This window comes from Levilactobacillus bambusae (assembly GCF_003124125.1).
GTDB lineage: Bacteria > Bacillota > Bacilli > Lactobacillales > Lactobacillaceae > Levilactobacillus > Levilactobacillus bambusae.
This window is the reverse complement of record NZ_QCXQ01000006.1, coordinates 114902-230244: the sequence shown is the minus strand read 5'-3', so window position 1 is coordinate 230244 and position 115343 is coordinate 114902. Positions and strand designations below refer to the sequence as shown.

The 115343-nt window shown below is 46.0% G+C and carries 120 protein-coding genes, 2 tRNA genes and 2 other RNA genes (2 of these 124 running past the window's edge); 40 read left to right on the top strand and 84 right to left on the bottom strand.

Translation table 11 applies throughout. From position 1 onward, the window contains the following. The 5 genes from DCM90_RS08945 to DCM90_RS08925 form a co-directional block, all read right to left on the bottom strand. Nucleotides 1-1374 carry the 5' portion of a valine--tRNA ligase gene (locus tag DCM90_RS08945; RefSeq protein WP_306419297.1) on the bottom strand. The gene continues 1275 nt to the left of window position 1, outside the view, so 1374 of the gene's 2649 nt are visible here — the first part of the coding sequence; the start codon lies at nt 1372-1374; its stop codon lies off the left edge, out of view. A gap of 289 nt (nt 1375-1663) precedes the next feature. Beyond that, nucleotides 1664-2176 (bottom strand): thiol peroxidase, encoded by a 513-nt coding sequence (tpx, locus tag DCM90_RS08940; protein WP_109251017.1) that lies wholly within the window; start codon nt 2174-2176, stop codon nt 1664-1666. 118 nt (nt 2177-2294) lie between these two features. Further along, the gene (gene thiI / locus DCM90_RS08935) at nt 2295-3512 is read right to left on the bottom strand and encodes a tRNA uracil 4-sulfurtransferase ThiI (protein WP_109251016.1); all 1218 of its coding nucleotides are present in this window, start codon (nt 3510-3512) and stop codon (nt 2295-2297) included. Between the two features lie 16 nt (nt 3513-3528). Further along, nucleotides 3529-4674, bottom strand: a complete 1146-nt coding sequence (locus DCM90_RS08930) for a cysteine desulfurase family protein (protein ID WP_109251015.1) — start codon at nt 4672-4674, stop codon at nt 3529-3531. Between the two features lie 139 nt (nt 4675-4813). After that, entirely contained in the window at nt 4814-5197 is a 384-nt protein-coding gene (locus DCM90_RS08925) for a nuclear transport factor 2 family protein (RefSeq protein ID WP_109251014.1), read from the bottom strand. 123 nt (nt 5198-5320) lie between these two features. On the opposite strand from DCM90_RS08925, the gene DCM90_RS08920 reads away from it, so the two are divergent. After that, nucleotides 5321-6013 carry a metal-dependent hydrolase gene (locus DCM90_RS08920; protein ID WP_109251013.1) on the top strand — a complete coding sequence of 231 codons (693 nt, stop codon included), beginning with the start codon at nt 5321-5323 and terminating at the stop codon, nt 6011-6013. Between the two features lie 48 nt (nt 6014-6061). Here the strand turns inward: DCM90_RS08920 and ezrA are convergent, their stop codons facing one another. Then, on the bottom strand, nt 6062-7810 hold the full coding sequence (gene ezrA, locus DCM90_RS08915) for a septation ring formation regulator EzrA (RefSeq protein ID WP_109251012.1): 1749 nt from the start codon (nt 7808-7810) through the stop codon (nt 6062-6064). A 175-nt stretch (nt 7811-7985) separates the two neighbouring features. On the opposite strand from ezrA, the gene msrC reads away from it, so the two are divergent. From msrC to DCM90_RS08880, 7 genes are all read left to right on the top strand, one after another. After that, a complete protein-coding gene (msrC, locus tag DCM90_RS08910; protein WP_109251011.1) occupies nt 7986-8450 on the top strand; it encodes a free L-methionine (R)-S-oxide reductase MsrC in 465 nt (154 codons plus the stop codon). A 194-nt stretch (nt 8451-8644) separates the two neighbouring features. Then, on the top strand, nt 8645-9250 hold the full coding sequence (gene rpsD / locus DCM90_RS08905; protein ID WP_109251010.1) for a 30S ribosomal protein S4: 606 nt from the start codon (nt 8645-8647) through the stop codon (nt 9248-9250). A 138-nt stretch (nt 9251-9388) separates the two neighbouring features. Then, on the top strand, nt 9389-9862 hold the full coding sequence (locus DCM90_RS08900; protein WP_109251009.1) for a YueI family protein: 474 nt from the start codon (nt 9389-9391) through the stop codon (nt 9860-9862). A 93-nt stretch (nt 9863-9955) separates the two neighbouring features. Further along, nucleotides 9956-11230, top strand: a complete 1275-nt coding sequence (locus tag DCM90_RS08895) for a replication-associated recombination protein A (RefSeq protein WP_109251008.1) — start codon at nt 9956-9958, stop codon at nt 11228-11230. A gap of 73 nt (nt 11231-11303) precedes the next feature. Further along, nucleotides 11304-11493, top strand: a non-coding RNA gene (ssrS, locus tag DCM90_RS08890) — 6S RNA. A gap of 69 nt (nt 11494-11562) precedes the next feature. Then, nucleotides 11563-11847 (top strand): hypothetical protein, encoded by a 285-nt coding sequence (locus tag DCM90_RS08885; protein ID WP_109251007.1) that lies wholly within the window; start codon nt 11563-11565, stop codon nt 11845-11847. 99 nt (nt 11848-11946) lie between these two features. Beyond that, on the top strand, nt 11947-12426 hold the full coding sequence (locus DCM90_RS08880; protein ID WP_109251006.1) for a universal stress protein: 480 nt from the start codon (nt 11947-11949) through the stop codon (nt 12424-12426). An 88-nt stretch (nt 12427-12514) separates the two neighbouring features. On the opposite strand, the gene DCM90_RS08875 is transcribed toward DCM90_RS08880, so the two are convergent. From DCM90_RS08875 to DCM90_RS08720, 32 genes are all read right to left on the bottom strand, one after another. Further along, a complete protein-coding gene (locus DCM90_RS08875) occupies nt 12515-13393 on the bottom strand; it encodes a helix-turn-helix transcriptional regulator (RefSeq protein ID WP_109251005.1) in 879 nt (292 codons plus the stop codon). Nucleotides 13394-13606: 213 nt separating this feature from the next. Continuing rightward, nucleotides 13607-14137, bottom strand: coding sequence for a DNA-3-methyladenine glycosylase I (locus tag DCM90_RS08870; RefSeq protein ID WP_109251004.1), 531 nt, complete (start codon nt 14135-14137; stop codon nt 13607-13609). Between the two features lie 48 nt (nt 14138-14185). Further along, nucleotides 14186-15844, bottom strand: coding sequence for a glycerophosphodiester phosphodiesterase (locus tag DCM90_RS08865; RefSeq protein WP_109251003.1), 1659 nt, complete (start codon nt 15842-15844; stop codon nt 14186-14188). 84 nt (nt 15845-15928) lie between these two features. Further along, entirely contained in the window at nt 15929-17068 is a 1140-nt protein-coding gene (locus DCM90_RS08860) for a D-alanine--D-alanine ligase family protein (protein ID WP_109251002.1), read from the bottom strand. Between the two features lie 81 nt (nt 17069-17149). Beyond that, entirely contained in the window at nt 17150-18124 is a 975-nt protein-coding gene (locus tag DCM90_RS08855) for a DUF2785 domain-containing protein (protein WP_165815262.1), read from the bottom strand. A 154-nt stretch (nt 18125-18278) separates the two neighbouring features. After that, nucleotides 18279-19022 carry a DUF975 family protein gene (locus tag DCM90_RS08850; RefSeq protein ID WP_109251000.1) on the bottom strand — a complete coding sequence of 248 codons (744 nt, stop codon included), beginning with the start codon at nt 19020-19022 and terminating at the stop codon, nt 18279-18281. A gap of 18 nt (nt 19023-19040) precedes the next feature. Then, nucleotides 19041-19799 (bottom strand): hypothetical protein, encoded by a 759-nt coding sequence (locus DCM90_RS08845; protein ID WP_109250999.1) that lies wholly within the window; start codon nt 19797-19799, stop codon nt 19041-19043. Continuing rightward, complete coding sequence (locus tag DCM90_RS08840) at nt 19786-20664, bottom strand: ATP-binding cassette domain-containing protein (RefSeq protein WP_109250998.1); 879 nt, start codon at nt 20662-20664, stop codon at nt 19786-19788. The genes DCM90_RS08845 and DCM90_RS08840 overlap by 14 nt, the downstream gene beginning before the upstream one ends. Next, nucleotides 20657-21031 (bottom strand): GntR family transcriptional regulator, encoded by a 375-nt coding sequence (locus tag DCM90_RS08835; protein ID WP_109250997.1) that lies wholly within the window; start codon nt 21029-21031, stop codon nt 20657-20659. Before DCM90_RS08835 ends, DCM90_RS08840 begins: the two co-directional genes overlap by 8 nt. Before the next feature lie 34 nt (nt 21032-21065). Then, nucleotides 21066-22844 (bottom strand): FtsX-like permease family protein, encoded by a 1779-nt coding sequence (locus tag DCM90_RS08830; protein ID WP_109250996.1) that lies wholly within the window; start codon nt 22842-22844, stop codon nt 21066-21068. A 15-nt stretch (nt 22845-22859) separates the two neighbouring features. Continuing rightward, entirely contained in the window at nt 22860-23615 is a 756-nt protein-coding gene (locus DCM90_RS08825) for an ABC transporter ATP-binding protein (RefSeq protein ID WP_109250995.1), read from the bottom strand. A gap of 150 nt (nt 23616-23765) precedes the next feature. Beyond that, entirely contained in the window at nt 23766-24632 is an 867-nt protein-coding gene (locus DCM90_RS08820) for an SPFH domain-containing protein (protein WP_109250994.1), read from the bottom strand. Between the two features lie 175 nt (nt 24633-24807). Further along, on the bottom strand, nt 24808-26022 hold the full coding sequence (locus DCM90_RS08815) for an FtsW/RodA/SpoVE family cell cycle protein (RefSeq protein ID WP_109250993.1): 1215 nt from the start codon (nt 26020-26022) through the stop codon (nt 24808-24810). Between the two features lie 105 nt (nt 26023-26127). Beyond that, nucleotides 26128-26352 carry a DUF2969 domain-containing protein gene (locus DCM90_RS08810; RefSeq protein ID WP_109250992.1) on the bottom strand — a complete coding sequence of 75 codons (225 nt, stop codon included), beginning with the start codon at nt 26350-26352 and terminating at the stop codon, nt 26128-26130. After that, nucleotides 26336-26656 carry a membrane protein insertion efficiency factor YidD gene (gene yidD, locus DCM90_RS08805; protein ID WP_109250991.1) on the bottom strand — a complete coding sequence of 107 codons (321 nt, stop codon included), beginning with the start codon at nt 26654-26656 and terminating at the stop codon, nt 26336-26338. Before yidD ends, DCM90_RS08810 begins: the two co-directional genes overlap by 17 nt. A gap of 24 nt (nt 26657-26680) precedes the next feature. Beyond that, on the bottom strand, nt 26681-27682 hold the full coding sequence (locus DCM90_RS08800; protein ID WP_109250990.1) for a rod shape-determining protein: 1002 nt from the start codon (nt 27680-27682) through the stop codon (nt 26681-26683). A gap of 132 nt (nt 27683-27814) precedes the next feature. Further along, nucleotides 27815-29119: a UDP-N-acetylglucosamine 1-carboxyvinyltransferase gene (murA, locus tag DCM90_RS08795; RefSeq protein ID WP_109250989.1), complete on the bottom strand. Its 1305-nt coding sequence runs from the start codon at nt 29117-29119 to the stop codon at nt 27815-27817. Between the two features lie 37 nt (nt 29120-29156). Continuing rightward, on the bottom strand, nt 29157-29387 hold the full coding sequence (locus DCM90_RS08790; RefSeq protein ID WP_109250988.1) for a DUF1146 family protein: 231 nt from the start codon (nt 29385-29387) through the stop codon (nt 29157-29159). 376 nt (nt 29388-29763) lie between these two features. Then, nucleotides 29764-30183: a F0F1 ATP synthase subunit epsilon gene (locus tag DCM90_RS08785; protein WP_109250987.1), complete on the bottom strand. Its 420-nt coding sequence runs from the start codon at nt 30181-30183 to the stop codon at nt 29764-29766. Between the two features lie 13 nt (nt 30184-30196). Continuing rightward, nucleotides 30197-31609: a F0F1 ATP synthase subunit beta gene (gene atpD / locus DCM90_RS08780; RefSeq protein WP_191981036.1), complete on the bottom strand. Its 1413-nt coding sequence runs from the start codon at nt 31607-31609 to the stop codon at nt 30197-30199. Nucleotides 31610-31646: 37 nt separating this feature from the next. Beyond that, nucleotides 31647-32549: a F0F1 ATP synthase subunit gamma gene (locus DCM90_RS08775; RefSeq protein ID WP_109250985.1), complete on the bottom strand. Its 903-nt coding sequence runs from the start codon at nt 32547-32549 to the stop codon at nt 31647-31649. 29 nt (nt 32550-32578) lie between these two features. After that, on the bottom strand, nt 32579-34141 hold the full coding sequence (atpA, locus tag DCM90_RS08770) for a F0F1 ATP synthase subunit alpha (protein ID WP_109250984.1): 1563 nt from the start codon (nt 34139-34141) through the stop codon (nt 32579-32581). A gap of 30 nt (nt 34142-34171) precedes the next feature. Next, nucleotides 34172-34720, bottom strand: a complete 549-nt coding sequence (gene atpH / locus DCM90_RS08765; protein ID WP_109250983.1) for an ATP synthase F1 subunit delta — start codon at nt 34718-34720, stop codon at nt 34172-34174. 1 nt (nt 34721) lies between these two features. Next, nucleotides 34722-35222 (bottom strand): F0F1 ATP synthase subunit B, encoded by a 501-nt coding sequence (gene atpF / locus DCM90_RS08760; protein ID WP_109250982.1) that lies wholly within the window; start codon nt 35220-35222, stop codon nt 34722-34724. A gap of 44 nt (nt 35223-35266) precedes the next feature. Further along, nucleotides 35267-35479, bottom strand: a complete 213-nt coding sequence (gene atpE / locus DCM90_RS08755; RefSeq protein WP_109250981.1) for a F0F1 ATP synthase subunit C — start codon at nt 35477-35479, stop codon at nt 35267-35269. A 59-nt stretch (nt 35480-35538) separates the two neighbouring features. After that, on the bottom strand, nt 35539-36249 hold the full coding sequence (gene atpB / locus DCM90_RS08750; protein ID WP_191981034.1) for a F0F1 ATP synthase subunit A: 711 nt from the start codon (nt 36247-36249) through the stop codon (nt 35539-35541). Nucleotides 36250-36513: 264 nt separating this feature from the next. Further along, the gene (upp, locus tag DCM90_RS08745) at nt 36514-37143 is read right to left on the bottom strand and encodes a uracil phosphoribosyltransferase (protein WP_109250980.1); all 630 of its coding nucleotides are present in this window, start codon (nt 37141-37143) and stop codon (nt 36514-36516) included. 88 nt (nt 37144-37231) lie between these two features. Further along, nucleotides 37232-38476: a serine hydroxymethyltransferase gene (gene glyA, locus DCM90_RS08740; protein ID WP_109250979.1), complete on the bottom strand. Its 1245-nt coding sequence runs from the start codon at nt 38474-38476 to the stop codon at nt 37232-37234. 20 nt (nt 38477-38496) lie between these two features. After that, nucleotides 38497-39543: an L-threonylcarbamoyladenylate synthase gene (locus DCM90_RS08735; RefSeq protein ID WP_109250978.1), complete on the bottom strand. Its 1047-nt coding sequence runs from the start codon at nt 39541-39543 to the stop codon at nt 38497-38499. Nucleotides 39544-39565: 22 nt separating this feature from the next. Then, complete coding sequence (prmC, locus tag DCM90_RS08730) at nt 39566-40405, bottom strand: peptide chain release factor N(5)-glutamine methyltransferase (protein ID WP_109250977.1); 840 nt, start codon at nt 40403-40405, stop codon at nt 39566-39568. A gap of 1 nt (nt 40406) precedes the next feature. After that, nucleotides 40407-41498, bottom strand: a complete 1092-nt coding sequence (gene prfA, locus DCM90_RS08725; protein ID WP_109250976.1) for a peptide chain release factor 1 — start codon at nt 41496-41498, stop codon at nt 40407-40409. Further along, nucleotides 41499-42095 (bottom strand): thymidine kinase, encoded by a 597-nt coding sequence (locus DCM90_RS08720; RefSeq protein WP_109250975.1) that lies wholly within the window; start codon nt 42093-42095, stop codon nt 41499-41501. Between the two features lie 223 nt (nt 42096-42318). Between DCM90_RS08720 and DCM90_RS08715 the strand changes: the two genes are divergently transcribed. Both DCM90_RS08715 and DCM90_RS08710 read left to right on the top strand, forming a co-directional pair. After that, nucleotides 42319-43674, top strand: a complete 1356-nt coding sequence (locus DCM90_RS08715) for a Mur ligase family protein (protein WP_109250974.1) — start codon at nt 42319-42321, stop codon at nt 43672-43674. After that, the gene (locus DCM90_RS08710; RefSeq protein ID WP_109250973.1) at nt 43674-44378 is read left to right on the top strand and encodes a type 1 glutamine amidotransferase; all 705 of its coding nucleotides are present in this window, start codon (nt 43674-43676) and stop codon (nt 44376-44378) included. Before DCM90_RS08715 ends, DCM90_RS08710 begins: the two co-directional genes overlap by 1 nt. A gap of 37 nt (nt 44379-44415) precedes the next feature. Here DCM90_RS08710 and DCM90_RS08705 read toward each other — a convergent pair whose 3' ends face one another. From DCM90_RS08705 to DCM90_RS08695, 3 genes are all read right to left on the bottom strand, one after another. Further along, on the bottom strand, nt 44416-45414 hold the full coding sequence (locus DCM90_RS08705; RefSeq protein ID WP_225366015.1) for a serine hydrolase domain-containing protein: 999 nt from the start codon (nt 45412-45414) through the stop codon (nt 44416-44418). 80 nt (nt 45415-45494) lie between these two features. Beyond that, a complete protein-coding gene (locus DCM90_RS08700; RefSeq protein WP_225366014.1) occupies nt 45495-47321 on the bottom strand; it encodes an ABC transporter ATP-binding protein in 1827 nt (608 codons plus the stop codon). Beyond that, nucleotides 47314-49056: an ABC transporter ATP-binding protein gene (locus DCM90_RS08695; RefSeq protein ID WP_109250970.1), complete on the bottom strand. Its 1743-nt coding sequence runs from the start codon at nt 49054-49056 to the stop codon at nt 47314-47316. Before DCM90_RS08695 ends, DCM90_RS08700 begins: the two co-directional genes overlap by 8 nt. A 205-nt stretch (nt 49057-49261) precedes the next feature. Between DCM90_RS08695 and DCM90_RS08690 the strand changes: the two genes are divergently transcribed. Beyond that, nucleotides 49262-49591, top strand: a complete 330-nt coding sequence (locus DCM90_RS08690; protein WP_109250969.1) for a hypothetical protein — start codon at nt 49262-49264, stop codon at nt 49589-49591. A gap of 124 nt (nt 49592-49715) precedes the next feature. After that, nucleotides 49716-50897, top strand: coding sequence for an MFS transporter (locus tag DCM90_RS08685; RefSeq protein WP_109250968.1), 1182 nt, complete (start codon nt 49716-49718; stop codon nt 50895-50897). Between the two features lie 118 nt (nt 50898-51015). On the opposite strand, the gene DCM90_RS08680 is transcribed toward DCM90_RS08685, so the two are convergent. Further along, complete coding sequence (locus DCM90_RS08680) at nt 51016-51351, bottom strand: magnetosome magnetite crystal formation protein family (RefSeq protein ID WP_109250967.1); 336 nt, start codon at nt 51349-51351, stop codon at nt 51016-51018. A 176-nt stretch (nt 51352-51527) separates the two neighbouring features. Between DCM90_RS08680 and DCM90_RS10020 the strand changes: the two genes are divergently transcribed. Then, entirely contained in the window at nt 51528-51668 is a 141-nt protein-coding gene (locus DCM90_RS10020; RefSeq protein ID WP_165815261.1) for a hypothetical protein, read from the top strand. 80 nt (nt 51669-51748) lie between these two features. Here DCM90_RS10020 and DCM90_RS08675 read toward each other — a convergent pair. Continuing rightward, nucleotides 51749-51820 (bottom strand) — tRNA-Gln (locus DCM90_RS08675). A gap of 271 nt (nt 51821-52091) precedes the next feature. Here DCM90_RS08675 and DCM90_RS08670 point away from each other — a divergent pair. After that, nucleotides 52092-52745 (top strand): hypothetical protein, encoded by a 654-nt coding sequence (locus tag DCM90_RS08670; RefSeq protein ID WP_165815260.1) that lies wholly within the window; start codon nt 52092-52094, stop codon nt 52743-52745. A gap of 52 nt (nt 52746-52797) precedes the next feature. Continuing rightward, nucleotides 52798-52870 (top strand) — tRNA-Glu (locus DCM90_RS08665). Nucleotides 52871-53054: 184 nt separating this feature from the next. Here the strand turns inward: DCM90_RS08665 and DCM90_RS08660 are convergent. The 5 genes from DCM90_RS08660 to DCM90_RS08640 form a co-directional block, all read right to left on the bottom strand. Next, on the bottom strand, nt 53055-54401 hold the full coding sequence (locus DCM90_RS08660) for a glucose-6-phosphate isomerase (protein ID WP_109250965.1): 1347 nt from the start codon (nt 54399-54401) through the stop codon (nt 53055-53057). Between the two features lie 240 nt (nt 54402-54641). Then, complete coding sequence (locus DCM90_RS08655) at nt 54642-55505, bottom strand: GRP family sugar transporter (RefSeq protein ID WP_109251092.1); 864 nt, start codon at nt 55503-55505, stop codon at nt 54642-54644. Between the two features lie 194 nt (nt 55506-55699). Continuing rightward, the gene (locus DCM90_RS08650) at nt 55700-56839 is read right to left on the bottom strand and encodes a class I SAM-dependent methyltransferase (RefSeq protein WP_109250964.1); all 1140 of its coding nucleotides are present in this window, start codon (nt 56837-56839) and stop codon (nt 55700-55702) included. Nucleotides 56840-56889: 50 nt separating this feature from the next. Then, on the bottom strand, nt 56890-58365 hold the full coding sequence (locus DCM90_RS08645) for an ATP-binding protein (RefSeq protein ID WP_109250963.1): 1476 nt from the start codon (nt 58363-58365) through the stop codon (nt 56890-56892). Beyond that, nucleotides 58365-59090: a winged helix-turn-helix domain-containing protein gene (locus DCM90_RS08640; RefSeq protein ID WP_109250962.1), complete on the bottom strand. Its 726-nt coding sequence runs from the start codon at nt 59088-59090 to the stop codon at nt 58365-58367. The genes DCM90_RS08645 and DCM90_RS08640 overlap by 1 nt, the downstream gene beginning before the upstream one ends. Before the next feature lie 222 nt (nt 59091-59312). Between DCM90_RS08640 and DCM90_RS08635 the strand changes: the two genes are divergently transcribed. Both DCM90_RS08635 and DCM90_RS08630 read left to right on the top strand, forming a co-directional pair. After that, complete coding sequence (locus DCM90_RS08635; RefSeq protein ID WP_109250961.1) at nt 59313-60098, top strand: Cof-type HAD-IIB family hydrolase; 786 nt, start codon at nt 59313-59315, stop codon at nt 60096-60098. Nucleotides 60099-60140: 42 nt separating this feature from the next. After that, a complete protein-coding gene (locus tag DCM90_RS08630) occupies nt 60141-60920 on the top strand; it encodes an ion transporter (protein WP_225366013.1) in 780 nt (259 codons plus the stop codon). 27 nt (nt 60921-60947) lie between these two features. On the opposite strand, the gene DCM90_RS08625 is transcribed toward DCM90_RS08630, so the two are convergent. The 4 genes from DCM90_RS08625 to DCM90_RS08610 form a co-directional block, all read right to left on the bottom strand. Next, a complete protein-coding gene (locus tag DCM90_RS08625; RefSeq protein ID WP_225366012.1) occupies nt 60948-61283 on the bottom strand; it encodes a type II toxin-antitoxin system PemK/MazF family toxin in 336 nt (111 codons plus the stop codon). Nucleotides 61284-61295: 12 nt separating this feature from the next. Beyond that, nucleotides 61296-61565, bottom strand: coding sequence for an AbrB/MazE/SpoVT family DNA-binding domain-containing protein (locus DCM90_RS08620; RefSeq protein ID WP_109250959.1), 270 nt, complete (start codon nt 61563-61565; stop codon nt 61296-61298). A gap of 341 nt (nt 61566-61906) precedes the next feature. After that, entirely contained in the window at nt 61907-63121 is a 1215-nt protein-coding gene (locus DCM90_RS08615; RefSeq protein WP_109250958.1) for an NADH:flavin oxidoreductase/NADH oxidase family protein, read from the bottom strand. 61 nt (nt 63122-63182) lie between these two features. Next, on the bottom strand, nt 63183-63482 hold the full coding sequence (locus DCM90_RS08610; RefSeq protein WP_109250957.1) for an ArsR/SmtB family transcription factor: 300 nt from the start codon (nt 63480-63482) through the stop codon (nt 63183-63185). Between the two features lie 178 nt (nt 63483-63660). Between DCM90_RS08610 and DCM90_RS08605 the strand changes: the two genes are divergently transcribed. The 3 genes from DCM90_RS08605 (at nt 63661) to DCM90_RS08595 (ending at nt 65945) form a co-directional block, all read left to right on the top strand. Beyond that, nucleotides 63661-64761, top strand: coding sequence for a DNA/RNA non-specific endonuclease (locus DCM90_RS08605; RefSeq protein WP_109250956.1), 1101 nt, complete (start codon nt 63661-63663; stop codon nt 64759-64761). A 250-nt stretch (nt 64762-65011) separates the two neighbouring features. Continuing rightward, complete coding sequence (locus tag DCM90_RS08600) at nt 65012-65299, top strand: hypothetical protein (protein ID WP_109250955.1); 288 nt, start codon at nt 65012-65014, stop codon at nt 65297-65299. 40 nt (nt 65300-65339) lie between these two features. Further along, nucleotides 65340-65945: a TMEM175 family protein gene (locus tag DCM90_RS08595; protein ID WP_109250954.1), complete on the top strand. Its 606-nt coding sequence runs from the start codon at nt 65340-65342 to the stop codon at nt 65943-65945. 136 nt (nt 65946-66081) lie between these two features. Here DCM90_RS08595 and DCM90_RS08590 read toward each other — a convergent pair whose 3' ends face one another. The 3 genes from DCM90_RS08590 to ssrA form a co-directional block, all read right to left on the bottom strand. Next, on the bottom strand, nt 66082-68607 hold the full coding sequence (locus DCM90_RS08590) for an AAA family ATPase (RefSeq protein WP_109250953.1): 2526 nt from the start codon (nt 68605-68607) through the stop codon (nt 66082-66084). A 680-nt stretch (nt 68608-69287) separates the two neighbouring features. Further along, complete coding sequence (locus DCM90_RS08585) at nt 69288-70046, bottom strand: hypothetical protein (RefSeq protein ID WP_109250952.1); 759 nt, start codon at nt 70044-70046, stop codon at nt 69288-69290. 234 nt (nt 70047-70280) lie between these two features. Then, nucleotides 70281-70651, bottom strand: a transfer-messenger RNA (tmRNA) gene (ssrA, locus tag DCM90_RS08580). Nucleotides 70652-70859: 208 nt separating this feature from the next. Between ssrA and DCM90_RS08575 the strand changes: the two genes are divergently transcribed. Genes DCM90_RS08575 through DCM90_RS08555 form a run of 5 tightly spaced genes read left to right on the top strand, consistent with a single transcriptional unit; the run spans nt 70860 to nt 72709 of the window. Beyond that, nucleotides 70860-71117, top strand: coding sequence for a GlsB/YeaQ/YmgE family stress response membrane protein (locus DCM90_RS08575; RefSeq protein WP_109250951.1), 258 nt, complete (start codon nt 70860-70862; stop codon nt 71115-71117). Between the two features lie 11 nt (nt 71118-71128). After that, entirely contained in the window at nt 71129-71659 is a 531-nt protein-coding gene (amaP, locus tag DCM90_RS08570) for an alkaline shock response membrane anchor protein AmaP (protein WP_109250950.1), read from the top strand. A gap of 12 nt (nt 71660-71671) precedes the next feature. Next, the gene (locus tag DCM90_RS08565) at nt 71672-71854 is read left to right on the top strand and encodes a hypothetical protein (RefSeq protein WP_109250949.1); all 183 of its coding nucleotides are present in this window, start codon (nt 71672-71674) and stop codon (nt 71852-71854) included. Nucleotides 71855-71884: 30 nt separating this feature from the next. Then, nucleotides 71885-72280, top strand: a complete 396-nt coding sequence (locus DCM90_RS08560) for an Asp23/Gls24 family envelope stress response protein (RefSeq protein WP_225366011.1) — start codon at nt 71885-71887, stop codon at nt 72278-72280. Between the two features lie 24 nt (nt 72281-72304). Further along, complete coding sequence (locus DCM90_RS08555; RefSeq protein ID WP_109250947.1) at nt 72305-72709, top strand: Asp23/Gls24 family envelope stress response protein; 405 nt, start codon at nt 72305-72307, stop codon at nt 72707-72709. Nucleotides 72710-72973: 264 nt separating this feature from the next. Here DCM90_RS08555 and DCM90_RS08550 read toward each other — a convergent pair whose 3' ends face one another. The 4 genes from DCM90_RS08550 to DCM90_RS08535 form a co-directional block, all read right to left on the bottom strand. Continuing rightward, entirely contained in the window at nt 72974-73612 is a 639-nt protein-coding gene (locus DCM90_RS08550; protein ID WP_225366010.1) for an isochorismatase family protein, read from the bottom strand. Nucleotides 73613-73907: 295 nt separating this feature from the next. After that, complete coding sequence (gene xylB / locus DCM90_RS08545) at nt 73908-75419, bottom strand: xylulokinase (protein ID WP_109250946.1); 1512 nt, start codon at nt 75417-75419, stop codon at nt 73908-73910. Between the two features lie 102 nt (nt 75420-75521). Then, nucleotides 75522-76871 (bottom strand): xylose isomerase, encoded by a 1350-nt coding sequence (gene xylA, locus DCM90_RS08540; RefSeq protein WP_109250945.1) that lies wholly within the window; start codon nt 76869-76871, stop codon nt 75522-75524. A 157-nt stretch (nt 76872-77028) separates the two neighbouring features. Next, nucleotides 77029-78198 (bottom strand): ROK family protein, encoded by a 1170-nt coding sequence (locus DCM90_RS08535; RefSeq protein WP_109250944.1) that lies wholly within the window; start codon nt 78196-78198, stop codon nt 77029-77031. Between the two features lie 206 nt (nt 78199-78404). On the opposite strand from DCM90_RS08535, the gene DCM90_RS08530 reads away from it, so the two are divergent. Next, nucleotides 78405-78887 (top strand): glutathione peroxidase, encoded by a 483-nt coding sequence (locus DCM90_RS08530; protein WP_109250943.1) that lies wholly within the window; start codon nt 78405-78407, stop codon nt 78885-78887. Between the two features lie 177 nt (nt 78888-79064). After that, complete coding sequence (locus DCM90_RS08525) at nt 79065-79601, top strand: VanZ family protein (protein ID WP_165815259.1); 537 nt, start codon at nt 79065-79067, stop codon at nt 79599-79601. Nucleotides 79602-79703: 102 nt separating this feature from the next. Here DCM90_RS08525 and dhaM read toward each other — a convergent pair whose 3' ends face one another. The 3 genes from dhaM to dhaK are packed head-to-tail and all read right to left on the bottom strand — an operon-like array spanning nt 79704 to nt 81662. Beyond that, on the bottom strand, nt 79704-80072 hold the full coding sequence (dhaM, locus tag DCM90_RS08520) for a dihydroxyacetone kinase phosphoryl donor subunit DhaM (RefSeq protein ID WP_109250941.1): 369 nt from the start codon (nt 80070-80072) through the stop codon (nt 79704-79706). Next, nucleotides 80069-80650, bottom strand: a complete 582-nt coding sequence (gene dhaL, locus DCM90_RS08515; RefSeq protein ID WP_109250940.1) for a dihydroxyacetone kinase subunit DhaL — start codon at nt 80648-80650, stop codon at nt 80069-80071. Before dhaL ends, dhaM begins: the two co-directional genes overlap by 4 nt. A gap of 7 nt (nt 80651-80657) precedes the next feature. Then, nucleotides 80658-81662, bottom strand: a complete 1005-nt coding sequence (gene dhaK / locus DCM90_RS08510; protein WP_109250939.1) for a dihydroxyacetone kinase subunit DhaK — start codon at nt 81660-81662, stop codon at nt 80658-80660. A 149-nt stretch (nt 81663-81811) separates the two neighbouring features. On the opposite strand from dhaK, the gene DCM90_RS08505 reads away from it, so the two are divergent. The 3 genes from DCM90_RS08505 (at nt 81812) to DCM90_RS08495 (ending at nt 84409) form a co-directional block, all read left to right on the top strand. Then, nucleotides 81812-82276, top strand: a complete 465-nt coding sequence (locus tag DCM90_RS08505) for a flavodoxin (protein WP_109250938.1) — start codon at nt 81812-81814, stop codon at nt 82274-82276. 146 nt (nt 82277-82422) lie between these two features. After that, on the top strand, nt 82423-82974 hold the full coding sequence (locus DCM90_RS08500; protein ID WP_109250937.1) for a hypothetical protein: 552 nt from the start codon (nt 82423-82425) through the stop codon (nt 82972-82974). 247 nt (nt 82975-83221) lie between these two features. Beyond that, complete coding sequence (locus DCM90_RS08495; RefSeq protein WP_109250936.1) at nt 83222-84409, top strand: iron-containing alcohol dehydrogenase; 1188 nt, start codon at nt 83222-83224, stop codon at nt 84407-84409. A gap of 176 nt (nt 84410-84585) precedes the next feature. Here the strand turns inward: DCM90_RS08495 and DCM90_RS08490 are convergent, their stop codons facing one another. The 9 genes from DCM90_RS08490 to DCM90_RS08455 all read right to left on the bottom strand — a co-directional run bounded on the left by DCM90_RS08490 (nt 84586) and on the right by DCM90_RS08455 (nt 92566). After that, nucleotides 84586-85278, bottom strand: coding sequence for a YoaK family protein (locus DCM90_RS08490; RefSeq protein WP_225366009.1), 693 nt, complete (start codon nt 85276-85278; stop codon nt 84586-84588). Beyond that, a complete protein-coding gene (locus DCM90_RS08485; RefSeq protein WP_165815258.1) occupies nt 85271-86725 on the bottom strand; it encodes an MFS transporter in 1455 nt (484 codons plus the stop codon). Before DCM90_RS08485 ends, DCM90_RS08490 begins: the two co-directional genes overlap by 8 nt. A gap of 202 nt (nt 86726-86927) precedes the next feature. Beyond that, a complete protein-coding gene (locus DCM90_RS08480) occupies nt 86928-88424 on the bottom strand; it encodes a glycosyltransferase (protein ID WP_109250934.1) in 1497 nt (498 codons plus the stop codon). A gap of 2 nt (nt 88425-88426) precedes the next feature. After that, nucleotides 88427-90034, bottom strand: coding sequence for a glycosyltransferase (locus DCM90_RS08475; RefSeq protein ID WP_109250933.1), 1608 nt, complete (start codon nt 90032-90034; stop codon nt 88427-88429). Between the two features lie 73 nt (nt 90035-90107). Further along, a complete protein-coding gene (locus DCM90_RS08470) occupies nt 90108-90467 on the bottom strand; it encodes a fluoride efflux transporter FluC (RefSeq protein WP_109250932.1) in 360 nt (119 codons plus the stop codon). Nucleotide 90468: 1 nt separating this feature from the next. Then, entirely contained in the window at nt 90469-90858 is a 390-nt protein-coding gene (locus DCM90_RS08465) for a fluoride efflux transporter FluC (protein ID WP_109250931.1), read from the bottom strand. Nucleotides 90859-91517: 659 nt separating this feature from the next. Beyond that, nucleotides 91518-91712, bottom strand: a complete 195-nt coding sequence (locus tag DCM90_RS08460) for a hypothetical protein (protein WP_109250930.1) — start codon at nt 91710-91712, stop codon at nt 91518-91520. 253 nt (nt 91713-91965) lie between these two features. After that, complete coding sequence (locus DCM90_RS10015) at nt 91966-92121, bottom strand: hypothetical protein (protein ID WP_165815257.1); 156 nt, start codon at nt 92119-92121, stop codon at nt 91966-91968. Nucleotides 92122-92137: 16 nt separating this feature from the next. Continuing rightward, nucleotides 92138-92566, bottom strand: coding sequence for a MarR family winged helix-turn-helix transcriptional regulator (locus tag DCM90_RS08455; protein WP_109251088.1), 429 nt, complete (start codon nt 92564-92566; stop codon nt 92138-92140). Nucleotides 92567-92755: 189 nt separating this feature from the next. On the opposite strand from DCM90_RS08455, the gene DCM90_RS08450 reads away from it, so the two are divergent. The 6 genes from DCM90_RS08450 to DCM90_RS08425 all read left to right on the top strand — a co-directional run bounded on the left by DCM90_RS08450 (nt 92756) and on the right by DCM90_RS08425 (nt 99140). Next, entirely contained in the window at nt 92756-93283 is a 528-nt protein-coding gene (locus DCM90_RS08450; RefSeq protein ID WP_109250929.1) for a DUF5067 domain-containing protein, read from the top strand. 10 nt (nt 93284-93293) lie between these two features. Then, nucleotides 93294-94115 carry a LicD family protein gene (locus DCM90_RS08445; protein ID WP_109250928.1) on the top strand — a complete coding sequence of 274 codons (822 nt, stop codon included), beginning with the start codon at nt 93294-93296 and terminating at the stop codon, nt 94113-94115. 27 nt (nt 94116-94142) lie between these two features. Next, on the top strand, nt 94143-95663 hold the full coding sequence (locus tag DCM90_RS08440; protein ID WP_109250927.1) for a Ppx/GppA phosphatase family protein: 1521 nt from the start codon (nt 94143-94145) through the stop codon (nt 95661-95663). Between the two features lie 2 nt (nt 95664-95665). Next, nucleotides 95666-97831, top strand: a complete 2166-nt coding sequence (locus DCM90_RS08435; protein ID WP_263852060.1) for an RNA degradosome polyphosphate kinase — start codon at nt 95666-95668, stop codon at nt 97829-97831. Nucleotides 97832-97833: 2 nt separating this feature from the next. Then, entirely contained in the window at nt 97834-98763 is a 930-nt protein-coding gene (ppx, locus tag DCM90_RS08430; RefSeq protein WP_109250925.1) for an exopolyphosphatase, read from the top strand. A 62-nt stretch (nt 98764-98825) separates the two neighbouring features. Then, the gene (locus tag DCM90_RS08425; protein WP_225366008.1) at nt 98826-99140 is read left to right on the top strand and encodes a hypothetical protein; all 315 of its coding nucleotides are present in this window, start codon (nt 98826-98828) and stop codon (nt 99138-99140) included. Between the two features lie 298 nt (nt 99141-99438). On the opposite strand, the gene tagH is transcribed toward DCM90_RS08425, so the two are convergent. The 8 genes from tagH to cdaA form a co-directional block, all read right to left on the bottom strand. Then, the gene (tagH, locus tag DCM90_RS08420; protein WP_109250923.1) at nt 99439-100539 is read right to left on the bottom strand and encodes a teichoic acids export ABC transporter ATP-binding subunit TagH; all 1101 of its coding nucleotides are present in this window, start codon (nt 100537-100539) and stop codon (nt 99439-99441) included. 135 nt (nt 100540-100674) lie between these two features. Continuing rightward, nucleotides 100675-101574: a glucosaminidase domain-containing protein gene (locus DCM90_RS08415; RefSeq protein ID WP_225366007.1), complete on the bottom strand. Its 900-nt coding sequence runs from the start codon at nt 101572-101574 to the stop codon at nt 100675-100677. Nucleotides 101575-101891: 317 nt separating this feature from the next. Then, nucleotides 101892-102596 (bottom strand): glucosamine-6-phosphate deaminase, encoded by a 705-nt coding sequence (locus DCM90_RS08410; protein ID WP_109251087.1) that lies wholly within the window; start codon nt 102594-102596, stop codon nt 101892-101894. Between the two features lie 262 nt (nt 102597-102858). Continuing rightward, nucleotides 102859-102981, bottom strand: a complete 123-nt coding sequence (locus DCM90_RS10175; RefSeq protein WP_263852059.1) for a hypothetical protein — start codon at nt 102979-102981, stop codon at nt 102859-102861. 88 nt (nt 102982-103069) lie between these two features. Continuing rightward, nucleotides 103070-104884 carry a glutamine--fructose-6-phosphate transaminase (isomerizing) gene (gene glmS / locus DCM90_RS08405; RefSeq protein WP_109250921.1) on the bottom strand — a complete coding sequence of 605 codons (1815 nt, stop codon included), beginning with the start codon at nt 104882-104884 and terminating at the stop codon, nt 103070-103072. Nucleotides 104885-105126: 242 nt separating this feature from the next. After that, entirely contained in the window at nt 105127-106482 is a 1356-nt protein-coding gene (gene glmM, locus DCM90_RS08400) for a phosphoglucosamine mutase (RefSeq protein ID WP_109250920.1), read from the bottom strand. Nucleotides 106483-106522: 40 nt separating this feature from the next. Continuing rightward, nucleotides 106523-107491 carry a CdaR family protein gene (locus DCM90_RS08395; RefSeq protein ID WP_109250919.1) on the bottom strand — a complete coding sequence of 323 codons (969 nt, stop codon included), beginning with the start codon at nt 107489-107491 and terminating at the stop codon, nt 106523-106525. Continuing rightward, nucleotides 107491-108354: a diadenylate cyclase CdaA gene (gene cdaA, locus DCM90_RS08390; protein ID WP_109250918.1), complete on the bottom strand. Its 864-nt coding sequence runs from the start codon at nt 108352-108354 to the stop codon at nt 107491-107493. The genes DCM90_RS08395 and cdaA overlap by 1 nt, the downstream gene beginning before the upstream one ends. A gap of 187 nt (nt 108355-108541) precedes the next feature. Here cdaA and DCM90_RS08385 point away from each other — a divergent pair, with 187 nt between their 5' ends. Continuing rightward, on the top strand, nt 108542-109210 hold the full coding sequence (locus tag DCM90_RS08385) for a DUF1361 domain-containing protein (RefSeq protein WP_109251086.1): 669 nt from the start codon (nt 108542-108544) through the stop codon (nt 109208-109210). A gap of 85 nt (nt 109211-109295) precedes the next feature. On the opposite strand, the gene murB is transcribed toward DCM90_RS08385, so the two are convergent. Beyond that, entirely contained in the window at nt 109296-110195 is a 900-nt protein-coding gene (gene murB / locus DCM90_RS08380) for a UDP-N-acetylmuramate dehydrogenase (protein WP_109250917.1), read from the bottom strand. A 170-nt stretch (nt 110196-110365) separates the two neighbouring features. On the opposite strand from murB, the gene DCM90_RS08375 reads away from it, so the two are divergent. Then, on the top strand, nt 110366-111148 hold the full coding sequence (locus DCM90_RS08375; RefSeq protein WP_109250916.1) for an exodeoxyribonuclease III: 783 nt from the start codon (nt 110366-110368) through the stop codon (nt 111146-111148). A gap of 51 nt (nt 111149-111199) precedes the next feature. Further along, nucleotides 111200-111736, top strand: coding sequence for a 3'-5' exonuclease (locus tag DCM90_RS08370; protein WP_109250915.1), 537 nt, complete (start codon nt 111200-111202; stop codon nt 111734-111736). 113 nt (nt 111737-111849) lie between these two features. Here DCM90_RS08370 and DCM90_RS08365 read toward each other — a convergent pair whose 3' ends face one another. The 4 genes from DCM90_RS08365 to DCM90_RS08350 form a co-directional block, all read right to left on the bottom strand. After that, nucleotides 111850-112365 (bottom strand): GNAT family N-acetyltransferase, encoded by a 516-nt coding sequence (locus tag DCM90_RS08365; RefSeq protein WP_109250914.1) that lies wholly within the window; start codon nt 112363-112365, stop codon nt 111850-111852. Continuing rightward, entirely contained in the window at nt 112358-112834 is a 477-nt protein-coding gene (tsaE, locus tag DCM90_RS08360) for a tRNA (adenosine(37)-N6)-threonylcarbamoyltransferase complex ATPase subunit type 1 TsaE (RefSeq protein ID WP_109250913.1), read from the bottom strand. The genes DCM90_RS08365 and tsaE overlap by 8 nt, the downstream gene beginning before the upstream one ends. 190 nt (nt 112835-113024) lie before the next feature. After that, the gene (gene pta, locus DCM90_RS08355; protein ID WP_109250912.1) at nt 113025-114008 is read right to left on the bottom strand and encodes a phosphate acetyltransferase; all 984 of its coding nucleotides are present in this window, start codon (nt 114006-114008) and stop codon (nt 113025-113027) included. A gap of 68 nt (nt 114009-114076) precedes the next feature. Next, the gene (locus DCM90_RS08350) at nt 114077-114772 is read right to left on the bottom strand and encodes a uracil-DNA glycosylase (RefSeq protein WP_109250911.1); all 696 of its coding nucleotides are present in this window, start codon (nt 114770-114772) and stop codon (nt 114077-114079) included. 125 nt (nt 114773-114897) lie between these two features. Here DCM90_RS08350 and DCM90_RS08345 point away from each other — a divergent pair, with 125 nt between their 5' ends. After that, nucleotides 114898-115343, top strand: partial view of an LURP-one-related/scramblase family protein gene (locus DCM90_RS08345; RefSeq protein WP_109250910.1) — the 5' portion only. The gene runs 142 nt beyond the window's last position; the window shows 446 of its 588 coding nt (coding positions 1-446); it begins with the start codon at nt 114898-114900; its stop codon lies off the right edge, out of view.

Here is a 115343-nt window from a genome sequence, read left to right as displayed (position 1 = left end):
CGGCCACAAACCACTGGAGAACCAGGTATCCAGAACATCCGGATCCTGTTCCCAGTTTTCGGGATCCTCAGGGGCTTCCATCCCGACGTAGGTTTCACCGGTGGCCTTATTATACCAAGCTGGAATTCGGTGTCCCCACCAAAGCTGACGGGAAATAACCCAATCGTGGGCGTTCTCCATCCACTGCGTAAAGGTCTTTTCAAACCGTTCGGGAACAAAGTTGACTTTATCATCCGTTTCTTGGTTCTTCAGCGCCATTTCGGCTAACGGTTTCATCTTGATGAACCACTGGGTAGATAATCGGGCTTCAACTTGAACCCCGGTCCGTTCCGAATGTCCCACCGAGTGGGTAATGGGGTTAACCGCCAATAAAACACCGGCCCCCTCTAAATCGGCTTCAATGGCCTTTCGGGCTTCAAACCGATCCATCCCGTTGTACTTGCCCGCATTTTCGTTCATCGTGGCATCCGGATTCATGGTGTTAATCCGTTCCAAATCGTGCCGGTTACCAACCTGGAAGTCATTCGGATCATGGGCCGGCGTAATTTTAACCATTCCGGTTCCAAACTCCATGTCCACGTAAGGATCCGCAATAATTGGAATTTTTCGGTTCACTAGGGGAACTATAACTTCCTTCCCCACTAAGTCCTTGTAGCGGTCGTCCTTCGGGTTAACAGCCACAGCAGTATCCCCAAACATCGTTTCAGGTCGGGTAGTCGCAATTTCAATGTATGGGTTACCGTTAAACGTAACGTCTGAATCAACGAACGGATAGGCAACGTGGTAGAAGGCACCTTGATCATCCTGATGGATGACTTCAATGTCTGAGAGCGCCGTTTGGGCTTGCGGATCCCAGTTAATAATGTATTCGCCCCGGTAAATGAGTCCCTTATTGTAGAGTTCAACAAAGACCTTCCGAACGGCCTTCGAAAATCCTTCGTCCAGGGTAAACCGTTCCCGACTATAATCAAGTGACAGCCCAAGCTTGGCCCACTGGGCGTGAATGGTTGCCCCATATTCATCTGTCCAATCCCAAACTTCCTTAACGAACTTTTCTCGACCGAGATCATAACGTGAAATCCCTTGTTCCCGCAGTTTTCCTTCGACTTTAGCCTGGGTTGCAATCCCGGCATGATCCATTCCGGGCATCCATAGAGTATCGTACCCCTGCATCCGTTTTTGCCGGATAATCATATCCTGAAGAGTAGTATCCCAGGCATGTCCAAGATGTAGCTTTCCGGTTACGTTAGGCGGAGGAAGTACAATTGAATAGGGTTTTGCTTTTTTATCACCGGAGGGCTTAAAGACTCCCTCATCTAACCATTGTTGATAACGACCCGCTTCCACAGCGGTTGGGTCGTACTTAGTTGGCATATTAATTTCGTTATCTGCCAAGTCCATCATCCCTTCTGTTTGGCAAACAAAAAAGCTCCGGCCTAAAAAATTAGGACGAAGCTTTTTCGCGGTACCACCTAAATTGGGTTTTTAACCCCACTTAATATCATTTTTAACGGAGATTGCTCCGGTCGGGCTGAAACCCAACGTGCTCCCAAGCAACAATCAAATACCAAATGATCTACCTTTCACCGTTGTAGATTCGCTTAAACATTCCGTTTGTATTTGAACCTCTTGATCAATGCACCATTTAGTGTAACTTAACTCATTAGTTGTCGTCAACACGACTCGTTAATTTTTCTAATTCATTTAAAGCGTCCAAGTAATTAGGTTCGTCCACTTCTTCCGGAACAATCTGCCGGTACACAATTTGCCCATTGGCATCGACAATCCATACGCTGCGCGCGAGGGTTCCCGTATCAGGAATCAAAAGTTCCATTGCATAGCCAAACGATTCATCGGCGTCGGATAAGACATCCAGGTTTTGCACACCTTGTGCGGCGCACCACCCCGCTTGTTCCGCAATCGTATTGGTTGATACAGTAATAAAATGGGCTCCCGGGAAATGATCAGCCTGTTGGTTGAATTTCCGGGTCTGCATGGTGCAAACGCTCGTGTTAATATCTGGTACCACGCTAATTAACGTTAGGGTTCCTAATAAATTAGCGGTCTTCACCTTCTGATCATCCTTATCCCACAGCTTAAACTTAGGCAGTTGGGTTCCAATCTCAGGCGGGTTGCCAACGAGTGATACTGATTTTCCCTCTACAGTAACTTGCACAAGCTTCATCCTCCTTAAAATCAATCAACTTCTTGTTGAAGCTGACCTAAAGATAGCGCTCTCCCTAATGAAATTCAAGGACTATTGTATGAAAAATTAGCAAAGTTTTTGTTGTCGGCTATAACAGCTCGGCAAAGATGTCTTCGTCCTGATTTAAGAAGTTTTCGTCCGGCTTAATGTGGGTCACCGTGACGTTAGCCATCGCTTCCGCCATCAATCCATCTACGTCAATTAGGGCCTCGTACTTTCGTGATTTGTCAATTCGAGGCCGGGTCTTAGGTGCTGGTGGAGTAAAGATCGTACAGCAATCTTCATACGGTAAAATCGATAAATCGTACGTCCCAATGTTTTCGGCGACCTTAATGATTTCAGTTTTATCGAGGGAAACCAGAGGCCGCAAAATCGGTAAGGTAGTGACATCGTTAATGGCTGCCATACTTTCAAGGGTTTGGGAAGCGACTTGGCCTAATGCTTCACCGTTAAAAATTCCGAGGGCGTCACGCTGCTCAGCAATTGCTGCCGTAAGCCGGAGCATCATGCGGCGTTGAATGGTCATCAAATAGCCCTCTGGGACCCGTTCCTTGATTTCCTCTTGAATGTGAGTGAAGGGAACCTGGATGAAATTAATTCCACCAGAATACTTGGCTAGCACCGAGGTTAACTGTTTGGCCTTGGCGAGCGCCTGTTGACTCGTGTACGGCGGACTAAAGAAATGGACCATGTCCAGTTTAACCCCCCGGCGTAACCCATAGTAACTTGCAACCGGGGAATCAATCCCACCGGAAAGCATCATGACCCCGTGACCCCCAGTTCCAACCGGAAGCCCGCCCGCACCAGGAATGTTATCGACGGACAGGTAGGCGCCGTCCATTCGAATGTCAATTCGAACGGTAATGGTTGGCTGTTTCATCTTCACGGAGCTGCCCGCAACGTTAGCTAAGATGGCACCCCCAACTTCATCATTCACCTTATAAGTATCCAACGGAAAGTCTTTGTCCTGCCGCCGAGTATCAGCCTTAAACGTATCACCCGGCTGAAACCGATCCTGAACTAGTGAAACGGCTTCAGCTTTAATGGCTTCAATGTTCTTTTCCACCTTCATCACCGGTGAAAAGTTTTCAATCCCAAACACCTGCTTTAACCGATCAATGACCGGAGCCGAATCCGTTCCGTTTAAAGAGACGTGAAGCCGGTCAAACCGAGCTTTAACCTCAACATCCGGAAACTGGTGAAGAGCCCGAGCAACGTTATCCCCTAGTTGGCGAATAAACGTTTTCTTGTTCTTTCCCTTGGTTGATAGTTCACCGTAGCGAACCATGATTTCAGAATAATCCATACGTCAATCCTTTCAATTAATCTAATTTATCAAATTCTTGGTAAAGTTCATCAAATACCTGGTTGAATTTTTCAGCTTCCGCTAAAGTATTGTGTTCATCTAGGGAGACCCGAACCGCACTATTCGCAATTCCCGTATCAACGTTCATTGCTTTTAGGGTACTGGATTCAACGCCCTTCTTTGATGAGCAAGCGCTTGTCGTAGACATGTAGATTCCGTGATCCTCAAAGGCATGGACGATTGTCTCGCCCCGAACGCCTGAAATTGCGAAACATAAAATATGCGGCGCAAAGACGGGGTCATCCCGGGAAAAAATGGTGACCTTAGGGAACTCCTTAATGTGGTTATAGATAGCCATACGGATTGCCTGCTGCTTTTCAACCTTCGCTTTTTCATCGGTTAATATCAGCCGAAGGGCCTTTGCCATTGCGGCAATTGCGGGAACGTTTTCCGTTCCTGACCGCAAGTTTCGTTCCTGACCGCCACCCGTTAATAACGGTGCAAGCGTACGGCCCTGACGTTTATAAATAAATCCAATTCCCCGGGGGGCGTGGAATTTATGCCCTGAAAAGGTCATAAAATCTACCCGATCATTAAAGAGGTGGTCGTGGAGTCCCTTCCCAATTCCTTGAACGGCATCAATATGCCAGTGGACTTTGGGGAAATCACGCATCACTGCAGCGATATCATCTAGGGGTTGAATCGCACCAATTTCATTATTAACGGCCATCGTCGACACTAATATCGTCGTTGGTCGAATGGCGTTGCGGAGGTCATTCGCCGAGATTCGACCTTCATCATCAACGGGAAGGTAGGTGACCTCAAACCCCAGCTGTTTTAACTGTTCCATTGAATTATGAACGGCCGGATGTTCCACAGCGGTAGTAATGAGATGGTTACCAAATTGTCGTTTAGCAATTGCCGTTCCCTTGACAACCCAGTTATCCCCTTCGGTTCCCCCACTAGTGAATAAAATTTCACTCAGGTTTACGCCTAGTAAATCCGCAATTTGTTTCCGAGACTGTTCGAGCAGGTTAAACGCCTGTTCACCAAAGTTGTGCAGACTGGATGGATTGCCCCAAACGGCCGCACTGACTTTGTCATACGTGTCAACAACGGCAGGATCCGCCATTGTTGTGGCACTATTATCAAAATAAATCACATTTCGTCCCTCTTTACATCATATTCTATAGGTTCGACTCCAATAGAAATTCCAGCTAATTATACCAGATTTTCCGGCGCGTACAAGATCACCCATTAATCTTTAGAGACAAAAAGTAAGTTAGTCAGCAGTTGATGCTTTAATTAACCTGTCGCTTGGTAAACAGCCACTTCCCGTTGCGATTGATTACAGTATGATTAATAGGCCGACAGTCAACGATTGACCGGTCCGACGGGTTAACAATTAGGAGGGTTGACTGGGCAAATACGTCCTGATCCCTAACTGACATAATAAGGGGAGCCACCGTTAAATGCTGAGAACGTTGTGGCTCCTTATCCCAAGTCATTTTAGTAAATCGCATCAGTGCTTCATGCCCCGTTGCTGTACCCTTAGCCCCACTAATTTGCCCATTAGCCGTAAATAATGTCGCATAGTCTTCAACCTTCCGCTCCGTAGATAATTGATCTGCTCTTGTAATTAATGCAATAATTGCTAATTTTGATTCTGCTGTTAGTGATATCATTTCATAGGCCCCCTTTTCCTTATTATAGTGATCCTAGCGAATTATGAATAATATTGAAACTAATCTATCGCGATTAAAATGCGATCCTGGTACAATGAAGCCGAAATAAGGGGGTTGAGCAGTATGAAAATTATTTTTCATGGTCATTCATGCATCGAATTGCGTTTAGATGATGGAACAATTTTACTAGTGGATCCTTGGATTCTTGGCAACCCACAGAGTGACATTGATTTAAACTTTAAGTGTGATGCTATTCTTGTGACACACGGACACGCCCACCACAGCGGTGATATGATTACACTTAGCCAGCGAAATCAGGCGCCAATCATTGGGATGGCCGAGCTTGTTCATTATGCAGAGACTAATGGAGCCGTACCAGGTCATCCTATGGACCTAGGTGGGCAATGGACTTTTCCCTTTGGAACCATTAAGACTACTCACGCTCAACATAGTTCCAGCCTAGACATTGACGGGTTACCCATTTATATGGGTGAAGCCTGCGGATTTTTAGTCATGGCCGACCACCAAACTATTTATGTTGCGGGTGATACATCCAATTTTGGCGACATGGCACTTTTTGGGAGTGCCTATCACATTAATACTGCCATCTTACCCATTGGTGATAACTACACCATGGGACCCAATGCGGCTGCTAGTGCAGCTAAACGGGTAAAGGCTGACTTTGTCATTCCCGTTCACTTCAACACCTACCCTGATATTCGGCAGGACCCAGCGGCCTTCACAAAACTCTTGCCTGATGGTGTAGTTCAGGTCCTTGCGCCCGGAGAAGAATTCCAAATTCCTAATCAGCACTAAAAACACTAGGCTTAGGAACNNGTTCCTAAGCCTAGTGTTTTTTGGAGATTATTTTTCCTCAGGGGAATCCTTGAGTTCCTTTTGAATGGGATTCTCTCGGTCCTTTTGCTTGTAGTACTCAGTTTCTAATCGGTTATAAGATCCGGGTTCAACCTGATCTAAAACCATGGCAATCGTTTCTAAACTCTTTGCGTAGTCATAGTCATGGTCAAACTCTGCTAATGCTTGTTGGCTCGCCTTCGCCACATCTTCATGGCTCGCTCGGTACCGGTTAGCGTATTGAATTAATTGTTCAGAAAGCAGTGCGCTATCCATTAAATCATTGCTTTTTTCTTCCAAAGTATCCAGATCCGATTGAATCATAATCAGCTGCTTCGTAATATCTTCCATATTAATTTGCACCTGGTTCATGTCATCCGCTAGACGATCAACTTCATCACTCACCATAAAGAAGTAGTCCAAGTAGGCCTTAGGTAAGCCAGGAAGGTTTAGGTTCTCAATGCCCCGCTTAATGGCGTGCATTTTAAAGTCAAAGTTTCGGAGTGTTTTTCTTGCTTGACGTTCCTCATCTGCGAGTCCCGCAACCCCCTCATTAATTTGCGTTTGCTTTTCTTCAATTTTTCCCAATTGATCACTTAGCTGAGTTTGATGGGTTAAAATCATGGAATAAGTGGCCGTTTTATCCGTAATATCTTGAATATCGTCCTGGTAGGTTGTATGAATTTGCTTTAACTGATTATTCAGTTCACGGGCTGTTTCAACCTCTTGATGGTCTAAGGTATAATTCTGGCCTAACCGATCCAGCTCATTTCGCAGGGTTTGATTCTGATTCTGAGCGTGAGCAATAAACTGCGCCGTCCGATCCAAATTTTCTTCAACCTTTGGGCGGGCCGTCAGTTCCGTTTCCATAACGTCATATAAGTGGTCGATTCCCGCTTCAATTTGGTCGTTGACAACCCGGGCGTCATCCGTTCTGAGGTCCCTCAGAGTATTTAGGTTTTCGTCAATCTGTTTCTGGATTTCAGCGACTTCTCCCATTATATCCACGGTCCCAAAGTGATAATTTTGCTCAGAAAGTTGTTGGTAACCCGTTTGAATTTCCTCTAATTGATCCGGATATTCCGTTGCTAAGTCCTTGTAAAGAGCCGGGATTTCTTCGATTAGCTGTTCTAACCGGTTGGTATCCTGCTGAAGTTGATTGAGAACGTCCTCAGCCTTTTCATGGTCGCCGGCGTTTGTTAACTTAGCAAAGTGGTCAAAATCATTTTCTAAGCTGGCCAACATTTCTTCTAGGCCATCAATACTGGGACCGAACGAAAAGTTCTTAGCAAGTAAGGTCTTCCTCAAGTCCTGATATTCCTTTTCTAAATCAGTAACCGCCTGGTGATGCTTTTGATCAACCTGTTTTAATCCGGTCAACCCTTCCTGAACCTGATCAATTTCAGCAGCCGCCTGATCGATCAGTTGATTGACCCGGGTAAGGTTCTCCTGCGTTTTTACAACGTTAAATCCCTTCACATCCGTTTCAATCGAACCTAACAGTTCATCAATTTGATGAAAGTTGTTATCAGTTAAATCCTGATAAATCTGTTCCAACTGCTGAAATTGTTCTAGACTGTGACCCGTTAGACTTAGTTCCCTCGCACTCTCCAGGTCAGTCTTTAAGGGTACATTTTGCAAAGTTGCTTGTGTTTCTCTTAGCGCGTTCAGCTGGCGACGAACGCGATATTGATAAATTAAAACGCCTATGTAGATCACCAAAGCTAAGATGATGATGCCAATCAGCACTCGTAACATTAAAAATCCCATCCTTCATACTCGGCACTCGAACTGTCAAGTTGCAATTTCACATTATTCACATTACAATTGAACCTAATTTTGATTATATCATAAGTCGCGAGGGCCCTTCACGTGAGTTTTCTTATATTCTCACAATATTGAAATCGGTTCCGTAATTTTAGGAGGTTTTCCCATGTCAAATGCTAATCAAGCAATGATTAATCAGCAACTCGATGCCCTACTGGCTCACGAATCCAACCCCGTTTCAAACTTAGCTAATGCTTCGGCCCTCCTCATGCAGTTAGTCCCCGATCTCAACTGGGCGGGATTTTACTTAGCTGATGAAGCTGGTGAAAACCTCGACCTTGGTCCCTTCCAGGGTAAAGTTGCCTGCATGCATATTAAGGGTGGGGACGGCGTCTGTGGGACAGCCCTACGTACCCAATCCGTTCAACTCGTTGAAAACGTTCATGAATTTCCCGGTCACATTGCCTGCGACTCAGATAGTAACGCCGAACTCGTTATTCCGCTTACCAAGGGGGCGAAACGAATTGGGGTTATGGACCTCGACTCGCCTACCATTGACCGATTCACCGATCAGGACGTCATTGACCTCACCGAGTTTAGTGAGATCCTGTTGAAGCACCTTGACTTTTAACGGTTAGGTCGCTTATACTGGTCGTTGTGTAAAATAATGCAGCAGTGAGTGGTAAGCTCGTCAACAGATAACTGCGATATAGTTCAAGAAGTAACCGGCGGCTGCATTGGCGAAACTTGCAAAGTCATCTGCACGAATATTAAACTCATAAATCGTTATTTTACTCCAAATATTTTATTTATTGGAGGACTATTATGTCTCGTTATACTGGACCAAAGTGGCGGATTTCCCGTCGTTTAGGCGTTTCCCTTTCAGGTACTGGTAAGGAATTAGCACGTCGCCCTTACGCACCTGGTGATCACGGTCAAGGCCGTCAAAAGAAGTTATCTGAATACGGTACTCAACTTCGCGAAAAGCAAAAGTTACGGTTCATGTACGGTTTAAGCGAACGTCAATTCCACAACTTATTCGTACGTGCCGGTAAGGTTCAAGAAGGAACTCATGGTTACAACTTCTTGGTTCTTTTGGAACGTCGTTTAGATAACATTGTTTACCGGTTAGGTTTAGCTACGACCCGCCCACAAGCTCGTCAATTAGTTAACCACGGTCACATCTTAGTTGATGGCAAACGTGTTGATATTCCTTCCTTCGAAGTTAAGCCTGGTCAAGTGATCAGCGTTCGGGAAAAGTCTAAGGACATGGAAGTTATCAAGAACGCCGTTGAAACAGTTGTTGGTCGTCCAGCCTACGTTGAATTTGACGCAGACAAGCTGGAAGGTTCATTAACTCGTCTTCCACAACGTGAAGAATTCGATGCTGACATCGATGAATCACTGATCGTTGAATTCTACAACCGGTAAAGATCGGTTGAAATTCAACCTAAAAGCTTTCGGAATTATTCCGAAAGCTTTTTTTGACCCAAAATTGCCATCAAAACAGTTGAAGTTCGTTCCCCTTCTGCGCTAACATGAAGCTAGTTAAAGAAAGGAGTCACGCATATGTCAGATAAAGATTCGATGGATCAGCATCTTCAGGCGGGCATGTACGGAACCCCAAAGATTAACCCGGATGAACAGCGCCATTACCTTGGTACCTTTCGGGAACGCGTCTCGTTAGCGATGACTGTTGGTCAGGTTATTACCCACGACTACCTCAATGATTACCGAAATGAAATTACAGCTCACCCTGAGGAAACGGTCATTTTGAACGGCCACATCGACCAGAATAATCTTGTCCCCTATATGAAAATTGCCAGCCAAAGTAACGTCAAGTTTACAATTGTCTCTGATGATATTTATGGGCACGCAGCGGACGACATCGGATTAGTTGTGGCTTCGAATCACGCCATTAACGTTCACCCCATCAACGTCGAAGAAAAGTACGCTGATCGAACAGAAGCTGCTCAGACTTCAACGGGTAAAAAAGCTCCCCACAAATTTTCACTGCGGGATATTTTTCACCATAATTCATAACCAGTAACCCCCATTAACCCCGTAATTACGGGAGTTTAGTGGGGGTTTATGCTATAATTGCCTAGTTTATAAAATATAAGGAGGGGGAAGACCATGGAACAACCGTTAGCATACCGGATGCGACCACAAAGAATTGAGGATGTTGTGGGTCAAGAAGACCTTGTTGCCCCTGGGAAAATTATCAACCGGATGGTTAAGGCCAAGCGACTTTCATCAATGATCTTATATGGGCCACCCGGTACGGGAAAAACCAGTATTGCCAGTGCAATTGCGGGATCAACCCAGTATGCATTTCGTAAGTTAAATGCGGCTACCGACTCCAAAAAGGACCTTCAAATCGTTGCGGAAGAAGCTAAAATGAGTGGCACGGTAATTTTGCTGCTGGACGAAATTCACCGGCTCGATAAAACCAAACAGGATTTCTTACTTCCCCACCTTGAAAACGGCCGGATTATTCTCATCGGCGCCACAACCGAAAATCCCTACATTAACATTAATCCCGCCATTCGAAGCCGGGCTCAGATTTTTGAAGTTCATCCCCTTACCCCTGAGAATATTACGACGGCCCTTCATCGAGCGCTAGACGATTCTAAAAACGGGCTTGGCGATCTTCATGTTCAGGCTGATGACGATGCCTTAGCCTTTATAAGTACGGCCACCAACGGTGATTTAAGAAGCGCGTTAAACGGTTTAGAATTGGCCGCTCGGTCCACTGACCCTAATGATGACGGCATCATTCATATTACCCTAGCCATTGCTGAGGAATGCCTGCAAAAGAAGGCCATCACTACCGATAAAAACGGGGATGGTCACTATGATGTTGTCTCGGCTCTTCAAAAATCTATTCGTGGGAGCGACGTTAACGCTGCCCTGCACTATATGGCCCGGTTAGTTGAAGCCGGTGACCTCCAAAGTATTACGCGTCGGTTAGCGGTAATTGCCTACGAAGATATTGGATTAGCCAACCCAGCAGCCTGCCAGCGGACCATTACGGCGATTCAAGCCGCTAACCATTTAGGACTGCCCGAGGGCCGAATTCCACTGGCGGACGCCGTTATTGAACTCTGTTTGTCACCGAAATCGAACTCTGGAATTAGTGCCATCGACGCAGCAATGGCAACCATTGAGTCCGGCCACTTTGGCTCCGTACCCGATCATTTGAAGGACGCCCACTATAAGGGCGCTAAACAATTAGGGCGTGGCGTCAATTATAAATATCCCCATGACTATGAAAACGACTGGGTTAAACAGCAATATTTACCAGATGCCATTAAGCACGACCGCTATTACGAGCCCAAAACGACGAGTCGAATCGAACAGGCGTTGGGCGATCAATATCACAAGCTACTCGATGCCAATAACCAGTAGCTTCGGCTAAAACGGCAACCAATCGAGCCTGCCTCGAAATTGTCAAAATATGGGAGTTATGATACACTACGGGTGAGTTCTAAAGTGTTCGCCTTGTCGAATAAAACGTTGCCGATCAAGTAATTACTTTAGGGAGCAGCTTCAACTTCGAGAAGATGGCATGCCCCAACACGGGGAAGTCAGGCGCTCGATCAGTTGCGCCCACCTGCACTAGACTGCGGGCCACTACTATGAGACAAATTAGCGGCACAGTTAGAACTTTCAAAGCTTGCTTTGAGGGCCATTCAAAGGAATGGCTCTTTTCTTTTTGAACACTTAAGGAGGATTTTTTTGTGGCCATTACATTATTAATGTTACTTTACACCGGACTTGCAGTTGGATTAGGTATTTACTTCTTAATGCACACCCACCGGGCCTTTTTACTGTTTCACCCTGAAAGTAATCAGACGTTAAGCGGCGTTGTGAAAGCAAGTGGAATTGCCCTATTAGTTGTTGGGGTTCTCTCGCTGATTGCAACCTTTTTTCAAAATATCTTTGTGATTTCCGGGGCTCTTTTAGCGGGCGTAATTGTGATTTTATGCGTCCAACTCACCCTACTGCGCTTCATGCCCAAGTAGTTCATAGAAAACACTTACATTTTTTACGGTTTAATCCTTTTTATTTTGGTCGTTTTCCTTTATGATAAAGGTAGATAAACGTCATAAGGAGTGATTAATATGGTAAAACAATACAAACACATCCTCGTTCCCGTCGACGGTTCCTTCGAGGCCGAACTGGCCTTTAAGAAATCAATCACCGTGGCTAAACACAATGATGCCGACGTCCACCTCGTACACGTTGTTGATACTCGGGCCTTCCAGAATATCTCCAGTTTTGATACGAGTATGGTTGAACAGGTAACGGATACCGCCAAGAAAACACTCGATAAGTACGTTGATGAGGCTAAGAGTGCTGGACTTGAAAAAATTGATTATTCAATTGAGTATGGTGCCCCAAAGACAGTCATTGCCCGCGACATGCCTAAAGACCTCAAGATTGACCTCATTATGATCGGTGCAACCGGCCTAAACGCTGTGGAACGGTTACTAATCGGTTCCGTGACGGAGTACGTTACGCGAATGGCCGTCTGCGATGTTATGGTTGTTCGGACCGATGAAGATAACCAGCCCGTAAAAAAAGGTAAGAATAAACGTTAACGAAAGCTTTTCCGAACTAAAGCACTGCGCCTAAACCTGATCATAGATCAGGTTTAGGCGCAGTGCTTTTTTTGTCAGGCCCGTTACCCTAGTTTTGTTCCACCATAGAAAAGTCCGTGGGCAGGGTGACGTAGGGCTTTAACTCTTGAATTAGCTGTTGGTTGTCATTTAACCGGGCTAGGACCAGCGCAGTTAGTCCATGCGCCTTTGCGGCAGCTAGTCGGCCTTCATATTCAGCAATTAGGCGTTTGCCGTTAAAAATTTGGTCTAACATAAAGGTTGACTCATGTTGTTTCAGTTGTTGCTGCGCACTTTCAATCATCATCTTCGCATCATCAATTCGGCCTAGCTGGTAAAAGGACATGCCCATCCGAATCTTAGACCAAACAACCCGCTGCAGGTCAACTCGCTGGTGGAAAATCACGCCCCGCATGGATTTTTTGGCAAACTCAAAGAAATAGTCGGCCTTCTTCGGGTCATGCTCCATCAGATAGGCCTGACCCAAACCAACCGCCCCAATTAACATGTATGGACTCGAACTAGTTTCATCCGTTCGCCGAATTAAAAAGTTAAAGTGAAAAATGGCCTCCCCCGCCCGTTCACGAAAGAGGAGTTCAATTAGCCCCCAGTAGTAATGGAACCGTAATAAGTCAAACTTACTATCTACCGCTGGTGCGGTGACCTGATTCATCAGTTGAATAGCGACTTCATAGTTTCCCTGAAAAAGTTCCCGGGTCACCTCACGGTAGAGTTGATCCAACTGAGTTTCAGTCTCCGAAACAACGTCGCTAATGGCGATCCCAAGCCGTTGACAGACCTGAATTAAGATTCCCATGTTAGGTAATTTATTCTGTTTTTCCATTAAGCTGACCGTTGCTTGAGTACAAATTCCCTCACTTAACTCCCGTTGTGATAAATGCTTCCCCTTCCGGTAACGCTTTAACTCTTTTCCCATTAAATGCATCATGATCACTCCCCTGTAATCAGTACCCTCATTTAATTCATCGTTCGGTATTTTAATAAATTTGTATATACCAGTTCATGAATTCTTTATTTAATGATAAGGGATTCAGCGGAGATTTCAACCCTATTCCAGAATTTCTTATTAATCTCTTAGTTTTAGACTGGACGGCCATCACGAACTAATAAATAACATTAATAGTTAACCGGTATCACATTGTTAGGTTTTTCGCCATTGGCACCCCTCCTCATGAGGTTCTAATCGTCCTACCGCCATCAGAAAAACACGGCAGGTTTTGGGTCCCATCCGCCTTATTCCCATTGCCTTCATTAGCGATTCAAATTCCCTAATCATTTTTTCTTCGGGCACCATAGGATCCAGCATCACACTCGCAATCAACTGATTTAACCCCTCACCATGGGCAATTGAACTCGCAATAATTTTGGCATTAATTAATACCGCTTGAATTTTCACCCGGTTTTGAATGATCGTTTCATCCCTGAGACGCGCTTCAAAAAAGTCTGGTGTCACAACCGCTAACCGTTGGGGATCAAACTGATAAAAACTTTTTCGCAGTGCGGGTCGATATCTCAAAATGAGTTCCCACCTCAACCCCGCTTGAAAAATTTCTAGCGCCATTGCTTCAAAAAGTGCCGTTTCATCCGTTTGAAAGACGCCCCACTCCTCATCATGATACCGACATAGAGCGTTTGATTTTTCCGCCCAGTGACAACGTTGCTTATCAACCATAAAAAAACAGCCTCCCTATTAGTGATCACACACTATAGGTCCGCTGTTTTAAAGTAAACTGAACAAAAAGTTTTGTAAAATTGCCCAGGTAAATTTTGATCGTGGTTCATTCAAGACGTTTTGAAGGCGTCGAACCCGATTGGTAATTTGGCCGTCGGTTCCAATGGCAAACATCCGAATCATATCAAAGCGGGAGTCGGGCGTCCAAATATAGGCCGGAACGTGTTGATTATGAGCGGCCATCACAAACTGTTTACCAACCGTATTACGCTGAAACGAATAGAAGTCCGCGGGGACTGAATCAGGCGAAAAAAAGTTAAGGGTCGTAATATATCCAACCTTAAGTTGGGAATCCCTTTTCTTTAACTGGGTGACAACATCGTAGTTAATGGCATGAACCCAACTATGATCCTTAACTAATCGCGCTCCATACCGTTCATCAAAGTGCTTAACGAGGTTCGAACTATCTTCAGGGGTGGATTTAATCTCAACGATTAACCGTTGATGAAGGTGTTCTGCCACCCTTAAATAAGCAGAAAAACCCGTTAAGTGGGTTTGAGTCCCGTTTTCACGAACCGTTATTTGCTGGAGTTCCCGGAGAGTTAACTGGTGGGGAGTCACGTTTTTACCGGCTAAGTGCTTGAGCGTTTCATCGTGCAGCACCACAAATTGACCGTCCTTAGTTTCATGAACGTCCAATTCAACTCGATCGGGCTTTAACTTGGCCGTTTTAACTAGAGCCGGGATCGTATTCTGAACTCCGTTACCTTTATTAACTCCCCGGTGAGAAATTGTCAAGCTGGGTCGAAAGTTTTGTACGGGCTGCAAACTATCCCAGGCTAGCAACCCCATTAAAATCAGAACTAACATTCCCGCAAACCAGGGAATCGGGTGAACGTCATTGGGTCGGACTAGTTGGGCCGTTACGGGCCGATCCAACAACCGCCAAATAATCATGGCCAGCAAAATTCCCGTCATCGTCAGTAAACAAATTTCTAAGCCGACGAGAGAAATCCAACCGAGTAGCATGGCCGACCCCGGTCGGACTACCTGGTCTAACCACCAATTCAGGCCCACAATCAGTTCACTGACGAGGGCCATTGGAATAACCATTCCAATTACCGGTTTAATGAGTGTTCGTAGGTTCACGCTCAACCGCCACCACGACCACTTTTGCCGGGTTTGCCGCCACGTTTGATCCTTAACGATCATTTGTACGGGAACCTGAAGGTATTGGAGCCAAAAACCTAATATCAGCAAGTAAATGAAGATAACCAGTGGAACGATCAACTGACGGTGCATCCCAACCACATTGATCCACTGGCTGGGCAGCTTTAACCGAGCTAAGAAAGCGCTCGTTAACCCATAGTTGCCCAAGGGCATCCCCACTAGAAGTGTCAGACCCTCAAATAGAACCAACGGAATGGCGTGGTGCAGTACCCGTTTGAGGGCCGTCAACGTTAATTCCTCACTGGACCACTCCGCCCGTCTTTGGCCGATCACTAAGACAAAAATGGTAAAAATCAGGGGCAGACCAATTAAGAATAAGCCACTCAAAAATAGTTTGATCCAAAGGTGTCCGCGACCTAACAATAAAAGGTGAAGGGTGACAATAATTGCCATCATGATTAGCCAACCCTGCGTTAGCGTCTGAACTTTAAATAGTGATTTCACGGCCTTAAAACGAGTTAACCATCGTTTGACCACCTTGTCGCCCCCTTCCTACAAAAAGAACCGGTTAAAAATTTCTTTTTACCCCGGCTCCTTTAATATCTTTAATGTTAATCTAGCCTACTTACGCTTATAAGTGGCAGCCGCCGAATTAGCATCCAATGACACGAAGTCATGAGCTAATTTCTTTTGGGCATCAAATTCTTGAATGGCAAACTCAATCAAATCATCAATGAGATCCGTATAACTGATTCCTGAAGCTTCCCATAGCTGTGGGTATAAGCTAATGTTCGTAAACCCAGGCAAGGTATTAACTTCACCTAAGTACGGAATTCCCGCTGCGGAAACTAAGAAGTCAATCCGCGCCATTCCACGTAGCCCTAATACTTTATATGCCCGCATTCCCATATCGGTAATTTCAGCCGTTAACTCAGCTGGTAAATCGACGGGGACATCAAACTCAACCTGTGAGGCATCCACAAACTTGTTGTCGTACGTGTAGAAGGCATCCTCCTTAGGGACAACAATGGCACCTAATTGAGAGGCACTGGGGTCGGTGTTTCCTAAAATCGAAATTTCAACTTCCCGGGGCCCCTCAATAGCTTCTTCAACTAAGATCTTATAGTCATACCGGAAGGCGTCGGCTAACCCATCAATAAATTCCTGTTCTGACGTCACCTTATGAATTCCCACGGATGACCCTTGGTTAGCTGGTTTAATGAAGACTAAGTCCCCGAGTTCTTCTTGAATTCGATTATAGTCCCATTCATCCCGGTTTTCGGGGGTAATGACCACGTACTTCGTATTCCGAATATCGTGCATCGTCAGCATTTGTTTTGTCTGATCCTTATCGAACGACATTGCTGAGGCCATAATACCACTACCAACATATGGCTTTTGTAAGAGGCGAAGCAATCCCTGAATGGTACCATCTTCACCAAGGTTCCCGTGAATAATTGGGAAGAAAACATCAATGTCCTTAGCATCCGCTAAGTTTTGAATGGGCGCTAATGGATTTGACCGATCCAGCTTAGCCATTTCTTCTTCAACAACAACTTCTTCGGGCTCACCGTCAAAAACACGCCGCGACGCAGCATCGCTCATCATAAAGCCGTCACGGGTCATTAAGAATAAGCTGACCTCGTAACGATCCCTATCTAAAGCATCGTAGATGTTGTGTGCAGACTGCTTTGAAACGTCATGCTCCGATGAATTGCCACCAAAAAGAAGGCCCAAGTGTAATTTTTTCTCTGATTGCATACCGCAAATCTCCTATCGTTTTGGTTTCGTAGCCTTAAGTATACCATTTGTTGAACTAGGGGCCCATAAAAAAGCTTAAAATCAAGCTAAAAAATCAATAACGGAGTTTAAGTAACGCTGAACCCGATCGGAAAAATCATGACGAAGCATCATGGCCGACATCAGTCGGGACCGATTGAAGATTTGGTTCCAGGCCCCCTCCGTAGTTGGTTTGTTCCGATCGGTTAATTCCAAGCGCCATTCCTTTAACGCCACTAGTAAATAGTCTTCGTACAATGAATTCTTATTGGCTAGATTAGCGAGGTAACCCGCAATTCGTTCCGACTCACCAAAAATTAACGGGGTGGTTAATGTTTTGTAACGCTCAATAAAAGCCGCCATCATGAGCAATTTATCAGCCCGGGGTAATTCGGGACGTTTACTTAAGTCATCCATTAGATTAGGAATGTGAGAGAAGGTGTGGGCCCAGCCCCGGTTGCCCACAAACCCCCGCGTATCCTTTTCGGCTAATGCATACGTGATGGTTTCGATCACAATTCGATCTACCGTCTCATCATCCAAAAAATCATACCCTGATCGATCGGCATACGTTAACACCGACAGCAGCAAAACATCGTAGGACCGTTTAAAAACGGCATCGTTTTCCTCCTCTAAAACGTGCGAATAGATCACCCGGGGATCCAGCAGGTAGTTGACCATCAAGCGTAACTGTTCAGAATCCAATAGGTGCATCTGCAAAGCATCGTTAAAAAAGAAGTAAATCCGGGAATCCCGCACATCGGGATTCGGGGACCCCAGGTGCTGCATTAATTTTAAAATGGCCTCGTCGCTTATCCCCGTTAAAGTTTCAGCCTGCATTTGATCCTCTAGTGATTCGCTAAGCTCAATGACACCATCACTTCTCGAAGGCATCTTAACGGGGGTTGCTGAATGGTAGCTGATACCTTCAAGAATCGTCTTAATTCGGCTCCCTAATGATTGAAAGACTTCACCACGTTCAAGCTGATCCTTTAAGTTAGCTACCTGGGATTGCAGGTCGTTAATTCCATCATCCATTGTTAATTCCCCCATTTCTTACTTAATTCTAGCATGAAACGGTTCCCATTCAAAGATGGCCCCTAAACGCAACAAAATAACCGACCAAAGCTCCCCTGCAAAGCCTCATGACTTTAACGGGTGAACTCCGTCCGGTTAAACGAACAACTTATTTTTAGGCTGCTGCCTGAACGTTGGCCTTAGTCTGATCTTCTTGGTCAACTAAGTGCCGGTAAAAGTTAATGTTGGTGCCGTTAATATAAGGAATCAGCCAAATAAACCCAATTCCAAACGTACAAAGGCTCAAGATCCCCCACCCCCAAAAGCTAATTTGGAGCCAGAAGTATGCCCACTTATGGCCGTTCATAAGGTGCCGGCTCTCCGTAATGCAATCTAGATAGCTAACATCACCGTGATCGACCTTATCTTTGTAAATATTATAAGCCTGTGAATAGCTAATACTCTTAATTAAACCGGGAATTAAAAATAGCAAACTCCATAAAGTGGTAAAAATAAACGTTAAGATAAAAATCGCCAGCGTAGACGTAAAGTAGCGGGACGAAAACGTACTAAAGGCCTCCCGAAACGGTTTTTCAGGTGCCTGACCCGACCGAAACCAATCAAGACTGGTATATCCAATCCCCACTAAGATAAAAGTTCCGATGGCCTCGGAAATAAATGAACTTACTCCGTTCCCACCGTTAGACGTTCCGTCCCCGTTGCCAGAGGCTTGATTCATGACGTGCTGCCAGTCTGGGTGTGATGCGACTATGAAAGCGACCAGAACTGCCAAGGTCATTAATAGGATTCCAACGAGTAACCGACCCAAAATAGGCAGAATATTTAACCGAATTGCCTGGCCCCAATGTCCGCTATAAAGATTCCGGGTTTCTCGTTTTAACGTTTCTCTTGATACCATTGTCTCATCTCCCAAAAATCACTTCTTAATCTTTAATTGACCGAAAAAGAACCGTGAAACAGCCGCCATAATCCCGGAATAAATCACCAGGGTAACCTCTGGCACTAACGGGTTATAGTGACCAAACTGTTGCCGAAAACCTAACAGGAACTTCAAAAAGTTAACAATCCACGTTTCATCAAGCAGTCCGGCCCGTTCTTGAAAGTTTATCAGCCAAATCAGCAGCACAATGAGCGCAATGGGCGTCAGAAAAATCCACGCAAATTGGCCCCGCCGTGAGAATAAACTCAAGATACTTCCAACAGCCATGGCGGTCATTGCAACCGCCGTTAAGATCAAAAATTCAAACCCAAAGTCCACCAAAATATTCATTGCCGGGTTGGTAAAGAACTGACTATAGGCAAGGTGAATCCCAGAAATTGAAAACCTCGCAACCCAATTATAAACTAAGTTGAAAATAGTCCCAATGAAAGTGATTAGCAGAATGGCGCAAACTTTGGCCCGCCAATAGGTTAATCGCGACACCCCGTTTTGAATCATCATCTTAAACTGGGGGTAGGTCTCCGCACCAATCACAATCAAAAACCACCCCACCACCATGGGATAGACACCACTTCTCACCGCATCCATAATAGAATATTCGGAAAGGGTTCCCGAAATGACGGCAAAAAAAAGCGGAACGGCAACTAAGAAGAGTAGGACAATGATAAAAGTTGCCGCCAACTGACGAATCATTCGGTTAAACGTGTAAGCAAAAACAGATTTAAAGCGCGTCATTTTGGGTTTCCTCCTCATTCGTCAGGTTGACAAACAGTTTTTGGAGGTCCATGTGTTCGATGGTAATCACATCTGGAATTGGTCGATCATCGAGTGCGCCAAACACATAGGCCGCCTTTAAGTTTCCTAACGTTTCTGAACCAATCACGTTTAATCCAGAAACAAACGAATCCACGACGTTCTTGGGCCCGGTAATCGCATAGGATTCTGCAATTAAGGCTTCGCTACTGTCGTCAACTAAGACGCGTCCGCTTTTAATCACGACCACCTGTTCAATCAGGTTCGCAATTTCCTCGATAAGGTGGGTTGAAATCACAAACGTTCTAGGACGTTCCGTATACGTCTCAACTAATTCCCGGTAAAAAATATCCCGGTGATTAGCGTCTAACCCTAAAACGGGTTCGTCCAAGAAAATATAGGTTGCGGGTACGCAAAGCGCAATAATCAATTTAACGATAGTACGGTAACCCGTAGATAGTTTACCGTACTGGCTGCTATCGTCCAAACCGAATTTTTTTACTAGTTCATCCGCATATTTTCGGTTGAATTCACCATAAAGCTGCTCCGTATCCCTGAATAGCTGTCGAACTCGACGCCGATTGGGGTATAAATCAACCTCGCTCATCAGGTAAAATTGCCCCAGGATCTGATCGTTATCATGAATCATCTCTGCGTTAAACAGTATCCGACCCTGCGTTGGAAAAATTCGGTCGCTAATTAACCCGAGTAACGTACTTTTTCCGGCCCCGTTTCGACCCAGCAGACCATATATGGTCTTGGGCTCAAATTTTAAATTAATATCGTGTAAAATTGTTTTTTTTTCGTATTGTTTAGATAGGTGTTGGATTTCAATTCCACTACTCATGTTCTTCATACCCCCGTTTAACTAATGACAAAACCTCGTCCGCAGACAAGGCTAATTGCTTTGCCTCCGCAACGAGTTTTTGAACATCATTACTAAAAAATTGATTACGCCGATCCTCTCGAATGGTTTCCTGTGCGCCCCGGGTAACAAACATCCCTAGCCCCCGGCGTTTTTCAACTAATCCTTGATCAACGAGCAGGTTCATTCCCTTCAATACTGTCGCAGGGTTAATATGAAATTCCTTTGAAATTTCCGTTGTTGACGGAACCTGACTCCCCTCACTAAAACTCCCCGAAAAAATGGCATCCTCAATCTGAGCAGCTACCTGACGATAGAGGGGATCGGTGCTATTAAAATCAAATTGCATGGTGACATTTTTCACCTCTTCCATCAGCTTTGGACTAAGTGCGTTTCGTCAAGACCAACTGCCGGTACAGCCATACCGTAACCAAGTAGTAGACACCATATAAAATCAAAAAGATCCCAAATGGCAACCCTAACTGATTATAGGGATTTAACATAATTGGTTTGAATAGTTGTAAACCAAACAACACATGTACAATTCCCAGTATACCAGGAAGTGCGAATAAAAACCCAATCTCTTTGGCCATGGCAGCTGATAATTGTTGCCGTTGTGCACCTAGCTTATACAGCATGTCATATCGGCGCTGATCCGTTGATGCACCACTCAAAATTTTGAACATTAAGCAGCTAGCAAACATAGCTAAGAAGGCAATTCCGAGAAAGAGCCCCATAAAGGCCATCCCGCCAAAGACTGATTTTCCCATTTGATACTGTGAGTAAGCTCCCCCAAGCTGATCCTCAGAGTATGGCAAACTTGCAGCCAGCCGCTTTAAATCTGACTGTGACTGAGCCAAATCCCGAACCCGGAAAATTAGCAGCGTTGTCTTTGGCTGAGCCAAACGGTTAAATTGCCTGTCCGAAACCACCTTGACTGGCAGCGCCTGCAATGACCCGTTTTGTATCATACTGTATCCGGAAGGATTAACCTTCAACTGGTGAAGGGTCATTCGGTAAGTTTCAAACTTGGCTCCCCCATGATCTAAGTCCATGGGTTTAGTCGCTAATAGCGGATGTTGGGTAAACTGGCGGTCGCTAACAACTAGCTGTTTACCCACCTGTTTTTGCTGGTAGCTCACTTTATCACTCAAGTTTAACCGGTTCACGTCACGAACCTGTTTAACCGTTGGATTCGCAATCCCCATCGTATAGGGGGTCATTGTTTGTGCCATTTCTGGGATTTGGTTCTGATAACCCAACCCAACCGTAATTGCCCCTAAGGCCATCGCAAATAAAATGGTCACAATGGACAAGATTTTAGTATACTGCTTAATCCGAAAGGCCAACTGCGCCAAGGTAAAGCTTCTTAATCCCCGACTGGCAAAATTGGTATTTTGCATACGGACAATTAACCACGTACATCCCGAATGAAAAATAAAGTAAGTTCCTAAAACAATGGTCACTAAGGCAATCGGAATTGCCGTTAATTGTAACGTCGTAAGGTAGGCCATCGCGGTGTACCCTATGGCAAGCAAGAGAAGTCCCATAATCATCTCGGCTAACTGACGCCATGGACGAATAACAACCGTATCTGCCAAATCATTTTTCTGCAGCAGCTTCAAAGCACTGGTTCGCGTCATATGCCAAACGTTCATTCCACCAGCAATCACAAATAAAATTAGGTAAAAAACTAGTGTACTAATAATTGCCGTTCCATTAAACGCCGAAAAATGTTGCACAGTAAGCCCTAAGTGAGCCATTAAGGCATTTCCTAAAATTTGGGTTAGAGCTAATCCGACGAAAACCCCGATGATCGTTGACATGACGCCGACCACTAATGTTTCTAATAGGATAAGTTGCCCAATTCGACTTTGCTTGGCCCCTAACATCATAAACAACCCATAGTCATGTTGACGGAGTTGGAGTAAGAACGAATTTGCGTACATCACGTAGACAAACGTAATAATTCCCAATAAAACGGCGCCAAGCTGAAAAATTATTTGTCCCCCTGAAACAATTGCATTCGCTTTAATAAAGGCGTTATTTGTGGCCAAACTCTCAAACAGATAAAAGATGGCACTCGACATGATTAACCCGGAAAATAACACCAAATAATCCCGAAATCGACTCTCAAACCCCGATAGCGCTAATTTTAGCATGTTATCCCCCCGTGCTTATTGTTCGAACGTTCCTAATTCGTCTAAAATTCGTTGATAGAAAGTACTCCGGTCATCACCGTTACCCGATAATTCCTGGCCGATTTGACCGTCCTTGATAAATAGAATCCGTTGACAGTAACTGGCGGAAAACGGATCATGGGTTACCATTAAAATGGGTACATGTCGTTCTTGATTAATTTCATGCAGCATTTCTAATAGTTCCCGCGCACTATTTGAATCTAAGGCCCCCGTTGGTTCGTCCCCTAGAATTAGTTCGGGATTAGTCACTAACGCTCGGGCGGCTGCCACCCGTTGTTTCTGCCCCCCCGAAATTTGAGTTGGGTAAGCATCTAGTAATGCTTCAATCCCTAACTCATGTGCAACCTGCCTTACAGCTGGTTGGCTTACCTTAGCTGATTTCCCTTGCAAAGATAGTGGTAGCGCCATATTTTGGGCATTAGTCATATTTTCTAACAGGTTAAAATCCTGAAAGATAAATCCAATTTCCTTAGCCCGAAAATCTGCCGTTTCCTTACCCGATAAATTAGAAATCGACCGACCATTAATTTCAATGGACCCACTTGTTGGTTGATCAAGTGTGGCTAACAGGTTTAATAATGTTGATTTCCCCGATCCTGATGCCCCCATGATTCCAACGAACTCTCCTGGTTCAACGTCAAAATTGATTCCCTTTAAGGCTTCGTATGATTTTTCGTTCTTTCCCCCGTAAACCTTTCGAAGGTCCCGAACTTTAACAACTGGTTGTGTCATATTAGCATCCTTTCTATTCGCTACCCCATTAGTTAATTACTTGTGTAACTAACTATATAAGCAACGAACAAAAAAGTCAACCCTTTTTCAAACGCCACAAAATTAGGCCGCTGATTTCAGCGGCCTAATTTTGTGGCATCATAGCATCCCTTAACTCATATCAGTCGTATTTAACACGGGTTGTGACCCACGTTCAGAAATAATTGTCACCATCATATTGTTCATTAACTGTAACTTTTTATCGTCTGACAGAGTCATCCCCGTATCCCGCTCTAATTGAGAAATGGCATCCTCTGTAATAGAAACTGCCCCCTCAACGATAATCTTCCTAGCAGACAAAATAGCGGATGATTGTTGCCGCTGGAGCATTGCGCTCGCAATTTCAGTGGAGTAGGCCAAATGGGTAAGCCGGGTTTCAATAATTTTAACACCGGCAACGTTGAGCCGTTCTTGAAGTTCCTCTGTTAACCGTTCGGAGACCTCCGTGGGATTGCTTCTCAATGTCTCACGATCATTCGTGTCAAAGTTATCGTAGGGATATTCAGAGGCAATATGGCGGACCGCCGACTCACTTTGGATTTCAACAAATTGCTCATAATTATCCACGGCAAATAGCGCCTTAGCGGTATCAACGACCTTAAAAACGATCACAGCGGCGATTTCAACGGGATTTCCCCGTTTATCATTCACCTTTAAAATTTGACTATTAAAGTTTCGAACCCGTAAGGAGACCGTTGCCTTGTTCGTTAGCGGCACGGTCATATATAATCCTGATTCCCGAATGGTTCCAATATAATCACCAAAAAAGGTCAAAACCTTCGCCTGATTTGGTGCCACAATCGTTAATGAGCTTGTCGCAATCAATGCGATGACTACCAAAAATGCTCCCAGCAAGATCAACCCGGTTGAATCCCCTTCGTTTCCACTAACCAGTAACCAAACACCCGTAATAATGAGAATAATGGCAAGTATCAGTCCAACGTAACCGTTAACGTGAAATACCGATTTTTCCTCCATGATCCTTCCTCCTTCTTTTGCTTAGCTAAAGTATACCTTAATCCTGAAAGAAAGGAAAAAGCGGTTTTAGACTAACCACCCCGTTTTGATCAATTGTTCAACAAAAAAGGCCGTATAATGACCCCCTGATCAAAACACAATCGAAAGTCATTACACTGCCCATTAAGGAACTTCCCTACCTAAACTCTTCGTTCGCCGTACTAAACATATAACTCTTATAGTGGTAGCGCATCGACATGATTAGGCCAATCCCAATCATATTACCAATGAGGGCCGATCCCCCTTGACTGACAAAGGGTAACGGGATTCCCGTTAATGGTAACAGTCCAATGCTCATCCCAACGTTTTCAAATACGTGGAAAAGGATCATCATAATGATCCCCGTTGCAATATACGCATAAAAAACGTTTTTAGTATCGAAGATCACCCTAATCATTTGATAGATCAGCAAAAAGTACAAAAAGATTAGGATACAGCCCCCGATAAACCCAAAGTTTTCCCCCACCACGGAAAATACCATATCAGATTCACGAACGGGAACGTAAACGTGCGAAACATTAAACCCGGTTCCAAACAGACCCCCGGACCCAATGGCCTTCATGCTTTGCCAGAGCTGGTACCCGTTGTTTGACGTATCAGCTGATGGGTTTAACCAGGTATCCACCCGGTTAAACTGGTAGGACTGAAATCCGATGAGGCCCAGCAGCTTCCGGCCCGTACTCGATATGACTAACGCCAATGCCGTTCCACCAATCAGGGCCCCGCCGATAAATGCGGGCGCCAATATTTTCCAGGTCACCCCGGAAACTAACAGCATCCCCACAAAAATAGCAAAAAACACCAGCATCGTCCCAAAATCATTCTGTAACTTTAAAAGGACCGCAACGGGAACTAACCAAAGCAGCATTTGGCCGATTAAAATCCAATCGTTACGGGTAGTATGGATGGGATACTTATTATTATGTTCCGTAATAACCCGGGCCAACATTAAAATCAGCGCCGGTTTCATCACTTCTGACGGCTGAAACGTCAGGCTCCCAATGGCAAACCAGCTTTTGGCCCCCGTGTTTTGATAGTAAGCACGGCTATACAAAAATAGCACCGCAAACAGGAGAAACAATCCCAACCAATAAACAATCGGTGCCACCTTCCACAACTGCTCAGAATCAAACTGCATAATAATGACGATGGCGACAATCCCAATCACAAACCACATGACTTGGGAGCCAACTGCCTTTAAAACACTAGTTGAACTCGTATCATGGACGGCGGCCACGTAAATAGATGCTAAGCTAATAATTCCCAGCATCAAAATACAAAAAATAATGCCCCAATCAATTCGCGAATCAGCTTCATTTCGTTCTTCTCGGGTTCTTGCGTTTTGCGCCACAATAACGTCCCCTTATTTATCTTTAGATTTAAACTACAATTAATTTTATTATAAAGGCCGGTCCGGCAGCAATGCCACCAGATCGGCCGATTTTACCAAAAATTATTATCCCCGGTGTAAATGATAGTCTGCTAACAACTGTTCAATTCCAGTATCAATTGTTTTAACCCGGAAATCACTTCCGCCGTCAAGTTTGGCAACGAACCGATCACCATCCGGTTTAATGGATCCAATTTCATTCCGTCCGATTAACAGGACCGTTTCCTTAGTGCCATCCGATAGCGGACGTTCCTCAAGCTTTACTTCAACAGACTTATCCTTTTTTGACATACTTTTCTCCTTTATTACTGGGGGTGTGATCATCTAATCTCATCTCAGCCCGGTATGCTTGTTCAGCAGCCACATTTCGTCTTAACGAAAAGGAGTCGGGAACCGGGTCATACCCGCCATGAATAAACGGATGACACCTTAAAATTCGGGCAATTCCCATCAAACTACCTTTAAATGCGCCATGTTTCTTAAGGGCAGTCACCATGTAATTAGAACAGGTGGGATAGTACCGACAAGACGGTGGCAACAACGGTGAAATTCCCCGTTGATATCCGCGTACGAGTTTGATTAAAATGGATTTCATCGTTCAACCCCTTTGAAATCTAACTTAGTTATCCTGCTTTTTAGCGGCTTGGTTCATATGTTCAAGTAAGATCCCGGCACCCTTAGCCACGTTATCCAACGGATCTTCAGAAATGACAACGGGCACCTTTAATCGCTCAGAAATGATGTGGTCCATGCCGTTTAACAGGGCCCCTCCACCAGTTAAGATAATCCCACGATCAATAATATCCGCCGCTAACTCTGGTTGCAGGTTTTCAAGCACTGAATGAGCAGCCGTCACAATTTGTTCGACCGAATCATGAATGGCTTCTTCAACGCCGGATGCCGTCACCGTTACTTCGGTGGGCATCCCGGTGACAGAGTCACGGCCCCGAACCGTCATGGTATTTTCGTCATTTGGAACCGGATAAGCCGTTCCAATCTGAATCTTAATTTGTTCTGCCGTATGTTCCCCAATCAATAGGCCATACTTCCGCTTAATATAGGAAACAATTTCACCATTCATTCGGTCACCCGCAACCCGAATTGACCGGGAGTTAACGATGTCGCCCAGGGAGAGGACAGCAATATCCGTCGTTCCGCCCCCCATATCAATAACCATGTTCCCCTGTGGCTTAAAGATGTCCATTCCAGCACCAATGGCTGCAACCTTAGGTTCTGCCTCAAGGTAAACCTTGGCGCCCCCCGATTTTTCAGCAGCTTGGATAATGGCTTTGCGTTCAATTTCAGTGATATTGGTTGGTGCACAAATCATGATATTTGGTTTTGACATGAATCCCTTAACACTTAGCTTATTTACAAAGTAGGATAACATTTCTTCGGTCATGTCAAAATCCGAAATGACACCGTCCTTTAACGGTCGAATGGCCCGAATGTTGCTTGGTGTCCGACCTACCATTCGGTAAGCTTCGGAACCAACTGCTAATACCTTATTCGTCTTGGTGTCAACAGCTACTACAGAGGGTTCATTCAGTACAATTCCCTTGCCAACTACGTAAATGAGGACGTTAGCTGTCCCTAAATCAATTCCGATGTCTTTCGCCATTATCTAAGTTCCTCCTGCTAGCACTATTCAGTCTCTAATTATATCATATTCTTTTCAATATCGTTTAGTCAGACCTGACCAAACAAAGAGCGACCCAATCAGAGCCTACGCTCCCGGGTCGCTCCATCGTCATTATTTAATTTTGGATGACTTTAGGATCACTTCGTCGTTTTCCGGGACTTCAACCCGCTTCACTTCTGCACCCAGAGCCGCTAGCTTACCGTGGAAATCATAGTAGCCTCGGTCTAAGTATTTTAAATTAGTGACTTGAGTATAACCATCCGCAACTAGTCCCGCAAGAACTAATGCTGCAGCGGCCCGAAGATCAGTTGCAGCAACCTCAGCCCCGCTAAATTGGGTTGGGCCAAATAAGGCGACCGTCTGACCTTCAATTTGGAACTTGGCGTTCATTCGGCGTAATTCCTCAAGGTGCATAAACCGATTTTCAAAAACGGTTTCGGTCAGGGAACTCGTTCCCTCCGCTGCTAACTGCAAAACAGAGACTTGGGGCTGCATATCCGTTGGAAACCCAGGGTATGGTAAGGTCTTAACGTCCGCTGGTTTTAACCGGTCAGGCCCGATTACTCGAACCCCATCCTCACTAACGATAACGTCAGCCCCCATTTCCCGAAGTTTAGAAATTAAAGGCTTATTATGTTCAGGAATTGCATCCGCCACTAACACATCACCGTGGGTTAAAGCAGCTGCAACCATAAAGGTTCCGGCCTCAATCCGATCCTGAACCACGTGGTGATCGACCCCATGCATGTGGTCGACCCCTTCGATTCGAATCATTTCCGTACCGGCCCCAAATACTTTGGCCCCCATTTTATTTAAAATGTTGGCTAAATCAACAATTTCTGGCTCCCGCGCGACGTTTTCAAGCGTGGTGGTTCCATCAGCGAGACAGGCCGCCATCATAATATTTTCAGTTGCTCCAACACTCGGAAAGTCTAAGTAGATATCAGCGCCCGTTAAGTGATCGGCCGTGGCAATCACGTTCCCATCCTGCTGTTCGACATGGGCACCAAGGGCTTCGAAGCCCTTGAGGTGAAGGTCAATCGGCCGCGTTCCAATGGCACACCCACCTGGCATAGCTACCCGGGCCCGACCAAGACGGGCCAGCAATGGACCCATTACAACGATAGAGGCACGCATTTTTGAAACGTATTCAAAGGGAGCTTCCCCTGAAACGTTTCCACTGGCATCAATGTCAACGGACCGTGAATCTTCATCAAATTGGACATCCATATTTAAAAAGCGTAACACATTATTCATTGTGTACACATCTGATAGGATCGGAACGTTTGTTAAACGTGTTTGACCAGTTTCACCCAGTATTGAAGCAGCCAAAATTGGTAAAACCGCATTTTTAGCTCCCTCAATTTGAACTTGTCCCGTTAATTGATTCCCACCATGAACGATTATCTTTTCCATGGCACTACCTCCATCTATATCGAAATACTCGAAATTTTTATTTTAATAAATAGCCTAAGTTACGAACATTATCAATAAAACTAAGAAAGAACGAACTGACCGTGAATCCTAATGCTACCGACAAAAAAACAATGAGGATCTTTGCCTGGCGCGGATAAAATTTCATATACCGCTCCAGATGTAAACCCTGTATTGCCCAAAACGCAATCAAGATGAATCCTAAATGACTACACAGAGTTAAAATTGCTTCCAGTCCAATTGTTCGCATGCCTAACGTCCTTCCGTTACCTTTGTAATTCACTATACCATAATATTAATTAACTGTCCCTGTCAACCCGCGTGCTTACGGGAATTGTAATATTACAATTTGACTAGTCAAGTCAATTGAATTGAACTGGTTTGAATCAATAGGACTCATCATTTCAAAAATCAGTTGCTTTACCATCCGTCCGTCTTGTGAAATTCAAAAGTGCTAAGTTAGCAGTGTTCACATAGTTTGCCAGTCAATTATAACTGCCGACCTGGACTAAACGAAAGTGGGCGGTTATGTATAAGTGTCAGAAGTGTTGCCACTAGTTTACCTTAACTATGGTTTTTAACCAAACAAAAAAGGCCGGCATAGGCCAGCCCTTCTCATATTATACTTAATGCTTAGCAACCGAAATTCGGTTAATAGCCCGACGCAAAGCAACGTTTGCCCGTGCTAATTCATCAGCATCATGTGCGTTTTGGGCACGCTTGATGTCTGCTTGAGCACGATCCCGAGCATGTTCTGCCCGTGCAACATCGATGTCGCCCTGCTTCTCAGCACTGTCGGCAACGATACTTGCTTCGTTATTAGAAAATTCAATGAAGCCCCCGTTAACGGCGATTTCATCTTCCTGATCATCATACTTGATCCGTGCTTCATCAACTTCAAGCGAAGCGATTAACGGCGCGTGGTTAGGCATAATTCCCAATTCACCGGTCTGGGTGGTAACCACAACCATCTCGGCATCATGTTCGTATACCGTTCCACTAGGGGTAACGATGCTTACGGTTAATACTGACTTGTTATCAGCCAATCAATACCCCTCCCTACTTGTTTGCTGCAGCGTCAGCCTTCATTTGGTTGGCCTTTGCAACAACATCTTCGATAGCACCACAGTTACGGAAGGCATCTTCTGGTACGTCATCAAACTTACCGTCAAGAATATCCTTAAAACTCCGAACTGTATCATCAACCTTAACGTAACGACCCTCTAAACCAGTGAACTTTTCGGCCACTGAGAAAGGTTGGGAAAGGAAGAATTGAATCCGACGGGCCCGACCAACGACGGTCTTTTCTTCGTCAGATAATTCGTCCATCCCTAAGATTGAAATGATATCTTGCAATTCATGATACCGTTGCAAAACGTGTTGAACTCGAGTTGCAACGTCATAATGTTCTTCACCCACAATCGTTGGGGTTAAGGCAGTTGACGTTGAGGCTAATGGATCAACGGCTGGGTAAATCCCGATTTGAGTTAACGAACGTTCCAAGTTGGTGGTGGCATCCAAGTGCGCGAAAGTCGTTGCTGGTGCAGGGTCGGTATAATCATCGGCTGGCACATAAACGGCCTGAATAGATGTAATAGCGGCCTTCTTCGTTGAGACAATCCGTTCCTGTAACTGACCCATTTCAGTTGCTAACGTTGGTTGGTAACCAACGGCTGATGGAATCCGGCCAAGTAAGGCAGAAACTTCTGATCCAGCTTGAGTAAACCGGAAAATATTATCAATGAAGAGCAGCACATCTTGCCCCTTAACGTCCCGGAAGTATTCCGCAATCGTTAAACCGGTCAAGGCAACTCGCATCCGGGCACCAGGAGGTTCGTTCATCTGACCATAAACCATGGCGGTCTTTTCCAGAACCCCTGACCCCTTCATTTCAAAGTACATATCGTTCCCTTCACGGGTCCGTTCACCAACACCGGTAAAGACGGACAGACCATTATGGCCCTGAGCGATATTATGAATCAATTCCTGAATTAAAACGGTCTTACCAACACCGGCACCACCGAACAACCCAACTTTACCACCTCGAATGTAAGGTTCCAAAAGATCAATCACTTTGATCCCAGTTTCCAAAACTTCCGTACTTGGGTTTAATTCTGAGTATGCGGGTGCATCACGGTGAATTGGCATCCGTTCTGCATCTGGGCCAAAAGCAGGACCATCATCGATTGGTTCCCCGAGAACGTTAAATACCCGTCCTAACGTGTCGTCACCAACAGGAACAGAAATTGGAGCACCAGTGTTCTCAACTTCCATTCCACGCCGTAAACCATCCGTACCGTCCATGGCGATCGTCCGCATCATTCCGTCTCCCATTTCGAGGGCAACTTCAACAACGAGGACACTACCGTCATCCTTGTGGATATTTAGGGCATCGTTAATTTGTGGTAATTCACCGTTCAACGGGAATTCAACGTCGACAACGGGTCCGATAACTTGTGCCACTGAACCCATAACTTTATCTGACATTATGCTTTAATTCCTCCCGTCATTATTTGCCTATTGCCTCTTGACCACCGGTGATTTCAGTAATCTCGGTGGTGATCGCAGCTTGACGTGCACGGTTATAGTGCAATTGTAAGTCGCCAATCAAATCGTCCGCATTATCAGTAGCCGATTTCATGGCGTTCGAGCTTGATGCATGTTCTTCAGTCTTTGCGTCTAAAATAGCACCATAGACCAAACTTTCAGCATATTGAGGCAGTACAACCGAGAGGACTTCTTCTGGAGAAGGGTCTAAGTCGTAAATCGCGTTCAACTCATGCGTCTTAGTTTCCTTTGCCGCATCCGTTGATAGGGTTTCACTATCAACAGGAAGCATCTTTTCAGCCCGAAAACTGGAACTGATTCGGTTCACAAAGTGATTGTAACAAACAAAAAGTTCATCAAACACTTCATTGCTGTACATTGTTGTCACCGTTTTAACAATATCCCGAACTTCATCAAAGGTCGGAACGTCACTAACACCACGGTATTCGTACGCAACGTTAACCCCCTGACGCTTGTAAAAATCAGCGCCAGTCCCCCCAATGGCTAAGACCATGTAGTCATCGCGGTTAGGGGTGTGCTCGTCAATAAAGCGGTTGGTATCGCGTAAAACATTACTGTTATAGCTTCCAACCATTCCACGATCAGAGGTAATGACCATGTAAGCTGTTTTCTTAACTGGTCGATTCGACTGCAAATTACTTGAGGAATTGTTTTCTAACAGATGAGACTTGGCCAGGTGCATCACTACGGCTTTCACCTTGGAAACATACTCCTGGTAACCCGTTGCCTGACGTTGAATTTGATTCAATTTCGCCGATGACACCATCTGCATGGCAGAGGTGATTTGGCGGGTCGCCTTCGTGGAGTTAATCCGACGTTGAACGTCGTGCATTGATTCAGCCATGAACTCTCACCATCCCTTCCTGACAAGTATTATTCAGCAGCATCTGCTGAGTCAATCGCATCTTCTTCGGCTTTGCTGTCCTTAGTTGGCACAAACTTCTTATCAAATTCATTCAACATATCGTCTAATGAACTGTCTGAAGGTAAGTTCCCGGTTTCAGCAATCTGATCACCGACTTGTTTGTATGAGGCATCCATAAAGGCAAATAACTCATGTTCATAACGTAAAACGTCTTCAACTGGGAATTTGTCTAAGTGGCCCTGAGTCAAGGCGTACAGAATCACAACTTCTTGTTGAACAGAAAGTAATTCGTGCAGTCCCTGCTTCAAGACTTCGATGGTCCGTGCCCCACGGTTCAGCCGGGCTTGAGTGGCGGCATCCAAATCAGAACCAAATTGTGCAAATGATTCTAGTTCCTTATATGCAGCAATATCAAGACGTAACGTCCCGGCAACCTTCTTCATCGCCTTAATTTGAGCGTCCCCACCAACACGGGAAACTGAAGTTCCGGCATCAATGGCTGGTCGAATCCCGGCGTAGAAACTATCTGCATCCAAGAAGATTTGCCCATCGGTGATGGAAATAACGTTCGTTGGAATATAAGCAGAAACGTCGCCAGCCTTCGTCTCAATGATTGGTAAGGCAGTCATTGATCCCCCACCAAGTTTGTCGCTCAACTTAGCTGCCCGTTCGAGCAGACGGGAGTGAGTATAGAAGATATCACCAGGATATGCTTCACGACCTGGTGGCCGACGAAGAATCAAGGAAAGTTCACGGTAAGCATCCGCTTGCTTTGAAAGATCATCGTACACAATTAATACGGCCTTGCCGTTCATCATGAACTCTTCACCCATCGCTGCACCGGCATATGGTGCGATGTAAAGTAATGGAGCGGGTTCCGATGGCCCAGCAGAAACAACGATCGTGTAATCCATGGCACCATACTGTTGTAAGGTATCCACCTGAGCCCGAACGGTTGAATCCTTTTGACCAATGGCAACGTAAATACAAATCACATCTTGACCCTTTTGGTTAATAATTGTATCAACCGCCAAACTGGTCTTACCCGTCTTACGGTCACCAATGATTAATTCACGTTGACCCCGGCCAATTGGAACTAAGGCGTCAATGGCCTTAATCCCGGTTTGAAGGGGTTCATCGACACTTTGACGATCCATAACCCCTGGGGCCTTATGCTCAATCGGACGGGTCTTTGTGGTATGAATTTCTGTTCCACCGTCAATGGCCTGACCTAGGGGATTAACAACCCGACCAATTAATTCATCGCCAACAGGAACTTCCATGATCCGGCCTGTCCGCTTTACTTTGGTCCCTTCAGTGATCTGCGTAAAGTCACCGAGGATAACAATACCGACGTCGTTTGACTCCAAGTTTTGGGCCATTCCGTAAGTACCTTTGTCATCTTCGAACTGAAGCAGTTCACCTTCCAAAGCATTGTTCAAACCATCAGCACGGGCGACCCCGTCACCAATATAGGTAACCGTACCCGTCTCTGAGACGTCGAGCCCATCCTGATAGCTTTCTAATTGTTGTTTAATTAGAGCACTGATTTCTTCAGCTTTAATGCTCATAAAAGTGTCACCTCTTCACAATCTAAGTCGTTAGTTCAAAAGCATTCTGCGAATCTTGTTAAGTTTAGCCTTAACACTGCCGTCATAAGTCACTCCTGACGATTGTAGGACCACACCGCCAAGAATGTCGGCATCGACTGTACTATTCAGAATAACTTTATTGGCACCCACTCGTTTAGCAAATGCTTGAGAAATACGCTGTTCTTGTTCTTCACTCAACGGAACCGCTGACGTTATATCAGCATGAACCGTCTTGTTTGCTTCATCGTTCAATATTTCGAACTGGTCGATAATGGCAACAATATCCGTCATTCGAGCGTAATCAAAAACCATTTCAATAAAGTTTTTGACCGTTTGAGTGGATGCATTATCCAACATTGGCTGGAGTAACGCCTTCCGATCAGATTCTGATAGACTGTTGTCGCTTAAGGCCAAGCCTAGTTTAGGGTTACTCAAAAAGATTTGGCGGATTGCTTGTAAATCTGCCGCACCTGAAGTTAGTTCATCTTTTTCAGATAACACTTCGAAAAGTGCCCGTGAGTAGCGCTTTGCTACCGTTGCTGTGTCAAGACTACTCATTTTACTTCCCCAACCCTTCAATATAAGAATCAATTAAAGCCTTCTGATCGTTAGCACTTAATTCTTTCTGAATGATCTTAGAAGCAATCTCAATAGATAAATCTGCCACATCGTCTTTGGCGTTGGCAAGAGCGTCCTTCCGTTCTTGCTCAATGTCCTTTTGAGCGTTGACCTTAACGCGGTTAGCATCTTCTTGGGCTTGGGAAACGATATTGTCGTGTTCCTTTTGCCCGTTCGACCGTGCTTCCGAAATGATATTGGATGCATCGTCATGTGACTTGTCAAGTTCTGCTTGACGTTGCTTTGCTAATTTAGCAGCTTCTGTCCGGGATTGTTCAGCAGAATCAATATCGTTAGAAATTTTATCTGACCGATCCTGCATCATCTTTGTGATTGGTTTCCAAGCCATAAGCTTAACCAACCACATCAAGATTAAGAAACAGACAATGTAGAATAATGAATCACCGTAGTAGAGCTGACCAATAACCAAATGTGAGAGCACCTATTGACACCTCCTTCTATTGTTAATCAAACTTTGAAATAGTTTTACTTGTTCATAACCATCAAAGCAACAACGAAGGCGATAATAGGCATGGCTTCAACTAACCCAACCCCGATAAACATGTTGGTCCGTAATTCACCGGATAATTCTGGTTGACGAACCATACCTTCAAGCATCTTAGAAATAACTAACCCATCACCGATACCAGCACCAAGGGCTGCACCGAACATTGCGATACCTGCTGCAATTGCTCCCATAACGTTTGTTTCCTCCTTAAATTATCAAAAAATAACTACCAAAATTTTGTGTTGCGATGTTACTCTTCACCGAGACCCTTAGCAATGTAGACAGTTGATAAGGTAACAAACACGAAGGCCTGGATAGCACCTAGGAAAACTGAGAATCCCTGCCAGATGACTTCTAGCGGAACCGCAGCAATCAACCATGCGCCACCTTTAGCGGCCAGATCGGTGTAAATCACCTTCAACAACATTTCTCCTGAGAAAACCACCCCGAAAATACGGAGACCTAACGTCAGGAAGTCTGTAAATTGTTCAAAAACATTCATTACAATCCAAATTTTAAAGGGATGTAAGTAGTTTTCGAAATGCCGTTTGTACCCAAGTTTCCGGACTCCAGCAAACTGAGCGATCATCATCGTTGTCAAACTAAACGTTAACGTCACGATGGGATCTGAAGTTGGTGAACGTACGAGGGTCACACCATGCATAGAGACTTGTATGAAAAGCCCCAGCGTGTTGGAAACAAACAGAAAGGCAAAGAGGACAAAGGCGTAAAGTCCGAAAGCGTTAACCTCGTTATTAGGCAGCGACCCCTTTAAGATTCCATTTGTAAAATCAATTAACCACTCTAGGAAATTTTGCCCCTTCCCCGGCTTCATTGAAATATGTCGGGAACAGAGGAACATAATAGCGACTAAGATGACGAAAACGACTAGTCCCGATACAATGTTAGCGGTATTAAAGGTCATTCCTAGAAATTGAAACGTAGAAACTTGACCATCCACAAAATATCACCTCTTTTCATCACACCAGACAGGTATGTCATAGCATAACTTTTGGGTCCACGTAAATGGACCCAAAGCCTATCATACTGCCCTTTGTGCTTCCAGATGACACAAAATGTCTCATCTAACAAATACATTCAAATATTACCACCAAACACCTAAAAAACAAAGGGGAAAATGAAACTTCCTATCAACAGGATTAACCAATTTCACAAGCCTGCTAAAAAGGCTCCGACCACCGTCAGAACCCTGAATACGATTAAATTAACGGGTTCCGAATAACCGGTCCCCTGCGTCGCCTAAACCAGGAACGATGTAACCATCCTCGTTTAACCCTTCGTCAAGGGCAGCGGTGTACACATCGATATCGGGGTGGGCTTCCCGTAACGCTTTAATTCCTTCGGGAGCCGATACCAAACAAACAAATTTAATGTTCGTTGCCCCCCGCTTTTTAAGGGCGTCAATTGCCATAATTGCTGAGCCCCCGGTTGCTAACATTGGGTCAACGACAAACACTTGACGCTGATCAATATCCGCTGGCAGTTTAACGAAGTATTCATGAGGGACTAACGTTTCCTCATCCCGATACATTCCGATATGCCCAACCTTGGCGGCTGGAATTAGCTGTAATATCCCATCAACCATACCGATTCCGGCCCGCAGAATTGGCACAATCGCTACCTTTTTCCCCGCTAACTTCTTGGCGGTAGTTTTCGTAACTGGCGTTTCGATCGTAATATCCTCTAATGGCATATCACGAGTAACTTCGTAGGCCATCAAGTTTGCAATTTCATTCGCAATTTCACGAAAGGCCTTGGTCCCCGTTTTTTTGTTACGAAGAATGGTGAGCTTGTGTTGAATTAATGGGTGATCGAGAACTTGAAACTTCCCCATGAAAAGACACTTCCTTTTTATTTCTTATTATTGTACCATCTTGCCATCACAATGCAGCATAAAAATCAAAAAAATTGTCTAGAACTTATTAGTCCACATCGATTGGATGCTGATCCGTAAGTTCCCGTACGGAACGGGCAACTCGCTCCTTCACCAGTTCATCTTCAGGCGCATTTAATAGGTCCACAATCAACTTAGCAACCAACTGACAATCGGCAGCTAAAAAGCCACGTGTCGTAACGGCCGGGGTTCCAATTCGAATTCCCGAAGTTTGAAAGGGACTTCTGGTTTCATTTGGAATGGCCTCTTTATTCACCGTAATGAACACGTCATCTAAAAGATCTTGGGCCTGCTTCCCAGTTAAACCGGTGTCCGTGATGTCTAGCGTCATCAGATGGTTAGCCGTGCCGCCGGAAACAACCCTCACGTTTTGACCATTATTAAAAACGTCAGCCATTGCTCGAGCGTTTTCTAAGATCTGTTCTTGGTATTCCACGAATTGGGGCTGTAGATCCTCAAAAAATGCCGCAGCTTTCCCAGCGATCACCTGCTCTAACGGACCGCCTTGGGTTCCGGGAAAAACGGCTGAATTGAGTTTCTTGGCGTATTTTTCCTGGGATAAAATCATGCCACCCCGGGGCCCCCGCAACGTTTTGTGGGTGGTAGTGGTTACAACGTCGGCAATGCCAACGGGACTTGGATGCAGTCCCGTTGCAACGAGACCCGCAATATGGGCCATATCGACCATTAAGTAAGCACCGACTTCATCCGCAATGGCCCGAAAGGCTTGCCAGTCAATGACTTGGGAGTAAGCAGAGGCCCCCGCCACAATCATTTGGGGCTGAACCTCCTTCGCAACCGTCAAAATTGCTGCGTAATCCAGCAATTCCGTTTCTGGGTTTAACCCGTAGGAAGCCGAATGGTACATTTTTCCGCTAAAATTAACTTTTGATCCGTGCGTTAAATGCCCCCCGGCGGATAAATCCATCCCTAAGATGGTATCGCCCGGCTTTAAAAAGGCGGCGTACGCGGCCTGATTGGCTTGTGATCCAGAATGGGGTTGAACGTTAGCATACTCAGCGCCAAATAACTGTTTTGCCCGGTCAATGGCTAGCGTTTCAACAACGTCCACGTACTGGGTTCCACCGTAATACCGTTTACCAGGGTAGCCTTCCGCATACTTATTCGTTAACACGGACCCCTGAGCGGCCCGAACCGCATTCGAAACGATATTTTCCGACGCAATTAATTCAATGGTATGCTGCTGGCGCGCGCCCTCATCGGCAATGGCTGACCATAGGGCTGGGTCCTTTTTTTTGTAATCATAATCCATGTGAATTCCTCCTCGCTGGCTTAACGTTCTTCACTAAGTGTTTCGGGATGCTGGGCGTTAAAATGGACGCCCCCTGCTGACTTATCCAGTCGGTTCATGTAGGCTGCCCCTAAATGATCGTCAGGAAATGCCTGGGCCAGGATTACTTTGACATCCGATTCTAAATCAAAGTGTCGTAATCCAGCAAACAGTGCATGACTGGCTCCGTTAATTCCTTCGCCCAGACTAAAGGGTTCAACGTTCTCGGGAAAGTCATTCATCGTCAGGACATCATTGGTGGCTAAAATCCCGGCGTGAACTTGATTTTGCCGCAGTGTTTCTTGAATAACGGGCCAATCTGTCGGGCTATCAACAATATACACTTGGGCGCTTGGTGCATAGTGTTTGTACTTCATTCCTGGCGCCTTAGGGACTTCATTCTTTCCCACGTGGTGATGGGATGAAATTACCGGACCAATAACCGCCGTCAACTGTTCCTCTGTGACCGCTCCCGGTCTCAGAATGGTTGGCGTATCCGTTGACATATCTAAAACCGTTGATTCGACTCCGTATTGCGTTGGACCATCATCAAGAATCCCCGCAATTTTTCCCTGTAAATCATGATAAACATGCTTTGCAAGCGTTGGACTCGGCTTGCCAGAGGTATTCGCGGATGGCCCCACGAGAGGCACCCCGGCTTGCCGAATGAGTTCAAGGGTTGCCTCATTCTTGGGATTTCGAAAGGCAGCCGTATCTAAGCCGCCCGTGACACTCTTTGATAGGGCGTTAGGCTGAAGCTTAAAAATCAGGGTCAACGGGCCGGGCCAAAAAATTTGAATCAGCTGTTTGGCTTTGTCTGATAGCGGCTCCGCGTATTTTTCGACCGTTGCCTCATCTGCAACGTGAACAATTAACGGGTTGTCACTAGGACGACCCTTGGCCAGGTATACCTGCTTAACCGCCTCTTCATTGGTTGCATCAGCCCCCAACCCGTAGACCGTTTCAGTCGGAAAAGCCACTAATTGACCGGCATTAATCGCTGTAGCAGCCATTGCGATTTCATCCGTAGTAAAAATTTTTGTTTCCATTAAAAAGACCTCTTTTCGTCTTTTAATTCCTTGGTAGTTGCACCCGAACCATTCGGTCGTGCTGTGCCATATCCTGTTTAATAGTAATATTTTCTGCTGGAACCACCCGTTGAAAAATCTCTTGAACGGCGGCACCCTGCTGGTAGCCGATTTCAGCGTAAAACAGTCCACCAGTAGTCAAATATTCTGGGAGTTGCTGAGCAAATCGCTCATAAAACTCTAATCCATCATGATTTGCAAAGAGGGCCCCCTGCGGTTCATACATCAAAACTGACCGATCCATCACCGGTCGCTCGCTATCCGCAATGTAGGGTGGGTTTGAAACAATGACATCGAACTGGTGGCCCACTACCGGTGCTAATAGGTCCCCTGATTTAAACGTAACCTGAGCCCCTAATCGATTGGCATTTTCACTGGCAACCTTTAGGGCGTCGTTGGAAATATCTGTCGCTGTCACCTGCCAGTTGGGGCGTTCTAAAGCTAAGGTCGTTGCAATGACTCCCGAACCCGTTCCAACGTCTAAAACAGTTAGGTTGGAAACATTTTGGTCCGCAAGTATCCACTCCACTAACTCTTCCGTTTCCGGTCTGGGAATCAACGTTGCCTGGGTGACGCCAAAGTCCCGGCCAAAAAAAGAAGCCGTTCCCAGAATATACTGAGCAGGCTCTCCTTTTTCGACCCGGGTAATAAATTGCCGAAATTGCTCGGCATCCGACTCACTCACCAAATCCCGGTAATGAAGGAGTAAATCCGTAAGGTTCCAGTCCATCATGGTCGTTAAAATCAGCTTCGCCCCGGAGGGATCAACCCCCGCCAGTTCTAACCGTTGCTCTGCAGACCTTAATAATTGGTAAATAGTCATGTTAAAGCTCTTCCGCGTTTTGAAGTTCTTCAAGCTTACGGGCCTGATCGGAAACAATGAGGGCGTCAATGACATCATCCAATTCCCCGTTCATAATACGGTCCAACTTATTCAGGGTTAACCCAATCCGGTGATCCGTGACCCGGTTCTGGGGATAATTATAGGTTCGAATTCGTTCAGACCGGTCCCCAGTTCCGACGGCTGATTTCCGTTCAGCGTTATATTCATCTTCCTCTTGTTGCTTGTAGTAATCATAAATCCGCGCCTTCAGGATTTTTTCAGCCTTAGCCCGGTTCTGCTGCTGTGACCGCTCATCCTGCATGGCAACGACAATTCCCGTTGGCAAGTGGGTCATTCGGACGGCGGAGGACGTCTTATTAATATGTTGACCCCCAGCACCCGATGACCGATAAACGTCGACCCGAACATCCTTAGGGTCAATTTGAATATCAACGTCCTCTTCCTCGGGCATTACCCCGACGGTTGCCGTGGAAGTATGCACCCGTCCGGCTGATTCAGTCACTGGAACCCGTTGAACCCGGTGGGCCCCATTTTCATACTTCAGCTTCGAGTAAACCTTGTCACCCGTAATCATGAGGACAATTTCCTTAAAGCCCCCAACTTCCGTGGCGTTTTCATCGATGATCTCAACCTGCCAGCCCTGTCGTTCAGCATACTTCGTGTACATCGTGTAAAGGTCGCCAGCAAACAAGCTAGCTTCATCGCCCCCTGCAGCACCATGAATTTCCATAATAATGTTCTTATCATCGTTAGGATCCTTGGGAATCAACAGGATCTTGATTTCATCTTCCAGGGTGGCCTTTTGCTTTTCTAGGTCACTAATTTCATCCTTGACCATACTTTCCATGTCACTATCAAGCTTGTCACGCAACATTTCTTGATCATCAGACAGCGCTTCTGTTACCCGTTTATACTCGTTATATTTTTCAACGGTTTCCCGGAGTTCGCCTTCCTCCTTCGAAAGTTCACGAAACTTTTGGGAATCCGAGATGACTTCAGGATCACTCAGCATCTCATTCAGTTCATCGTACCGGTCTGCTAAGGCCTGAAGCTTATCAAACATATTATCCATTTAGTCTTTCACGTCCTCGCTTTCACTCGTCAATGGTGGGTTAAAATAATGTTCGCGACAGACGGGGAAGTAAGATTCGTTTCCACCTATTTGTACCTGTTCCCCTTCGTATACGGGTTGTCCATCGTGAATTCTGAGGTTCATAATTGCCTTCTTAGCACAGAACCAGCAAATGGTTTTCATTTCTTCAATCTTATCGGCGTAGAGCAGTAAGTACTTCGAGCCTTCAAACAGCTCATTTCTAAAGTCATTCTTTAGACCAAACGCCATGACGGGAATCCGAAGTTCATCCACAATCTTAGCCAGTTGCAGGACGTGTTCCTTCTTCAGAAACTGAGCTTCATCAATTAAAACGCAGCTGCAGGTTAGGCCCATTTGAGCAACTTCATCATAAATATTCGTTGTTTCAAAAATTGGTTCCGCCGTTCGTGATTCACCAATTCGGCTTGCCACTTCGCCAACCCCCTTACGATCATCAAGTCCGCTCGTTAAAATTAACACGTGCTTGCCTTGTTCTTCGTAATTGTGGGCAACTTTTAAAATCTCCATGGTTTTACCGCTATTCATTGCACCATACGTATAAAACAGTTGTGCCATGCGCCACGTCATCCCTTCAAAACACAGTTTCTGTACCATTATAGCTGATATCATACTAAAATTCGAGACCGTTTCGCTCCCTTTCCCCACTTTTAGTTAAATTTTCCTATGAGTCACCCCGAACATCAGTGAGAATTCAAACAGTTTCCGGTAAAACATGGTAGAATAAAGACTTGATAAATAGAAAGACTACCGATTGAATTATTTGTTAGGAGCGAACGACATGTCATTTAGGAGCGGAGTCGCCACCTTTGCCGGGCGATCATCTTACTGGTTTTTACACACCTTCTTAAAGGGGGGAAGTTCCCTCCCCGGGAAAATCACGTTGGCATTAGATCCGAACGTGCTTAAAACCCTCGGCGCCAAGTACGATGTCGTTGTCATTACCGGTACTAACGGAAAGACCCTCACGACTGCATTAACCGTGACTGTCCTACATGAAAAATACGACACGATTTTAACCAATCCCACCGGTTCCAATATGGAACAGGGGATTGTCACCACCTTTTTAAACGCTAAGAATCCCAAAACCGGCCGACCACTTGCCGTTTTAGAGGTTGACGAGGCTAACGTCATCAAAGTTACCCAGTACCTCACCCCAAAGGTATTTGTCTTTACCAATATCTTCCGGGATCAGATGGACCGGTATGGAGAAATTTATACCACCTACCAAAAAATCTTAGATGGGGTGGCATTGGCACCTGACGCCACCATCATCGCCAATGGGGATGCCCCCATTTTCCACTCCAAGGACCTTCCGAACCCAGTTCTCTACTACGGTTTTGAGGATCACGACGAGTCTGAAGAGATTAAGGCCCGGCCAAACACGGATGGCGTTCTCTGTCCCGTTTGTCAACACATTCTGCACTACCATTACATTTCCTACGCTAACCTTGGGGACTATTTCTGCCCCAACTGCGGCTATAAACGACCTGAGCTCACCTATAAGGTTACCGAACTTGGCGAGTTAACCCCGACTAGTTCGACTTTCAAGGTCGACGGCAACGAAATGAAAATTGAAATTGGTGGCATGTACAACATCTATAACGCCCTGGCCGCCTACTCCGTTGGTCGGTTCTTTGGCATTAAACCTGATGCCATTCGGCATGCGTTTGACTCCAACCAGCGGGTCTTTGGCCGGCAAGAGGTCATCAACGTTGACGGCAAGGAAGTGACCATCGTTCTCGTTAAGAATCCGGTTGGTTTGGATCAGGTTCTCCACATGATTGCCACGGATAACCAACCGTTTACCTTTATCAATCTGTTAAACGCCAACTATGCGGATGGGATTGATACCAGCTGGATTTGGGATGGCGACTACGAACTTCTGCCAAAGCTAAATCATATTCCCCTTTACGTGACGGGAGGCGAGCGGTATAAGGACGTCACCTTCCGGCTGAAAGTGGCCGGTGTTCCGGATGATAAACATACCGTTGAACCCAGTTTAGCCAAAATTGTGGATAATATCATTCCGAATGCACCAACCAAGCATATTTACGTTTTAGCTACCTATACGGCTATGATCCAATTTAGAAAATTATTAGCAGATAAGGGTTATATAAAGGAAGGTATCGATTAATGACCTATGATTTAAACGTCGCTCACCTTTATGGTGACTTAATGAATACCTACGGGGACGTAGGAAATATTTTGGCACTGAACTACTACGCCAAGCAGATGGATGTCAACCTGAACGTGCAAGTTGTCAGTCTAGGTGACGACTTTAACGCAGCTGACTACGATTTAGCCTTCTTCGGTGGTGGCCAAGATTTTGAACAGGAAATTGTTTCTCAGGATATCCAGGATAAGAAACAGGCGTTGACGGATTTCATTGAGGACGGTGGCCCGATCTTAGCCATCTGTGGGGGTTACCAACTCCTTGGCCAGTACTATATTGGAGCTAACGGGGAGCGGCTAGAGGGCGTCGGGGCCCTTAGTCACTACACAACGAAGCAGGAAGATCATCGGTTCATCGGTGATATCGTCATTAAAAACCAGGAAACGGGGGTCACCTACCACGGGTTTGAAAACCACCAGGGACTAACCTGGTTAGGTGAGGACGAACGTCCCCTCGGCAACGTTGAGGAAGGCCACGGAAACAACGGTGAAGACGGCTCCGAAGGTGTGATTTACAAACACGTCTACGGATCCTACTTCCACGGCCCGATTCTGACGCGGAACCCTGAACTAGCAAAACGTATTCTATTAGACGCCTTAAAGCGCAAGTACCCAAACGCTGACTTGAGCTCACAGGAAGCTTTAGAGACGCCCGCAACCTTCTAATAAAAGAAGCCGAGTCTGANNTCAGACTCGGCTTCTTTTATTTTTCATCAATGTACGATTGAATAATGTCATTCCGCCTTGCTAAAAACGGTAAATTAGGGGCATCCGGGTGAATTCGATTGGATAAAAACACCAGAGCCCGTTGAGTTGCCGGATCTATAACTAACGCGGTTCCCGTAAACCCGGTCTGCCATAGAACTGGTTGAGGCTGCGACTCCCACAGTGCCCAACCTAAGGAGCGACCCACTTGATTGGGGGTCCAATCCTGTGTGAGTGCCGTCACCCATTCGACGGGAAGGACACCCGTTGCTTGAGTGGGGTTAAGATAAGCCCGGCAAAATGTCACCAGATCCCGCTTAGTACTAAAGAGTCCCGCCGATCCACAGTGCTCGCCCAAAATAGCGGCCTTAGGATCATGGACTCTCCCCCGCAGCAATCCCCGGGTAGCGGAATTTTCAGTGGGAACGCAGTGTTCAGGAGATACCGGGTGAAATGTACTGTCGGTCATCCCCAGTGGAGTTAATACCCGCTCTTGAATTAACCGTTGGATGGGCCAACCAAGAATTCGTTCAGCTACCCAGCCAAGCAGTAAATAATTCACATCCTGGTACACCATTTTTATCCCAAAGTTTTCACCCACATCAAGTTTAAGCAGCGCCGACGTCAAATCAGCGGCATTTAATTGGTTACGGTTAGGAATATACCCGGTAATGCCCGAAGTATGGGTTAAGAGATGCCGGATAGTCACTTCAGGATGCTGCCACTCGGGGATAAATTCACGTACTGAATTGTTTAATTCAAGTTGATGTCCAGCTAGAAGTTGTAAAATAACGGACAACGTGCCAATAACCTTAGTTAATGACGCAACGTCATACGTTTCACCCTCAATTAAAGGGGCAACGGTGGGGATCAGCTGTTCATTTCCGTAAACGCCCGCCGTGACCGTTGAATGGTCAATCATTGCCCAGCTAACTCCTGGGACGGTCCCGTCGTCAACGAGCCGATGAATTTTTTGAACGGTTTGTTGGTCCTGCAAATGTTCCCCTCCTTCCATCAAAAAAAGAATCCTAGCTCTATTTAACCACAAACTGGTTAAAGCGCCAGGATTCTTTTTAATTAGGCGAGTTCACCATTACTAAATTGTGAATTGTAGAGATCGGCATAAAAACCGTTAGCGGCCATTAACTGGTCGTGATTTCCCGTTTCGACAATTGAGCCATGGTTCATTACCACAATGTTTTGTGCGTTTTGGATGGTTGAGAGACGATGGGCGACAACGAAACTTGTCCGACCCGCCAACAACTCTTCCATTGCCCGCTGAATTAACATCTCTGTCCGGGTATCCACCGAACTCGTTGCTTCATCTAAAATTAAAATTTCAGGATCCGCTAAGAAGGCCCGGGCGATCGTTAATAACTGACGCTGGCCCTGAGAAATATTAGTTGCTTCTTCATTTAGGACGGTGTCATAACCATCTGGCAGCTGCCGAATAAAGGTATCCGCATGGGCTGCTCGAGCGGCCGCATAGACGTCCTCTTCTGTTGCGTCTTCCCGACCGTATTTAATGTTATCAAAGATAGTCCCGGTGAAGAGCCACGTATCCTGAAGTACCATTGCAAAGTGACGCCGTAGTTCAGGCCGCGTGCCATCCCTGGTGTCTTGACCTTCATACCGAATTGAACCGCCCTTAATATCATAAAAACGTTCCAATAAGTTAATGATCGTGGTCTTTCCTGCACCGGTTGGGCCAACAATGGCCACCATTTCGCCTCGCTTGACCCCTAAGTTAAAGTCAGTAATCAAGGATTGATCATCAGAATAACTAAAGTTAACGTGGTCAAACGTGATCAGGTTGGCATCATCAGCAACCGCTGGAATATCAGCCGTTTGCTCATCCATGTCTGGTTCGTCTAAGATGGCAAAAATCCGTTCGGCACTGGCCACCGTTGCCTGAATGGTATTCGTCAAGTTAGCCAGCTGCGTAATCGGTTGTGAAAATTGGTTGGTGTACTGTAGGAACGCTTGAACGTTCCCTAAGGTAATGGTCCCGTTAGCGACCCCAATCCCCCCGACCACGGCCACAGCCAAGTAGTCTAGGTTCTTAACGAAGTTCATAAGTGGGAAAATCAAACTGGAAACAAATTGGGCCTTCCACGATGCCTTGTAATATTCATCATTGTTGGCCTCAAACTTGTCGATCGTTTCTTTCTCTTGGTTAAACGTCTTAATGATGTTATGACCCGCATAGGATTCTTCTACCGTATTGTTCATTAACCCCAGGTGTTTTTGCTGGTTACCAAAGAATTTTTGGGACCGCGGTGCAACCACCCCGACAACTAACAAACTTAAGGGGACCGTAATTAAGGCTAATAACGTTAGCCAACCGCTAATGGTTAGCATCATGTATAAAACCCCGAAGAAGGTAAAGAAACTCGTCACTAACTGGGATAAACTCTGGTTTAAGGTTCCGCCAATATTGTCCATATCATTAGACATCCGGGACATCACGTCCCCGTTGTTATGGGTATCATAAAATGAAATGGGCAACCGCTCCATCTTAGCCTTAAAATCCCGGCGCATTTGGAAAACGACCCGCTGTGAAATTTGCGTCATGATGACTTGCTGGACGACGTTGAATAACGCCGATACGATGTACATGACCGCAACAACAATCACAATGTGTTCAATCTTGCCGAAGTTGAGGGGCAGTTGGGTCAGGTGGATACCGGCCTTAATTTCAGCGTTTCCGGCCATGACCCCCTTAAAGATTTCGGTCGTTGCCTTTCCTAAGATCTTCGGCGTTTCAATTTGTAAAATAACCGAAACCAAGGCAAAGATAAAGACTAAGATTAACGCCCAGGTCCACTTCTTCATGTACCGGAATAATCGACCCGTTGTTTTCCAGAAGTTATGGGGCTTCGTCATCTTATTTGCATTACGCATCAACGTCATCCCCCTTCCGAATTTGTGAATTGTAAATATCTTGGTAGGTTGGGTTATCCGCCAGTAACTCATCATGGGTTCCCTGACCAACAACCTTACCGTTATCCATTACTAGGATAAGATCGGCGCCTGCCACGGTCGAAATCCGTTGGGCCACGATCACGACAATCCCCTGTTTTACTTGGTCGTCCTCAGCAAGCTGTTGGCGAAGTAAGGCATCCGTCTTAAAGTCTAGGGCTGAAAATGAGTCATCAAAAACGTAAACGTCCGCCGACTTTAAAATGGTCCGGGCAATTGCCAATCGCTGCCGCTGACCCCCAGAGAAGTTGCCCCCGTTTTGTTCGACAACGGCATCGAGTCCTTTGTCGTCCTCCCGGATAAACTCAGCTGCTTGCGCCACTTCTAAGGCGTGCCAGATTTCGTCATCCGTAGCATCGGGTTTTCCGAATAGCATGTTACTCCGGACCGTCCCCGAGAATAACACGGCCTTCTGCTGGGTAATCGACACCCGATCGTGCAGCGTGGTTTGGTCCATCTGCTTTAAGTTAACCCCGTTTAGCGAAACGGAACCGGTCTCTGGATCGTATAACCGGGGAATGAGGTTGACTAAGGTTGACTTACCAGACCCCGTTCCCCCAATAATGGCAACCGTATCACCACTTCGACCCTGGAAATGAATATCCGTTAAGGCGAGCTCTTCAGCCCCCGCATACCGAAAGTTAACGTGGTCAAATTCCAATGTCTTTTGCCCGGCTGGGGCTTCAGTGTCATCCGGTTGGGCCGGATCAACGATATCTGAGGTTTGATCTAACGCTTCATTAATCCGCACGGCTGATGCTTGGGCCCGGGGAATAAAGACAAACACCATGGCTAACATCATAAAGCTAATGAGAATTTGGGTGGCATACGTCATGAATGCCACTAAGTTCCCGACCTCCATAGCTTGGGCTGAAACCAATTTAGCACCAAACCAAACAATTCCGATGTTCGTTGCACTAATAACAAAGGTAATCACTGGAATTAAAAAAGCGACCCACATAAAGGCCTTAATACTGGTTCCCGTATAGTCCCGGTTGGCCTTAGCAAACCGATCTTGTTCGTACGAGTCCTGATTGAACGCCCGAATAACCCGAACCCCCGTCAATCCTTCACGGAAGATCAAATTAATCTTATCAATCTTTCCCTGCATACTCTTAAATAGTGGCACCGCAAAGTACATTACAATTCCAACGACGATAATGAGTACGGGAATCACCACCAAGAAAACTTCAGTCAGCTTGGGACTTTTGTTGTAGGCCAAAATTCCGGCACCGATCAGCATGATTGGTGACATTAGCATCATCCGAAGCATTTGAACCATCACGTTTTGAATCTGAGTTACGTCATTGGTTGTCCGCGTAATCAGTGACGCATCCCCAATGGTTTCCATTTCTTTATCGGAGTAATAGGTCACCTTTTTGAAAATGTCAGACCGGATCCTTTTTCCCATCGACATTGACTGAGTAGCGGCAAAATAAACGTTCCCTGCCGCCGCTAAAACTCCCAACAACGAAATAACCAGCATTTTAGCACCCGATACCCAAATATAATGGATATCGTTTTTGGCAATCCCGTTATTAATGATGTTTGAGGTAATCGTCGGCAACGCTAAATCCGATGCAACCTGCCCGCACATAAATAGGAAGGCGAGAAAGGCCGCCCACCAAACCAAATACTTTTTGGCCAGACGCCACATTGGCAAATTCCTTCTTTCTTTTAATCCCAAATAAACTGCATAATAGACTAGTATACGCTCATGAAATTAGTTTGTAACGGGTAAATTGTAAATCTAGCTAACATTTTTGTCCGCTGACTTCCATTCTCAGCTTGGTTGCGTTTTCCTTATAATATGGTAACCTTAAACCAGAAAACGGCTCTGACTTTGAAAGGAGATTCCCGCCTTGGCAAGCAATTCTGATTCCATCTATCACGTATTGAGTTTTATAAAACGACATCCCGATCAAGTCAACGTCTTACCGGAACAATACTTAAACGCGATTTCATTTACATTTGCAGATTCCGTTCCCGTAGCAGACTCCGAGATCTACTTCCCCACTAACCATCTAATGGTTAACCGGATGACCGACGACTTTGTGGAAATGAACGGCGCCCTGCTTGATTACTTTTTCAATCAAACCCATACGGATCTGCCGGGCTATAAAGAAGTGTGGATTACAACGTCCCACGTCATGCCAGACGCCCAATACTTCGTTGAACTATCATTTGAATAACATTTATAAAAGACTGAGTCCTAGGACCCGGTCTTTTTATATCCCCCCAAACCAATTTCACCACTTTTGCCACCATCTATTCTATAGTAAGTGACGAGAGAATATTGATTTAGGGGGAGTTCATATGCAACAGTCACATCAGGCTAAACAGCCCAACGTTCATAGTTGGACCTTCAAATTTGCAATTTTATCATTGGCCTTAATGGTTCAGGCTGCTCCAGCGGTTGCCGGTACGATTCCGTTAATGAGCCGGACGTTTTCAAAACTACCGCTGAGTATGATTGAAACCGTTTCAACCATTCCAAACCTCGGCATTCTAATCTGCGTTCTATTAAGTGGTGTCATTGCCAAATGGATTGGAAATAAAAAAACAGTGATGGTGGGATTGATTTTAACGCTAGCGAGTGGGATCGTTCCCGTTTTTACATCCAGTTTTCCACTTATTTTAGCGTCCCGGTTTGTCTTGGGGATTGGGATTGGTCTATTTAACCCATTGATTTACACCTTCATGGCGTACTATTACTCGGGTAACGAATTATCTTCAATGTACGGATATGAAAATGCCGTGGCCAACTTAGGCTCAGCAGCGTTAACATCCCTTGCCGGCCTGCTCCTTAAACTCGGGTGGCATGAGGCCTACTGGATTTATGTGGTTACGCTGCTGGCAATTCTAATGTTTGGGCTCCTCGTTCCTAACACTCAAGGCAATCAGCAAACCTCTAATACCGAACTCAAAACTAACTGGTCGGTCATCGGTTATACGCTGTATATTTTTCTTACGAATATTTCGTTTTACATCGTCATCGTCAAACTGGCCACGCTAGTTGAGGCAGAACACTATGGAAACGGGACAACCGCTAGTGTTTTGATTAGCCTCATGACCCTGTTTGGAATGATTGCGAGCGTTGCTTATGGCCGCCTGTATAAGCGCTTCAAGCATTGGATTCTCCCCATTGCAGTCTTTGGGATTGGGTTAACGACCCTCGCCATTGGGCTTTCCAAAAACGTTTGGGTTACGGCAGTCGCCATTAGCCTCATGGGGGCCTGTTTCGTCATTACCCCCTACTTGATGATGGCGGCTCAATCTCACGGTCCTAAGGGAGCGACAACCGTCTCCAGTGGCCTGATGATTGTCGGAATGAATCTAGGGGCCTTTCTTTCGCCCATCGTGATGGACACCGTTGCCAGTATGCTAGGTCATGACTCACCCAGCTTTATTCTCGTATTGGCCGCAATCCTGTTATTCATCATTGCCGCATGGAACACAGTTTATGACCTCTTCTTTGACCACCATTCACACGCTTAATCACTGAAATAAAAAGCGCCCCGGTTTTCCTAGGAACAACATCCTAAGGCAACCGTAGCGCTTTTAATAGGTGTTAAGGCGAAATCCGAATCGCCCCGTTAAACTTTTGGGTCATCAATCAAGCCCGGGCGGGTTGAGCAACCATGACTTTGACACCCGCATACAAGTTATAGAGGTAGAACCCAATATCCGTTAAGACAACGATAAAAAAGATAACGGATGCGGTCGTGGAGACGGTGCTCCAGTAGTCTGCGACGTTTCCCGTCCACCCCACAATTGCTAGGCCAATTAACGTTATTGCAACCGGAACCAAGTGTAGTCCCAGCGCCCGTTTAGCATGCTCTTTAACTTCCTGGGTTTGACTGGCAATCAAAATAATAATCGGAAAAATAATCGGGGCAAACACCACACTGATATAACTCAAGCCGCTTAACGTTCTTTGAGATGAATTCATTGTGCCTCACTCCTTCTTATTTAGTATGCGTATCGTAACAAAATTTAAGGTGAAGAACAATTGATATGCAAAACCAACGGGTAACTGGTCTCACCGAAACAAGCCGAAGCTAAATGATGGGGTTTAGGGTTAAAAAGGACTAAAATAAGCCTAATTTATATTAAGGGGGAGTCACAATGTCAGATGTTGAAAAAGTAATGAAGCAATATGGGATTAAAAATGCCGATGAACTTAAAGCTATTTTGGCGCACTACCAGGAATTAACCAAGTCACTAAACCCAGAGGAATTCTTTGAAGATAACGCCGAAGAAAAATAGCCCTTACATCATTAACTTAAATTACCAAGGCAAAAAGAGGACATCCAAGATAAATTCTTGAATGCCCTCTTTTTATTTGATTGGGTATACTGGGATCGAACCAGTAAATTATGGATTCAGAGTCCACCGCCTTACCATTTGGCTAATACCCAATAAATCGATTGCCATTTGACAACTATTTTATTTTACAAATAAAATGAATATCTGTCAACAAAATTTATTTAGACATTTTAAACTTTATGCGAAATCGTCCGCCAAAAGGTCACTGGCACCCCTATGCTATAATTAAATTAGCGATTATCAAGATTGAGAAGGGATGCACCTATGTTTTTCAAACGGTTTAAACATTTCGTTGTAACGCACCTATCACATTTACTAATTTTGGTTCTCGGGCTGTTGTTGGGATACATCGTCGCAATGACAATGCGATATCCATTTTGGCATGACTGGGATCCCGACTGGGTGGAAGGACTCGCAGAAGCCTTTGGAATTCCAGCAGGTGCCTTAGGGGTTATCCTTCAGCTGAGATCTGATAAAAAGGCCCGGGCCCTGGATTCCCAAGCTATATTCACCCTGAGCTGGCATCAACGGGTCCGGGCGGGTGAATGGTACTGGACCTCCCAAAATCATGTGCGCGACGCCCAACAGTTGGTTAATCAAAATCCCCTCTCCCAAGCAGTCATCCGAATTGAAAATAGCGGGAGCCGAATCGCAGTTAACGCAGAAATTGAAATTGCCTACGCCGATGGCAAGAAAGACTTTCTGCGTAAAACGGTCGTTCATACCAACGAAGCGTTCATTATCCTGCCCGATGCCTACTTTCAAACGGCAAATATGTATTCCAGCATGCGGTTCATTAGTATTCGGTATACGTCTGACACCGGTAAGCGATTCATCATCACTTGGCCAGCAACCGAGGGCCGGGCGTTCATCTATGATAATAAAACTCGGTTAGTGGACGACTTTAATACTTCCGACGCCGACGTGGAAAATCAGTCCCCGACCCTCGTTCGAAAGTTTCAAAAGACCCCTGCTTCACCGATTTTCCCCACCAAATCGGGGCAATCACATGAATAGTGGTTGACACCGCCGCTGAAAAGTTTTATATTTATACATGCAAGTTTGACATTGCCCACTGGTCAAATTGGTTAAGACGTCGCCCTCTCAAGGCGGAGTTACGGGTTCGATCCCCGTGTGGGTGATAACCTCAGGAATCCTGAGCAATCGCACGTAAATACTAAAGAAGCAAAACGTGATTAAATCAACGTTTTGCTTCTTTTTTCTTCCACTCAACAACCAAAAGGGACCGTTACTAAATCCAATCGAATTTAGTAACGGTCCCTTAATTTAGAACCCCCATCACTTAAGGCGATCCAAGCTCATTTTTTATAAGCGGTCGTTTAACTTTTGACCTAATTCTTCGTATCCAGGTTTGCCTAATAGCGCGAACATATTGGTCTTGTAGGCTTCCACCCCCGGTTGATTAAATGGGTTAATCCCGTTGAGGTAACCTGAAATCGCAATTCCGATTTCAAAGAAGTAAATGAGGTAGCCTAATGTATAAGCGGTTTGGTCGGGAATGTGGACGCTCATGTTTGGAACGCCCCCATCAATATGGGCCAACGTCACACCTTCAAACGCCTTGGTGTTGGCATAATCCATCGTCTTACCCTCTAAGTAGCCTAAGCCATCTAAATCTTGGGGTTCCTTAGGAACTTCAACGTCATGGTTAGGTTTATCAACCTTAACAACCGTTTCCATTAGGTTCCGGAGCCCCTCTTGAATGTACTGGCCCAGGGAATGCAGATCGGTGGTAAAGTTAGCGGATGACGGGTAAATTCCCTTTTGGTCCTTCCCCTCGGATTCGCCGGCTAACTGTTTCCACCATTCGGAAAACATCATCATATTTGGTTCGTAATTTTCCAAAAGCTCAGTGGTGTAGCCCTTCCGATATAAAATATTCCGGTAAGCAGCGTACTGGTAAGCTTCATTCTTAGTCAGATCAGGGCTGACGTATTCTGCTTCGGCATCCGCTGCCCCCTGCATCAGATCGTCAATGCTGGCACCAGAAACTGCAATTGGCAGCAATCCAACGGCGGAAAGCACTGAGTACCGGCCCCCAATTCCATCGGGCACAACAAAACTTTCATAGCCCTCAGCTTTTGCTTCATCATGTAAGGCCCCGCTGTTAGCATCGGTTGTGGCATAGATCCGTTTCTTGGCTTCGGCTTCACCGTACTTTTCAACTAATTTATCCTTGAAAATCCGGAAGGCAATTGACGGTTCCGTCGTCGTCCCTGACTTAGAGATAATGTTAACGGAAAAGTCGCGGTCCCCAATTAAATGGATCAGGTCGTAAACGTAGGATGAACTTAGTGAGTTCCCCGCAAAGAAGACCTGAGGGGTTTTGCGTTCACTATCGGGGAGGTAGTTATAGAAGGTGTCGTTCAGGAAATCAACGGCCATTTTAGCTCCTAGGTAGGATCCTCCAATGCCAATGACCACAAAAACTTGGGAGTCCGATTGAATCTTTTGAGCGGCCTTCTTAATCCGGTCAAATTCCTCTTTATCATAATCATTCGGCCAGTTTAACCAATCACGGTAGTCTGCGCCCGCGCCCGTTCCGTTCCGAAGTTCACTATCGGCTGCGGTAACCATTGCTTGCATTTCGCCCAATTCATTATCATGAACAAATTTTTGAAGCTTAGAACTATCAAAAGTAATGTGTGCCATTGTCGTCTACCTCACTCAATTTATTATTTACTGCTGTCTTTATTATAACGAATTGTCCTCAAAGTTCAATGGTATAGTCCATTATATCATCCAACTCATTTTCATAAATAATTTATAAAATGAAAACGCTTCATTCGATATCCTCATTGTAAATTTTATCCAACCAAAAAGCAAGCCCCACTTGGAACGAACGCTAATAAAAAACGCGAGGCCACTCTCAGTTGGTCTCGCGTTACTTATTTAAGCTTTAATGAAGGACAAAGCGACGGCCCCAACAACAATCAGCAGACACCCAATCGTGACGTAAGCCATTTCGGTCCGGGTTTTATGTTCGTTGAGGATAAAGATCCCACCGAACGTCGAGATGATTACCCCACACTGTGAGAAGGCGTAGGTTACGGCTAACCCAAGGTGTGGAATCACAATGAACAGGGCACAGTTACCGATTCCCCAAACAATCCCGGTCAGGATGTTCTTCCAAGTAGCGGCACTGCGAATGCTTTCCCGGGCAAAGACAACGAATAAAATCGCTCCGGCCAGCATCCCAATTGATTGTGGAAACATAACGGACTTAGCGGGCACGTTGCCAAGGTCAATGACAACGGTATAACCAACGTAACCCACCGTTGAAATCAATAAGTAAGTCCAACCCTTTTTTTGGTCGTGGGTTGGATCCACCTCTTGGTTATCTCGGCTGCGCTTAGAGGTTAAGGCGGCCCCGATAACTAAGAGTAACAGAGCTAAAATCCCCAGGGTATACATCCGAGCTCCCTGCCATTCAGAGAAGAGCAAGACTCCGGCTAAGGTGTTCCCTAAGAGCTGCAATCCGGTTGAAAATGGCATTGCACTCGAAACACCCATGTACTTAAAGGCGGAGAACTGACCAAATTGACCAACCGTCCAACAGAGACCAGAAATGATCCCAACTAACCAGATCTTACCGTTTAGTTCAGGATGCCAAACGATCAGGGTCAAAATCCCAATGAGGAACGCCCCCGTCGTTGTTCCCAACGTCTGTTGGTAGGTTGTCCCACCAACTAAACCACTCACGATACCAACACTACCAAACCCGATGGCGGGAATTAATGCCAGTAGAATCCACATAATTTGCATGACACTTTGCCTCTTCCTGCTTTGAATTTTAATTCATTACTTTTAATTAACGAATTAATGAAAACGTTTTTATTAACCACAGTAAGTGTAATTTATTCATGGAAAAAAGTAAAGCATTTTCATTTAAACAAAATTTCAGGGAAGCTTTGTTTCACAATTTTGTCATAATTGGTCTAGGCAAATCATTAATGGATTGTTAGAATAATTCCCTTAATTGCTTCAGAATGTTGTTGTGAACGATTTACGGGAAAATCATCCGGGGCACTGAAAGTGTTTTCAACACTCGCCTGAATCCCGCTGTTTGCAACTGCCTCGTTCACTTCTTTCCGTAACCGTTTCATGGAAAAACTTGGTGAAGTAATACTCAAAATAATTTTGGTACCTGGGGCGACGACACTAAAAATTTGTTCCATTAGGGAAACTAAATCTTTGGTTAACCGAAATTCACGCTTCTTTCCGCGAATAAAATTTGGTGGATTAACCGTCACTAAATCAAACGTGAGGTGATGTTTGATAGCATAATCCAAATAATTTTCAACGTCCATCGTCCGAATTTCCACGGGTGCCTGGTCGGCATTATTAGCTAGTAATTGTTCCTGTGTAATCTTAGTGGCCCGAGCAGCGGGATCCACCGTTACAGCGTTAGTGGCATCGCCTACCATAGCAACAGGAATCAGTCCCGTTTCGGCATCAAAAACGTTGAGGACACTTTTCTGTGGAGCCATGGGCTTAACCATTTCCCGGACGTCCCGGAACTCTAACCCTAAATCTTGTCCCTTCATTAAGTTGATGGGAAATACAACTTCGTTTTCATGAACGAGTTTTGGCAGTTCATCTTCCGATCCCATGACTAATTCCTGGTTCCCGTTGAAGCTGACAATTAACGCAATATCAGAGGCCATCACTTCGTTAAAACCCTCAATAATTAAGTCGCGCTGCAAGAAGAGGGCTCGATTATCAAACTTGAAGAGGTAGGCATTCAAGTATTTATCAATGGTAAGGCCCCCGAGGCCATCTCCGGCTCCATTGAACCAGCAATAAGCTTCTAAATCGGCTAAATGACGCCGCCGGGCCATGGCACCTCTAAACAGGCTGGCAAAGAACCGGTCGTCGATCCTTTCGTTTTCATGCAGCGTAAAGATCCACCCCGCACCCTTCCGTTCCTTGGCAAAATAAGCAATGGCAACAAAGTGACCGTGGCTTTCTAATTGAACCCATTCCCCGTCTTGAAAATCGGCTGGATTTTCAAGGTCGGTCATTGCTAACTGAGGGTACCCATCCTCAAATTTTTTGACGGCTTTTCCGGTAATTTGAACTGTCTTCATAATTTCCTCCTAAATAAAATCGGCTAAAAACGCCGGGAATTTCCCGGCGTTTACTTCTCGTCTGAGTTAGTGGCTTCTGGCGTGGGCTGATGATCAGGTAAGATCACCGTAAATGTAGTCCCAACACCTTCCTTACTGGTTACGTTTATTTTACCATGATGAAGCGTTACAAGTTGATGAACAATTGATAAACCGAGCCCGGATTCCCCGTACTTGGTGTTTTTCCGTGACGGATCGGCTTTATAGTAACGGTCCCAAATATTCTTAACCTGATCCTGTGTCATTCCAATCCCGTTATCCTCAACTTTAAAAATTGCCTCCTTGTACCCCCGCTGAGCAGAAATTTTAATCGTTCCCGATTCCGTAAACTGGATGGCATTCTGCGTAATATTAAACATAATCTGAACAAACCGGTCGTAGTCAGCGTAAACCTCAACGTCCTCTGGGGCTTCCAACACGAGTTGATCCTGACTATCTGCGGCTTTCTGCTGCAGTTGATCAACAATGTTTTCAAGGGCGTCAACCGCATTAAAATCATGCAAATTCAAACTAATTTGATTTGTCCGGATTTTTTCGTAGTCTAAGTTCTCGTTGACTAACCGAATCAGACGGTTCGTTTCACTTCGCATTAAATCAATGCTTTGGGCCTTGCTTTCTTCGGGAATCGCATCGTACGCTAACCCCTCCAACAAGCCATTAAGAGTCGTCAACGGCGTCCGCATTTCGTGAGAAGCGTTGGCCATAAATTCCTTTCGTCGCTCTTCTTGCCGCTGAATTTCCTCCTGTGATTCCTTCAGTGCATGCGTCATTCCGTTGAAATCGTTAATTAAGTCGTCAATCTCATCCCGGTTTTTACTAACCATGTGAACATCATAGTCGCCCCTCGTCACCCGATTCGTGGCAATTCGCAGCCGATTAATCCGTTGGGTCGTATACCGAGCAACGATATAACTTAAGACTATCGCCACAATGCTCGAGATTAACAGGGCCTTAATGAGGTTTCGGTTCATCTGATTAATATTAGTCTGAATGTTAGAGATCCAAGAGCCGATCCGAACAACGGCCACCAGCTTTCCCTTATAAAAATAGGGTTTAAACACATCGGTTAACGCTGGCGACGTCCGACCGTCCTTGGTCCGAAAGTGGGTATCAGATACCTTATGGATAATTTCATTTTTTTGCAGTTTTTTCCAATCGGACGCCGAAATTTTTCGTTGATAAACATTATTCGGAAAAACGACTTCGTTTTGGGCATCGAAAACCGTGATGGTGGTATGTTGGTTTTGTAGGAGCGCTTCATTATTCGTCAGCGTTTCGGTGTTAAACCGAACGACCCGTTTACCGTTATCATCCGTATTAATTCTTAGTGACTGTTCAATTAAACTATCTGAGGTTTGCTCTAACTGCGCCCAAGTGTTGGTATAAACCATCCGCCGCGACATCTGACTGTACGAAAATCCCAGAAGGACTAACGTAATCATAATGATGGCAAAGAACCCCAGCATTTGCTGATAAACCAGCTTCATTAAGCATCGACCACACTATCATCAAATTTATAACCAACGCCCCAAACCGTTTGAATAACCTGGGGGCCAACTTTTTCCATCTTTTGGCGCAACTTCTTGATATGCGCATCAACCGTTCGCTCATCGCCATAGTATTCATAATCCCAGACCAGCTGCAACAACTGTTCCCTTGAGAATACCTGCTTAGGTTTTTGGGCTAACGTCCGTAACAGATCAAATTCCTTCGGGGTTAAACCCTCAATCGGTTGGTCATTTAAGTAGGCTTCCCGGGTCTTCGTACTCAGTTGGAAGTGTTCCGTCTGAATATCAAACTGCGGGGTTTCATTTGCTGCTCGTGCCGGCCGTTCAGTCGGATTCAGTTCAGCCCGGCGGTGAAGGGCTTTTATCCGGGCAATTAAGGTAATGGGACTAAAAGGCTTGGTAACATAATCATCGGCACCCATTTCTAACCCCAAAACCTGGTCGGACTCTGAATCCCTTGCCGTTAACATAATAATGGGGACAGTTGGGGATACTTGGCGAATCTCTGAACTCACCTGCATGCCATCCTTCCCCGGTAAGTTGAGGTCTAATGTGATAATGTCCCATTCGGTTGGCGTTTCATTAAACATTTCCATTGCTTCATTACCGTCATACGCAAAGGATGCATCCCAGTCTTCCTTCTTAAAAAACATTCCCATCATCTGTGAGACGGACTTATTATCTTCAATCATTAATAATTTCATCGTGGTGCCTCCATCTTCTTCCCCACAAAGTCAAAGTTATTCGTCTACACTACCATAGTTACATATCCAGCCGATAACTGATTTGTGACGATTTTGTGACTACCCTATCCCTATTATAGGGGAACACCCGAATGCTTACAATCATGCTTACGTCCCTTTTTGAAACCGATCACAAAATGTTATACTAATATTATGAATTGCAACACTGAAAGGAGTTTCACTATGACCTATAAAGCCCTTGCGTTTTTCGACTTGGATAGTACCCTTCTCAACGCTGATTCGCTCGTCGATGATGAAGTTGCTACTGCGATGCGTCAGCTCAAGTCAAACGATGTGCTCCCCGTAATTGCCACGGGACGTAATATTTTTGAAATTAAGGAAATCATGGCGGTTACTGGCATTAATTCCGTCGTAGGAGGCAACGGCGCCTTCGTTGAAATTGACGGTCATCCCGCCTTTTCATCCCCGCTCGCACCTGGATTAATTGATCTGTTCCAAAAGTTTGTTAACGAACAGGGCGATACCTTTACCATGCTGAACGATGTGGAAGGTCGAGCCGATCACCTGACTAAGACCTTGGTGGATGCCTACAACTTCGTTAACATGTTGGTCGTTTTACCGGATCCCGACTTTTGGAAAACCAATCCCGTCTACATGATGGTCGTTCAAACATTACCGGAGCACGATGATCTTTACCGGCAGCATTTTGAATCCACCCATGAGCTGACCTTTTACCGCAACACACCGTCCAGCATGGATATTGTGAACTACGGTGTCTCCAAGCAGACTGGGATTCAAGAACTCATTAAAGCGGGCCACTTTGAGGGAATCCCAACGTACGCATTCGGCGATGGCAATAATGACATTCCCATGTTAGATTTTGTTGACCATGCGGTTGCCATGGGTAACGCACTCCCCCACGTTGTTCCCCACGCCGAGTATCAGACAACGGCGAATACCAACCATGGAATTGTGAACGGCCTACGCCATTTTGATCTGATTCCTTAATTATATTCACGTTAAACTGTTATACTAATAGGAGTTTAACGTTTGTTTATTAAAGGAGTTCACATGAAAAATTCGGCCCTGCGTTCTACATACGACATGTTTATCATCACCCTCGCGATAATTTCAACCGGGTTGACCCTCTATGAATTTGCCGAACAAATCCCACTCAACACCGCCCCCTTTGACACCATTGACAACCTCATCTGGGCGGTCTTCACCATTGATTACTTTGGCGGCCTTTGGCTAGCTAAAAATAAGCGTCAGTACGTTAAAACCCACGTGTTGGACCTCCTAGCAATCATCCCAGTTAACTACCTATTTTCGCTCTTCCGGTTTGCCCGGGTCATTCGGCTGGTCAGGATTGCCCGCTTAATTCGGTTGGCGGGAGTGATTGTAAAAATTCGGGAAAAGCTCTATTCCTTTTTAAAAACCAACGGATTTCTCTACTTAATGTACGCCAGCATTGTCATTATCCTGCTGGCATCCGCCTTCTTTTCCATGGCCGAAAATATTTCCTTTGGCGAAGCCATTTGGTGGGCCTTAACAACTGCCACAACGGTGGGCTATGGTGATGTGGCACCTCATACCCACGCTGGGAAAGTGATTGCCATCTTCCTCATGCTCGTTGGCGTCGGGTTTGTCGGGATGTTAACCAGTACGCTGACAACCTTTTTTGCCGCTAACCAGCAGGATTCTCAGCAATTAAATCGGGTTCAAAACGAGATTGCCCAGCTACATAAAGAAAACCACCAGCTTCAGCAAAAGTTAGATCATCTTTCAGATCAACTTCAGAATTCGGCCCAAAAAAAGCCGAGGGACTAGCTCATTCGCTGTCCTTCGGCTTTTTAGTTACTTATATGTGTCAAAAATCATATCTAATGCCTGGCTTAATGTTTCTTCAGGGCACTCCTCAACTTTTCGGTTGGGTCGTTGGTTAAGATCCAGCGTTCGTTCATGTTCGGTCATAATAAATCCGTGAACTTTAAGGTGCTCTGGTAATGCTAAATGCAGTGGAAACCCGTTGTTCGTGGTGGTAATTGGTACGATTTTAACCAGCCGAGTAAACTCATTAAAATCATTACTTGATACGATCAGTAAAGGCCGATAACCATTTTGTTCGTGACCCACAACCGGGCTTAAATCAGCAAGGACAATATCCCCCTGATGGTACATTACTTTGTCCACCTGACATCCCCCCTAAATCTGCTCACGTCCCTGTGGTTGGCCCGCGTCAAACTCGAGCGACTCATTCGCATCAAACTGGGCAAAGTACTGATCCAGATCAAACCCTGAAAATCGTTTTGCAAGGGGTGATTGTTCTTCATATTTTTCAATCACAATCCGATTTCCCTCAACACTAATGGTGACCTGCTGTCGTTCTTCAAAGATCCCAATTTGTTCCAACTGTTTTTTGGGGAGGTGAATTCCCTTAGAGTTCCCCCACTTTGAAATGGTCGTAATTGTCATCGTGTCCCTCCTCATCTATTTACCGCCGATAGTATATCCCGATAGATACATTTTAGCAATCCAAAACCCCACCTTGGGGAAGAATTTTTAACACCCGCTGTCTGCCGGTATCCAACCAAAAACCATCTCAATCTATCGGTCTTCAACCCGCAACCATTTTTCCTACTGCAAACGTTATGACTCTCTTATCACTATCCGGTTTAAGTATAGCCCTCTATTCTGCGAACTCAAACATAAGCACTGGCTAACCCCTCCTTGACACAATAAAAGACTCACCGGTTCCATTAAGTTTGGGCCCCGTTGAGTCTTCGTTAAGTTGATTAGTTGTTGGGGCCAGCTATCTAGGCCCGGTCCGGCATAAACATGGCTAAACCTTGAGTTTTAAACGCATAGCCCAATGGATACCAGGCGTTCTTCGTCCGTTTAACTGGGCGCCCAGTCGCAATCCGATGCAGAGCCGCCTGATAATAACTTAACCCGATCAGGGATCCGAGTTTTTTATCCAACAACTTAACTCCGGTGGTTAAATGTTCCAATTGCAGGTGGTCAAACTGACCCTGCTGAATTTGATTGGGTAAGTCAGGAATTAACGCTAACGGCCGGGCTAACCCGATCAAGTTCGTTTGATTGCGGTCAACCGCTTCGACCATTCCCGTCATACTCCGGAACCCACCCGTCACACAGACGGGAACGTTCACTATCCGCTTTACCTTTGCGGCGTAATCAATAAAGAATGCCCCGTTACCCGTACTCTGCATCCGAGGGTTTTCATAGTTTCCCCCGGAGATTTCAATGAGGTCGACCCCGAGCTCGGCCATCCTCTGAATAACCTGGAGTGAATCGGATTCAGTCAGTCCATCCGGCCGAAAATCCGAGGAGTTAATCTTAAAGCCCACGGGAAAAGCAGCTCCGACTGTCTGCCGAACCGCTGAATAAATTTCCACTAGAATCCGCATCCGGTTTTCCAAACTGCCACCGTATTCGTCATGCCGCTGATTGTCATGGGGCGATAGGAATTGATTGAGCAGGTAACCGTGGGCCGCATGAATTTCTACCCCCGTAAATCCCGCCCGTTTGGCAACGCCCGCTGCCCGAGCAAACCGGGTCACAATATCTTGAATTTCTAAGACCGTCAGTGCCCGTGGCGGATTAAAGGCAAAGGCGTTATCCCCTTCTAACGGGATGGCACTGGGAGCGACAGGTTCGACACTCATGGTTTTCGGTGATTGCTTGCCCGGATGATTTAACTGCATCCAAAGTTGCGTCTGATTTTCGGTTCCTGCGGCTGCCCAGGCCCGCAAACGGTCCAAATCCCGGTCATCTTCCACCACAACGTTGCCCATTTCTCCGCGGGCCCGGGAGTCCACCATCACGTTACCGGTAATTAATAATCCCGTTCCACCCTGAGCCCATTGGCGGTAAAGATTAACTAGGTCCTTGGTCGGCCGAAACCGTTTATCCCCCATTTCCTCGCTCATCGCAGGTTTAACGAATCGATTCTTAAGGGTGGTTCCGTTCTGTAAGGTTAGTGGGGTAAATAATGGATTAACTGACATAAAAAAGCCTCCAATTTAGTTTGTATGTTTAAACATTTAAACAAAAAAGCCAAGAAAGCCGTTATTGGCTGTCCTTTTCTAATGAATCGGCTAAATCCCGCAGTAACTGAATGGTCGGTTCCATGTTGTTTTCGTAGTACCGTTCAGTTCCAACCTGATCCACCCTAACGAGGTTAGCCGTTAGCAATAGCTTTAAGTGGTGGGAAACCGCTGGCCGTGAAAGATTTAACTTTTCCGTTAGTTGATTCACCGTTAGTGGTTGGTCACATAGATAAAGAATAATTCGCTGCCGGTTTGGGTCACTCATCATGCTAAGGCTTGGTTCAGCTGCCTTAAATAGGTTAAATGATCGTTCGCTCATCGTAATCCCCTTCCGTTCAAATGTTTAAACACATTAAAACACAGCTTAATTAAACTGTCAAACCATTGTAAACCGCGATTATATTTTGGTAAGTGATTAAATTATTTTTGATTTTTGCTATACTTTGTAAGGTTAACTTTTTATTGGACACTTGATCTACACGTTAAAGGAGCAAACTATGCTAAAGAAACAATCACCTTTTACCCTATTATTTACATTAGTCGTTCTTGGCGGGCTACTAACGGGTTGTACGTCGGGGTCATCCTCCTCCGAGGATCACTCCCAGTCCGCTACCAACTCAGTTCAAACCTCGTCAACTAAACCCTCCGCCTCCCATAAGGCCATTCTCTCTAAGCTCATCACTTACACCAATCAGCAATCGGCCGGCCCCACCAAAAACTATTACTGGGAAAACGGGCGGGCCAAATTATCAGGGTTTCAGAATATGAAGGCCGGGGATACCCATTTTTCCGCCGATAGTCAAGGACGTTCTACAACGGCCAAGGCCATCCTTACCTATTCGGAATACCGAGCTTCGCAAGGATCACGGCAGGGAACACCGTTAGCCCCTCCTGCCTGGCCGTCTCAGAACCCTAAGGTGGCCATTACCTATGGTTTAACGGGCCGCACCTACCATGGTTACTTATATAACCGCAGCCATTCCATTGCGGATAGTTTGTTGGGGGCTAAGTCCTACACCTCAGAATATAATTTCACGACCGGTACCCGCCCCCAAAACGTCGGTGCTAATCAAGATGGTGGCATGCGGCACGCAGAAGAGCTAGCCGAAAACTACTGGCAGAACCATGCCAACACTAAAAATACCATCTCGTACGAAACCACCCCACTCTATCAAGCAGACGAAACCATTCCCCGCGGATCCGTTGTCGACATTAAGTCATCCGATGGGCGTTTAGATCAGGAAATTGTGGTGCTTAATTCGGTTGAGGGGTATCAGATTAATTACACGAACGGGTCTAATTCGTCATCGACTGTTGCAAATCAAAGTCGGACCACCGAATCGTCCTCTCAGTCGTCATCTTCTACAGCGGAAAGCTCATCCACGTCTTCCGTAAGTCAGTCCACAGAGACTCCAGTTAAACCGACTACTAATGGGCAATGGACAATCGCTGGCTCTGGGATGGTGTACGTCTCAGATAGCAACAAGTACTATTCCAAGGTTATGAATCCCAACAACTATGAGTACATGAGTCAAACGGCCGCGGTATCTAACGGCGCTACACAAGCCATCCGTGGCAATCAATACGCACAACCATAAGCATCTGACTTAACTGGCCCAGAACCCGAGATCCCCACCTCGACTTCTGAACCAGTTTTTTTCTATCCAATCACCGGCTGCAATCCATCAGCTTCATCGTACATCGCTTTCTGTCCAGGGCACCCCTCTAATGTCGCCCGTCACCCCTCAACTCCTGCCCAGATATAAGCATGTTGCTCCCATTCTAGTAGATTTTGCATTATACTCAGACTGAAAGTATTGTCTGTTACTCACCCAGTAGGAGGACATTATGAAAGCGATTTTAGAACTAACAAACGACGAGTCCGTCACTTTTGACCTTGAATCCCCAACCCTAATTAATGGGGGCGACATTCGGGTTTTTAACCTCAGCCGTTACGGGTTAGAAGCTGCTGATCTTGACTTCCCTACCGTTAAAAATCGCCTCGTCACACTTTCTAAAACCCGCGAGCAGCTGATCCTTAATGGGAAGCACTACTACGTTTCAGCGGTCAATGAGACGACTGATAATGATAATTTAAGCGAAGTCATCGTCGAAAAAAGCAATCCCTTTGAATAAGAGCGCCGGCCTTAAATTTTTAAACGAAAAGATGATTTGATTGGACAAGAACCGCATTGTTTCCTTCACCGATGGGGTCGTCAGCATTGTGATTACCCTGCTTATTTTTAATATTCGCATTCCAACCCGCCCAGTCCTGTCGTCCCTGCGAACCATTACCCCGTTAATGCTAACCTACCTCGTTAGTTTTATTTTTATTGCCGTCATTTGGGTTAGCCACCACCGGCTATTTGGCATGGCAAACCGGGTTTCAAACGCGGTCATTTGGGCCGATCTTTTTTGGTTGTTTTGGTTAACCCTCTGTCCGGCTGTGACGCTTTGGGTGGGCCACGATAGCCAAAATATGATCAGTTTTTTACCTGAATTTGCTTACTTAGTCGTCTTTACCATGTGGAGCTTTTCCTTTTCTATCTTGACCCACTACCTGTTAAAGGCCAATCCTGACGCCAGCAAACTTCAATGGGCAGTCAAAAACGACCGTCGCAGCCAAATTTCACTGTTAGTCAGCGTGATGCTCTTTTTTGGGGTCTTTTATTATCCACCCATTGTCTTGATTGGCCGGTTTCTTATTTCAGGCATTTGGGTCTTTCCCTACCGGGTTTCCACTAAAATTCACCATTCCTTACTCGACCACTTTAGAAAATAACGGCAGACCCTAGGGTAGCGCTGCTATAACCTTAACTGGTTTGGCTGGCCGGCCCTAGAATCAGCCATTAGTTGCAAAAAGAACGTGAACAGAAGTCCCGTTAGTGCGGACCGCCTGCTCACGTTCTTTTTATAGCCTAACTAGGTTGTTGGGTTCGCTTAACTAAGTCGGCTAAATACTGGGTGGTTAGACTAGTTGGGGACTTCGCTAATTGAAGCGGACTGCCCTCCGTAACTATCCGGCCCCCATTTTCACCGGCTCGTGGGCCAACATCAATCATATAGTCGGAATTGGCCATCAAATCTAAATCATGGGTAATTACAATGAGGGTTGCCCCCTTCGCTAGGAGTTGATCGAAGACCCTAATCAAGGTCTGAACATCTAGGGGGTGCAAACCGGTTGTTGGCTCATCAAAAATAAAGAGGGTTTGGTCCAATTGATGACCTAAATGGGTCGTTAATTTTAGCCGCTGCGCCTCACCACCAGAAAGACTTGGGGTCTCCTCCCCTAATAACAGGTACCCCAACCCCATATCGTTTAGGATCGTTAAAGTCTTCTCTATTTTGGGCTGGTTACTAAAGACGGTAAGTGCCGTCCCAACCTCTAAATTCAAGGCATCAGCGATACTCAACCCCTGCCACTTAACCGTTAGAACCGTTGGGTTAAACCGGCTGCCGTGACAAGTAGGGCAGGTTTCAACGACATCAGGCAGGTATTGGATATCCAGCGAAATTTGGCCGGTTCCCCCACAGGTAGGACACGCCCCATCCTTAGTATTATACGAAAAATAGGAACTCGTTAAGTGCTGGCGTTTAGCCTCTGGTTGGGCAGCGAATAAACGCCGGAGTTCGTCCATGATGTTCGTATACGTGGCGACCGTTGAGCGAACGTTCTTACCAACCGGGGTAGCATCAATACTCACAAACTGTTTCAAATGGGGATTCGTTAATTGGGTAACGTAGTCTGGAATTGGGTTGCCCTGACTATTAGCCGTTAAGGCGTTGAATAACCCATCAAGAATGAGGGTGGTTTTGCCAGCCCCGGAAAAACCGGTAACTGCGGTTAACCGATTTTCCGGAATCGTAATGGCGACATTCCGTAAATTATTCTTCTCGCCAATTGTCAGTGTGAGGCAGCCCGTTGCCATAATCTGATCTGCGGAGATTGGCTGCCGAACTAATAGGGGGGCAGTCCCCTTTAAAAACGGGCCAATCAAAGAGTTCGGATCCGTTTTTAACGCGCCAGGAGTCCCCTGGGCAATCACTTCTCCGCCCTTTTGACCCGATCCCGGACCGATTTCAATCACCCAATCTGCGGCGTTGATAATGGCCGTCTCGTGTTCTACCACCACTAATGAATTTCCCTGATCGATTAATTGATGAAATATCTTAATCAATCCGGTAACGTTATCGGGATGCAAACCTACTGACGGTTCATCTAGTACGTATAACACCCCAGTCGTTTCGGTCCGGAGCGTGCGGGCAAGCTGGATTCGTTGGAGTTCACCCGTTGATAACGTTTCACCGGCCCGGCTCATCGTTAAATAATCCAACCCTAAATTTAAAATCGGGGTGAGCTGACTCAATAACTCCCGGGTTAGGTTGGCTGCCAGTTGGGTCATATCCCGGGGCAGCCAGGCGGTTAGGTCATCGACCCACCGGTTCAGCTCCTTTAACTCTAAGTCACTCACTTCCGCAATATTCTGCCCCATTACCAGTTGAGTCAACCGATCGGGGTTCAACCGGGTTCCGTGGCATACCGGACAAACGGACGTGGTATAAAATCGGTTAAGCCGTTTTAAGGCGACTTCGCTTTTAGTGTTGGCTAAACTTTCGGAGACCGCATCAAACGCGTTCACATACTGAACGTCAGACATATGGAACACCCGACCGCTTTTCGTTGGGACGTTAATATCATACGTTTTTCCGTGACCATGCAGAACAAACTCCTTTTGCTGCTCACTAAGCTGGTTATACGGAATTCCGATTGGAATTCCCGCGGCTTCCGCTACCGTTGGCATGAAGTTTCTCCCCGGCAGTTTCCAAGCGGCAACCGCGCCATCTTGAATTGATTTAGTCGGATCACTAATTATTTTCGTGGGATCGAGTTGTTTTGTGACGCCTAATCCCCCGCATTCCAGACATGCGCCACCGGCGTTGAAAGCAAAGTCTTCCGCGCTATAGGCCGAAAACTTCACCCCGCAGACCGGACAAGTAATGATTCCCCTCTCATTGCCAGCCTTATCCATGGCTTCCGCAATTTTAAGGGTTGGTGGGATTTGGTGCCCATTTGGACATCTCGGCGAACCAAGCCGGGAGAAAATCAGCCGTAAGACATTGTATATTTCGGTCATGGTTCCAACGGTTGACCGAGGGCCCGGAACGGTTGGCCGTTGTTTAAGCGCTAACGCTGACGGAATGTGCTTGATTGATTTCACATCCGCCCGGCCAGACTGACTAATCCGCCGTCTGGTATACGTGGAGAGCGCATCCAAATACCGTCGCGACCCCTCAGCGTATAAAATCCCCATTGCCAGCGACGACTTTCCCGAACCAGATAATCCCGAAATTACCACAAACTGATTCAGCGGAATGTTAACGTCAATGTTTTTAAGGTTATTAACTTGCCCTCCCCGCACCTCAACTTCTAAGTTTTTCTCCATTAATCCTGCCCCTCCCCATTTTCTTCTTGCTTAATGACTTGCCCTAAGCATACACCAGTTTGGCACAACTCACTTCGATGCGTTCTTATCCCCTAATTCCTGTGGAATAACGTCACGTGCAGAGCGACGTTTATATATTGATCCCCTGCCTATTTTAAAAAACAACAGACAGAAACATTCCACGTAGATTTGTACTCAAGATGTACTCTTATGTCTTTTTTAAACATAAGGAAAGCCTGCTAAACGATCATTTAGCAGGCTTTCCTTATTTGGGCTCTACAATATTTGGTGTTGATGAAGAAATTCATCAACGCCCTTTTTGTGCATAACAAAAGGACATATCCATCCTTATGCAACAATCAAGTCGACTAAAACAAAAATTGAAAGCGGTGGAAGATATGTCCCATAATCAGTTTATACGAGATCTGTTAGAAATTAAAGATAATAATATCAAAATTAATGACACCTATCAGCAAAGAAGCGATTAAGCCTTGATTATTAAAGCGAATTCAACTTATCCATAATAACGCATTATTCGTCCTGCTAACAAAAACCACTTTGCTCAATAGCACAATAGCTTAACGAGCAGCAGTCTTGGCAATAAACTTCCTGCAATACATAAATTACGGGAACTCCCCCAATTTATCCGAACATTTGCGGTAATCAGTGAAATAATCTAATTATTTTTCCGAGCTGTAATCAACAACGATTGCGAGATGCTGGTTACCGATAAATTTTAATGGTAAAGCCATGTTCGACATATCCCCTAACTCAAATTCTTCACCTCTACTTGTTTCCGTACCCTTATCAAGTACCACACATACACGAAATTCTTTCTGATCTGAATAGCGCTTGCGTTTAAGAAATGGAATAGTGTCATAAAAGTTATCCATCTGTGAAAGGCCAGCAAACTCCGCAGGATCATCATCGTCATAATAGTGGACCTTCCCGCAGGTGTTGGGTGTGTTTTGTTTTTTCAACAAATCAATAAACGGATCGGTATATATAATGACTGGGACTCTTTTATCAGTATTAAAAGTGCGAAAATAATCAATGACCTCTTTCTTCAACACATAAATCCGTTGATTTTCACTGTGTGAGTGTTCGACAAAATCCTGTTTCGTCAGGTAAAAGAAACTGGCTATTCCATAGTGATTCTTATCTTCCTCAGACATATCATAGCGCGAAATTGCATGAGAAACGGGAAATTCATATATTTTGGGGTCACCTTCAATTTGTAGATAAGCGGTAGCATTGGTTAAGTTTTGGGTATACGCGCCTTCACTATCATCACCAATGATACTATTACCATTTCTCTCAACCTCGTTAAAGTAGTATAGTGAACTAAAGTGTACATGCCCTTTTAGAAAATCATCAAGATATTGTGGTTCAATAAACTTTAAAAAGAATCCAAGGTTTGGCATATCTTCATTTGTCATTTAGTGTTTAGTCCTTTCAATAGCAGGTCCATTGGCATCGATATCTAATTTCAGTGTGTAAAAAATAAAAAGTCATTCGCGGTATAGCGAATGACTTTTTATTTCCTTATAAGTTTGCTTTCATTTACAGGTTACCATAAATGTTACCAATTAATGGTTTTATATGAAAAACAAAAAAAACAGAATGCTATTATATCAATGTTTTAGCACTTATGTGAGCCCATGAAACCTATTCAATGGAGTTGGCGGGAGTCGAACCCGCGTCCGAGCATATCGCCACCCGGATATCTACGTTCATAGAGTGACTATTTGAAGTTCACTAATCAGAGCGCCGTCAGTCAAGGCTAACGAGATTAGCTAACCTGATTTATCTCTTTTAATCTACTTCAGGTGTGAGCGATTAACGTAAGTCCGCTAATTTAGGACCCAGATTCTACCCGCAGACAAGGTAGAGAGGATCTACGCATGCGCTTATTAGGCAGCCAATGCGTAAGAGTTAGAATTATTGTTTGCAGTTATAATTTAAAACTGGACCTTTTAACGAAGATGCCGCTTCGAAACGCAATCCGGGCTCGACCTATACCCGTCGAATCCATAACAACCCCGTAATTTACTTCATAAGTGTAGCACGTTTGTAAAAAAAACAAAAGTCATTCGTTCAAACACCGATCCCATTCGAATAAAATAGTCAAACTGCGGTGAAACTTTGAAGTCTTTGTGACCCCTGAGTATATTCATTGAAACCGATTCCAGTTCTTGTTATCTTATGGCCATAGTTAACCACCAAGTCACTGAATAGAAAGGATGATTAACATGTTTAGTTGGTTATGGACCCTTATCATCGGCGGAATCATTGGTGCCTTAGCAGGAATGCTAACGAGTCGGGACCTCCCGGCTGGAATTATTGGCAATATTGTCGCGGGATTGGTTGGTTCCTGGTTAGGTGAAGTGGTTCTTGGAAGCTGGGGCCCTCATATCGCTGGAATGGCACTTTTTCCATCCATCATCGGTGCCGTTGTCCTCGTTCTAATCGTCTCCGCTATTTTTGGTTTAAGCAAACGTAAAAGTTAGTGGGTGATCCTATGAGTCGAACCAGTAAGTTGATCGTTTCACTGGCGGGAATTGTTACCCTGCTTGCGGGAATTATTTTACTCGCCATTATCATTCCCATCCCCTACCTGACCCCCTGGCTTCACGAGCCGCAACCGGAAATTGACGTGATGATTACCGTGGCTGGAGCACTGACGGCACTCATTGGCTTTTGCCTCCTATTGGTTGGTTTGTTTAAACGAACCCGGTTAAAGCAGGCCCAGTTTGACAGTCAGTCTGGCACACTAACCATTCCGGATAAAATCGTTGAAAAAGATCTGGCTCATCAACTAAAGGAACGCTTTTCCCTGCCAGACGTTCACGTGCGGTTAAAAATCGCCCGGTCAAATCAGGTTCGGGGCAAGATTACGATTAGTCAGCCCCGTTTGTCGCCCCCACCAGCTGTTGAACCCATGGAAAAGGAAGCGAATGACTATTTAACTCGCTTGGGCTTCCAAGTCAAACGCTTAAACGTTCAGCTGACAACTGAAACCCATCGGTCACGTCAACCCCGTGTTGTCTAAGGAGGTGATCCAATGACACCGACCATAATTGGGGCCTTTGTTGGCGGTTTACTTGGCTTCATTTGGTTTATATTCGGCTTTACCGCCTTTCTCATCGTTGCTCTCATGGCGCTCATTGGTGCATTAATTGGGCGTTTCGTTCGATTCGATACTAGAGCCATTCGCCAAAAACTTGCCGCGTTCTTTTCTGAATAGTCGAAGGAGGAATTTAATATGCCCGATCCAATGAAAACTAAACTAACCTATGATGATGGCGTAATTGAAAAAATTGCTGGGCTAGCCGCCCGAAACGTTGACGGAGTTCTATCGCTAGACGGCGGTTTACTCAGCGGTCTCACCGATCGGTTTCGGAGTGAATCCGATCCCACTCAGGGAATTGCGGCTGAAGTTGGTGAACACCAAGTCGCTTTAGACATGAAAGCCACGGTTGAATACGGCAAGGATATCCGCCATATTTTCGACGAAATCTGTCAGCGCGTTAATCGTGATATTTCCCAGTATACCGGGCTAGAAGTAGTTGAACTTAACCTTTCAATCAACGACGTCATGAGCAAACGGGAGTGGCAGGCTCAAAATAGTGGGAAGCCTAACTCAAATCAATCAACGGAACAAGTCAATTAACTCAGAATAATAGGAGGTCAACTTATGGCACAAAGTCCAACAGTCGATAAAACCATTGAATTTGATCCAGTGGTAATCGAAAAAATTGCTGGTAAAACCGCAGCTAACGTTGATGGAATCCTAGCACTTCAGGGGAACCTCTGGAACAACCTCACCGACCGGCTTAGCAAGGACGACAATCCAACCCACGGTATTGATGTCGATATTGATAAAGAAGCCAAGACCGTGGCCCTCAAATTAACCGGAATTTTAGAGTACGGTAAAAATGCCCCGACGGTCTTTGATCGGTTAAGCAAAAACATTACGGAATCGGTGACGAACATGACTGATCTTACGGTGACAAAAATCGATCTCGTCGTCAAGGATATGTTAACCCATGATGAATGGACCGAACAATCCAAAAAATTGACGAAAAAGAAGCCAGATTAGTTTTATCCGGCTCATATCAAAGAGGCTGTGGCTTTAGTCGTTTAAGCCTGTCAAAATAAGGGTCATCCCGTAATACGAACGTCCTTTGCTCGTGTTTTGGGGTGACCCTTATTTTGATTTGACTTGACTAATATCACGTCACTACTGGCACGAAGGCATCCGTACTTTGGATGAGCGGATTCGTGCCAAGTTGTAGATTTGTGTTTTCTGAGCGAAGCGGACTTATGTCACGGCCCTTCTTGGAGTCAAAAAATTTCCGCTGATTTATTTAACCTGTAAAAATGAGCCGGCATCCTGTAAAATTTCTGAGAATCCTGGTACGGTCGCCTTATTGGTATCGTAGTTTCGTTGCCATTCACAGGCCAATTGGGGAACCGAGGTCATCTGGGCCCCCTTGGTTTGCATCCGCCGAATGGCTGCATCGTTAGCGTCTACTGAAGAGCCAGCCACGCAATCCAATACTGGATAAACATTGTAGCCTTCCTTTAGGGCATCGAGAGTTGGAAACGATAGACAGGCTTCCGTCCACAGGGCGGCAATCACCAAGTTTTTACGTCCGGTTTCGTGAATGGCATCATAGAAGTTTTGGTCTTCCCATGCGTTAATCACCATCCGGTCATAGACGTTTAACCCTTCAAATTCCTTGCGAAGGGCCGGAAAAGTGGGTTCATTCGCTCCCGACGTCACATTAACGGTTGCTGGGACCAAGGGAATTTGGTATAGCTTGGTTAACCGAGCTAAGTCAACCACGTTACGCATAATTTTAGCAGTATTTGCTGACTCCTGTGACAGTAACTGCGTTGGTTGGTAATCAATGATTGCCACCACTGTATTACCTGGATCTAATAATGTATCCTTCTGTGGGTCACGAGGTTTCATACTATTTGGCTTAATAAGTGGCATAACGATTATCCCTCCAAAAATTAATGTTTTGAAACACCATCAGAATAGTGACTTTCAAAAACAAAGTCAACGAAAGACCCCTCAACGCGGTTAGAACCAACAAATCCAGCCACCGTGTCCTAATTTATTAATTGGGACGTTAAAGGCCTAACCCTCTCTGGGGTTAGGCTCTTTCTTTTCATAAAGTGGCGTTCAGATTAATTGAAGGACATGAGTCCCGTTAATGATGGTAAGAGGGAGCACCATTAACACAAGGTGGCAAACGTTTGCGGCACCTTCCAATTAAGGTTAACGCCTACTTCAGTTCATCCCGACGGTAATCCAATAGTTCCTGGGATATTTCCCGGGTCTGTTCGTAGGCCTGGTGATAAATGGCATGAATTCGGTTATATTTGTTGACGTTATCCTGGTTGGGTTCGTAGGCCCGACCGTAATGAACAAATTGAGCTGCACAGTCTTGGAGACTATCAAACCAGCCTAATCCTACGGCGGCAATCATCGCGGCGCCCATGCCCGGTCCCTGTTCATTTTCTAGGCTAACCACCTTCGTATCAAAAATATCGGCCTGGATCTGGAGCCAAAGTGGGCTTTTGGCTCCGCCCCCAATGGATACGACCGTATCGAATTGGGCTCCGTTCGCCTTATAAATATCAAAGATATCCCGGAACGAAAAGATAATTCCCTCCAAAACGGCACGGACAAAGTCATAGGCTTGATGGGTTCCATCAACCCCCAGAAAGCTTCCGCGAATTTCCGCATCGGCATATGGCGCCCGTTCGCCCACCAGATACGGGGTGTAAAGCAGCCCATTCGCCCCCACCGTCGACTTTGCGGCACTCGCCACAAAATCCGTAAAGTCCGTGTTTTTAGCAAAGGTCTTTTTAAACCAGTCGAGGGAATAACCGGCTGCAAGCGTCACCCCCATTGAGTAATACTGGTTAGGAATGGCATGATCCTCAAACTGGATTTGACCGTGGTAGTTCACGTCAGCTGAGTCCTCGTACTTCAAGACAACGCCCGAAGTCCCAATGGAAGACATCACCATGTTAGAACTTAAAATGCCGGCTCCAACGGCCCCCGCGGCATTATCGCCGGCGCCCCCGAATACCCGGGTGGCCTCCGCTAATCCCGAAAATTCTGCGTAGTTAGGGGTGATGTTTCCGACATCATCAATTGACTGAATCAACGGTGGGCACATTGATTCAGGAATCTCAAACAACTGACAGATTTTTTGGCTCCATTTTCCGTCGGCAACGTCTAAGAGGACCGTTCCCGTGGCATCCGAGTAGTCCATTCCCAGTTTGCCCGTCATGCGGAACCGGACGTAATCCTTCGGAAGCAAAAACGTTGCGGCCCGAGCCCAAATTTCCGGCTCATTTTCCTTGACCCACAACATCTTAGGGAGGGTAAATCCTTCAAGGGGTTCATTTCTCGTAATCTCGACAAATTCGGCGCCCATCTTTTCCTTAATTTCTAAGCACTGCTGTGTGGTTCGGGTATCGTTCCACAAAATTGCGGGCCGCAGCACCTTATTTTGAGCATCCAGAAGAACGAGTCCGTGCATCTGACCCGAAAAACTGATCCCCTTGATTTCGGCTGCTGGGATTTGGTCGTTCAAAATTAGTCGGACAATGGCAACGGTGGTACCTGAAACCCAGTCTTCGGGATTTTGCTCGTTATAGCCCGGTTGCTTTTGAATTAAGTCGTACGAAAACTTTTCCTGCGCTGCAATGTTGCCTGACCGGTCAACGGCCGAAACTTTCACAGCACTGGTACCTAAATCGACACCTAGTACGTATTCTCCCATAGTGGTTTTCCTCCTGGTAGTTAAAATGGGCGCCACTCTCAGCTCCCAAAGTCTAAGAATCAGCGCCCATTCGTGTTTTAGGATAAGAGGTTTAAATCCTGCTTACTTACTTAACGTTTCAATCATGTAGTGGTTAATGGTGTCCTTAATCTGTTCAAGGTGATCGGAGTGGGTAGAAGTAATTAATTCGGACTGTGGCATATCCAGAACTTGCTTTTCTAAGGCCGCCATATCAGCCGTTCCGTTATCAATTTCCGCCCCAATGCCAGAATCAAACGAACTGTACCGTTCTTTCACGAGGTCATCTAAGAAGCCATCTTCCTTCATCGCTACCGCAACCCGTAAGCCAGCGGCAAAACTATCCATTCCAACGATGTGGCCGTAGAAGAGGTCGTCCGCTTCAAAGGATGACCGTCGTGGCTTGGAGTCAAAGTTAAGTCCGCCCCGTGGTCCAATGCTACCATTCTCAACGACTTCTGTCATGGCCGCAATGGTTTCATAGAGGTTTGATGGGAACTCATCAATGTCCCATCCAATTAACTTATCCCCTTGATTTGCGTCCAATGAGCCCAGCATATCCGCAATCCGGGCCACCCGAATTTCGTGTTGGTAAGTGTGGCCCGCTAGATTAGCGTGGTTGCCTTCGAGGTTTAACTTAAAGTCCTTATCTAGGTCATATTCCTTCATGAAGGCAATCGTGGTGGCAGCGTCAAAGTCATACTGGTGAGTGGTCGGTTCCTTTGGCTTTGGTTCCAATAAGAATTGAGCGTCAAACCCAATTTCGTTAGCGTAGTCCTTTACCATGTGGAAGAACTTCGCAATGTGGTCCTGTTCCCGTTTCATATCGGTATTCCAAAGGGATTCATATCCTTCCCGGCCGCCCCAGAAGACGTAATTTTCGGATCCCACGCGCTTACCAATTTCTAAACTATGCTTGATTTGGGCAGCTGCATAAGTATAAACCTCTGCGGAAGGTGAGGTCGCAGCTCCATTTACAAACCGGGGATTCGAGAACATATTTGACGTGTTCCAAAGAACCTTCATGCCCGTCGTCTTTTGGTACTCGACAATTTTATCCACTACCTTATCCAGGTTAGCGTTTGTTTCGCGAAGTGTATTACCTTCCGGAGCTAAATCGCGGTCGTGGAAACAGAAGAAGTCGACGCCCAGTTTATCGTAAAATTCAAAGGCGGCGTCCACCTTCGCCAACGCCAAATCCATTGGATCAGTGTATTTATCGTACGGCCGTTGTGCGGTCCCGTCCCCAAAGTTGTCGACTAACCGTTGGTCAAACGTGTGCCAGTAGGCAACCGAAAAGCGTAACCAATCCCGCATTTTCTTACCACCAATTACTTCATCCGGATTATAGTACTGGAACCCTAGCTGGGACTTTTTGTCCTGGTGGCCAATGTATTCAATTTTATTGATGCCCTTCCAATATTCTTCAGTCATTGATAAAACTCCTTTTTTATTTAGTTTGTTGTAACAACCAACTTACAATGCTAATCATAACGATGCCGTTCAATTTTTGCAAGCGTTTTCGAAAAAAATCCCAATAAAAAAATCACCAACTCCCCAGTAAGACCGGTTTATCAGTGATTGACGGCGATTAATAATCTTCAGTTTGGGTAAAGTAAATGTCAAAGTTGTCCATTTGCAAAACGTGGTGGGTAATGAGCGAACATCCCCCGAGCAAGGTAGCGTACTGCGCATTATGCGTCAGTTTAATGGGCATCTCAATTAGCGAGTATCGCTGATAGTCCTCTTGAATCCAGGTTAACATTTCAGGAATTTTTTCAATTAGCGGGGAATTAATAAAGACTGCGTTCGGATCAAAGGTCGTCACCATATTATAAATAACACCCGCTAAGACCTTAGCGCCGTGAATGAGAACCCCAAGGGTATCGTGATCATTCTTTTTAAATAGCGCCACAATATCATTCCGGTCGAGGTTTTCCTCGTGTTTTAACTGTTCAATTTGATTAATTAACGCGTCCTCGGAACAGATCTCCTCTACGTGTTTGACGTCATTCTGGCCGGTGGGGGCTAACGAACGGCCGATTTCTCCGGCCTCACCGTGTTCGCCACGGTACAGGCCCCGGTTTAAAATTATCCCGGCCCCTAACCCATGGTGCACACTAAAGGTCACCGTGCTATTGACTTGGTGGGCCCCGTTAAAATCCCGTTCGTAAATTGCCGACAGGTTCGCTTCGTTTTCTAAAATGACGGGCACCTGAAACCGATCCTCGAAGTGCTTCGAAAAATCGACGTCCTGAAAGCTTAAGAACGGCGTATAGGTCACCCGATTGTGGTCAATAATTCCGTGAATGGAAAAACAGATCCCCAACAGTCCGTGGGCCGTTGCGTCACCGGCAATTGCTTGTTCAATGGAAGCTTCGCACGTTTGAATGATTTCTTCTAGCGAATGATCCGCCATTTCTATCCGTTCGTAGGAGAGAACATTCGCATTTAAATCGTTGGCCATGGCGTGTAGGTGATGGTAACCCAGGTCAAAGGTCATGGTAAACCCATACTGCCGGTTAATGGTAACCATGGTCGGTTTCCGTCCCCCCGCATTAGAGGCATCCCCATGACCCAGTTCAGACACAAACCCCCGGTCCATCAGCGTATTATAGAGGGAGGAAACAGTTGATTTATTCAAATCTAGCTGGTGCGAAATCTCAATTCGTGAAGTTGGGTGATTATTAAAAATTTGTTGAAGCACTAAACGTAGGTTTTGGTCGTGCAATTCATCGCGATTCATACTTTTATGAATCATAGTTGATTCTCTCCCTTATGAACTTAATTTTGGATAATTTCAGTTGGTTGGATCAATCACTTAAGGCAATACCATTCTATAGCTTTAAGTGGGTGGCGTAAACTCCAAAATCCGTTAAACCAGCGGATAAGTCGTCTGCCGTGGCAAACGGTCCCAATCACGCTATAATGTGGTTGTATAGAAATGACGACCAGGAGGTGTATCGGATGGCTAACATCTACCAGTTTCAGGAAACCGAGATGAACGGTCAACCCATTGATTTTGAAACCTACCGTGGCAAAGTATTACTCTTAATGAACACTGCTAGTAAGTGTGGGTTTGCTCCGCAACTCAAGGGGTTTGAGGCCATGTACCAAGAATACCATAACCAAGGATTAGAATTGTTAGGTTTACCATCAAACCAGTTTCACCAGGAACTGAGCACCGATGAAGAAACCGAGGACTACTGTCAAGTCCACTACGGCGTCACCTTCCCAATGACGAAACGAATTCGGGTGAACGGCGCCGGCGAAGATCCGCTGTTCGCCTACTTGAAGGCCCAAACAAACAGCGGCCGGATCAAATGGAACTTTACTAAGTTTCTCATTAACCGTGATGGGACACTCATCAAACGGTTTCCCCCGCGGACCACTCCCGAAAAAATGCTGCCGGACGTCATTGCCGCACTGAATGAATCCAACGAAGGTTAAGTCGTCGGTCCTAAATAGACAATCAACGACTAAATAGAGCGACCGCCCGCCAATTAACAGATAATTGGTTCCGGACGGTCGCTCTATTTTTATCGCGGGTACCCCATGTCCCTATGGCAACATCCCTCCTTACCTGATAGAATGGGAAGCATAATCCTACGCAAAAGGAATGATCAAATGGCGACGTTACAATTACTTCCCCTCTTAATTCTGACGGGAGCTGCCGTTTGGGTTGGAATTGTGCTATGGCGGCAAAGCCCCTCCTGGCTGGACCGGCTTCTCGCCGTTGCCCTTCCCGTCTATGTCATCTGTGTTTTCAACCTCATTTTTACGACCGTTCACCTTAGTTTTATTCAGAGTCTCCCCTACCGGTATCTTTGGGTGGGTAAGGCCCAGGTCATTATTATTCCCTTTCAGGGCTATGATGAACAATCAATACTGAACATTATCATGACGGTTCCCCTCGGGATCTTCATCGCCCTATTAGGCCGTGACCAACTCCCTAAGTTAACCACCGTATGCCTGATTGGCCTAACCACCGGACTATTTAATGAAGGGATGCAATTTATTTTGGATCAGCTCATTTCTTTAAACCGGACGGTCGACATTATGGACGTCATTGATAACGGCTTAGGTGTCATACTTGGTTACTTGCTTGGCCTTGGTCTTCTCGTTTTCTTCCAACGATACTTTCATCTTCCTCCCCACAAATAATTAGCGTTGCTCCACGTCAAATTGGGCCGTTAGCTAAGATCACAATCTGATCGATTAGCTAACGGCCCAATTTTAATTTAATTTCGGTTAATTTCCGTCCGCCTACTTAATTTTCAACTGACTCAACTGTTCCTGAACGGTCGCTAAATCGACGCCGGCTTGAAGTAAAGCCCCCGCCGTATAGGCACCTTCAACCAACGCCACATCGTATAGATGCACGGGCTTGGGACTCATTTCAATTGCCATCGATAAGTTCATCTTGGCACTACCTAGGTCATAGAAAGCTAAAACTTCGTCGGCTGTATTCGATTCAATTGCGGCGTTAATTTTGGCCACGCTAGTTCCAATTTCACCTTCATCGGTGCCGCCCGCCGTGGTAATTGCAACGTCAGCCGCGCCCTGTTCAACTAAGGTTTTTACTCCCGCTGCTAAACCGGCAACGTGCGACACAATCACAATTCCTAATGTCATCCCACTAACCCCACTTCAAATAAGTTATGAAACAAATATCCGCTGGACACGGCGCCTGGATCAAGGTGCCCGATCGACTTCTCACCAACGTAAGAGGCCCGGCCCTTCGTCGCCTTCATGTCCTTAGTTGATTCAACCGCATCGTCAATAACGATTGGGGTGACGTTCCCCCGCTTTGCGGCCTTAACGACCGGTTCCCAAACGTCCAGCATCGTTTTTTCACCGGGCTTGGAATCCCCGCGTTTTTCCATGGCCTTCATCGCCTTATCAAGGATTTTCACCATGTCGGTGGTCCTTTGACTTTCCTTGTACATTTCTAAGAAGGCCGTGCCATATAGGGCTCCTGAGGCACCTCCCACCTTGCTGACAATTGCCATAGCAACCGCCTTAAACGTTGACGGCACATCATCCGGCGCCGTTAACAGGGCCGCCTCAATGGCATCGGCCCCCCGAGCTAAGTTACTGCCGTGATCCCCGTCACCGATGACTGAATCTAATTCATTGAGGTACCCTTTATTAGCCTTAATATCCTTGGTCCACCCGTTCATCCACTGGGCAATGGTTTCAACTGTTAACATCTAATCCCTACTTTCTTACCATGGCGATTGTATTCACCGGGTAGTTTAATTGTTTGAGCCACTGGTCCTCCCTCAGTTTGAGCAGGGTTAATGACACACCGGCCATATCTAACGACGTCATAAAGTTCCCGACCTTAGTAAAATCAGCCTGGACGCCAAAGTCGGCCAGCTGATTGAGAACATCCCGCATAAAGACAAATTGTTCCATTAGTGGCGTCGCGCCCATCCCGTTAACCAAGACGGCGTAGTGGTCCTCTGGGGTAAAGTTAAATTCATCATTCAACCGGGCCAATAATTCTTCGGCTAGTTTGGCAGAGGGCTGCATTTCTTCACGCCGATAACCGGGTTCGCTATGAATTCCGACGCCGTATTCAACTTCATCCTCCGCCAGGGTAAACCCAGGTTTACCAACCTCGGGTACGGTAGCCGCACTCAGGGCCACCCCGATCGTTTTCAGATTGGGCAGAACCTGTTTGGCCAAGGCTTCAATTTCGGACAAACTCGCACCACTATCTGCAGCGGCACCTAAGATTTTTTCCATGAGGACCGTACCAGCAACGCCGCGCCGGCCCTGAGTGTATGTACTATCCTCTACCGCAATATCATCATCGACCACAATAAACCGAACGTCGATATCGTCCATGACCGCCATCTCACGGGCCATATCAAAGTTCATGATATCTCCGGAGTAGTTCATAATAATCATGAAAACCCCTTTACCGTGGTCGGCGGTCTGAATGGCTGCTAAAATTTGATCAGGGGTGGGCGATGAAAAAATCTGGCCACAAACCACCGCTGACAGCATTCCCTCACCAATGTAACCCGCGCTGGCTGGTTCATGCCCCGTTCCACCACCGGTAATTAAACCGACTTTATTCGTCATTGATTCTTCCTGACTGCGAACTAAAACCAGAAGATCATCGAGCCGTTTAACGTATTCGGGATAGCTCAGGGCCATTCCATCAACCATTTCTGTCACAATTTGTGTGGCATCATTCATTATTTTTTTCAAATAGACCACCTCTTTCAAAAGTAATTCCGCCTCTAGTATACCTTTTTTTGATCGTTTGTAACCGTTAACGCAACTCGTCAGGCCAATTAGTTCCTTGTCGTCTCCTCCCGCTTTATAATGAACGTATTAACGCAAAGGGAGACGATCTAATGGCTGCACCATTCATTTGCTACTTTACTTACACTGGCAATAGCAAAAAAATTGCGGAAACCGTCCAGGCTTACATTGGGGGAAACACGGTTGAAATTAGGGCAACCACGCCGTACTCATCCAATTACCAGACAACGGTTAAACAGGCCCAGCAAGAACACAATGACCTCAGTTACCCGGCAATTACGATTCCGGCAATTAACTGGGCCAGCTTTAATAACCTCATCCTTGTCTTTCCAAACTGGTACGATTCCATTCCACGCCCCGTTGCCACCTTCTTTAAGCAGGCCGATTTAAAGGGGAAGAACGTCATTTGCCTCGTCTCCAATTCATCGAGCGGAACGGGCGACTGCATAACAGATTTACACGATGTCAACGACGAGTCAGAAACGATTGATGGGATCTCCGTCTCGGATCCGAGTTGGACCGGATACGTGGACGTCGTCAAGTCCGATTTAAACTAATGTAACGACCAAACGAAGCTTCGGATAAATGACCAGCTTCGTTTTTTTACTGGCGTTTGAAGAAGCCGTTAAAATTTTCTGGTTTTTTCCCGTTTAGTTAACATTGGCGTTACACTAAGAGTATGACATTTAAGGAGTGAATCCACATGAACCTTTTACATAACGGACTCAAGGGAATTGAAGTTGGCTACGGGATTTTATTATTCTGTCTGATTGCCCTAACCGTGACCCAATTCATTTACGCGTACCAAACGAAGCGTCAGTTTCAATTGACCAGCGGATTTCAAGAAATTCACCGCCAAAATCAGTTGGGCCGACAACTGGATGCCACATTGAACGCTCTTTTTCGGCTAACATTAGCCGGATTATTAGTCGTTGCCATTAGTCTAATCGTGACCCTCTTTTTCCTTAATGAATCCTATAGTGTGGTCTTAAACCATCAATTTACTTTTGATATGGTATTTGGGATCGTCATTTTTCTGACGGGCCTAATTCTGGCCTACTCGGTTAACCGTAACAATAACCTATTAATCAATCAAGTTAACCCCCAATGGCACGGTCAGCCGCTATCCTTTGTCCCTATGTCCAAACCAATCTTGACCGCCATGATCCACGGCAGCCGAACTCTGGCTCTGGCCGGCCTGATCATTATGATTTCAGCGGTTGTTGCCCGCACAGGACTTAACGCTGTGATTTAGTTTACTTACGGTTTCGTTGATCCATCCCCATAATAAATTAAAGCCGCCAGCAAGTTCGAATTGAACGTTGTTGGCGGCTTTAATTTATCAATACTTCCCCGGCTTTTATCCTATTTCGCTAACATTTAGTCCGATTTTAATCAGATTAGCCAGGGGGTCTTGAACTTTGTGACAAAGTTAGCTATAGTGAAAGTGATTCTTGGAATCGTTTACATATTTATCATTAGTTGAGAGGATGGTACCAATTATGAGTGAACGTAGTTATGACTTTTTAATGCCGAGTGTTAACTTTTTCGGCCCCGGAGTGATCAAGCAGATCGGGGATCGGGCTAAAATGTTAGGAATGAAGAAACCCCTAATCGTAACCGATAAAAATTCAGTGAACTTAAAGAACGGGGCTGTGGATCAAACCCTAGCCTCCCTCACCGAAGCCGGTGTCGCCTACGTGATGTTTGACAGCGTTGAACCCAACCCCAAGGTCAGAAATATTCAGGCCGGTAAGAAAATGTACCAGGAAGAAAACTGTGACTCCATTATTACCGTAGGTGGCGGTTCAGCACACGATACCGGGAAGGGAATTGGCATTATCCTCACTAACGGTGACGATATTACCCAACTAGCCGGAATTGAAACCTTAGAAAATCCCCTCCCACCATTAATTGCCGTTAACACAACTGCCGGAACAGGATCAGAATTAACTCGGCACGCAGTAATCACGAACGAAGAAACCCACTTGAAGTTTGTGGTGGTTTCCTGGCGGAATATTCCGTTAGTTTCCTTTAACGATCCCACCCTTGAGTTAGACATTCCGGATGCCATCACCGCATCAACCGGGATGGACGCCTTTGTTCAAGCCGTGGAACCTTACGTTTCAACCGATCACAACCCCATTACCGATTCACAATGTATTCAAGCCATCAAGTTAGTTGAAGAATCCCTTCGCCAAGCCTATGCCAACGGCCACGACTTGGATGCCCGGACTAAAATGGTCGAAGCCGAAATGTTAGCTGGGATGGCCTTTAATAACGCTAACTTAGGCTACGTCCACGCAATGGCACACCAATTAGGCGGCCAATACGATGCTCCCCACGGGGAATGCTGTGCCCTTTTGCTCCCCTACGTTGAACAGTGGAACCTGATTGCTTGTCCCGATCGGTTTGCTGATCTCGCCCGGTTTATGGGTCAAAATACGGATGGTTTACCCACCCGTGAAGCCGCTGAATTAGCCATTGAAGCTATGCAGCAACTCTCATCCGACGTTGGAATTCCCGCTTCCATCAAAGCCATTGGGGCTAAGCCAGAGGACTTCGAGCTGATGGCCGAAAACGCCCTTAAGGATGGGAACGCCCTTTCGAACCCCCGGAAGGGAACCAAGGAAGATATCGTTAAAATTTTCCAAGCCGCCTATGACGGCGACCTCAGTGAACTCTATTAAGCTCTCCGATTGAATCACATTCGTTAGAATAATCGGCCCATTTCGTATATCCGTCGGCTTGTTTAGCCTGCTATTATACGCATTAGGTCAACAAAAATAAACAGTGTATCCATAAATAGTATGGATACACTGTTTATTTTTTTGATCAAAGTCCCTTATGTTCCGATCGAACTTTTTTACTTGGGTTCCTCGTACCTTTGGCCCCGGACGTAAATTGCGATAGCATACCCAACGGTTAACACCGCCAGCAATCCGCTTGCCCACCAAATCGTGGTGACTCCCCACCGATTTTGTAAAATTGCCGATACCATGGCTCCCAGGGCAAAGCAAACAACCAACTGAAGAAAAATTAGCGCCGTCGTGAGCTGATGGTGGTCGTGGGTGGTGACAAAGTTAGCGAGTCCTACCATAGCCTTTTTAATGTTTCCCGTGGAGAAAACGTTATTGTAAGCCCGCCCCTCAATCTGGCTGAACACCGTCGTCTGCATGGCCATCACACAGGCAAGTAACGGAACAATTGCAATGTTTGGCAGGGACCGGGGAAGGATCCCCACCACCGCAAAAATGATAACTTCCAAACTCAGGACGGGAACCCGCCAGTAATGGGTCCGATGTTTTTTTCGAATAATTTCCCCCAGAAAACACCCGAAAGCAAAGGCACAGATAGTTACCAGCTTAGCGGTAACCCCGTTAAAATCCTGGTTGGCAATGTTCACACTCGTAAAGATAATGTTTCCCGTTTGTCCCGCAGCTAAAATTCCGCCCCGCTGTACAAACGTGTACGCATCGATAAATCCTCCCACCATCATTAAAGCGTTGGCCATAATGCGGGTTGAATAAATCTCCGGAAAATCCTCTTTTTCAGCCATTGTTATCTGTCCCCTTCGGTTCGGTCATTTGGGATTGCACCTTTTGTTCCCGTTCGTAATCCCGAAAAACTAAGTATAACGCAATGTTTGCTACTAACGCCATTCCGAATAGAATAATGAACGCGCAAATTGCGCCAACCTTCGTACCCGAAACGTAGGCGATACCACGTTTTCCCGCTTGAAAACCGGCGATGACACTGGCAGGAATCGTGGTTCCAGCAGCCCCCGCAAACTGTTCAGCGGTATCAAATACGGCGTTACCACTTTCCCGTTCACCGCTGGCAAGGTCATCATCCCCGCTGGTCATTAGGTTACTGGTCGACACCCCAATGCCAAACATGTAACCAAAGTAAATCATTGAAATCAGAAAGGCCCCCATAAATTGGCCACTAATAATAAAGGCGAGTAACCCCAAGGTATAAATAACCGTTCCAACGGGCAAGACCTTTTGGGCCCCTAGCCGATCCAACCAGCGCCCGCTTACGGGTGCCACCAGCGCGGAAAACAGAGCCCCGGGAAAGACAACCCACGCCGCCACTATTGGGGTCTGCCGGTTAACAATTTGAACGTAATTAGAGAGAATAAATCCCACCGCTACCGCTGCTACCTGACTGATGAAAAAGGCTACTAACTGCCGACGAAATGACGCCACCTTAAAAATTGCGAGGTTAATAATGGGGTGCGTCAATTCCTTTGATCGATGTACGAATCCCCAAGTCGCTAGGCCGCTAAGACCAAGGCACCCCCACGTCAGCCAGGGACTAATCGCCGAATTCTTAACGGACGCCAACCAAAAGGTGGCACTAGCCAGCATGACGGCAATGAGAATCACACTCCACCCGTCTAAGTGAACGTCAGTCGTTTTTTGGATGGGGTGAATCGTTCTAATTCCTAGGAGGAAGGCAACCACCACCACAATGGCGCTTAGGAAGAAAATCCAGCGCCAATTAAGTAGCTGAACCATTAAACTCCCAAATACCGGACCAATCGCCGGTCCTAGGGTAGCAATGAGGGTTCCGACCCCCATCATCACCCCCCACTTCGACTCCGGCACCGTTTTAATAATCGTGTTATACATCAGTGGAATCGCTAATCCACCGGCGGCCCCTTGCACCATGCGGCCCACTAGTAAAATAATAAAGTTGGGTGCCCAGCCGCTGATAAACAACCCGATTAAGAACAGGCTAACGGCGGTCACAAAAAGGTGCCGGGTCGAAAAACGCTTCATAAAAAAAGGTGATAAACAGACCACAATCGCAACTGCGAGACTATACGAACTAATAACCCACTGAGCAACGTCCGTTGTTACGGAAAAGGCCCCCATGATTTTCGGCAGGGCAATATTTAAGGCCGTATGGACTGTTGTCCCAATGAGGCTTAGTAACCCCGTCGCAAGTACCGCTAACCAGACCGAAACTGGAACGGCCGGTTGTTTTATTGATCTCATTTTAGTCACTCCCATCATCCACTCTGGTAATAATTATACAGCGGACTCCCAAGGCGGCGGTGTTCAAGCACTCCCAAATCACTCATGTCCCCAGTTAACCCGGTGCCTCCCCCAATTCACCATAAAACGGGGATGATGGCCAACCTCGATCAAACGCTAATCGAAATTTGTCATCATCCCCGTTTTGAAAAACTTAACCGGTCTAAAAGCCCAGTTGATTCCACTGGCCAATTACCGGATTGGGTAAAAAGGCTGACGCTGTTTTTTGAGCCTGGGTACTCAAGGTTTGCCACCTCGACTGATCCGTTAATAAGTTGAGGACTTGATTGGCCATCTCCTTAAGATCAGCCTCTGGCACCAGGACGCCGTTTTTACCGGTATGAATTAAACTGGCCGTATCTGGAACGTCAAAGGCAATCACCGGCACACCATAGCTCATGGCTTCAAGTGCTGTGATGCCAAACGCCTCCTGTTTAGCTGGTGATAGCAGGACCCGACCCGTGGCGTACCGCTCCCCCAGTTGGTCGTCCGAAAGGTATCCCGCAAAGTCAACGGCCGAATCCACTTCCAGATCCTTAGCCAGCTGCTTGAGTTCCTCTAAGTACTCCGTGCTTGACGCATACCCAATCAGACTCATTCTAGCCTCAGGATTAACCGCCACGACCCGTTTAAATACTTGCAGGGCCATCTCAGGCCGCCGATCCTTGGCTAGGCGGCCAACGCAAAGCAGCTGATGATCCGGTGCGCCTTCCGTTACTTGATGCTCATGATGCTCCGTCACCACGGTGTCAGGAATCACACAGACGTTAGAATCAGGGTATAGCTCGGTGAGCGCCTCCTGCTGGCGAACGGTCGGGACCAAAATTCCATCGTAGCTCTCTTTGAGGGTCGTTAAGACCGGCTGATAAACGTCGTAGGGGGTCGTTGAGCCATCGGCATGAACGTTTTCCGTTAACCCATGAAAAGCGGCCCAGCGGGAACGAACCGGAGCGACCTTTGCAATCACTGCGTCTAACGACCGACGATCAGAAATTAGGACGGCTTCCCCATCCTTACCGACGAGTTGATTTAAAAAGTATAGGAATAACTCATCTTCCGTATTAAATCGTTGATCACCATCCGCTTGAGTCAGTTTCCACATGGTCGGCTGGAGCTGTCCGTCAACGTTCATAAAGGTTTCTTCAATGACGGTTGCCCCCGCACGGTTCAAGTAGTACCGAGCCCCTAAATTGCCGTCGGGATGAAAGTAATCAATGGACGAGATAAAGCCCCGCCAATCATAATTCTCACGTCGGGTGGGATTTCCAGCCCGATCATTCCACATAATCTCGTTGACTAACCCGACGGTTCCTGGCAGCACCGTAATCTTGGCTACCTGACGCCCCGCCTCATCCAGGGTCGAATAATTAGGTCCGTGGGAATGAATGTGGTAAGTATCCAAGGCAAGTTGCGGCACCAACCGAAGGGGCAATTCTTCACCGGTTTCATACAGAAGGCCCTGAAAATAATCATACATGTTAATTGACTCATCCGCCGTCAGGTTCATTGCCTCACGGTCATGGGATATAAATCGGTTATAGTTTCTGGAGACGTAAACGGCACGTTTCCCCACCTGGTTAAACAACCGGGTTCGGTTGGCCTGCGCATGTTCCGTTCCTGAATTAAGGGTAAAAATATTTTCACTAATAAAATAGTTCATGGTCACACCCCACTTCGATCCAAGGTGATATAGCGATTGGCTGCGAGTTTGGCCGGCCAGAGTCGATCGGCATCCACCATTAATGACTGCCACCCCTGCCAAACGGCTGCTTCAGAGTATCTACCGGCAGAGTCGTAGGCTCCCTGACATAGCCGTTCAGCTAGCTTCGGGTTTTGGAGCACTTCAATCATGCGTTTCGCGAGTGCCTGATAGTCGCCGTTTGGAACGACATAACCGTTAACGTCGTCCTCCACGATTTCATTTGGGCCATAATTCACATCGTAGGTAAATGAAATTAACCCGTGTGAAATCGCCTCTAAAATCGCTAAGTTAAACCCTTCCATTCGGGACGTTAATCCGTACATCATTGCCTGATTTTCCACAGCGTCGATATCAGTGGTATAGCCCTTTAGGTGAACGGTATCCTCTAAATGATTTTCCTTAATCACGGTTTCAATCATTCGCCGGGCCTTATAGTTATCGGATGAATCCGCGTAGCCGTATAAATCCAGGGTTACCTCGGGGACCGTCTGCTTCACAATGGCTACCGCTCGGACTAAATCGTCCAGACGCTTTTCCCAGGCTAGCCGGGCAAACACCACCATCTTTCCAAACTGACGTTTTTTGACGGGAATTTGTTTGGCGGCTAACCGAGCGTCACTCACTACTCCCACCGGAATGGTAAATAGGTGGGCACGGGGTTGAAACCGTTCCAATACATCTTGAGTTTGCTTTTTAGTGGCTGATACCACCGCATCGTAACCGTCCATTGCATTTAGCGAAAATTCATAGTTGTTATTCAGAATTTTTTCCCACGGATTTTGGGCATCGCCAGTTTGAGCATTATGTAAATGAAAAACGGTATAAGCGGGTCGTTTAAGGTGTAGGAACCCCCAGTCGGCCAAGTGACTGCGATCCATAACAAAAATATTGGGGTGCGCGAGCGACCAATAATCCGCGTTAACGGCGTCTAAAAAGTGCCGGGTAAATTCCTCAATTGTGTCGAACGTATACTCCTTATGGTCGTGGACGTCATTCAGGTACCAGCCCGTTTGCCGCCACTCCTGCTCCATATCATACCGGTGATAGCCCTCAATCACTGGCTGACCGTGTAAATCATACCAGGTCTCCGTTCCAATTTTATTATCAGGCGTATAGTGATCAGCCAAACTTAAAAAGCCGCGCTCGTCGTAATGATCCACCCGGTATAAATTATTAAAGCCATCAAAAAGCTCGACACTTTTAACGCGGTGGTTTTCACCCGCGTAGTTAATTCGGCCCAACAACTGGTGGTCGGCATCATACACTAAGTAGCGGCTTTCATCAGGATCTTCGTCGTAAACTGCCGCAGCCACCCCAAAATCAATATCGTGAACCCCAACAAATTTAGGGGTTACCGTTTGGGTACCCTGAAAATAGTCAAACATATTTAAAATTTGCTGATCGGTTAGTCCCGCTTGATGACTAGTCTTGTGCAGGGTTGGGTTCCAATCCCGTAACAAAATCAGCGCGGGAACCTGATGAGCCAAAAAGAGCTGCATCCGTTTTAATTCGGCGTGCTCAATTCCAGATTTCATCGGTTGCAAAGAACTATTAAAAAAGAAAATCATACGGTGATCCTCCTTGTGGACTTGATTTAATCACTCATCCCCGTTAATTTTAACATGTTCCCCGTTAAACCGATTAGTGGATGCCTAATAGGTACCCCAGCCCTGCTAAAATAACGCCTAATAACAATGATAAGCCGTCGTAGATCATGCCGTCTCTGCGCTGACCATCCTTCATTAAAATGATCGACTCGTTCATCCAAGTCGAAAACGTAGTTAATCCCCCACAAAACCCGGCCCCCAAGAACGTTTGCCATTCAATGGTCGGACTAATTCCAGTGAGCCACCCTAAAATAAAGGATCCCCCGAGGTTAATCAGCAGCGTTGAATAGGGAATTGCCATCCGTGCGTTCAACGGCTTAAATAAATTCATAATTTCAAACCGGCTTAGTGCCCCAAGGGTCGCACCCAATCCAGCTAAGACCGTTAAATTCATGTTACAATCCCCCTTCCTTCTTATGGATAATTCGGTTACTCAGTCGAACACCAAGGTAGGCACAGGTCAAGCCCCCGAACAGACTAACCATAACGTAAAGGATGGCCCAACTGAACTGATTAGTACGCAGAAGTATATAAAAATCCGTTGAAAACGTCGAAAACGTTGTAAAACTACCAATTAAGCCCGTACTCAACCCCGTTAGCCAAACATCTGACAGGGGTAAAATAGCGGGCAACCCCTCAGTAACAAACGCCAGTAAAAAACATCCTAACAAATTAATGGTACAAATTAACCAATAATGGTCGCCGACAAGTGGAATTAACGTCAAAGCTTCACGCAAAGCTCCCCCGACAAAAGCAAAAGCAGCAACGGAAATGAATTTCCGCATTCTCGTTCCCTCTCTCAAATAAACTATTCCTCCATTTTTTCATCTTTTAAATCTAACGTCAATGCTAGGTAGTCGCCTTTTTTGAGAAAACGTGCTAAAGTGAAAGGAATTAGGGGCTTAAAAAAATCGTTGTGGGGATAAAACGCACCAAATCAAGCTTAATAGCGAAAAGATTAACAAATTCACCATACTTTTTTAACAATTAAACAATTTTTTTCTGTTAAAGGTTTACAGGCGGTTATATTTTAGCTATACTAAGGGTACATATTCGGATTGTCGTCCGCCACAGTAATGTTTTTGAGATGATTCTCACCAGTAATGGGCTCTTACGTGAATTGCCATTATTGATTCTAATTACTGTACACATATATCATACTTATTCTACCGGCCGCGAAGTTTTTCGCAGCTGGCTTTTTGTTTTTTGGAGGCTTTTAGCGTTTTAAGCCAGCAAAAAAGCACAAGGGCCCTATCCCTTGTGCCAGTTAATTGAAAATTCGCTGCCAATAACATTAAAGCAGTGTTGGCCGATTGAATGTGGATTAAAAGGTATCAACGATAATAAATAGTTAATCCCGTATACAAAAAATGTAAAGTTAATCCGTTAGCAAATCCCGGTTTGCTAACCAAACATCCCAATCAATGCCGCTAATCGGTTAACCCTATTCAACCGACTGTAAAGAAGCCCGTTGGTGGCGTTGCCGAGCTTCAGCAATAATTGCCCGTTCTTCATTTACCGCGTCGTTAAAATGACGTAGTGAAGTCCGGTCAACAACCTTAGCTCCGTAACCTTTGGCTACGTTGACAACCTGTTTGAATGCTTCTCTCTCATGTCCTTGATCGATTTGCTTAAGCATATTGTCACCCCCAAATATTTCCTGTAGTTAACTACTTTTACAATTTTAATTATAAAGTGGCCACCCCCGTAGGTCTAGAAGATGTCATTTTTATCAAATATTTTTTACAAAAAATGAAATATAAGGGATTTTTATGGGTTCCAATTTATTTTTTATCGTCCGAAACGACTGTCATCACAACCATTTCAGGGCGTTAAATGCCAAAACAGCCGAAAAGTGACGTTACTTGACGTCCCTTTTCGGCTGTTTTGGGTTAGTTTAAGTGGATTCGGTGTAAAAACCGTTGCCATAATGTGAGTTTAGTCACGTCTTTCTTCCGGGACGCCTGACTGGTTGCCGCTTTGTCGTCCATGTAGACAATTTTACGCCACCGTTCTTGTTCCTGACGACTCATTTTCTTTTTTGCCAACTTGCTTGCTCCTTGATTAATCCTGGGACTCAATCTGATGCTCGGTTGCCGTCTTATCTAACTTGGCCACCTGAGAAAAATCTTGAATAAATTGAAGCACCCACTCAGCCTTATCTTCACCAAAAGTTTCAATCCACGAAGCAAAGAGGTCGTGAACCCGCTTGGTGATTTCTTCTTCGGCTTTTCTGCCGCTAGCAGTGAGCTTTAAGTACAAGCGCCGGCGATCTGTTTCATCAGGTAATTGATAAATATAATCACGCTTCAGGAGAACCTTAATTTGACGCGAAATGGCACTTCGAGTAACGCGCCGCTCACTAGCAATGTCCATGAGGGTCACGTGTTTTTGCTTAGCCACCGTGTGTAAAATCAGGTACTGTTCAAACGAAAGTTGAAACTCCCTAGCTGGTTCAGATACAAATTCATCAAGGTACTTCAGCGAATTCATATAAACCTCAATAAACGATTCAAGTAACCTATCCTCCACGTCAACGCTCTCCCTTCTAAAATAAATACAGCATCTATTTTAGCATGCGTTTAGGACAAAAACCATCCTATTTTAGGAACCCAGAGCGACGTAATCGCTTACGTTTTCTTCCTATGCTAGAATAAAATTAAAGAATCCCAGGAGGATATTATGAAGCTTTCTAACCTATTAATGATTATAATCTCAGGCTCCCTACTTTTAGCGGGATGCCAAGTCAACCAGCAGTCATCGGAATCAAAGACCAGTTCCCTTCACGCGGCTAAAACTAAAACAGCCGTTCCCGCGACATTCAGGCAGCAAACCTTTACCGTTAAGAATGAGGCAAGTTTTACCCTCACCAATCACGCCGTTGAAAACAGTTCCACTAAGAACCGGCAGTTACTGGTGATCCGAATGACCGTTAAAAATCTCGGCAAAAGGGAGTTTACTCCCGCCGACGTCTGGTCGAAGTACGTTTGGGCCGAACAGGATGGTAAGCGGCTGACGACGGGAAACCTCGCCTTTTCGACTAACCAGACTAGCGACAATAATCTGATGAACCGTTCGGTAATGCCCGTTAAACCCGGTCAGTCCGCCAAAATTTTAGCAACCTTTGAGCCTAAAACAAAGTCCATTATTAACGTTCACTTTACCAACCAGAAGAATACGATTCACGTTTCCCGGTATACCGTTAGATAGGAGATTAATGATGTCAGAACTAATTGATCGCGTTCACCAAGTTGAATTAAAAAGTTTAGCCACGTTTATTGAGTTGTGCGAGGCCCACCAGTTAACCTATACCCTCCTTGGCGGGTCGCTTTTGGGCGCTATTCGCCACAAGGGTTTTATCCCGTGGGATGATGACTTAGACGTGGGAATGCCCAGAGAATCCTACAATCAGTTTATTGAGTTGGCTAAAACCGAACTGCCAGCCGACTACTTCCTTCAGACCGAAACTAGCGACCAAAACTACGCGTGGGGGTATATGAAACTCCTGGACCGAAAGACCTACATCGTTGAACGCAATAACGTCAACAATGCACGGAAGGGCGTCTTTATTGATATTTTCCCGCTGGACCGAATTCCCAATGACCAGGGAGCACGGGACGTCCAAATTCAAACGGTTCGAGAAACGACCATCCGATTGCTCATTCGACTTGGGTACCGCTATTTTGATACCCCCTTTCGAACCTTCTTCGACAAACACGATCATACTAAGCAGGAAGACGCCCAACAACTGCGAACCCGCCGACTGACAGCCATGACCCAATATAACCAGGATAACCAGCTCACCCACGTTAAAAACCTTTCCTCCCAGTACGACTACGACCAAGAAGTGTTTACAATCGATCAAATCCACCATTTAATTACCGTTCCGTTCGAAACCTTGCAGGTCAAAGTTCCGGCCGACTATGACACGATTCTCACCCAGATGTACCATGATTATCAACAGTGGCCCGACGAAGCAGATCGAGTGTCAAAGCACCTGAATCAACTTATTATGGATAACCAAGTTTTTTATAACCGTTAAACCCAGCATTGGGAAGGAGCAGGATCTATGGCTAGTCATTACTTTGGCGCAATTTTACTCAACGTTACCAGCCTTCAGCTAGCAATTGTTAACCTTAAAACCCACCAGGACGTTACCCGGGTAACATCGAATGTGGCCCTCGGGGAAAATATTTATTCTCACGAACCCATTCCCTATTCAACGGTAATGGAAGCCGCTGACGCCTTAAAGGGGTTCCTTCAGCAGCTAAAGGACTATGACGTGACCCACTTCAAATTATGGGGGTCAAATGCCTTATCCACCGCTGTGAACGCCAACTTGGTGGCCGATCAATTATTCGTTCGTACGGGCATGCACGTTCACTGGCTATCAACCGGAGAGGAGGCCTACTACCGCAACATTGCGGTGGCTGAACAGACAAACGGGTACCTCTACTTCAATAAGAAGCCCACGGTGCTGTTAAGTTTGACCTCCGGGAACACCAACGTTTCCCTGTTTAAGCACGGCCAATATGAATTCTCCCGGAATATGAAACTCGGGCCGTTAAGAATTGAAGACGTTCTTCATGACTTGCAAGCCACCGCACCAAATCCGGTGGAAGTCCTGGCGGATTACATCAATCACGTTGTTGAAGACTTCTCCCGGTTTATGGCCTTTAAGGATAAAAAACACCGGGTGGTTCTCATCGGGGCCGGTCCCGTTAACCAATTTTTTATGGCGCCCCAGGAAGAACTCCAGGAAATCTCGGTTAAAAAATTTAGTCAATTTGCCAAAATGGTTCGGGAATCCTCCGACCAATACCTGATGGACTACCTTAAATTAGACGACCAGCGCGTCCAAATGGTCTTACCGGAAACCCTCCTGATTGCCCGGCTGCTGGAATTCGTCGAAGCCGATTCGATCACTCTGACCCGGGCAAACGTTCTGGATGGTCTTCTCATTAATGCCACCCTAAAACGGGCAAAACGCCGGCCCTACCTCAAGCAGGTTATTACTGCAGCTACCAACTTTTCGGACCGGTACCGGGTTGATCCGGCCCACAGAGATATTGTGACGGGATTTGCCCTTCACCTTTTTGACCAGCTCAAACCGATTCACCAGCTGCCGGAACGCGACCGGCTTTTGCTGCACGTGGCGGCTCTTGATCACGACGTCGGTGAGTTTATCGATGATGACGAACACTACGTTCATTCAGAGTACATCTTGTCACAGGTGGAGCTCATTGGTTTGTCCACCGAGGAAATTCAAACGATTGCGTCTGTTTCCCGGTACCACAGCTCGCAAACCCCCACGAACCATCCCGAAGCCTTCAATTTGCTCCCGCCCAAGAAGCGAATTGAAATTGCCAAACTTGCGGCTATTTTGCGAATTGCGGATGCCTTGGATGACGACGGACTCCAAAAAATCAAGAAAATTTCGGTATCCATTCAGGACCCCAAACTGATCATCACCGCCGAAAGCGACGATGAAATTGCTCTTAACCGCTGGGTCTTTAACTCTAAGGCCAAATTTTTCAGTGAAGTTTACGGCCTAATTCCGGTCCTAAAACAAAGGAGGCTGCACAAATGACCATTGACTTTCACAATCCAGATTATTACACCAACCGTGAACTCAGCTGGTTTGACTTTAACTTTCGGTGCTTAGAGGAAGCCCGGGACAAAAATAATCCGCTACTTGAGCGCCTCCGATTTTTAGGTATTACCCAAAGTAACGTCGACGAGTTCTTTAGCGTTCGGGTAGCCTCCGTCGCTAAATTAGTGGACGTTAACTACGATAAGCCCGACGCGGCCGGAATGACACCGAGGGAACAATTAATTGCCATTCATGAGAAGGCGCACCAACAAGTATCCCAACAGTATTCCACCCTAAAGCGCTCCCTCCTTCCGCTGCTAGCAGATATCAACGTCCATTTACTGCGGCCGGAAGATCTGACGCCTAAGCAGACGGAGTACATTGAAAAGTACTTTAACGATGAGCTTTATCCGGCTCTGACCCCGATGGCGGTTGATACATCACGGCCGTTTCCGTTCATCGGGAGTAACACACTAAACATTGCTCTGCGGGTAAATAAGCGGGGCCACACCACCGAGCAGCAGTTTGCCACCCTCCAAGTCCCGGACGTTTTCTCCCGGGTAGTGAGTTTGCCCGACGCCGAAAACGACTTCATCCTGCTTGATGACATCATTAAACAGTACATTGGCCGCCTCTTTATTAACTATGACGTTCAAGAAGCTGCGACCTACCGGGTTTTGCGTGATATGGACTTGGACGTTGCCGATGAAGATACCTCTGACCTCTTAAAGGAAGTTCAGCAGCAGCTCAAGCAGCGGGAACACGGCCCAGTAATGCGGCTTGAAGTCGCCAAAAAGATGTCCAAAAAACTGCGCCATAAACTTGCCGAATCATTGGACGTTCCAGAATTTGCCGTCTATGACATTCCGGGTCCCATTGACCTGACCTTCTGCAATGAAATGGCCAAAAAGGTGACGGGCCATGACGACCTGAACTACCCGCCATTTAAGTCTTACCAAAATCCGGCCTTAGACAGCCACCATAACATTTTCGATACGATTAGGCAGCGGGACTACATCATGCAGCATCCCTACGATTCCTTCAATCCCGTGACTGAATTAATTCATCAAGCGGCCATCGATCCCGATGTGTTAGCCATTAAAATGACGCTGTACCGGGTCTCTGGCAACTCACCGATCATTAAGGACCTCGGGACCGCCGCTGAAAACGGCAAACAGGTAACGGTTCTGTTGGAGGTGAAGGCCCGGTTCGATGAAGAACATAACGTTCATTGGGCGCGAACCTTGGAAAAGAAGGGGTGCCACGTTATTTACGGGTTAATGGGGCTTAAGACCCACTGTAAGCTCGCTTTGGTGGTTCGCCGGGAAGAAGACGGAATTCGGCGCTACATGCATATGGGTACCGGAAACTATAACGACGTCACCGCCCGCTTCTACACCGACCTCAGTCTCCTAACGGCCAATACTGAAATGGGAATTGATGCATCCAATATTTTCAATATGCTGTCTGGCTTCTCTGAGCCCCCTTACTTTCATCTGCTTCATATTTCACCAAACGGAATTCGCGACTTTTTAACCGAAAAAATCCATAACGAAATCAAAAACGCCAAGGCAGGTTTATCCGCGCACATTTGGATGAAAATGAACTCGCTCTCGGACGCCGATATGATCGCTGAACTCTACGAAGCCTCAGCAGCCGGGGTTAAGGTGGATCTTCTCGTCCGGGGAATTTGTTGTTTAAACGTTGGGATAAAGGGCGTCAGTGAAAACATTACCGTGCACTCGATTGTCGGCCGCTTTCTGGAGCACAGCCGGATCTACTGTTTTGAAAATCAGGGTGATGAGCAAGTCTACCTGTCATCTGCTGATTTAATGACCCGGAACTTAAATCGGCGGGTTGAGTTACTGTTTCCCGTGATGCAGCCGGATACCCGGGAACGTGTAATTACGATCTTCAAAACCCTCTGGGCGGACAACGTGAAAACCCGTTGCTTATTACCCGACGGTGTTTATAAGCACGTTGGTCACCGAGGGACCGAGCCCCACAATGCCCAGCGTGAATTTATCCGGGGAGCCGAAATTAAGGTGATGGCGGATCAAGAAGCTCGGGCTAAGGATTTAGAGGCTTCTTCCCACCAGTTTCAACCCTTAATGAGCCCCCACAATCAGCCAGAACCCTTTAGCGATGAGAATAAGGAGGACTAACTATGGAAAATTTTGTGGTCATTGATCTTGGTTCTAACTCCGTCCGGATGACCATTACTAAAATCAACGATGACAGCAGCTTTGAAACCGTCACCCAAATGAAGGAATACGTACGGCTGTCGGCGAATATGGGACCTAAGCACGAGCTCCAACCTGCCGCAGTCGATCGCACGATCCGGGCCCTCAAAAAATTTAAAACGGTCTACGATCAAGTGGCTGACCGACAATTAATTGCCGTTGCAACGGCAGCGGTCCGACAAGCCTCCAATCAAAAGAAGTTCTTAAAACGGGTTAGAGAAGAGCTAGGTTTAGAGTTGCACGTGATTTCGGGAACCGAGGAGGCCCGGTACGATTACATTGGGGTTACCCACACCCTCCCGACCCGAAACTGTATCATTTTAGATACCGGGGGTGGTTCAGCGGAATTAGCGCTCGTTGAGGCGGGACGAGCCAAGAACCTGATCAGTATACCACTGGGTTCGGTTACCCTCTCCCAACGGTTTTTAGAGCCCGATATTATCACCGCTAAGTCGCTTTATGAAGCCATGTCGTTTGTCAACGATATTTTTAACGGCGTTTGGTGGTTAAGAGATGGCCTCAACCTTCCCATCGTTGGCCTCGGCGGAGCTAACCGGACGCTCGCAAAAATTCAGCGTAACACCGAAAACTTTCGCAACTTCGAAGATATCCACGGTTACCGCATTTCTTCGGCGCAAGTTTCCGCCATTTTTTCCGGCCTATTAAATTTAGACTTAAACGGCCGAAAAAAGGTGCCCGGACTCTCCAAGGAACGGGCCGACATTATCATTGGCGGCTTAATTCCACTGGTACTCCTCATGCGGTTTATCGATTCTGACCGGGTCACCTTTTCTAACAGCGGCCTCAGAGAGGGCATCTTATACGAGCATTTGGAACAACTAGGTCAGCATTAGGCCGTTCTGCTTTCCAAAAACTGCTATAATAAAGCAGAAACTTTTTTGGGAGGATGACTCATTTGGCGAAAAAAAGTCATGAAACACTAACGCTTATTGAAGAAATTACCCGGTTAGACGGGTCGCGGTACATGGAAATTAGCAATATGGTTCAGAACGGCCGCGCTGAGTTGGCCCGCCTGCGGAATATGATCCAAGAAGTCCGGATTTTACAACTGAACATCCCCCATTCGCCAAGCGTTCAAGCTTATGAGGACTACATTAACGAAAACTACGTGATGCCAGGCGAAAACTTTGATCACTTCGAGGAGTGGGAAAAACCGGCTAAAATTCAAGAATTGGTGGATACCATTCTAAAGGAAAATCATATTGGTTAACCTGAAAAGGGGACGTCAGCCAGCTCGATCAAAATCGAGTTAGCCGACGTCCCCTTAAATTTCACAAAAACCACTATCAGTGATGATAGTGGTTGGCATATGAGAGAAAGAGAATTGATTTAAGGTAACCAATTACCTTATAGGTCTATCATACCAAAATTGAAAGCGCTGTCAATAGCGATTCTGGTTTTCGGCAAAATTAAAGTGGGCCAATAACGACTGTCAGGCAAAGGACTGCCCGTCGTTATTGACCCACTGCTGTTTTGGGGGATCTAAATAATCGTTTCCCCAGCTAATTTTATTTCACTGATTTTGTTGCGTTTGGATCGTGCAGGGTTTTAACGACGTGAAACATTTGGGAGGGGTGTGCCACAACGTCCGACATTGAATGTCCTGAAATATTCACACCGCACAGGAATAGGAAGGCGAACAGGACCACCCAAGTGAGAATTCGATTGGCCACGGACATCTTTTCGCTAAGTACCGAACCATAAAAATCCTTGTGCACCGCAGCCGTAATCGCCTGTGGATTTTCCTCTGGGTTTGCAGCTTCCCGCTCTTCAGCAACCTGCTTTTCGTAGTTATCAATACTAAAGGATTTTTGATCATCCTTCATTTGACGTTGAAAGGCCTTCTTATCCTTCTTGCTTTGACCCTTAAACCACTTCGTGAATTCCTGGTAATCATCCACCACACTCTGGGTTTCGCCAATTTCTTTCAGCGTTCCGTAGTGGATCCAAGCCACCCGATCACAAAGAATCTTAACCTGTTTCATATTATGGGAGACAAAGACAATGGTTTTGCCCTCCTCCTTAAATTCGTTAATTTTGGCCACACACTTTTGGTAAAAGGTGTCATCCCCAACGGAGAGGGCCTCATCAATGATAATCACATCGGGGTTGACGTGAACCGCGATGGCAAATCCAAGTCGCGACTTCATCCCGCTTGAATAGCTCTTAACGGGTTGGTACAGGAAATCCCCAATATCCGCAAAATTAACGATGTCCGTCATAATGGCATCAATTTCGCTGTTCGTTAGTCCCTGCATTAAAGCCTTTAACCGAATATTTTCAATTCCCGTTAAATTACCCCGAAGTCCCGCACCAATCGCAATAATCGAGGTGTCGCCCCGAACATCCACCTGTCCGGTCGTTTGGGGGATCACTCCCGAAATAATGTTGGACAACGTGGATTTACCGGACCCATTGACCCCAATTAAGCCCAAGGTTTCACCGGGTTTGACTTTAAAACTGATTCCCATTAACGACCAAAAGTGTGGAACCTCATGCCGGTGACCTAACGCAAAGAACGAGCGTAACTTTTCGGATTGGGTCTTGAATAATTCATATTCTTTTGTGACGTTTTCAACTTTAATTTTATAATCTACTGCGTTATCCATGAAGATCATTACTTCCTTAATTCGTAGTCTAATCTTTATTTAATGAGTCCGGAATTAACCTTAACCCCAGTATTATACCAAAAAAGAAAGGCCACGGACAAAAATCCGTCACCTTTAGCTGATTCTTAGTGAAACTTAATTTTTAGTGATGTACAAATCCGAAGCCTTTATCCAACCCGTGTTACCGTTGTCGCTAATTTCATACCAAACGGTTCCGGTTGTCGTTGTCGCTTGTTTATGTATAGTAACGCGGTGATTAATAAATGCCGCCGCGCTTTTTGAAGCTCCCTGGTGCTGGGTGGAATCTGGCATCTTCGTATAAATCCTAGAAGCCTGAGCTTTAACAATCCCAAAGGCCTCCATAAACTTTGTGGCCGTTGATTTCGTTGGTTTTGTCTTTGGCCGTGTGGTTTTTACCGGCTGTTTGTTAGTCACTGTCTTTTCGGTGTCCACTTGTTTAGCAGGGGTAACCTTTTGGTCCAGCTTGGTTAAATGGTACGTGCGAATCACGTGCCCAATGTTATTCCCATACTCACTGTTCGTGGCGTACCGGTTAGCTAGTGTTGCTGCGGCGTCGGTATACGACTGGGCATTTTCCTTCCATGCGCCCGAGTAGTAAGCATTATCCCAACTCGTTCCACCGCGTAAAATCCGGGCGTTATCCTTAATTGATGCCTCTGCGCTTGGATACTTTTTAAACTTGGCGTTAACGTAATACTTATTACCATCAGAGTCATACTCTGCCGTCCGCATCGTAACGGATTGCCCCTTATAGTCGCCCTTAATCCCAAAGTAATTATTAGCTTCCTTCGAAAGCTGGCTGCTCCCCCATGAACTTTCTAGAATGGCTTGGGCCATCATCACGGATCCGTAAAGCTGATCCTTTTGCGTCACTTCTTGAACCGGACGTGACAGTTTACTGATAAAGGCTTCCTGTTCTGAGTCGGCCCTTGCAGTTTGGTTAAAAAATGATCCTGCCCCGACAAAACCAAATACTAAAGCTGCACAGATTTGAACTAATCTTTTATGTTTCAACACATATCCTCCGTCCCTGGGTAATAAACTGTTGCACATTATACAGGGATCGAGGCGGCTTGCAAGATCATGAAAGCGGATTTACTGGGCCTGTAACATTAAAAGCCACTCCCGCCAACCACTTTCATCGTTTTTATCCGTTCAATGACATTTTCATGACATATTTTCGGTTTAATGACAGTCACTGTCCCACCCATTGTTGAACTGTGCACCATTAAAAAAGGTCCCCCAACTCCAAGCTTGAACCGCTTGAAGTTAAAGAACCGATCTCATCTGACGTGGGCTAAACTCTCACTGCCCACCCGCGATTAACTCATTTACTTTAATTTGCTAGCTGCCGCTTCATCAACGATGATGGTAACATCCGGGTGGTTTTGTAAGAAGCTAGCCGGAACATCGGTGGTAATTGGACCTTGAACCATTCGTTGGATAGCATCGGCCTTTTCGGCCCCGTAAGCTTCCAATAAAATATGCTTGGACTTCATAATTGAGGCAATGCCCATGGAGTAAGCATAACGCGGAACATCTTCTTCATTATCAAAGAAACGCGCGTTCGCTTCAATGGTTGATTCCGTTAATTTAACCTTGTGTGTGGTGGACTCTGGATCAGTCCCGGGTTCATTAAACCCAATGTGCCCGTTCCGGCCTAACCCCAAGATTTGTAAATCAATGGGATTGTCCGCAATAATTTTATCGTACCGTTCCGTTTCATTCATGGCATCTAAGTTCAAGCCATCAGGAACGTAAGATTGCGCAAATGGCTTCTTGCTAAAGAAGTGTTCGTTCATGAAGTAGTGATAGCTTTGTGGTGCGTCCGGGCCTAAGCCGACGTATTCGTCTAAGTTGATTGATGTTTTATCACTAAAGTCTAGGTCACTGGCCGTAATTTGATCGTAAGTGGTGATGGGCGTACTTCCCGTTGCCAAACCAAACACCTTGGCCCCGTTATCAACCGCCTGCTTAAAAATTTCGTAACCCTTTTGACCACCTTCAACGTTATCCTTAACGACAACAATGTTCATATTTGCTGTGTTCATCATGAAAAACCTCGCTCCCTTTTTATTTCCTCATCGGTATAGCCCAATAATAACCTGTCTAGACCAAAAATTCAAGGGAAATTCAAAATAAAAAGAAATTTGGCCCAATTAGGTCCAGTTTTACTCCGATTACCCCACAAAAAAAACAACCCTAAGCTCCGATCAAAGCGCATCGAATTCCGGTAGGGTTGTTCATTACTCAGGCCGTTGCATCACTGCTGTCAGCCTTATTTTTAATTATCTCAGCTTAACTTCGTTTTTTACCGCGACGATCCGCACTAAGCTTGTTCTGTTGGGTTTTGAATTTTTCCCAAGTCGCATCCCGGCGTTCCTTATCGTGACGCGGTTGCTCACGCTTCGTATATTTCATGTGGCGCCACTCCCTTCAAAATGAATGGCACTAGCATACACCGTTTTCGGCCCGCTGGCAACTTTCCGATCAATTCAACCAGTATCCCTTATTCTACGGTCACACTCTTCGCCAGGTTCCGTGGTTTATCCACGTCTAGCCCCTTGTTAAGGGACGTGTAGTAAGCCAGCAATTGAGCCGGAACGACGCTTAAGAGCGGGGTTAATAATTCCTCTACGTCTGGAATCACAATGGTATCATCGGGTTGTGCTAACCCCTGACGAACAATCGTCATGATGTGGGCGCCGCGTGACTTGGTTTCCACCAAGTTGCTGCGGGTTAACCCCGCCGTTTTTTCCTGGGTAATGATCCCAATTACCGGCGTCCCATCTTCAATGAGGGCAATCGTTCCGTGCTTTAACTCGCCGGAGGCAAATCCCTCCGCTTGGACGTACGAAATTTCCTTTAGCTTGAGCGCGGCCTCTAGGGAAACGGTGTAGTCAATCCCCCGGCCAATGTAAAAAGCCCGGGCCGTATCCATGAGGTAGTCATTGCTTAACTTTTCGAGTTCCTGTTTTTCGTCAATAATGGCTTGCATCCCGGTGGCTACTAACCCTAACTGCTGCCGAATATCAAAGTTTTGTGCCACAATTTGGCCCTCAACTTCGCCCAATGCCTTCGCTAAAATAGCTTCTAACGCAATTTGAGCCGTATAAGCCTTAGTTGAAGCGACCGCAATTTCTGGCCCCGCATGGAGGAGCAACGTATACGTCGCTTCCCGCGACAGCGTTGAATTCTGCACGTTCGTAATGGTTAGGCTTGGGTATCCCGAATTGTTGACGTTAACTAATACTTCCCGACTGTCCGCCGTTTCACCGCTCTGGGAAAGGAAAATAAAGAACGGGTTGTCCGACAAGATTGGATTTTCGTAGGCAAACTCTGAAGAAACGTGAACCTCCGTTGGGACGTGGGCTAAGTTTTCCAATAGTCGTGCCCCAACAAGTCCGGCATGGTAACTGGTTCCAGCTCCCACAATGTATATCCGGTCGGCGGCTTGCATGGCCTCCAAAAGTTCAGGATCAATCACCGGGTTGCCGTTTTCAGCAAGGTAAACGGAAGCTAACTGCCGCATTACGTTCGGCTGCTCGTCAATCTCCTTCAGCATGTAGAAGGGGTACGTTCCCTTATCCGTTTCACTCGCATCCATATCCACGTGGAAGGGGTTCCGTTCAATACTTTTCCCGTTTTGATCCTCAATCTGAACGTGCATCGGTGTGACGGTCACCACTTCACCATCCATTAGTTCCAGGAATTCATGCGTCTCATTCAGCATGGCGATAGCATCCGAACAAACAACGTTGTAGCCATCACAAACCCCAATTAGCAACGGGCTCTTATTCTTAGCCACGTAGAGCGTATCTGGCTTTTCACGATCCATCATGAGGAAGGAGTAGGAACCCTCTAAGAGACTTAAGACCTTAATAAAGGCGTCGTGGGCGTTCAAGTTGTCCTCTACCGCAAATTTATCAATTAACTGCACCACAACCTCCGTATCCGTTTGACTCTTGAACGGAACGTCGCTTAAGTACTGTGATTTCAAATCTTGGTAGTTTTCAATCACCCCATTATGAACCAAGTAGAAGCGGTCATCCTGTGAGAATTGCGGGTGGGCGTTATCCACACTAACTACTCCGTGAGTAGCCCAGCGGGTGTGGCCAATCCCAGTTGAACCATGAACCGCTGGCGTAATCTTAGCCTCAAGGTCAGCAATTCGTCCCTTTTCCTTAACGAGGTAATCATTGCCATGTTGATCATTGACGTAAATTCCAGCAGAATCGTAGCCTCGGTACTCCAATTTTTGAAGTCCGTTGACCAAAATTTTCACCGCGTTATCATTTCCCGTAACCCCAACAATTCCACACATAAAGTTATCCTCTTTTCACACCGGCCGACGATGAGCGGACCGATTAGGTTTTGTTATTTTCATTTTTCTAAATTGGTATAGACTTAATATCGATTTGATATCAGTCATTAACAACTAAACTTTACTGCCTTTTTACCCTGGTGTCAATTTATTTTTACTCCAATTGGTCTATTTTTCGTTTTCAGAAAATTCAACTAAAAAAGCGATGAAATCCCATTGGGGTTTCATCGCTTTCATCTAGCTTATTGAATTCCAGCAACTGACTGAACGACCTTAGCTACTCGTTCAGCATATTCGGTTGCGGCATCCAGGGTTGGGGCCTCTGTCATGACCCGGATGAGGGGTTCCGTCCCGGATGGGCGGACAAGGATCCGGCCGTCACCGTTCATTTCTTCTTCAACGGTCTTAATCATCCGTTTAATTTTTTCGTCCTCTAAGGCCGTCTTTTTATCCCGAACCTTAACGTTAATTAACTTTTGGGGGTAAGTCGTTACGTCAGAAGCAAGTTCGGACAAGGACTTACCCGTTTCCTTCATAATATTTAGCAGTTGCAAACTGGTTAACAATCCGTCACCCGTCGTATTAAAGTCTAAGAAGACAATGTGCCCTGATTGTTCCCCACCAAGGTTATAGCCATTTTTAAGCATTTCTTCGACCACGTACCGGTCGCCGACCTTAGTTTTAACGGAGTTCATTCCATGTTCTGCCATGGCCTTGTACATTCCCAAGTTACTCATGACGGTCGTCACAATGGTGTCCTTCTTAAGCCGGCCGTGGTTCGACATGTACTTGCCGCAAATATACATGATCTTATCACCGTCCACAATTTCACCGTTTTCATCTACGGCAATACAACGATCACCATCCCCATCAAAGGCTAACCCGATTTGTGCGCCGGTTTCCTTAACAAAGGCCTGCAGGTTTTCGGGATGGGTGGAACCCACCTGATCGTTAATATTCAAGCCGTTTGGCGACGTGGCAATTGTGTCAAAATCGACGTTTAAGTCCGCGTAAAGCCGCGAAACGAGGTTACTCGTGGCCCCGTTGGCCGAGTCAACGGCAATGTGCAGGCCGCTGAGATCATCCGGAATGGTTTGCTCGAGGAATTGGATGTACTTTTGGCTGCCCTCAGAGTAGTTTTCCACGGTTCCTAAGCCAGCTGAACTAGGCCGGGGAAGCGTATCTTCTGGAGCATCCAATAAGGCTTCAATTTCCTCTTCCATTTCATCGGAAAGCTTATAGCCGTCGTCCCCAAAATATTTAATTCCGTTGTATTCCACGGGGTTATGGGAAGCCGTAATCATGACTCCGGCAGCGGCGCCCTGTGTCCGGACGAGGTAAGCAACGGCAGGCGTTGTAATAACTCCTAACCGCAGGACTTCAATTCCTACGGATAACAAGCCGGCAATTAACGCACTTTCTAGCATTTGTCCGGATACCCGGGTATCCCGTGCGACTAAGACTTGGGGTTGTTTAGTATGATCAGCCGCATGCTGAGTCAGTACGTACCCGCCCATCCGGCCTACTTTAAACGCTAGTTCGGGCGTTAATCCTTCGTTTGCAACTCCTCGGACGCCATCGGTACCAAAATACTTCATTATTAAAATTCCTCATTTCTAAACTTTTTATGCCGCACCACTATGATTGGGGCGTAATTTTCACCTTAATACTGGTTGGATCAAAACTCTTAACGTCATTTTGCTTGGGACTTATGGTCACCGTTTTAGTGGTTTCTTCCTTCACGTCGCTCACATCAACGTCAACTTCGGCTTTGTCTAAGGCCTCTAACTGCTGTGAACTGCCATAGGCGGTAACGGAGGACGTCGTTGATGATAGGGCATACTTCACCTTCGAATCCCCGTTTTTAGCCTGGAGATCTAAGCCCACCCTTTTGCTTTCTCCTGTTGAGGCAATGGGCAAATTAACGGTAGTCGTCGACGGCGTTAAAATGACGTTGACCGTTTTATCATGAGCATCTAGGGCCTCAATAATGGCCTGCTTATTCTGCGTCTTTTTGACGTTTGGGCCCAAACTAATGACCGCTGCGACCTGCTTGATTTGGGCAATTTGATCTGCAGCTCCCGTAGCTTGAACCTGGGTTACATCGCTGGTCGCCTTTCCGGCCTTGTATCCGCTAGCGATGTTTCCTTGATTATACTTAACTTTCACCGGAAAGTTAACCGTTTTTCGCGGTTGAATATTAACCTTAATCTGCGAGGGGGAAATCGTGGACCGTAGTTCACTGTTTAAGCCTTCCTGATGCAAGGTTACGGTGTGGGTCCCCTTTCCAAGCCCGCTTAGAGACGCGTACACTTTAAAATTCTGGGTATTGGCCGTAGCCGTGACTAACGCACTTGATCCGCTGAGCGTGACCTTGACGTACTCCGGGTAACCCGTCACAAAGTACTTATCGTTGTTCACGTTAAGTTGGAGGGGAACGCTTACCGTTTGAGTTTTAGTTGATGATAACGTCGCAATGCGATCCTGACGCCCTGATAACGAATTGGAGTGGTTAGGAGTCATTGAATTAACGTAGAAAAACAGGAGGATGGCCAAGACCAATGAAATTAACCGATAGGCCCACCGGCTATTCATCAATTTTTTCATTAGTTCTTCCCTCCCTTGACCTTACGATCGTACCAGTCCGATAATCGATCATATAAGCTGATGAAGAAGTTGTGGTGATCCTCAGTCTCATCATCCTTTAGGAGTTCGTGCCGCATGAATTTCAGGTAATCATCCTGAGTCATTCCCCGCAGCAACTCGTTATTCTTGGTGATGGAAACCTCACCCGTTTCCTCCGAAATGACAATTGTGAGGGCATCCGTGACCTCCGAAATTCCTACAGCGGCCCGGTGACGGGTTCCAAGTTCTTTCGGAATGAGTTTGCTATCTGATAACGGCAAATAGGCTGCGGCCACCGCAATCCGATTATTCCTAATGATCACTGCTCCATCATGCAGGGGGGTGTTAGGGATAAAAATGTTAATGAGAAGTTCGCCGGTAATGACCGCATCAATATCGATTCCCGTTTCAATGTAATCTTCCAAACCAGTATCTTGCTGAATGGTCATTAACGCTCCAATTCGCCGTTTAGACATATACTGAATGGCCTTATCAATTTCATTGATCATTCGTTCTGCAGCTTCATTAGAATTATTATTTCGAGAAATCAACGAACCCCGGCCCAAGTGCTCCAGACCGCGCCGAATTTCAGGTTGGAATATCACAATAATTGCGATGACACCCCATGTAATAATTTGATCCATTAACCACGAAACGGTGTTCAACCCTAGCAGTCCGCTTGCAATCCGTAAAATCACAATTACGATAATTCCACGCATTAGCTGAACTGCCTTCGTGCCTTGCAACAGCATGATTAATTCATAAATTAAAAACCAAATTAGACAGATATCTAATAGGTTGCTCAGATGCTGCCAGGTAAGTAGTTCTCCAAAAAACTGGCTCATCACGTTCCCTCCCAATCAGTAGTCATATTAATTATAGCACGTTGCTCATTTTTCCAGCCCGTTTGGCCCACAAAACCTGTTGAATTTCTTAAATTCAACCATTGGTATTTCGTTTGATTATCGAGTCTGTTACGATGAATATCGCCATAATTTGAGTTACACTGATGGGGAAGGGAGCGTGGCGAATTTGAATCGACTAACAAAATGGCTTATTCGGGGCTTTTTCCTCGTTTGGATTGGTTTTCTTTGGTTTTACGCCAAGGATCCCTTTAGCTTTTTAGCTTTAAACACCCTGCTCGGAGCCATCCCCATCCTGATTAGCTTTCACTTAGGGTCTAAGCACCCCCGCGCCTTTATTTACTGGCCGGTCTTTATCGTCTGGCTGCTCTTTTACCCCAACTCCCCCTACCTATTGACGGATCTCTTTCATCTCACGCTGCTTCAGCCCTACGCTGCTCAAACGGGGCTTTTGCGGCAGGATCCACATATGTGGACTTACTATACACTCATTATGATTTCCGTATTAGTTTGCTCCCTCCTAGGTTTTTGGAGTTTGCACACGGTATCCCGCAGTTTAGCCAACCGTCTTGGGCACGGTCAAACTTGGTTGCAGCTGATTTTCGTTTGCGGTCTGACCTTGCTATCCTCCGTAGGGATTTACATTGGCCGCTTTTTACGCCTGCATACCATTTACCTCCTGCTAACCCCGAACTTCGTGATTCAACCCCTCCTCAAAATGTGGACCCCAACCATGCTCTACTTCGTCTTCTTGATGACCGTTGTTCAACTGGTTGGATACTGCGTCGTTTGGCTCATTACGGCCAACCAACAATCCGAAACCAAAATAACTGATTAAACGAAAGGGCAACCCGCTAAAGCCAGCTAACTACTGCAGACTTTAGCGGGTTGCCCCTTTAAGTTTAATGCCCTATCAAGTGTCTCTAAGCCTCGGCCCCAATGATTCGGACTTCGGTCTCTAAGCGAACCTGAAACTTAGCATAAACGGTTTCTTGAACGTGCTTAATGACGTTCAAATAATCCGTTGCCGTGGCCCGATCAACGTTGACAATAAACCCGGCATGCTTAGTTGAAACTTGGGCTCCGCCACTGGTAAAGCCTTGGAGTCCCGCATCATGGATGAGTTTTCCCGCAAAATAGCCGACCGGCCGTTTAAAGACGCTCCCACACGATGGTAAGTCCAGCGGCTGCTTAGCGGCTCGCTGAGCGTTTAAGTCGTCCATTTGAGCCTGAATGGCTTCCGAATTGCCCTTTTTCAGCCGAAAAGTAGCGGAAAGGACAATCGCACCATCGTCCTGAACGGAGGAATGCCGGTAAGCAAATGCTAACGCTTGATTATCCCGCGTTTCGATTTGCCCCTCACGGGTAAGAACCTGAACGGACTCAATGACAAACGACATTTCGCCCCCATAGGCGCCTGCATTCATAAAGACGGCTCCACCAATGCTTCCGGGGATTCCAGCCGCAAATTCTAATCCTGATAGCGCATGATGCTGAGCCACCTTGGTGGTTTCAATTAATGACGCCCCCGCTTCCGCAGTAACCGAATCTCCCACCGCCATAACTTGGTTCATGTCGGTCAGAATAAGCGTGAGACCCCGAATTCCACCGTCACGCACGATTAAATTGCTCGCATTTCCAATCACGGTAATCGGTAGTTGGTGCTGGGTGGCGTAGTCGACTAAATCGCGGGTTTCGGCCACGGACTTTGGGAACGCCAAAAAATCAGCTGGTCCCCCCGTCTCAGTATTCGTGTAAGTTGATAAGGGTTCATGGGTTAAAATGTTAATTTGTGGAAAGGCACTTTCAATGGTCGTTGACATAACTCGTTACCTTCATTTCAGAAATACTCGTCCCGCGCAATCGCACGGTGACTGTTATAGACACTATTCTAACACTAAGTGCGCGGATACAACACGCTCAACCCAGCTAGAATTCATTTCGTGACAATTCTGCTATACTAAACGTAACCAGTAAGAAAGGAAGCGGTGACATGAAGCTACTTTCATGGAACGTTAACGGTTTACGCGCCATTGTTAAAAAGGGATTTAACGAGGTTGTTTCCGATCAAAATCCTGATATCATGGGGATTCAAGAGACTAAGCTGCAGGCCGGTCAGCTGGATCTAACTCTACCGGGGTACCACCAATATTATAATGACGCCGAGCGAAAGGGTTATTCCGGAACTGCCGTTTTCACTAAGGCGGAACCATTAGACCTTTACCTTGGTATTCATGCCCCCGAACTAGAACATGAAGGCCGAACCATTACGTTAGAATACCCCGACTTTTATTTCATCACTTGCTACGCCCCAAATTCTGGCTCAAATGAAGCCCGAATGGCCTTTCGGATGGATTGGGACACCGCTTTTCAAGCCTACCTCAATGACTTGGACACCAAAAAGCCCGTTATTCTATGCGGTGATTTAAACGTGGCCCACCAGGATATTGACCTGAAACACCCGGATCACCACCGGGGGGATGCTGGCTTTACCGATGGTGAACGTCACAACTTTTCCGCCCTCCTGCAAAACGGGTTCATCGATACGTTTAGAACGCAGCACCCAGACTTAGGCGGCGCTTATTCTTGGTGGGATTATCGGTACCGAGCCCGTCAATCGAACGCTGGTTGGCGCATCGACTACTTTGTCACTAGTGAGCGTCTACTCCCTAACATTTCAAAGACGGCCATTTTACCGGCAGTCATGGGTTCCGATCACTGCCCCGTGGAACTTGATCTTCAGGGGATGTCGCTTGTAAAGCCGCTTGACAATTAGGGCTAATCTGACATAGAATATGGCATTAAAAATAATTTAGGGGGCGTCACCGTGAATTTTGTTGCCATGGACTTTGAAACAGCCAGTGCCAAACGATACAGTGCCTGTTCTTTAGCCTTAACCGTTGTGCGTAATAATCAGGTCACCGATGAATTTTATACCCTGATCAAACCGGATACCCCGTTTTTCTGGCGTAACACCCAAATTCATGGGATCCACGAGCGCGACGTCGCAGATGCGCCAACCTGGCCAGAAGTTTGGCGGCACATCGAGGAATTTTACGATAAATCCAAGTTGGTCATTGCCCATAACGCTTCGTTTGACAACAGTGTCTTACGGGCCTGCTTAGAGCATTATGAATTACCAACCCCCCAGTACCTTACCCTGGATACGGTTAAAACTAGCAAAAAATTCTATCCCGAGTTTCCCAATCATAAGCTCAATACCGTCTGCGAACAGCTAAATATTGATCTTCACCACCACCATAATGCCTTAGATGATAGTCTGGCCTGTGCCAATATCTTGTTGACCCAAGCGGATCAATTTGGTGCCGACCGGTTAAAACCGTTTGTTCGAATCCAGGGATAACTCCCTCGGTGACTTTTAAATTCCAATCAAATAAGCAGAGTGACCCCCTACAACGGAAATAGGTCACCCTGCTTATTTAGTCTGCCTTCTAACGTCCCAGGTCTAGGGTTTTACTAGCTTTCTTCAGCTGGCCGCCACTTCATCTCATGTGCCCTAACCCTGTCACCGTGTCCGTTAGTAACGGCGTGGGTTGAATTTTTGACTGACTGAAATCCGAGGTACTCATACAGTGAACTGGCCCGATCGTTTTGATCCTGAACGGTCAACACCAATCCCTCTAACTGACTCATTTGGTCAACCCAGTCCTGACCCGTTTGGATCATTGCCGTTCCAAGGCCTAGGTGCCAAAAATCACGTTTAACGGCGACCCCTAGCTCCCCCCAGGATTCATGATCGGGATCCTTGGTAACGGATAAAATCGCAACTAACCGCTGATCAATTTCAGCCACCAACAACAGATGAGTTGGACTTTCGTTAATTTGGGCTAATTGATCTGCGACCTCTCGTTGACTGTGGGTAGCTAAGTCAGTGGTAAACGTTGTGGTTTCCCGTTGTAAATCAGCTAACAACACCATTACTTGCCCCGCCTCATCGGGTTGAGGAACCCGGATAACAACTTCTTCACTCATCTTGCTGGCCCTCCAACGTTCGAACTAACTGTTCATAGTGGTCCCCGTGTGGGATAAACGATAACTCGCGGGTGGCCTCACCCGCCTCATCATTCCGTTTAAATATAATTTTTAGGTGGTCATCGGGAATCTCATCCGCCACAAAATTGGACCACTCTACGACGCTGACGCCATCACCGTTAAAATACTCTTCTAATCCTAGGTCGGCCCCACTGCCATCATCTAACCGGTAAATATCCATGTGGTAAAGGGGGAGCCGGCCTTCCTGATATTCACGGATAATGGTAAAGGTCGGGCTCTTGATATTGCGTTTGATATGAAGTCCCCGTGCTAATCCCTTGGTAAAGGTCGTTTTTCCGGCCCCTAAATCACCATCTAACAGGATGACGTCCCCCGCAACTAATCCCTGTGCCAGGGCCTCACCAAGTTGCTGCGTAGCCTCTGGACTCGATACTGTTACTGTCCACATATGCTTTCCCACTTTCTATTGTAAAACGTCTGGAACATAAACCATTCAAACTATGCAAAGAGAGATAACGACCGGGTTCGATTGTAATTTGATCGGACATGGTCGTTATCCCTCTTTGGTTGCGGCCGATCTTTAGTCAGGTTCTTCACCTACAAGTTCTGCCGCTTAACTTTATCATCTGTCGCTCATCTTAGTGATTAGCCAGTGCCTGAGCCGCCGTAATGATAGATACTTTGTAAACGTCCTCTTCATTGGCACCCCGAGAAAGATCAGAAACGGGTTTATTTAACCCCTGCAAGATCGGGCCAATGGCTTCAAAGCCGCCTAACCGCTGGGCGATCTTGTACCCAATGTTCCCCGATTGAAGTTCCGGAAAGACAAATACGTTAGCGTGTCCCGCCACCTTTGAACCCGGCGCCTTTTTCTCACCCACGGAGGGAACAATGGCTGCGTCAAACTGAAGTTCACCATCTAACGGTAATTCAGGAGCCTGTTGCTGCGCAAGCTTAGTGGCATCCTGAACCTTCGTTACCATTTCGCCCTTGGCACTCCCCTTTGTTGAGAAACTTAGCATGGCTACCCGGGGATCAATATCAAAAATCTTTGCTGTTTGGGCGGATTCTAAGGCAACTTCTGCCATTCCCTCGGCATCAAGTTCAATGTTAATGGCACAGTCGGCAAAAACGTACCGCTGATCAGCCTTTTGCATGATAAAGGCCCCGCTAATTCGTTTTACCCCGGGCTTAGTCTTAATAATTTGGAGTGCTGGTCGGACGGTATCACCCGTTGGATGGACGGCACCCGAGACCATGCCATCCATTTGATCCATGTAAACCATCATCGTTCCGACGTAGTTGGGGTCCTTTAACATTTCCTTCGCCTGATCGGGACTCGTCTTGCCGTGCCGTCGATCAACCAGGGCTTCAACCATCGTTTGATACTGATCCGAAGCCATTTGGCTGGGATCAACAACGTTCAACGAAGTAATATCAAAATGATTTTTTTCCGCTGCACTAGCAATTGCATCAGCATCGCCTAATAGGGTTGGCATCACTAACCCATCGGCTTGTAGCCGGACTGCAGCTCCAATAATTCTAGGATCATCGCCCTCAGGAAAAACGAGTTTTAGCTGTTTGCCCTGAATTTTCTGTTTTAGACTCTCAAAAAGTTCCATCTGAATCCCTCCTGTTAAACAAGTGTACCCGTTTATTTTCTCATAATAGTTTGTGAATTACCAATCAATTAATTTGCGTCAACCGTCACCGTCTCAGGCAGTTGCCAGTCAATTGGGGTTTCACCCATTGCCTCAAGGGCCGCATTGGTTTTAGAAAACGGTCGCGAACCAAAGAAACCACGGTTGGCGGATAGTGGACTTGGATGTGCTGATTGGATAACAACGTTGCGTGAGGTATCAATCAGCTTAATTTTATCCCGGGCAGCCCGACCCCACAGGATAAAGACAACCGGTTGCTCGCGGGCCGACAGCTTTTGAATGGCTGCATCGGTCAGTTGTTCCCAACCCTTATTTTTGTGGGAAAAAGCCTGACCGTTGCGAACCGTCAAAACGGAGTTCAGCATGAGGACGCCCTGCTTAGCCCATTTTTCTAAGTAGCCGTGCTTGACCGGTTGAATACCAAGGTCGCTTTGCAATTCCTTATAAATATTCTGTAACGAAGGTGGAATCTTGACCCCCGGCATGACGGAAAAACTCAGCCCGTGCGCCTGACCTGGCTCATGGTAGGGATCCTGACCCAGGATAACAACTTTAACCTTGCTAAACGGGGTCCATTCAAAGGCCTCATAAATATGGTACATATCAGGATGAATATCGTAATGACTGTATTCTTCAATTAAAAACTGGTGCAGATTTTGATAGTAAGACTTTTCAAATTCTGGTTTTAAAACGTCCCACCAATCGTTATGGATAAACGGTTTCATTATGACCACCTCGCCCTAATTTTATCATAAACTCCCACCATTTAATGGAAATCATGGTAAAATGAAGCTGGAATTTTGGGCGAGTGAGTCTAACTCGAATTTTTCCAAACCATGGGAGGCGAACTATGCGCACGTTGTACGTAAAACAGGATTTAGCAGCAAGCGGGACGACCGTGATTCATGATCACCACCAGCAACCCCAGTATCTGCTTACCGGAAAATGGGGGAACCGACTAGATGCCCTTTCCGTTTACCAGTTAAGTGGTCAGCTCGAAGCAGAAATCAAGCAGACCAGCCTTGGTCTGCTTCCTCGCTTCAGCCTGTTTTATCACCAGCAGCGGGTGGGACGGCTACACTGGTCCTTAGGAGTCGTTCACGAGGTTCATTACGTTCGCGACTTAAATTGGATCATTCTTGGTAACCAAGCCACCGGCCGGTTTCGGGTGATCCACGGGACGGAAACCTTAATGACCATGCAAACGGTCGCCTTAGCCAAGGGCGATTACCTTGAACTCACCGTCCAATCAGAATCCTATGAACCCTTGATGATTTGTTTAGCTGTCATTCTTGA

Excerpts from the sequence above, each read along its gene's own strand:
- DCM90_RS08775 (WP_109250985.1), bottom strand. The coding sequence starts at position 32,549 with ATGGCTGAATCAATGCACGACGTTCAACGTCGGATTAACTCCACGAAG.
- DCM90_RS08455 (WP_109251088.1), bottom strand. The coding sequence starts at position 92,566 with ATGAATTCGCTGAAGTACCTTGATGAATTTGTATCTGAACCAGCTAGG.
- DCM90_RS08375 (WP_109250916.1), top strand. The coding sequence starts at position 110,366 with ATGAAGCTACTTTCATGGAACGTTAACGGTTTACGCGCCATTGTTAAA.
- atpA (WP_109250984.1), bottom strand. The coding sequence starts at position 34,141 with ATGAGCATTAAAGCTGAAGAAATCAGTGCTCTAATTAAACAACAATTA.
- DCM90_RS08825 (WP_109250995.1), bottom strand. The coding sequence starts at position 23,615 with ATGACACAACCAGTTGTTAAAGTTCGGGACCTTCGAAAGGTTTACGGG.
- DCM90_RS08530 (WP_109250943.1), top strand. The coding sequence starts at position 78,405 with ATGGCTAACATCTACCAGTTTCAGGAAACCGAGATGAACGGTCAACCC.
- DCM90_RS08535 (WP_109250944.1), bottom strand. The coding sequence starts at position 78,198 with ATGATTCATAAAAGTATGAATCGCGATGAATTGCACGACCAAAACCTA.
- DCM90_RS08460 (WP_109250930.1), bottom strand. The coding sequence starts at position 91,712 with ATGCTTAAGCAAATCGATCAAGGACATGAGAGAGAAGCATTCAAACAG.
- DCM90_RS10020 (WP_165815261.1), top strand. The coding sequence starts at position 51,528 with ATGTCAGATGTTGAAAAAGTAATGAAGCAATATGGGATTAAAAATGCC.
- DCM90_RS08475 (WP_109250933.1), bottom strand. The coding sequence starts at position 90,034 with ATGATTTTCTTTTTTAATAGTTCTTTGCAACCGATGAAATCTGGAATT.
- DCM90_RS08560 (WP_225366011.1), top strand. The coding sequence starts at position 71,885 with ATGAAAACTAAACTAACCTATGATGATGGCGTAATTGAAAAAATTGCT.
- DCM90_RS08440 (WP_109250927.1), top strand. The coding sequence starts at position 94,143 with ATGGCTAGTCATTACTTTGGCGCAATTTTACTCAACGTTACCAGCCTT.
- DCM90_RS08600 (WP_109250955.1), top strand. The coding sequence starts at position 65,012 with ATGAAAGCGATTTTAGAACTAACAAACGACGAGTCCGTCACTTTTGAC.
- atpH (WP_109250983.1), bottom strand. The coding sequence starts at position 34,720 with ATGAGTAGTCTTGACACAGCAACGGTAGCAAAGCGCTACTCACGGGCA.
- atpE (WP_109250981.1), bottom strand. The coding sequence starts at position 35,479 with ATGGGAGCAATTGCAGCAGGTATCGCAATGTTCGGTGCAGCCCTTGGT.
- DCM90_RS08695 (WP_109250970.1), bottom strand. The coding sequence starts at position 49,056 with ATGTGGCGTCTGGCCAAAAAGTATTTGGTTTGGTGGGCGGCCTTTCTC.
- DCM90_RS08350 (WP_109250911.1), bottom strand. The coding sequence starts at position 114,772 with ATGAAACCGTTTATCCATAACGATTGGTGGGACGTTTTAAAACCAGAA.
- DCM90_RS08715 (WP_109250974.1), top strand. The coding sequence starts at position 42,319 with ATGTCATTTAGGAGCGGAGTCGCCACCTTTGCCGGGCGATCATCTTAC.
- dhaM (WP_109250941.1), bottom strand. The coding sequence starts at position 80,072 with ATGACATTAGGAATTGTGATTGTGTCGCACGTTGCCGGTTTAGCAGCG.
- upp (WP_109250980.1), bottom strand. The coding sequence starts at position 37,143 with ATGGGGAAGTTTCAAGTTCTCGATCACCCATTAATTCAACACAAGCTC.
- glmM (WP_109250920.1), bottom strand. The coding sequence starts at position 106,482 with ATGAAGTATTTTGGTACCGATGGCGTCCGAGGAGTTGCAAACGAAGGA.
- xylA (WP_109250945.1), bottom strand. The coding sequence starts at position 76,871 with ATGACTGAAGAATATTGGAAGGGCATCAATAAAATTGAATACATTGGC.
- yidD (WP_109250991.1), bottom strand. The coding sequence starts at position 26,656 with ATGAAATCCATTTTAATCAAACTCGTACGCGGATATCAACGGGGAATT.
- DCM90_RS08645 (WP_109250963.1), bottom strand. The coding sequence starts at position 58,365 with ATGAAGCTGGTTTATCAGCAAATGCTGGGGTTCTTTGCCATCATTATG.
- glmS (WP_109250921.1), bottom strand. The coding sequence starts at position 104,884 with ATGTGTGGAATTGTTGGGGTTACGGGAAATGATAACGCGGTGAAAATT.
- atpD (WP_191981036.1), bottom strand. The coding sequence starts at position 31,609 with ATGGGTTCAGTGGCACAAGTTATCGGACCCGTTGTCGACGTTGAATTC.
- DCM90_RS08505 (WP_109250938.1), top strand. The coding sequence starts at position 81,812 with ATGGCTGCACCATTCATTTGCTACTTTACTTACACTGGCAATAGCAAA.
- pta (WP_109250912.1), bottom strand. The coding sequence starts at position 114,008 with ATGGAACTTTTTGAGAGTCTAAAACAGAAAATTCAGGGCAAACAGCTA.
- tsaE (WP_109250913.1), bottom strand. The coding sequence starts at position 112,834 with ATGTGGACAGTAACAGTATCGAGTCCAGAGGCTACGCAGCAACTTGGT.
- DCM90_RS08680 (WP_109250967.1), bottom strand. The coding sequence starts at position 51,351 with ATGAATTCATCTCAAAGAACGTTAAGCGGCTTGAGTTATATCAGTGTG.
- DCM90_RS08670 (WP_165815260.1), top strand. The coding sequence starts at position 52,092 with ATGCGATATCCATTTTGGCATGACTGGGATCCCGACTGGGTGGAAGGA.
- DCM90_RS08550 (WP_225366010.1), bottom strand. The coding sequence starts at position 73,612 with ATGCCACTTATTAAGCCAAATAGTATGAAACCTCGTGACCCACAGAAG.
- DCM90_RS08585 (WP_109250952.1), bottom strand. The coding sequence starts at position 70,046 with ATGACAAATGAAGATATGCCAAACCTTGGATTCTTTTTAAAGTTTATT.
- rpsD (WP_109251010.1), top strand. The coding sequence starts at position 8,645 with ATGTCTCGTTATACTGGACCAAAGTGGCGGATTTCCCGTCGTTTAGGC.
- DCM90_RS08590 (WP_109250953.1), bottom strand. The coding sequence starts at position 68,607 with ATGGAGAAAAACTTAGAAGTTGAGGTGCGGGGAGGGCAAGTTAATAAC.
- DCM90_RS08790 (WP_109250988.1), bottom strand. The coding sequence starts at position 29,387 with ATGCGAACAATTGGACTGGAAGCAATTTTAACTCTGTGTAGTCATTTA.
- DCM90_RS08830 (WP_109250996.1), bottom strand. The coding sequence starts at position 22,844 with ATGCTAAAATTAGCGCTATCGGGGTTTGAGAGTCGATTTCGGGATTAT.
- murA (WP_109250989.1), bottom strand. The coding sequence starts at position 29,119 with ATGGAAAAGATAATCGTTCATGGTGGGAATCAATTAACGGGACAAGTT.
- xylB (WP_109250946.1), bottom strand. The coding sequence starts at position 75,419 with ATGGGAGAATACGTACTAGGTGTCGATTTAGGTACCAGTGCTGTGAAA.
- DCM90_RS08920 (WP_109251013.1), top strand. The coding sequence starts at position 5,321 with ATGAAAATTATTTTTCATGGTCATTCATGCATCGAATTGCGTTTAGAT.
- DCM90_RS08635 (WP_109250961.1), top strand. The coding sequence starts at position 59,313 with ATGACCTATAAAGCCCTTGCGTTTTTCGACTTGGATAGTACCCTTCTC.
- DCM90_RS08480 (WP_109250934.1), bottom strand. The coding sequence starts at position 88,424 with ATGAACTATTTTATTAGTGAAAATATTTTTACCCTTAATTCAGGAACG.
- DCM90_RS08620 (WP_109250959.1), bottom strand. The coding sequence starts at position 61,565 with ATGACAATTACGACCATTTCAAAGTGGGGGAACTCTAAGGGAATTCAC.
- DCM90_RS08395 (WP_109250919.1), bottom strand. The coding sequence starts at position 107,491 with ATGAAAAAATTGATGAATAGCCGGTGGGCCTATCGGTTAATTTCATTG.
- DCM90_RS08735 (WP_109250978.1), bottom strand. The coding sequence starts at position 39,543 with ATGGAAACAAAAATTTTTACTACGGATGAAATCGCAATGGCTGCTACA.
- tagH (WP_109250923.1), bottom strand. The coding sequence starts at position 100,539 with ATGGATAACGCAGTAGATTATAAAATTAAAGTTGAAAACGTCACAAAA.
- DCM90_RS08855 (WP_165815262.1), bottom strand. The coding sequence starts at position 18,124 with ATGGATGATGGAATTAACGACCTGCAATCCCAGGTAGCTAACTTAAAG.
- DCM90_RS08575 (WP_109250951.1), top strand. The coding sequence starts at position 70,860 with ATGTTTAGTTGGTTATGGACCCTTATCATCGGCGGAATCATTGGTGCC.
- DCM90_RS08525 (WP_165815259.1), top strand. The coding sequence starts at position 79,065 with ATGGCGACGTTACAATTACTTCCCCTCTTAATTCTGACGGGAGCTGCC.
- DCM90_RS10175 (WP_263852059.1), bottom strand. The coding sequence starts at position 102,981 with ATGAAATATACGAAGCGTGAGCAACCGCGTCACGATAAGGAACGCCGG.
- DCM90_RS08490 (WP_225366009.1), bottom strand. The coding sequence starts at position 85,278 with ATGGCTGAAAAAGAGGATTTTCCGGAGATTTATTCAACCCGCATTATG.
- DCM90_RS08850 (WP_109251000.1), bottom strand. The coding sequence starts at position 19,022 with ATGGTATCAAGAGAAACGTTAAAACGAGAAACCCGGAATCTTTATAGC.
- DCM90_RS08875 (WP_109251005.1), bottom strand. The coding sequence starts at position 13,393 with ATGATGCATTTAATGGGAAAAGAGTTAAAGCGTTACCGGAAGGGGAAG.
- DCM90_RS08565 (WP_109250949.1), top strand. The coding sequence starts at position 71,672 with ATGACACCGACCATAATTGGGGCCTTTGTTGGCGGTTTACTTGGCTTC.
- DCM90_RS08450 (WP_109250929.1), top strand. The coding sequence starts at position 92,756 with ATGAAGCTTTCTAACCTATTAATGATTATAATCTCAGGCTCCCTACTT.
- murB (WP_109250917.1), bottom strand. The coding sequence starts at position 110,195 with ATGTCAACGACCATTGAAAGTGCCTTTCCACAAATTAACATTTTAACC.
- msrC (WP_109251011.1), top strand. The coding sequence starts at position 7,986 with ATGTCAAATGCTAATCAAGCAATGATTAATCAGCAACTCGATGCCCTA.
- DCM90_RS08820 (WP_109250994.1), bottom strand. The coding sequence starts at position 24,632 with ATGGAGGAAAAATCGGTATTTCACGTTAACGGTTACGTTGGACTGATA.
- DCM90_RS08485 (WP_165815258.1), bottom strand. The coding sequence starts at position 86,725 with ATGAGATCAATAAAACAACCGGCCGTTCCAGTTTCGGTCTGGTTAGCG.
- DCM90_RS08660 (WP_109250965.1), bottom strand. The coding sequence starts at position 54,401 with ATGGCACACATTACTTTTGATAGTTCTAAGCTTCAAAAATTTGTTCAT.
- DCM90_RS08870 (WP_109251004.1), bottom strand. The coding sequence starts at position 14,137 with ATGGTTGATAAGCAACGTTGTCACTGGGCGGAAAAATCAAACGCTCTA.
- DCM90_RS08685 (WP_109250968.1), top strand. The coding sequence starts at position 49,716 with ATGCAACAGTCACATCAGGCTAAACAGCCCAACGTTCATAGTTGGACC.
- DCM90_RS08615 (WP_109250958.1), bottom strand. The coding sequence starts at position 63,121 with ATGTCAGTTAATCCATTATTTACCCCACTAACCTTACAGAACGGAACC.
- thiI (WP_109251016.1), bottom strand. The coding sequence starts at position 3,512 with ATGGATTATTCTGAAATCATGGTTCGCTACGGTGAACTATCAACCAAG.
- dhaL (WP_109250940.1), bottom strand. The coding sequence starts at position 80,650 with ATGTTAACAGTTGAAACCATTGCCCAGTGGATGAACGGGTGGACCAAG.
- DCM90_RS08445 (WP_109250928.1), top strand. The coding sequence starts at position 93,294 with ATGTCAGAACTAATTGATCGCGTTCACCAAGTTGAATTAAAAAGTTTA.
- DCM90_RS08410 (WP_109251087.1), bottom strand. The coding sequence starts at position 102,596 with ATGAACATTGTTGTCGTTAAGGATAACGTTGAAGGTGGTCAAAAGGGT.
- DCM90_RS08810 (WP_109250992.1), bottom strand. The coding sequence starts at position 26,352 with ATGTCAAAAAAGGATAAGTCTGTTGAAGTAAAGCTTGAGGAACGTCCG.
- DCM90_RS08895 (WP_109251008.1), top strand. The coding sequence starts at position 9,956 with ATGGAACAACCGTTAGCATACCGGATGCGACCACAAAGAATTGAGGAT.
- DCM90_RS08555 (WP_109250947.1), top strand. The coding sequence starts at position 72,305 with ATGGCACAAAGTCCAACAGTCGATAAAACCATTGAATTTGATCCAGTG.
- DCM90_RS08640 (WP_109250962.1), bottom strand. The coding sequence starts at position 59,090 with ATGAAATTATTAATGATTGAAGATAATAAGTCCGTCTCACAGATGATG.
- DCM90_RS08605 (WP_109250956.1), top strand. The coding sequence starts at position 63,661 with ATGCTAAAGAAACAATCACCTTTTACCCTATTATTTACATTAGTCGTT.
- cdaA (WP_109250918.1), bottom strand. The coding sequence starts at position 108,354 with ATGAGCCAGTTTTTTGGAGAACTACTTACCTGGCAGCATCTGAGCAAC.
- DCM90_RS08720 (WP_109250975.1), bottom strand. The coding sequence starts at position 42,095 with ATGGCACAACTGTTTTATACGTATGGTGCAATGAATAGCGGTAAAACC.
- glyA (WP_109250979.1), bottom strand. The coding sequence starts at position 38,476 with ATGGATTATGATTACAAAAAAAAGGACCCAGCCCTATGGTCAGCCATT.
- DCM90_RS08835 (WP_109250997.1), bottom strand. The coding sequence starts at position 21,031 with ATGCAATTTGATTTTAATAGCACCGATCCCCTCTATCGTCAGGTAGCT.
- DCM90_RS08845 (WP_109250999.1), bottom strand. The coding sequence starts at position 19,799 with ATGACGCGCTTTAAATCTGTTTTTGCTTACACGTTTAACCGAATGATT.
- prfA (WP_109250976.1), bottom strand. The coding sequence starts at position 41,498 with ATGGATAATATGTTTGATAAGCTTCAGGCCTTAGCAGACCGGTACGAT.
- DCM90_RS08710 (WP_109250973.1), top strand. The coding sequence starts at position 43,674 with ATGACCTATGATTTAAACGTCGCTCACCTTTATGGTGACTTAATGAAT.
- ezrA (WP_109251012.1), bottom strand. The coding sequence starts at position 7,810 with ATGTTACGAGTGCTGATTGGCATCATCATCTTAGCTTTGGTGATCTAC.
- DCM90_RS08800 (WP_109250990.1), bottom strand. The coding sequence starts at position 27,682 with ATGGCGAAAGACATCGGAATTGATTTAGGGACAGCTAACGTCCTCATT.
- amaP (WP_109250950.1), top strand. The coding sequence starts at position 71,129 with ATGAGTCGAACCAGTAAGTTGATCGTTTCACTGGCGGGAATTGTTACC.
- DCM90_RS08650 (WP_109250964.1), bottom strand. The coding sequence starts at position 56,839 with ATGAAGACAGTTCAAATTACCGGAAAAGCCGTCAAAAAATTTGAGGAT.
- DCM90_RS08365 (WP_109250914.1), bottom strand. The coding sequence starts at position 112,365 with ATGAGTGAAGAAGTTGTTATCCGGGTTCCTCAACCCGATGAGGCGGGG.
- DCM90_RS08860 (WP_109251002.1), bottom strand. The coding sequence starts at position 17,068 with ATGCAATCAGAGAAAAAATTACACTTGGGCCTTCTTTTTGGTGGCAAT.
- DCM90_RS08880 (WP_109251006.1), top strand. The coding sequence starts at position 11,947 with ATGGTAAAACAATACAAACACATCCTCGTTCCCGTCGACGGTTCCTTC.
- DCM90_RS08500 (WP_109250937.1), top strand. The coding sequence starts at position 82,423 with ATGAACCTTTTACATAACGGACTCAAGGGAATTGAAGTTGGCTACGGG.
- prmC (WP_109250977.1), bottom strand. The coding sequence starts at position 40,405 with ATGACTATTTACCAATTATTAAGGTCTGCAGAGCAACGGTTAGAACTG.
- DCM90_RS08610 (WP_109250957.1), bottom strand. The coding sequence starts at position 63,482 with ATGAGCGAACGATCATTTAACCTATTTAAGGCAGCTGAACCAAGCCTT.
- ppx (WP_109250925.1), top strand. The coding sequence starts at position 97,834 with ATGGAAAATTTTGTGGTCATTGATCTTGGTTCTAACTCCGTCCGGATG.
- DCM90_RS08655 (WP_109251092.1), bottom strand. The coding sequence starts at position 55,505 with ATGTGGATTCTACTGGCATTAATTCCCGCCATCGGGTTTGGTAGTGTT.
- DCM90_RS08470 (WP_109250932.1), bottom strand. The coding sequence starts at position 90,467 with ATGAATTTAACGGTCTTAGCTGGATTGGGTGCGACCCTTGGGGCACTA.
- DCM90_RS08900 (WP_109251009.1), top strand. The coding sequence starts at position 9,389 with ATGTCAGATAAAGATTCGATGGATCAGCATCTTCAGGCGGGCATGTAC.
- DCM90_RS08700 (WP_225366014.1), bottom strand. The coding sequence starts at position 47,321 with ATGCGTAATGCAAATAAGATGACGAAGCCCCATAACTTCTGGAAAACA.
- DCM90_RS08465 (WP_109250931.1), bottom strand. The coding sequence starts at position 90,858 with ATGCGGAAATTCATTTCCGTTGCTGCTTTTGCTTTTGTCGGGGGAGCT.
- DCM90_RS08495 (WP_109250936.1), top strand. The coding sequence starts at position 83,222 with ATGAGTGAACGTAGTTATGACTTTTTAATGCCGAGTGTTAACTTTTTC.
- DCM90_RS08925 (WP_109251014.1), bottom strand. The coding sequence starts at position 5,197 with ATGATATCACTAACAGCAGAATCAAAATTAGCAATTATTGCATTAATT.
- DCM90_RS08840 (WP_109250998.1), bottom strand. The coding sequence starts at position 20,664 with ATGAGTAGTGGAATTGAAATCCAACACCTATCTAAACAATACGAAAAA.